The organism is Peribacillus sp. QJM3NY_7, assembly GCF_056173225.1.
In genome coordinates this window covers 4,180,102-4,295,444 of sequence record NZ_CM149663.1, presented here as the reverse complement: position 1 = coordinate 4,295,444, position 115,343 = coordinate 4,180,102, and the positions used below count along the sequence as shown (strand labels likewise).

The 115,343-nt window shown below is 42.3% G+C and carries 109 protein-coding genes, 1 pseudogene and 4 other annotated features (1 of these 114 running past the window's edge); of the genes and pseudogenes, 82 read left to right on the top strand and 28 right to left on the bottom strand.

The window, feature by feature from the left end:
* Window positions 1-30: 30 nt before the first annotated feature.
* Window positions 31-873, bottom strand: coding sequence for a CBF family alpha/beta fold macrolide esterase (gene mleCBF, locus AC0VX1_RS20580; protein ID WP_475468652.1), 843 nt, complete (start codon window positions 871-873; stop codon window positions 31-33).
* A 289-nt stretch (window positions 874-1,162) separates the two neighbouring features.
* Complete coding sequence (locus tag AC0VX1_RS20575) at window positions 1,163-1,939, bottom strand: 3-hydroxybutyrate dehydrogenase (RefSeq protein WP_475468650.1); 777 nt, start codon at window positions 1,937-1,939, stop codon at window positions 1,163-1,165.
* Between the two features lie 255 nt (window positions 1,940-2,194).
* Here AC0VX1_RS20575 and AC0VX1_RS20570 point away from each other — a divergent pair, with 255 nt between their 5' ends.
* The 7 genes from AC0VX1_RS20570 (at window position 2,195) to AC0VX1_RS20540 (ending at window position 10,826) form a co-directional block, all read left to right on the top strand.
* Window positions 2,195-3,142, top strand: coding sequence for a 3-hydroxyacyl-CoA dehydrogenase family protein (locus AC0VX1_RS20570; RefSeq protein WP_413022717.1), 948 nt, complete (start codon window positions 2,195-2,197; stop codon window positions 3,140-3,142).
* Window positions 3,139-4,314 carry an acetyl-CoA C-acetyltransferase gene (locus AC0VX1_RS20565; RefSeq protein ID WP_278088685.1) on the top strand — a complete coding sequence of 392 codons (1,176 nt, stop codon included), beginning with the start codon at window positions 3,139-3,141 and terminating at the stop codon, window positions 4,312-4,314. The genes AC0VX1_RS20570 and AC0VX1_RS20565 overlap by 4 nt, the downstream gene beginning before the upstream one ends.
* Window positions 4,315-4,378: 64 nt before the next feature.
* A complete protein-coding gene (locus AC0VX1_RS20560; protein ID WP_475468647.1) occupies window positions 4,379-6,049 on the top strand; it encodes a sigma-54 interaction domain-containing protein in 1,671 nt (556 codons plus the stop codon).
* Window positions 6,050-6,668: 619 nt separating this feature from the next.
* Entirely contained in the window at window positions 6,669-8,054 is a 1,386-nt protein-coding gene (locus AC0VX1_RS20555) for a GntP family permease (protein WP_475468645.1), read from the top strand.
* Between the two features lie 32 nt (window positions 8,055-8,086).
* Window positions 8,087-8,782: a CoA transferase subunit A gene (locus AC0VX1_RS20550; protein ID WP_034309718.1), complete on the top strand. Its 696-nt coding sequence runs from the start codon at window positions 8,087-8,089 to the stop codon at window positions 8,780-8,782.
* A gap of 16 nt (window positions 8,783-8,798) precedes the next feature.
* Window positions 8,799-9,446 carry a 3-oxoacid CoA-transferase subunit B gene (locus AC0VX1_RS20545; RefSeq protein ID WP_475468643.1) on the top strand — a complete coding sequence of 216 codons (648 nt, stop codon included), beginning with the start codon at window positions 8,799-8,801 and terminating at the stop codon, window positions 9,444-9,446.
* A 477-nt stretch (window positions 9,447-9,923) separates the two neighbouring features.
* Entirely contained in the window at window positions 9,924-10,826 is a 903-nt protein-coding gene (locus tag AC0VX1_RS20540) for a peptidoglycan-binding protein (RefSeq protein WP_475468641.1), read from the top strand.
* 81 nt (window positions 10,827-10,907) lie between these two features.
* Here the strand turns inward: AC0VX1_RS20540 and AC0VX1_RS20535 are convergent, their stop codons facing one another.
* The gene (locus AC0VX1_RS20535) at window positions 10,908-11,756 is read right to left on the bottom strand and encodes an HAD-IIB family hydrolase (RefSeq protein WP_475468639.1); all 849 of its coding nucleotides are present in this window, start codon (window positions 11,754-11,756) and stop codon (window positions 10,908-10,910) included.
* Window positions 11,757-11,894: 138 nt separating this feature from the next.
* Between AC0VX1_RS20535 and AC0VX1_RS20530 the strand changes: the two genes are divergently transcribed.
* Window positions 11,895-12,884 (top strand): LacI family DNA-binding transcriptional regulator, encoded by a 990-nt coding sequence (locus tag AC0VX1_RS20530; RefSeq protein ID WP_475468637.1) that lies wholly within the window; start codon window positions 11,895-11,897, stop codon window positions 12,882-12,884.
* Between the two features lie 220 nt (window positions 12,885-13,104).
* On the opposite strand, the gene AC0VX1_RS20525 is transcribed toward AC0VX1_RS20530, so the two are convergent.
* Entirely contained in the window at window positions 13,105-13,590 is a 486-nt protein-coding gene (locus AC0VX1_RS20525) for a GNAT family N-acetyltransferase (protein ID WP_475468635.1), read from the bottom strand.
* A gap of 186 nt (window positions 13,591-13,776) precedes the next feature.
* Here AC0VX1_RS20525 and AC0VX1_RS20520 point away from each other — a divergent pair, with 186 nt between their 5' ends.
* The 12 genes from AC0VX1_RS20520 to AC0VX1_RS20465 all read left to right on the top strand — a co-directional run bounded on the left by AC0VX1_RS20520 (window position 13,777) and on the right by AC0VX1_RS20465 (window position 26,402).
* Window positions 13,777-15,258, top strand: a complete 1,482-nt coding sequence (locus tag AC0VX1_RS20520; protein ID WP_475468633.1) for a sigma-54 interaction domain-containing protein — start codon at window positions 13,777-13,779, stop codon at window positions 15,256-15,258.
* A gap of 506 nt (window positions 15,259-15,764) precedes the next feature.
* On the top strand, window positions 15,765-17,201 hold the full coding sequence (gene kamA, locus AC0VX1_RS20515; RefSeq protein ID WP_413022753.1) for a lysine 2,3-aminomutase: 1,437 nt from the start codon (window positions 15,765-15,767) through the stop codon (window positions 17,199-17,201).
* A 2-nt stretch (window positions 17,202-17,203) separates the two neighbouring features.
* Window positions 17,204-17,470: a YokU family protein gene (locus tag AC0VX1_RS20510; protein WP_048688594.1), complete on the top strand. Its 267-nt coding sequence runs from the start codon at window positions 17,204-17,206 to the stop codon at window positions 17,468-17,470.
* A gap of 65 nt (window positions 17,471-17,535) precedes the next feature.
* Entirely contained in the window at window positions 17,536-18,399 is an 864-nt protein-coding gene (gene ablB / locus AC0VX1_RS20505; RefSeq protein WP_268564373.1) for a putative beta-lysine N-acetyltransferase, read from the top strand.
* 12 nt (window positions 18,400-18,411) lie between these two features.
* Entirely contained in the window at window positions 18,412-18,651 is a 240-nt protein-coding gene (locus tag AC0VX1_RS20500) for a ferredoxin (RefSeq protein ID WP_063575319.1), read from the top strand.
* A 44-nt stretch (window positions 18,652-18,695) separates the two neighbouring features.
* Complete coding sequence (locus AC0VX1_RS20495; RefSeq protein ID WP_475468630.1) at window positions 18,696-20,063, top strand: aspartate aminotransferase family protein; 1,368 nt, start codon at window positions 18,696-18,698, stop codon at window positions 20,061-20,063.
* A gap of 10 nt (window positions 20,064-20,073) precedes the next feature.
* Window positions 20,074-20,772, top strand: coding sequence for a CoA transferase subunit A (locus AC0VX1_RS20490; RefSeq protein WP_434167700.1), 699 nt, complete (start codon window positions 20,074-20,076; stop codon window positions 20,770-20,772).
* Window positions 20,757-21,419: a 3-oxoacid CoA-transferase subunit B gene (locus AC0VX1_RS20485; protein WP_475468628.1), complete on the top strand. Its 663-nt coding sequence runs from the start codon at window positions 20,757-20,759 to the stop codon at window positions 21,417-21,419. The genes AC0VX1_RS20490 and AC0VX1_RS20485 overlap by 16 nt, the downstream gene beginning before the upstream one ends.
* A gap of 19 nt (window positions 21,420-21,438) precedes the next feature.
* Entirely contained in the window at window positions 21,439-22,620 is a 1,182-nt protein-coding gene (locus AC0VX1_RS20480) for a thiolase family protein (protein WP_475468627.1), read from the top strand.
* 11 nt (window positions 22,621-22,631) lie between these two features.
* Window positions 22,632-23,957, top strand: coding sequence for a peptidase (locus AC0VX1_RS20475; RefSeq protein WP_475468625.1), 1,326 nt, complete (start codon window positions 22,632-22,634; stop codon window positions 23,955-23,957).
* A gap of 114 nt (window positions 23,958-24,071) precedes the next feature.
* On the top strand, window positions 24,072-25,571 hold the full coding sequence (locus AC0VX1_RS20470; RefSeq protein ID WP_413004769.1) for an amino acid permease: 1,500 nt from the start codon (window positions 24,072-24,074) through the stop codon (window positions 25,569-25,571).
* Between the two features lie 195 nt (window positions 25,572-25,766).
* Entirely contained in the window at window positions 25,767-26,402 is a 636-nt protein-coding gene (locus AC0VX1_RS20465; RefSeq protein ID WP_475468622.1) for a DUF7010 family protein, read from the top strand.
* A 40-nt stretch (window positions 26,403-26,442) separates the two neighbouring features.
* Here the strand turns inward: AC0VX1_RS20465 and AC0VX1_RS20460 are convergent, their stop codons facing one another.
* Window positions 26,443-26,718 (bottom strand): hypothetical protein, encoded by a 276-nt coding sequence (locus tag AC0VX1_RS20460; RefSeq protein ID WP_413009260.1) that lies wholly within the window; start codon window positions 26,716-26,718, stop codon window positions 26,443-26,445.
* 110 nt (window positions 26,719-26,828) lie between these two features.
* Window positions 26,829-27,049: a binding site (T-box leader), on the top strand.
* 30 nt (window positions 27,050-27,079) lie between these two features.
* Window positions 27,080-27,300, top strand: a binding site (T-box leader).
* 31 nt (window positions 27,301-27,331) lie between these two features.
* Window positions 27,332-27,554, top strand: a binding site (T-box leader).
* A 60-nt stretch (window positions 27,555-27,614) separates the two neighbouring features.
* Here AC0VX1_RS20460 and thrS point away from each other — a divergent pair.
* The gene (gene thrS, locus AC0VX1_RS20455; RefSeq protein WP_475471844.1) at window positions 27,615-29,522 is read left to right on the top strand and encodes a threonine--tRNA ligase; all 1,908 of its coding nucleotides are present in this window, start codon (window positions 27,615-27,617) and stop codon (window positions 29,520-29,522) included.
* A 208-nt stretch (window positions 29,523-29,730) separates the two neighbouring features.
* Here thrS and AC0VX1_RS20450 read toward each other — a convergent pair whose 3' ends face one another.
* Entirely contained in the window at window positions 29,731-30,378 is a 648-nt protein-coding gene (locus tag AC0VX1_RS20450) for a hypothetical protein (protein ID WP_475468620.1), read from the bottom strand.
* 106 nt (window positions 30,379-30,484) lie between these two features.
* On the bottom strand, window positions 30,485-31,111 hold the full coding sequence (locus AC0VX1_RS20445) for a LysE family transporter (protein ID WP_268564380.1): 627 nt from the start codon (window positions 31,109-31,111) through the stop codon (window positions 30,485-30,487).
* Between the two features lie 233 nt (window positions 31,112-31,344).
* On the opposite strand from AC0VX1_RS20445, the gene asnA reads away from it, so the two are divergent.
* From asnA to AC0VX1_RS20425, 4 genes are all read left to right on the top strand, one after another.
* Window positions 31,345-32,340: an aspartate--ammonia ligase gene (asnA, locus tag AC0VX1_RS20440; RefSeq protein ID WP_475471842.1), complete on the top strand. Its 996-nt coding sequence runs from the start codon at window positions 31,345-31,347 to the stop codon at window positions 32,338-32,340.
* A gap of 341 nt (window positions 32,341-32,681) precedes the next feature.
* Complete coding sequence (locus AC0VX1_RS20435; RefSeq protein WP_413009265.1) at window positions 32,682-33,914, top strand: MFS transporter; 1,233 nt, start codon at window positions 32,682-32,684, stop codon at window positions 33,912-33,914.
* A gap of 143 nt (window positions 33,915-34,057) precedes the next feature.
* On the top strand, window positions 34,058-34,690 hold the full coding sequence (locus AC0VX1_RS20430) for a LysE family transporter (protein WP_475468617.1): 633 nt from the start codon (window positions 34,058-34,060) through the stop codon (window positions 34,688-34,690).
* Between the two features lie 103 nt (window positions 34,691-34,793).
* On the top strand, window positions 34,794-36,212 hold the full coding sequence (locus AC0VX1_RS20425; protein ID WP_098865505.1) for an amino acid permease: 1,419 nt from the start codon (window positions 34,794-34,796) through the stop codon (window positions 36,210-36,212).
* A gap of 45 nt (window positions 36,213-36,257) precedes the next feature.
* Here the strand turns inward: AC0VX1_RS20425 and AC0VX1_RS20420 are convergent, their stop codons facing one another.
* Both AC0VX1_RS20420 and AC0VX1_RS20415 read right to left on the bottom strand, forming a co-directional pair.
* The gene (locus tag AC0VX1_RS20420; protein ID WP_475468615.1) at window positions 36,258-37,931 is read right to left on the bottom strand and encodes a ribonuclease J; all 1,674 of its coding nucleotides are present in this window, start codon (window positions 37,929-37,931) and stop codon (window positions 36,258-36,260) included.
* A gap of 143 nt (window positions 37,932-38,074) precedes the next feature.
* Complete coding sequence (locus AC0VX1_RS20415) at window positions 38,075-38,968, bottom strand: TetR/AcrR family transcriptional regulator (protein WP_475468613.1); 894 nt, start codon at window positions 38,966-38,968, stop codon at window positions 38,075-38,077.
* 257 nt (window positions 38,969-39,225) lie between these two features.
* Between AC0VX1_RS20415 and AC0VX1_RS20410 the strand changes: the two genes are divergently transcribed.
* Together AC0VX1_RS20410 and AC0VX1_RS20405 are read left to right on the top strand one after the other, a co-directional pair.
* Window positions 39,226-40,674, top strand: coding sequence for a DHA2 family efflux MFS transporter permease subunit (locus AC0VX1_RS20410; protein ID WP_475471840.1), 1,449 nt, complete (start codon window positions 39,226-39,228; stop codon window positions 40,672-40,674).
* A 310-nt stretch (window positions 40,675-40,984) separates the two neighbouring features.
* Window positions 40,985-41,686: an alpha/beta fold hydrolase gene (locus tag AC0VX1_RS20405; RefSeq protein WP_475468612.1), complete on the top strand. Its 702-nt coding sequence runs from the start codon at window positions 40,985-40,987 to the stop codon at window positions 41,684-41,686.
* 33 nt (window positions 41,687-41,719) lie between these two features.
* On the opposite strand, the gene AC0VX1_RS20400 is transcribed toward AC0VX1_RS20405, so the two are convergent.
* Complete coding sequence (locus AC0VX1_RS20400) at window positions 41,720-42,334, bottom strand: TetR/AcrR family transcriptional regulator (protein ID WP_475468610.1); 615 nt, start codon at window positions 42,332-42,334, stop codon at window positions 41,720-41,722.
* A 190-nt stretch (window positions 42,335-42,524) separates the two neighbouring features.
* Between AC0VX1_RS20400 and AC0VX1_RS20395 the strand changes: the two genes are divergently transcribed.
* Window positions 42,525-43,283, top strand: a complete 759-nt coding sequence (locus tag AC0VX1_RS20395) for an SDR family oxidoreductase (protein ID WP_034309660.1) — start codon at window positions 42,525-42,527, stop codon at window positions 43,281-43,283.
* 353 nt (window positions 43,284-43,636) lie between these two features.
* Here AC0VX1_RS20395 and AC0VX1_RS20390 read toward each other — a convergent pair whose 3' ends face one another.
* The 3 genes from AC0VX1_RS20390 to AC0VX1_RS20380 all read right to left on the bottom strand — a co-directional run bounded on the left by AC0VX1_RS20390 (window position 43,637) and on the right by AC0VX1_RS20380 (window position 47,244).
* Window positions 43,637-44,338, bottom strand: a complete 702-nt coding sequence (locus AC0VX1_RS20390; RefSeq protein ID WP_034309657.1) for a FadR/GntR family transcriptional regulator — start codon at window positions 44,336-44,338, stop codon at window positions 43,637-43,639.
* A 152-nt stretch (window positions 44,339-44,490) separates the two neighbouring features.
* The gene (gene gudD, locus AC0VX1_RS20385; RefSeq protein WP_475468608.1) at window positions 44,491-45,849 is read right to left on the bottom strand and encodes a glucarate dehydratase; all 1,359 of its coding nucleotides are present in this window, start codon (window positions 45,847-45,849) and stop codon (window positions 44,491-44,493) included.
* 33 nt (window positions 45,850-45,882) lie between these two features.
* Complete coding sequence (locus tag AC0VX1_RS20380; protein WP_475468606.1) at window positions 45,883-47,244, bottom strand: MFS transporter; 1,362 nt, start codon at window positions 47,242-47,244, stop codon at window positions 45,883-45,885.
* Window positions 47,245-47,564: 320 nt separating this feature from the next.
* Between AC0VX1_RS20380 and kdgD the strand changes: the two genes are divergently transcribed.
* The 9 genes from kdgD to AC0VX1_RS20335 all read left to right on the top strand — a co-directional run bounded on the left by kdgD (window position 47,565) and on the right by AC0VX1_RS20335 (window position 58,574).
* The gene (gene kdgD, locus AC0VX1_RS20375) at window positions 47,565-48,497 is read left to right on the top strand and encodes a 5-dehydro-4-deoxyglucarate dehydratase (protein ID WP_034309652.1); all 933 of its coding nucleotides are present in this window, start codon (window positions 47,565-47,567) and stop codon (window positions 48,495-48,497) included.
* A gap of 18 nt (window positions 48,498-48,515) precedes the next feature.
* Window positions 48,516-49,979, top strand: a complete 1,464-nt coding sequence (gucD, locus tag AC0VX1_RS20370; RefSeq protein WP_475468604.1) for an alpha-ketoglutaric semialdehyde dehydrogenase GucD — start codon at window positions 48,516-48,518, stop codon at window positions 49,977-49,979.
* 89 nt (window positions 49,980-50,068) lie between these two features.
* Window positions 50,069-51,604, top strand: coding sequence for a galactarate dehydratase (garD, locus tag AC0VX1_RS20365; protein ID WP_475468602.1), 1,536 nt, complete (start codon window positions 50,069-50,071; stop codon window positions 51,602-51,604).
* 177 nt (window positions 51,605-51,781) lie between these two features.
* Window positions 51,782-52,234, top strand: coding sequence for a GNAT family N-acetyltransferase (locus AC0VX1_RS20360; protein ID WP_098865513.1), 453 nt, complete (start codon window positions 51,782-51,784; stop codon window positions 52,232-52,234).
* 123 nt (window positions 52,235-52,357) lie between these two features.
* On the top strand, window positions 52,358-52,678 hold the full coding sequence (locus tag AC0VX1_RS20355; protein WP_413009273.1) for a hypothetical protein: 321 nt from the start codon (window positions 52,358-52,360) through the stop codon (window positions 52,676-52,678).
* Window positions 52,679-52,788: 110 nt separating this feature from the next.
* Window positions 52,789-53,235 (top strand): ASCH domain-containing protein, encoded by a 447-nt coding sequence (locus tag AC0VX1_RS20350; RefSeq protein WP_475468600.1) that lies wholly within the window; start codon window positions 52,789-52,791, stop codon window positions 53,233-53,235.
* Window positions 53,236-53,336: 101 nt separating this feature from the next.
* Complete coding sequence (locus AC0VX1_RS20345) at window positions 53,337-54,035, top strand: polysaccharide deacetylase family protein (RefSeq protein WP_413022746.1); 699 nt, start codon at window positions 53,337-53,339, stop codon at window positions 54,033-54,035.
* A gap of 605 nt (window positions 54,036-54,640) precedes the next feature.
* The gene (locus AC0VX1_RS20340; RefSeq protein ID WP_475468597.1) at window positions 54,641-57,676 is read left to right on the top strand and encodes an efflux RND transporter permease subunit; all 3,036 of its coding nucleotides are present in this window, start codon (window positions 54,641-54,643) and stop codon (window positions 57,674-57,676) included.
* Window positions 57,677-57,923: 247 nt separating this feature from the next.
* Window positions 57,924-58,574 (top strand): DsbA family oxidoreductase, encoded by a 651-nt coding sequence (locus AC0VX1_RS20335; RefSeq protein ID WP_475471839.1) that lies wholly within the window; start codon window positions 57,924-57,926, stop codon window positions 58,572-58,574.
* Window positions 58,575-58,723: 149 nt separating this feature from the next.
* Here the strand turns inward: AC0VX1_RS20335 and AC0VX1_RS20330 are convergent, their stop codons facing one another.
* A complete protein-coding gene (locus AC0VX1_RS20330; protein WP_475468595.1) occupies window positions 58,724-59,359 on the bottom strand; it encodes a hypothetical protein in 636 nt (211 codons plus the stop codon).
* Between the two features lie 502 nt (window positions 59,360-59,861).
* Between AC0VX1_RS20330 and AC0VX1_RS20325 the strand changes: the two genes are divergently transcribed.
* The 4 genes from AC0VX1_RS20325 to AC0VX1_RS20310 all read left to right on the top strand — a co-directional run bounded on the left by AC0VX1_RS20325 (window position 59,862) and on the right by AC0VX1_RS20310 (window position 61,861).
* Window positions 59,862-60,467 carry a flavodoxin domain-containing protein gene (locus tag AC0VX1_RS20325; protein WP_475468594.1) on the top strand — a complete coding sequence of 202 codons (606 nt, stop codon included), beginning with the start codon at window positions 59,862-59,864 and terminating at the stop codon, window positions 60,465-60,467.
* Window positions 60,436-60,543 carry a Fur-regulated basic protein FbpA gene (gene fbpA, locus AC0VX1_RS20320; protein WP_235568245.1) on the top strand — a complete coding sequence of 36 codons (108 nt, stop codon included), beginning with the start codon at window positions 60,436-60,438 and terminating at the stop codon, window positions 60,541-60,543. The genes AC0VX1_RS20325 and fbpA overlap by 32 nt, the downstream gene beginning before the upstream one ends.
* A 3-nt stretch (window positions 60,544-60,546) precedes the next feature.
* Window positions 60,547-60,696 (top strand): FbpB family small basic protein, encoded by a 150-nt coding sequence (locus AC0VX1_RS20315; RefSeq protein WP_106026119.1) that lies wholly within the window; start codon window positions 60,547-60,549, stop codon window positions 60,694-60,696.
* A gap of 604 nt (window positions 60,697-61,300) precedes the next feature.
* Window positions 61,301-61,861 carry a peptidoglycan-binding domain-containing protein gene (locus tag AC0VX1_RS20310; RefSeq protein WP_057276876.1) on the top strand — a complete coding sequence of 187 codons (561 nt, stop codon included), beginning with the start codon at window positions 61,301-61,303 and terminating at the stop codon, window positions 61,859-61,861.
* Window positions 61,862-62,354: 493 nt separating this feature from the next.
* Here AC0VX1_RS20310 and AC0VX1_RS20305 read toward each other — a convergent pair whose 3' ends face one another.
* Window positions 62,355-62,801: a hypothetical protein gene (locus tag AC0VX1_RS20305; RefSeq protein WP_475468591.1), complete on the bottom strand. Its 447-nt coding sequence runs from the start codon at window positions 62,799-62,801 to the stop codon at window positions 62,355-62,357.
* Window positions 62,802-63,015: 214 nt separating this feature from the next.
* On the opposite strand from AC0VX1_RS20305, the gene AC0VX1_RS20300 reads away from it, so the two are divergent.
* Window positions 63,016-64,443: a phospholipase D-like domain-containing protein gene (locus AC0VX1_RS20300; RefSeq protein WP_475468590.1), complete on the top strand. Its 1,428-nt coding sequence runs from the start codon at window positions 63,016-63,018 to the stop codon at window positions 64,441-64,443.
* A gap of 125 nt (window positions 64,444-64,568) precedes the next feature.
* Entirely contained in the window at window positions 64,569-65,420 is an 852-nt protein-coding gene (locus AC0VX1_RS20295) for an MBL fold metallo-hydrolase (protein WP_475468589.1), read from the top strand.
* Between the two features lie 40 nt (window positions 65,421-65,460).
* Here the strand turns inward: AC0VX1_RS20295 and AC0VX1_RS20290 are convergent, their stop codons facing one another.
* The 6 genes from AC0VX1_RS20290 to kynU all read right to left on the bottom strand — a co-directional run bounded on the left by AC0VX1_RS20290 (window position 65,461) and on the right by kynU (window position 71,083).
* Window positions 65,461-65,808 (bottom strand): hypothetical protein, encoded by a 348-nt coding sequence (locus AC0VX1_RS20290; RefSeq protein ID WP_475468587.1) that lies wholly within the window; start codon window positions 65,806-65,808, stop codon window positions 65,461-65,463.
* A 144-nt stretch (window positions 65,809-65,952) separates the two neighbouring features.
* Entirely contained in the window at window positions 65,953-66,585 is a 633-nt protein-coding gene (locus AC0VX1_RS20285) for a LysE family translocator (RefSeq protein ID WP_098866059.1), read from the bottom strand.
* Window positions 66,586-66,733: 148 nt separating this feature from the next.
* A complete protein-coding gene (gene kynB, locus AC0VX1_RS20280; protein WP_475468585.1) occupies window positions 66,734-67,357 on the bottom strand; it encodes an arylformamidase in 624 nt (207 codons plus the stop codon).
* A gap of 38 nt (window positions 67,358-67,395) precedes the next feature.
* On the bottom strand, window positions 67,396-68,250 hold the full coding sequence (kynA, locus tag AC0VX1_RS20275; RefSeq protein WP_063575355.1) for a tryptophan 2,3-dioxygenase: 855 nt from the start codon (window positions 68,248-68,250) through the stop codon (window positions 67,396-67,398).
* Window positions 68,251-68,296: 46 nt separating this feature from the next.
* Window positions 68,297-69,718 (bottom strand): amino acid permease, encoded by a 1,422-nt coding sequence (locus tag AC0VX1_RS20270; RefSeq protein ID WP_475468582.1) that lies wholly within the window; start codon window positions 69,716-69,718, stop codon window positions 68,297-68,299.
* Window positions 69,719-69,805: 87 nt separating this feature from the next.
* On the bottom strand, window positions 69,806-71,083 hold the full coding sequence (gene kynU, locus AC0VX1_RS20265) for a kynureninase (protein WP_054399874.1): 1,278 nt from the start codon (window positions 71,081-71,083) through the stop codon (window positions 69,806-69,808).
* Window positions 71,084-71,255: 172 nt separating this feature from the next.
* Between kynU and AC0VX1_RS20260 the strand changes: the two genes are divergently transcribed.
* The 6 genes from AC0VX1_RS20260 (at window position 71,256) to AC0VX1_RS20235 (ending at window position 75,886) form a co-directional block, all read left to right on the top strand.
* Entirely contained in the window at window positions 71,256-71,870 is a 615-nt protein-coding gene (locus AC0VX1_RS20260; RefSeq protein WP_145504503.1) for a TetR/AcrR family transcriptional regulator, read from the top strand.
* A 432-nt stretch (window positions 71,871-72,302) separates the two neighbouring features.
* Complete coding sequence (locus AC0VX1_RS20255; RefSeq protein WP_034309581.1) at window positions 72,303-72,650, top strand: lmo0954 family membrane protein; 348 nt, start codon at window positions 72,303-72,305, stop codon at window positions 72,648-72,650.
* Window positions 72,651-72,669: 19 nt separating this feature from the next.
* A complete protein-coding gene (locus AC0VX1_RS20250) occupies window positions 72,670-73,305 on the top strand; it encodes a PspA/IM30 family protein (RefSeq protein ID WP_034309579.1) in 636 nt (211 codons plus the stop codon).
* Window positions 73,306-73,462: 157 nt separating this feature from the next.
* A complete protein-coding gene (gene liaF, locus AC0VX1_RS20245) occupies window positions 73,463-74,209 on the top strand; it encodes a cell wall-active antibiotics response protein LiaF (RefSeq protein ID WP_063575359.1) in 747 nt (248 codons plus the stop codon).
* Window positions 74,206-75,252, top strand: a complete 1,047-nt coding sequence (locus AC0VX1_RS20240; RefSeq protein ID WP_034309574.1) for a sensor histidine kinase — start codon at window positions 74,206-74,208, stop codon at window positions 75,250-75,252. The genes liaF and AC0VX1_RS20240 overlap by 4 nt, the downstream gene beginning before the upstream one ends.
* Window positions 75,245-75,886, top strand: coding sequence for a response regulator transcription factor (locus tag AC0VX1_RS20235; RefSeq protein ID WP_034309572.1), 642 nt, complete (start codon window positions 75,245-75,247; stop codon window positions 75,884-75,886). Before AC0VX1_RS20240 ends, AC0VX1_RS20235 begins: the two co-directional genes overlap by 8 nt.
* Before the next feature lie 487 nt (window positions 75,887-76,373).
* On the opposite strand, the gene AC0VX1_RS20230 is transcribed toward AC0VX1_RS20235, so the two are convergent.
* The gene (locus tag AC0VX1_RS20230; protein ID WP_048679493.1) at window positions 76,374-77,537 is read right to left on the bottom strand and encodes an MFS transporter; all 1,164 of its coding nucleotides are present in this window, start codon (window positions 77,535-77,537) and stop codon (window positions 76,374-76,376) included.
* 189 nt (window positions 77,538-77,726) lie between these two features.
* Here AC0VX1_RS20230 and AC0VX1_RS20225 point away from each other — a divergent pair, with 189 nt between their 5' ends.
* The 5 genes from AC0VX1_RS20225 to AC0VX1_RS20205 all read left to right on the top strand — a co-directional run bounded on the left by AC0VX1_RS20225 (window position 77,727) and on the right by AC0VX1_RS20205 (window position 82,868).
* Entirely contained in the window at window positions 77,727-77,960 is a 234-nt protein-coding gene (locus AC0VX1_RS20225; protein ID WP_454861636.1) for a hypothetical protein, read from the top strand.
* A 185-nt stretch (window positions 77,961-78,145) separates the two neighbouring features.
* Complete coding sequence (locus AC0VX1_RS20220) at window positions 78,146-78,634, top strand: hypothetical protein (protein ID WP_475468575.1); 489 nt, start codon at window positions 78,146-78,148, stop codon at window positions 78,632-78,634.
* Window positions 78,635-78,982: 348 nt separating this feature from the next.
* Window positions 78,983-79,219: a binding site (T-box leader), on the top strand.
* A gap of 59 nt (window positions 79,220-79,278) precedes the next feature.
* Window positions 79,279-80,628, top strand: a complete 1,350-nt coding sequence (locus AC0VX1_RS20215) for an amino acid permease (protein ID WP_475468573.1) — start codon at window positions 79,279-79,281, stop codon at window positions 80,626-80,628.
* Between the two features lie 227 nt (window positions 80,629-80,855).
* Window positions 80,856-81,512 carry a phosphatase PAP2 family protein gene (locus AC0VX1_RS20210; protein ID WP_057276856.1) on the top strand — a complete coding sequence of 219 codons (657 nt, stop codon included), beginning with the start codon at window positions 80,856-80,858 and terminating at the stop codon, window positions 81,510-81,512.
* Between the two features lie 153 nt (window positions 81,513-81,665).
* Window positions 81,666-82,868, top strand: a complete 1,203-nt coding sequence (locus AC0VX1_RS20205) for a hypothetical protein (RefSeq protein WP_475468571.1) — start codon at window positions 81,666-81,668, stop codon at window positions 82,866-82,868.
* A gap of 137 nt (window positions 82,869-83,005) precedes the next feature.
* On the opposite strand, the gene AC0VX1_RS20200 is transcribed toward AC0VX1_RS20205, so the two are convergent.
* Window positions 83,006-84,394: an L-cystine transporter gene (locus AC0VX1_RS20200; RefSeq protein ID WP_413010576.1), complete on the bottom strand. Its 1,389-nt coding sequence runs from the start codon at window positions 84,392-84,394 to the stop codon at window positions 83,006-83,008.
* A 284-nt stretch (window positions 84,395-84,678) separates the two neighbouring features.
* Between AC0VX1_RS20200 and AC0VX1_RS20195 the strand changes: the two genes are divergently transcribed.
* The 6 genes from AC0VX1_RS20195 (at window position 84,679) to AC0VX1_RS20170 (ending at window position 90,174) form a co-directional block, all read left to right on the top strand.
* A complete protein-coding gene (locus tag AC0VX1_RS20195) occupies window positions 84,679-85,188 on the top strand; it encodes a GNAT family N-acetyltransferase (RefSeq protein ID WP_475468568.1) in 510 nt (169 codons plus the stop codon).
* A gap of 207 nt (window positions 85,189-85,395) precedes the next feature.
* Window positions 85,396-85,854 (top strand): VOC family protein, encoded by a 459-nt coding sequence (locus AC0VX1_RS20190; RefSeq protein WP_475468566.1) that lies wholly within the window; start codon window positions 85,396-85,398, stop codon window positions 85,852-85,854.
* A 96-nt stretch (window positions 85,855-85,950) separates the two neighbouring features.
* On the top strand, window positions 85,951-87,555 hold the full coding sequence (locus AC0VX1_RS20185; protein WP_098186252.1) for an ATP-binding protein: 1,605 nt from the start codon (window positions 85,951-85,953) through the stop codon (window positions 87,553-87,555).
* Window positions 87,556-87,557: 2 nt separating this feature from the next.
* The gene (locus AC0VX1_RS20180; RefSeq protein WP_057276850.1) at window positions 87,558-88,262 is read left to right on the top strand and encodes a response regulator; all 705 of its coding nucleotides are present in this window, start codon (window positions 87,558-87,560) and stop codon (window positions 88,260-88,262) included.
* Window positions 88,263-88,662: 400 nt separating this feature from the next.
* Window positions 88,663-89,964 (top strand): CitMHS family transporter, encoded by a 1,302-nt coding sequence (locus AC0VX1_RS20175; RefSeq protein WP_475468564.1) that lies wholly within the window; start codon window positions 88,663-88,665, stop codon window positions 89,962-89,964.
* Window positions 89,965-90,027: 63 nt separating this feature from the next.
* The gene (locus tag AC0VX1_RS20170) at window positions 90,028-90,174 is read left to right on the top strand and encodes a hypothetical protein (protein ID WP_463500141.1); all 147 of its coding nucleotides are present in this window, start codon (window positions 90,028-90,030) and stop codon (window positions 90,172-90,174) included.
* Window positions 90,175-90,250: 76 nt separating this feature from the next.
* Here AC0VX1_RS20170 and yyaC read toward each other — a convergent pair whose 3' ends face one another.
* Complete coding sequence (gene yyaC / locus AC0VX1_RS20165; protein ID WP_475468562.1) at window positions 90,251-90,820, bottom strand: spore protease YyaC; 570 nt, start codon at window positions 90,818-90,820, stop codon at window positions 90,251-90,253.
* A gap of 224 nt (window positions 90,821-91,044) precedes the next feature.
* Between yyaC and AC0VX1_RS20160 the strand changes: the two genes are divergently transcribed.
* A complete protein-coding gene (locus AC0VX1_RS20160) occupies window positions 91,045-91,887 on the top strand; it encodes a pentapeptide repeat-containing protein (RefSeq protein ID WP_475468560.1) in 843 nt (280 codons plus the stop codon).
* 386 nt (window positions 91,888-92,273) lie between these two features.
* Window positions 92,274-93,011, top strand: a complete 738-nt coding sequence (locus AC0VX1_RS20155) for a MerR family transcriptional regulator (RefSeq protein ID WP_268564412.1) — start codon at window positions 92,274-92,276, stop codon at window positions 93,009-93,011.
* An 82-nt stretch (window positions 93,012-93,093) separates the two neighbouring features.
* On the opposite strand, the gene AC0VX1_RS20150 is transcribed toward AC0VX1_RS20155, so the two are convergent.
* Entirely contained in the window at window positions 93,094-93,495 is a 402-nt protein-coding gene (locus AC0VX1_RS20150) for a hypothetical protein (protein ID WP_475468558.1), read from the bottom strand.
* Between the two features lie 85 nt (window positions 93,496-93,580).
* Here AC0VX1_RS20150 and AC0VX1_RS20145 point away from each other — a divergent pair, with 85 nt between their 5' ends.
* A complete protein-coding gene (locus tag AC0VX1_RS20145) occupies window positions 93,581-94,003 on the top strand; it encodes a UPF0715 family protein (protein ID WP_475468557.1) in 423 nt (140 codons plus the stop codon).
* Window positions 94,004-94,034: 31 nt separating this feature from the next.
* Here the strand turns inward: AC0VX1_RS20145 and AC0VX1_RS20140 are convergent, their stop codons facing one another.
* Complete coding sequence (locus AC0VX1_RS20140) at window positions 94,035-94,715, bottom strand: copper homeostasis protein CutC (protein WP_475468555.1); 681 nt, start codon at window positions 94,713-94,715, stop codon at window positions 94,035-94,037.
* A gap of 217 nt (window positions 94,716-94,932) precedes the next feature.
* On the opposite strand from AC0VX1_RS20140, the gene AC0VX1_RS20135 reads away from it, so the two are divergent.
* The 4 genes from AC0VX1_RS20135 to AC0VX1_RS20120 all read left to right on the top strand — a co-directional run bounded on the left by AC0VX1_RS20135 (window position 94,933) and on the right by AC0VX1_RS20120 (window position 97,224).
* A complete protein-coding gene (locus tag AC0VX1_RS20135; protein WP_034309540.1) occupies window positions 94,933-95,199 on the top strand; it encodes a transporter suffix domain-containing protein in 267 nt (88 codons plus the stop codon).
* Between the two features lie 38 nt (window positions 95,200-95,237).
* Window positions 95,238-95,864 (top strand): NUDIX hydrolase, encoded by a 627-nt coding sequence (locus AC0VX1_RS20130; RefSeq protein WP_475468553.1) that lies wholly within the window; start codon window positions 95,238-95,240, stop codon window positions 95,862-95,864.
* 370 nt (window positions 95,865-96,234) lie between these two features.
* Window positions 96,235-96,696: a DUF2690 domain-containing protein gene (locus AC0VX1_RS20125; protein ID WP_052137328.1), complete on the top strand. Its 462-nt coding sequence runs from the start codon at window positions 96,235-96,237 to the stop codon at window positions 96,694-96,696.
* Window positions 96,697-96,780: 84 nt separating this feature from the next.
* Entirely contained in the window at window positions 96,781-97,224 is a 444-nt protein-coding gene (locus tag AC0VX1_RS20120) for a DUF2690 domain-containing protein (protein WP_413023234.1), read from the top strand.
* A gap of 26 nt (window positions 97,225-97,250) precedes the next feature.
* Here the strand turns inward: AC0VX1_RS20120 and AC0VX1_RS20115 are convergent, their stop codons facing one another.
* Both AC0VX1_RS20115 and AC0VX1_RS20110 read right to left on the bottom strand, forming a co-directional pair.
* Window positions 97,251-97,793: a methylated-DNA--[protein]-cysteine S-methyltransferase gene (locus tag AC0VX1_RS20115; protein ID WP_475468551.1), complete on the bottom strand. Its 543-nt coding sequence runs from the start codon at window positions 97,791-97,793 to the stop codon at window positions 97,251-97,253.
* Entirely contained in the window at window positions 97,783-98,379 is a 597-nt protein-coding gene (locus AC0VX1_RS20110) for a bifunctional transcriptional activator/DNA repair enzyme AdaA (RefSeq protein ID WP_413023187.1), read from the bottom strand. The genes AC0VX1_RS20115 and AC0VX1_RS20110 overlap by 11 nt, the downstream gene beginning before the upstream one ends.
* 174 nt (window positions 98,380-98,553) lie before the next feature.
* Between AC0VX1_RS20110 and AC0VX1_RS20105 the strand changes: the two genes are divergently transcribed.
* From AC0VX1_RS20105 to AC0VX1_RS20035, 15 genes and pseudogenes are all read left to right on the top strand, one after another.
* Entirely contained in the window at window positions 98,554-99,480 is a 927-nt protein-coding gene (locus tag AC0VX1_RS20105) for a DNA-3-methyladenine glycosylase family protein (RefSeq protein ID WP_475468549.1), read from the top strand.
* Window positions 99,481-99,579: 99 nt separating this feature from the next.
* Window positions 99,580-99,784 (top strand): annotated as a pseudogene (locus tag AC0VX1_RS20100) (collagen-like protein); the annotation flags it as partial.
* Between the two features lie 275 nt (window positions 99,785-100,059).
* The gene (locus AC0VX1_RS20095) at window positions 100,060-101,655 is read left to right on the top strand and encodes an ATP-binding protein (RefSeq protein WP_057276838.1); all 1,596 of its coding nucleotides are present in this window, start codon (window positions 100,060-100,062) and stop codon (window positions 101,653-101,655) included.
* Window positions 101,649-102,338, top strand: a complete 690-nt coding sequence (locus AC0VX1_RS20090) for a response regulator (protein ID WP_057276837.1) — start codon at window positions 101,649-101,651, stop codon at window positions 102,336-102,338. The genes AC0VX1_RS20095 and AC0VX1_RS20090 overlap by 7 nt, the downstream gene beginning before the upstream one ends.
* A gap of 272 nt (window positions 102,339-102,610) precedes the next feature.
* Window positions 102,611-102,889: a helix-turn-helix transcriptional regulator gene (locus AC0VX1_RS20085; RefSeq protein ID WP_475468546.1), complete on the top strand. Its 279-nt coding sequence runs from the start codon at window positions 102,611-102,613 to the stop codon at window positions 102,887-102,889.
* Between the two features lie 268 nt (window positions 102,890-103,157).
* Window positions 103,158-104,450: a CitMHS family transporter gene (locus tag AC0VX1_RS20080; RefSeq protein ID WP_063575383.1), complete on the top strand. Its 1,293-nt coding sequence runs from the start codon at window positions 103,158-103,160 to the stop codon at window positions 104,448-104,450.
* Between the two features lie 203 nt (window positions 104,451-104,653).
* Window positions 104,654-106,597: a PTS mannitol transporter subunit IICBA gene (locus AC0VX1_RS20075; protein WP_239858698.1), complete on the top strand. Its 1,944-nt coding sequence runs from the start codon at window positions 104,654-104,656 to the stop codon at window positions 106,595-106,597.
* 86 nt (window positions 106,598-106,683) lie between these two features.
* Window positions 106,684-108,774, top strand: coding sequence for a BglG family transcription antiterminator (locus tag AC0VX1_RS20070; protein ID WP_475468544.1), 2,091 nt, complete (start codon window positions 106,684-106,686; stop codon window positions 108,772-108,774).
* A gap of 5 nt (window positions 108,775-108,779) precedes the next feature.
* Entirely contained in the window at window positions 108,780-109,922 is a 1,143-nt protein-coding gene (locus AC0VX1_RS20065) for a mannitol-1-phosphate 5-dehydrogenase (protein ID WP_034309501.1), read from the top strand.
* Window positions 109,923-110,313: 391 nt separating this feature from the next.
* Window positions 110,314-110,439, top strand: a complete 126-nt coding sequence (locus AC0VX1_RS20060) for a hypothetical protein (RefSeq protein WP_475468541.1) — start codon at window positions 110,314-110,316, stop codon at window positions 110,437-110,439.
* A gap of 129 nt (window positions 110,440-110,568) precedes the next feature.
* The gene (nikA, locus tag AC0VX1_RS20055) at window positions 110,569-112,098 is read left to right on the top strand and encodes a nickel ABC transporter substrate-binding protein (RefSeq protein WP_475468540.1); all 1,530 of its coding nucleotides are present in this window, start codon (window positions 110,569-110,571) and stop codon (window positions 112,096-112,098) included.
* A complete protein-coding gene (gene nikB, locus AC0VX1_RS20050) occupies window positions 112,099-113,052 on the top strand; it encodes a nickel ABC transporter permease (RefSeq protein WP_034309495.1) in 954 nt (317 codons plus the stop codon).
* Window positions 113,043-113,882, top strand: coding sequence for a nickel transporter permease (gene nikC / locus AC0VX1_RS20045; RefSeq protein ID WP_191928698.1), 840 nt, complete (start codon window positions 113,043-113,045; stop codon window positions 113,880-113,882). The genes nikB and nikC overlap by 10 nt, the downstream gene beginning before the upstream one ends.
* The gene (locus AC0VX1_RS20040) at window positions 113,879-114,676 is read left to right on the top strand and encodes an ABC transporter ATP-binding protein (RefSeq protein WP_475468538.1); all 798 of its coding nucleotides are present in this window, start codon (window positions 113,879-113,881) and stop codon (window positions 114,674-114,676) included. The genes nikC and AC0VX1_RS20040 overlap by 4 nt, the downstream gene beginning before the upstream one ends.
* Window positions 114,673-115,343: the 5' portion of an ABC transporter ATP-binding protein gene (locus tag AC0VX1_RS20035; RefSeq protein ID WP_475468536.1), read on the top strand. It continues 94 nt past the right edge of the window; only the first 671 of its 765 coding nucleotides appear in the window; it begins with the start codon at window positions 114,673-114,675; its stop codon lies off the right edge, out of view. The genes AC0VX1_RS20040 and AC0VX1_RS20035 overlap by 4 nt, the downstream gene beginning before the upstream one ends.

Sequence of the window (115,343 nt, the reverse complement as noted above, 5' to 3'; positions counted from 1 at the left end):
GTCGGCTTCCTTTATGCAAACTTATTTTAATTATCGCGAAGTAAGCTTTATGACTGATTCGATAATCATATCCCAGTCGTCACTATGGATTTCATGCCCTGATCCATCAAGTGTCATTAATTCAGCTTGAGGGATGGCTTTCGCAAGAGCAAGTCCGTGCTCGTATGGCAAGGCTGGATCTTCTGTGCCGTGGATGATGAGGACAGGTACGGAAATCTCACCCATTCGATCGAAATATTCATCTCCTCCAGCAAGCATGGCATGATTGAATCTGCTCGGTAGGTGCTTGGCACGGTCTGCTTCTCTCTTTGCCAGTTTATGCATTCTTTCCTGCTCATAGGGTTTAGAACCGGCTAAAGTTTTCCATCCATCCGCAAGATAAGCGATGACCGTCTCCCGATTTGACCAATCAATGGAAGCGCTTTTTGCATGATGATCCAATATGCTCTGATCCATTGGAGGCAGTTTTTCCATTACAGTCCCGAACACGCTTGAAGCAATTAGCGTAAGCGTATTTACGCGTTCCGGATATCTTAAGGTAAGAATCTGTCCGATCATACCGCCTAGGGACATCCCAACGATAGAAGCACGTTCTATGGAATAAGCGTCCAGGACACCCGCGGCATCGTCAGCCAAATCCGTTATTGTATAGTTGGAGGTACCGGGTTCATAAACGGTAGACCGTCCCAAATCCCGATGGTCGTAGCGAATCACAAATCTCCCCGAATCGGCAAGGCGGAGACAGAAATCATCATCCCACCAATCTAATGAAGACATCGCTCCCATGATCAAAAGCACGGCAGGGTCCTTAGGGTTTCCAAAACTTTCAGTACATATATCGACTTTATTGATTTTCAGTATCTGTTCACTCATGTTTTTTACCTCCGTATTAAATATTATCCAATAGCCGTTACGATGGCGCAGATCAATATATTCTTTCCGGAGCATGATGATTGGCCTGCGCTTTTCATTATCGCAGTCTAACCCACTTAATAATCATGACGCGGCCTCCTTTTAATAGTTGTAAAATGGGAGGTATCCCTATATTACTTTAACATGGGGGATATCTTTTCGTCACCAAATTTTCCCACATTCCCATACAGAAAACCCCGAATACAGAGCACTTTTTGGTGCCGTTTATTCGGGGTTTTTAACATGCATTTTATTGGGCGGTATATCCGCCATCTAATACGACTGCCTGGCCTGTGATGCCCCGGGCTTTTTCGCTTGCAAGGAAAATGGCGTAGTCGGCTATTTCACTTACATCGAGTAAGCGGTTTTGTGGGACAAGTGGATAGATGACCTCTTCCAAAACGCTTTCTAACGGTACCTGTCTTGTTTTTGCCAGGTCCTCCAATTGACCGCGGACGAGAGGCGTGTCTACGTATCCTGGGCAAAGGGCATTGACGGTTATGCCAAAAGAGGCGCTTTCCAGGGCAGCGACTTTCGTCAAGCCGATTACACCGTGTTTGGCACTATTGTATGCGGCTTTGTTGGCGAATCCAATCAGGCCGTTAATGGAAGAGATGTTGATGATTCTGCCGAAGCCTTGTTCTTTCATGATTGGCAAAACGTTCTTAATTGAAATGAATGGCGCGGTCAGCATGATTTTGATCATCAGTTCGAATTTTTCAGTTGGAAACTCTTCAATTGGTGCAACATGCTGAAGGCCGGCGTTATTGATGAAAATATCGATTCGTCCATATTTGTCTTTAGCTTGTTTGATTAGTTGGATAATATCCTCTTCACTTGTTACGTCAGCTTTTAAGCCGATAACCTCCAAGCCGTTGTTCCTTAGGTCCAGAGCAGCTTTTTCAACTGTGTTTTGATCAAGGTCGGACAAAACGACCTTTGCTCCATTTTCAGCAAATATCTTTCCGATCTCATAGCCGATTCCTCTAGCAGATCCGGTAATTATCGCCACTTTATCTTTAACCATATTACATTCCTCCAATAAAAAATGTAATGGTCCAAGTCTGTCATTTTATGTCGTGAACAGGGAAGTATTCCATAGAGTAAACTCTTGGAAATATTAAGGGAAGGGTATAAAAATATGGTTTAGGTTAATGAGTAAGAGTCTATCATGATTTTCAAGATAAAAAAAGAATTTTATTTCCCCTTATCATTGGCATGGATATTGCATATATAAAAAGGTGAGTAAATAAAGGTAATTGAAACGGAAAGGGGAAGCTGGATGATTAAAAAAATAGCCATTATCGGTTCAGGTGTAATGGGTAGTGGGATCGCTCAGTCTTTTGCAGTTAGCGGGTATTTCGTCACCATTAACGATATAAAGGAAGAGCTGCTATACCATGCCCAAAATCGAATTTCTGAGAATCTATCATTGCTCATCGAGGAAGGGGCTTTGACTGATCGGGAAGAGCAAGGTGCATTAGCGAATATTACATACAGCGTGGACTTGGAAGGGGCAGTAAGGGATGCTGATTTTATCATTGAGGCGATTCCGGAAGTCATCGAGCTGAAATTAAATCTATATCAGCAACTGGAGGAAATAATCAAACCGGATGCCATTGTTGCTTCAAATACATCGACCTTTCCGATTTCCCAATTGATGGAGAAGGCCTCGTTTGCGGAGCGAATGGTCATCACGCATTTCTTTAATCCTGGCCATTTGGTTCCATTGGTTGAAATTGTTCAGCATGACGAAACGAAGCCGGAAATCGTCAAGACAACCATGGATTTAATGCGTAAAATCGGCAAGTCTCCGATTCTCTTGAAAAAAGAAATAGCAGGGTTCATTGCCAATCGTCTCCAGACTGCCTTGATGCGTGAAGCCTTTTATCTATTAAAAGAGGGCGTTGCCGATGCCGAGGATATCGATACGGCGATAACGGCTGGACCAGGTTTTCGCTGGGCATTTACCGGGCCGATCGAGATTGCCGATTTTGGCGGACTTGATACATGGCAGCGTGTTTTCGATAATGTTTCACCGGTATTGGACCAGAGTAAGGAAGCTCCTGATTTGATTCGTGATTTGGTGGCTGAGGGAAAGCTTGGGACGAAGTCGGGAGAAGGCATTTTTACGTATGAAGAATCTACCGTTTCTCAAAAAATCAATGAGAGGGACCGTAATTTTATTAAACTGGGAAAATTAAAAATGGAGAAGGAGGAAGTATTATGAGAGAAGTGGTGATTGTAGGCGCAGCAAGAACACCGGTTGGTGCGTTTGGAGGCAGTCTTGCCAATGTTTCGGCGGTTGACTTGGGAGTCGTGGCAGCTAAGGAAGCGATTAAGCGGGCAAATATTTCGGCTGACATGATCGATGAGGTATTGGTTGGGAATATTCTATCTGCTGGATTAGGGCAAAATGTGGCACGTCAGGTTGCGATTCATGCAGGGATTCCGGAAACAACGCCGGCCATGGCCATTAATAAACTTTGCGGATCTGGCCTCCGTACGGTCATAATGGGAGCTCAATTCATTGCCCTTGGTGATGCGGATGTGATTCTTGCCGGGGGGATTGAAAGCATGAGCAATGCTCCGTATTTACTTCCAAATTATCGTTTTGGGCAGAAAATGGGCAATGCTGAAGCGGTCGATTCCATGACATATGACGCCTTAACGGATGTTTTTAATCAATATCATATGGGCGTGACAGCGGAGAATATCGCCGAGCAGTGGGGAATCAGCCGTGAAAAGCAGGATGAATTTGCTTTAGAAAGCCAAATGAAGGCTGAAAAGGCGCAGCTTGAAGGACGATTTGCAGAGGAAATCGCACCTGTTGAATATAAACGCAGAGGAAAGACGATTTTGGTGGAACAAGATGAACACCCGCGTCATGGGCTGACGATAGACCAGCTAACGAAGCTGCGTCCTGCATTTAAGGAAAATGGAACGGTTACGGCAGGTAATGCCTCCGGAATCAATGATGGGGGTGCGATGTTAGTCCTGATGTCTAAAGAAAAAGCAGACGAGCTGGGACTGGAAGCATTAGCGACAATCAAGTCATATGCAAACGCTGCGCTTGATCCGAAAATCATGGGATACGGTCCGGTGCCTGCGACAAGGAAAGCTTTGGAAAAAGCGGGATTGACAATAGATGATATTGAATTGATGGAAGTGAATGAAGCCTTTGCGGCACAGTCACTCGCCGTGCTTAAGGACCTTGAACTGAAGCCGGAGAAAGTGAATGTGAATGGCGGGGCGATTGCCCTGGGTCATCCGGTAGGCGCTTCCGGTGCCCGCATCTTAGTGACTTTATTGTATGAAATGAAGCGCCGGGATGCAAAAACAGGCCTTGCCACCTTATGTATCGGCGGCGGACAGGGAACTGCGCTGATTGTGGAACGGTAATGACTTGGCCTCATTTTCCTATGATATAATGGAGGAAACTTCAGACGGGTTAAGGAGAAGAGGAATGGCCAGCGATAATGAAACGATTCAATTGGAATTAGTGAAAGCGATATTGGAAGAATTGCCTTTTGGTGTTTTGGTAACGAAAAACGAAAAAGAAATCGTTCTATGCAATCGCGTATTATCCGAGGCTTTTGCCGGGAATCAATTTGATCGGCAAATACATTTGATTTTAGAAAAAAACCTTGTACCAGCTGTAAATACTCCGATCCGTTTGAATGAGAATAATGGGATTGTCAGAAAAGCCATCATTCAAATGGGTAATGAGGAGTATCAGATTTACCTCCTATTATTTACAAATAATAAAAGTGATTTTCTTAATATCGATAATCATGAAGAACTTCTGTTTAAGGATATTATCGAGTTTGCCTATGACGGCTTGGTGATGGTCGATACGGAAGGGTATGTCCAAATGCTGAGCCATGCTTATGCGGATTTTCTTGGGGTCGATCAGGAAAGCTCCATAGGGAAACATGTAACGGAGGTCATTGAAAACACCCGTATGCATGTGGTCGCCAAAACTGGCAAGCAAGAGGTCGCTGAATTACAAAAAATTAAAGATAATTATATAATTGCGACCCGTTCCCCGATAAGGAAACAAGGCAAGTTAATAGGGGCGGTCGGGAAGATTCTTTTTAAGAATGTCGGGCAATTCACCGCTCTTTCCAAGCGGATAAATTCTCTTGAAGTAGAGCTGAAAAAGTACAAAGGCGATTTTCGCGAGAGAAATAAGGCCTCATATACGTTTGATCATTTGATGGGAAGAAGCCCGGCTTTCATGGAAGTGAAAGGTCAGGCCAAAATTGCCGCTAAAAGCGACTCGAATGTATTGATTTTGGGTGAAAGCGGAACAGGTAAGGAGCTGTTTGCCCATTCCATTCATAATGACAGCAGACGGGCCATGGGTGTGTTTGTCAAAGTGAACTGTGCCGCCATCCCGGCGGAACTGCTGGAGTCAGAGCTATTTGGCTATGAAGAGGGTTCTTTCACTGGTGCAAAAAAAGGCGGAAAAGCAGGTAAGTTCGAAGCGGCTGAAGGTGGTACGATTTTTCTGGATGAAATCGGTGAGCTGCCACTGCATATGCAGGTGAAGCTGCTCCGTGTTTTACAAGAGAAAGAGATTGAGAGGGTCGGTTCGACGGGAAGCATTCCGATTGATGTACGGGTAATCGCTGCAACGAACCGTAATCTGGAGGAAATGGTCTCGAAAGGGGAGTTCCGGCTTGATATGTATTACCGATTGAAGGTCCTGCAAATCCATGTTCCTTCCTTAAGGGAGCGACCGGAGGACATTGAAATACTGGTAAATCATCTTGTTGAAAAGTACCAGAATCTCATGAAGAAACGCGTAAGAGGGATGAGCGATCAAGCATTGCGCCTGCTTCGCCTTTATAAATGGCCGGGGAATATTCGCGAGTTGGAGAATATCATTGAACGGGCAATGAATATAGTTGAAGAAGGGGAAATGATACGTTCCAAGCATCTCCCTGAAGAAATAACGGGTCATAAAGAAGCCGTCTCGATCCGCACCTTGGCTGAAGTAATGGATGAAACCGAACGGGCGGCGATCGTTTCCTGTTTGGAAATGACTTCCGGCAATAAATCAGAAACGGCAAAGAGACTCGGAGTGAGCCGAACAACACTGTATGAAAAAATGAATAAATATGGTTTATGATTGAAGAAAGGACCCTTTTGCCAAAGGGGTCAGACTGCAGGCAAATTCGAAGGAAATCGAGTTTGCCTGCAGTTTTTTTATTTTTAAAACGTGCAAGATGCTTTCAGAAGTCCGCTCCCTTTCCGCCAGATGTAAGCGAATGCCTGAATCCCCCTCCCCAAGCTTTTACTAGCAAATATTTGCGTGTGTTAGGAAATCCGTACATAAAACGAAAGGGAATTTAAAAGTTGTAAGAAAAGTCTTACACTTTTTTGGAGTTTATCTTTGTGTGTACTGAAACCTTTACAGTTTTAAGTGAATTTAGAGAAGGAAATGTTTGAAAAAGGTTTAAAAGATGAGATTTTTCCATGTATTTAAGTTGGCACAATAATTGCATAATTACTTTAGTGAATGGCCCATCTGTCATTTTATATTGTGTTTCCACGTAAAATGAAAAGGGATTATTGAAAGCGTTCTCAATGTTTAGGGGATATTTAGGGGGATCATTCAGCTTGACTTGGGGAAGGCAGGCTTGAATGGTAAAAGCGGAAAAATTAAAAATATGGAATTTAGGAGATTACTAGTTCTATTTAAGGGCTTCCGAATTATTTGGGGGCAAGGGAGAAAAGGGGGAATTGAATTGGTGATTCAAATTTTAGCCATTGTGGTGGCGCTGGGACTTTTAATCTTTTTAGCCTACCGGGGCTATCCGGTCATTATCATAGCGCCGGTTGTTACTTTACTGGCGGTCATTTTATCCGGCGGACATTTGCTGCCGAGTTATACAGAGACATATATGACGTTTGCGGCTAACTATATAAAAGCGTTCTTTCCGATATTTTTATTAGGGGCCGTATTTGGAAAAGTCATGGAGATGAGCGGTGCAGCTGCATCCATCGCCAAGACCATCGTAAAATCACTAGGCTCCAAGCAGGCCATTCTTGCTGTAGTGCTAGCGTGCTCGGCGCTGACATATGGCGGGGTTTCATTGTTTGTAGTGGCATTCGCCGTTTATCCATTTGCAGCGGCAATTTTTAAAGAAGCAGACATTCCCAAAAGATTATTGCCGGGAACGATTGCACTAGGCGCCTTCACATATACGATGGATGCCCTTCCTGGAACACCTCAGATTCAAAATATCATTCCAACGAATTATTTCGGAACAGATACGTATGCAGCTCCAATCATGGGGATTATTGGCGCGATCATGGTATTCACTGGAGGAATGATCTGGTTAGAGCGTCGCCGTAAACAAGCGGTGGCAAATGGTGAAGGCTACGGGGAAGGACATATCAATGAGCCAGAAAGTGCAGAACAGCAAAACCTGCCTAACTTTTGGCTGTCCATCGTACCGCTCATCCTTGTCGTAGCGTTTAATTTTGCTTTCAGCCGCAGTGCCATTTCGGTTAAGCTTTGGTATGATGCTTCGATGTTGAAGGAAACTTTCAACATTGCCGATGTAAGCACAGTCACTTCATCCTGGTCTTTGATTGTGGCCTTGGCAATCGGCATCATTGCAGCGATGCTTCTGAATGTTGGACGCATCAAGGTCAAATTGGCTAGTGGATTAACAGCTGCGGCAATGGGATCATTGCTTGCCATATTCAATACTGCATCTGAAGTTGGCTTTGGGAATGTGGTGAAAACACTTCCTGGATTCTCGGTCATTCAAAACTGGGTGTTCAATGCAAGCGGTAATCCGCTCGTATCCGAAGCTATTGCCGTCAATGTGCTGGCAGGGATTACCGGATCCGCATCAGGTGGACTTTCGATTGCGCTAGAAGTGATGGGAAGTCACTATTTGCAGGTGGCCCAAAGTGTCGGAATCACCCCGGAAATGCTTCATCGGATAGCATCCATGGCATCTGGCGGAATGGATACGCTGCCGCATAATGGTGCCGTCATTACCTTGCTTGCCATTACTGGACTGACACATCGTCAATCTTACAAGGATATTTTTGCGATTACGATTTTGAAAACAGTGACCGTGTTCATCATAGCTTTTGCAACATCACTGTTTATTTAATAGAATAGTATAAAGAATGGAGATGATGGAAAATGAGTAAATTATTAACATCTTTTGATAGCGCTATTCAACAAATCGAGGATGGAGCGACCATTATCGTAGGCGGGTTCGGATTAAGCGGAATACCAGAGAAACTAATCATTGCTTTGCGTAACAAAGGTGTAAAGGATTTGACGATTGTCAGCAACAATTGCGGAGTCGATGACTGGGGTCTGGGTCTATTGCTTGAAAATAAACAAATCAAAAAAATGATCGCTTCTTATGTTGGGGAAAATAAATTATTTGAACAGCAATTTTTAAGTGGCGAGCTGGAGGTCGAACTAGTTCCCCAAGGAACGCTGGCCGAGCGTTTAAGAGCGGGCGGAGCGGGAATTCCTGCCTTTTATACAGCTACAGGGGTAGGGACGGAAGTCGCAAAAGGTAAAGAACATAAAGAGTTTGATGGCCGCACATACATTATGGAAAAAGGAATAGTAGGAGATTTTGCCTTTGTAAAAGCCTGGAAAGCAGATCATTTCGGTAATCTTGTATATCGGAAAACGGCAAGGAATTTTAACCCTGTCGTTGCCACCGCAGGGAAAGTCACGCTTGTCGAAGTGGAGGAGCTCGTGGGCACAGGGGAGCTCGATCCGGATGAAATTCATACTTCAGGGGTTTATGTACAAAAAGTGCTTGTAGGAAATGACTATGAAAAACGAATTGAAAGACTTACAACTGCTAACGCATAAAAAGGAGGAGTATCGAATGACTAGACAACTAATTTTAGAACGGGCCGTTAAAGAAATCAAAGATGGGATGTGTGTGAATTTAGGGATTGGAATGCCGACCTTGATTGCCAACATGATTCCAAATGACTTTAATGTCATGCTTCAATCGGAAAATGGCTTACTCGGAATCGGGCCTTATCCCCAAAAGGATGAAGTTGATCCGGATTTGATCAATGCAGGAAAAGAAACGGTAACGGCAAAAACGGGGGCATCATTTTTTGATAGCGCTGAATCATTCGCAATGATTCGCGGCGGCCACATCGATCTAGCCATTTTAGGCGGGATGGAAGTTTCCGAGAATGGGGACTTGGCAAACTGGATGATCCCTGGGAAGATGGTAAAAGGAATGGGAGGAGCGATGGACCTCGTCCAAGGCTCAAAACGAATTGTTGTCATCATGGACCATGTGAACAAGCATGGGGAATCCAAAGTGAAAAAAAGCTGTACATTGCCATTGACGGGAGAAAAAGTCGTCCATTGCCTGATTACCGAACTGGCCGTTTTTCAATTTACAGACGCTGGCATGGAATTGATTGAATTGCAAAATGGGGTAACACTTGATGAAGTGAAAAGTAAAACAGAGGCTGACTTTACAATAAGCCCCTCTATTGAAATCAAAGCGTAAGGTTAAAAGATTAATAAAATAATACATGATTAGACGGCTTTCATTCGCAAACGGGCGAACGGAAGCCGTCTTTTTTGGGGGGGGGAATTCCCTTTCTATTTGAAGAACGAAAGGCCTTTTCACCACAGTTATCAATACTTGGCAGGCAGTCGGCGGAAAGGGAGCGGATTTCTGAAATCAGCTGGAACGTTTATTAAGAAAAAACTGTAGGCTACTCTGAACTGCCCCGTAAATGTTAGACACCAAACTAACATTTACAGGGTTTTTTTATGGCTAATTTTTCTGCCGAAAAACTGGCTAGCCGGAGACCCCACAGACGCTTGCATCGAGGAGGCTTGGCAGATAGTCGGCGGAAAAAGGAGCGGATAAATAACTTTTCTCTTCTATTCTCTAATAAATGAGAACAAACTTTTCCAACTCTGCTACTTTTCCGTTAAAAAGTCTTATATAAACTTTGATGGGGACTTAAAAGGAGGGATGACAGTGAAAGTAGCATTACGGACATTATTGGAGCGATCAGTGAAAAAGATGGGCAAAGGGATGAATCCTATTGTGATGGCAGCAGCATTGGAAATGGTGGAACGTGCTTATAATGAAGGAATCACTGTACAGATAAGTGCAGGTTACCGCTCTTTGGAAGAGCAAGCCAACCTTTTTGGTCAAGGACGAGTTTACAGCTACAAAGGAAAAAACTATAGTAATCTAGCTAAACCCATTGTGACAACCGCTAAGCCGGGGCAATCCTATCATAATTATGGACTGGCCATTGATTTCTTCATTGTGAGTGAGGATGGCAAGAGGGCGATATGGACAGTCGATTCAAAGTGGCAGCGTGTGGCTGCCATAGGTAAAGAGTTAGGATTTATCTGGGGCGGGGATTGGAGTTCATTCAAGGATTATCCTCATTTGGAGATGACGGGCGGGTTATCCTATAAACAGTTACAAGCAGGAAAAAAACCTCATATTACTTCTCCAAAGACCAGCAAAGGAGATGGGCATATAATGTCCATACAAAAAACGATAAATAGCCGATATAAAACGTCTATTGCCGTAGATGGCGTTTATGGTCCCAAAACCCGCTCGGCCCTTATAAAAGGTTTACAAGCGGAACTGAATAAGCAATTCAATAAAAAGCTAGTTGTCGATGGAAAATGGGGACCTAAAACCAAGACTGCGGTCATCACTATAAAAAAAGGAGCTAGCTGCAATATCACATGGATTCTACAAGCAGCGTTATATATGAAAGGATTTAACCCCGGTACTCTTGACGGAGAATTCGGGAAAAAAACCGAGGCGGCATTATCCAAATACCAGAAAGCAAGCAGGATTTCCGCTGATAAGCTTGCAGGCAAAGTAACATGGAATGAATTGTTTGCTTGATGGAAAATCCATGTCGTTAGCAGAAAGTAAAGCTGTGCAAGAGCGCATCAACTACCTTTTCCTCATTACTTATACTTCCACTTAAATAGTAATGATGGATTGCAAAGTTCTTAATATTCCTTTGGAGTAAGTACCTGTCGCTATTTTAGTATGAGCTTCCTTTGCTTCTTGAGTTGCATTCCCAACAAGGTAACCATGTTTAACACTTTTTAACATGAGCAAATCATTGCCGCTATCCCCGAAAGCAAAGGCATGCTCCCGATTCAGCCCGAATTTGTCTAGCATAAAACGGACAATCTCATTTTTTCCAGTGCCTAATGGAATGAAGTCTATATCATAACTATCTTCAGGATCGCCGGCAAGGGGATTGCAACGATTGATATTTATCCCTATCCCATACTCTTTGGCCACCCTCTGGATGGTAGCTAAATTCTTCTTGTCGACGGATTCCTGTTGTATTTGATAATAATAATTTCTTTTGTAGCGTGAACTTCCCATTTGAGTTTGAGGGATCAATGGTATATTGCCGTTAAGTAGAATATTATAAATTTCATCGACTCTCCCCTTATTAAATTCTTCGATATTAATCTGCGAATGCCAATCTGGATCACTTTCCAAAAAGTTATTTTCCGAGAAATAGGTGATTTCGGTACCTAAGTCGCTGGCAATAAAATGCGGGAAAAACCTGAATCCACCTTGTTCCATTTTATGTAATATTGATTCGATACTACTCCCAGTGACCCAGCCAAAGACAAGTTCTTCATCCATGCTTTTTGCTTCTAAGTAATTTTCAAGCTCATATAAATCTTCCTGTCTCTCGTGACTCATGTAATGAGGATAATTGGTCTCATCGAAATCACAGAATACAATGTATTTTGGGTCTTCAACCTTTGGCAATAACTGAAACCAGCCCTTTTTATTCAAAAACATAACAATCCCTCCATTCGCTAAAAATATAACTTTTTAAAAATACAACTCAGAAAAATTTTGTTAATATATTAGGAACGGTTTAATCATAACTTCTGAAATCGATAACATGTCAACCACATATTACAAGGATGGGATTAAATGACGAGAATTAGCGAGATAGCCAAGATATGTAATGTCTCTAAAACAACAGTATCCAGAGTCTTAAATAATCATCCATATGTATCGAAAGAAAAGAGGGAACAAATCTTAAAGGTCATGGAAGAGCTTGATTATGCACCAAGTTCACTAGCCCGGAATTTTAGGACAAATAAAACCCAAACCATTGCAATATCAGTCCCAAGTTTCGATCATCCATTCTTTGCCCAATTGGTTAAAGGAGTATCTCTAGCAGCCTTGGAAAATGATTATAAAGTTCTCATTTTTCAAACCTTTTATGATGCGAAAAATGAATTGGATGTTATGGGGAAATTAAAGAATAGAGAAGTAGATGGGGTTATTTTAGGAGCGTTAGAAAATGAATGGAATGTAATCAAGCCTTATTTGAAATACGGCCCGATTTTACTGTGTAATGAATACCATCATTCCGCTTCTATACCGATTATTGGATATGACGAATTCGAAGCGACTTACAAAGCGGTTAATCATTTAATAGAAAAAGGCCATAGGAAAATAGGTTTTTGTTACGATACTTCTTATAGTCAGGCTCAGGGTCAAAGAAAAGAAGGATTTATAAAAGCGTTAGCGGATAATAATTTACTGCATAATGACAATTGGGTATTTGGACATGGATTTAATATTGAAGATGGATTCCGTATTTGTGATGAAATAGTAAAATTAAAAGAAAAACCTACTGCCTTATTTACTGGAAATGACCAGGTAGCAGCAGGAATTATTAAAAAGGCAACTGTGTTGGGCTACAAAATACCGGAATGCCTAGCCATAGTTGGTTATGATAATCAATCTATTTGCCAAGTCACAACCCCCACCATAACCACAATCGATATACCGATTATGGAACTGGGACAACGCACTGTAATAGAATTGATAAAATATTTAAATGAAGATTTGAAATTAAAGCGCGACATTATTAAATTGCCTACAGAACTTAAAATCAGAGAATCAACCTAACCTTCATAATGATATAAAAGCTCCTTATTCAGTACATTATCCTTTCAGACAAATACTAAAGAAATTCTAAGGGATGTAATCTGCCCTACCCCGGGAATAATCTGACCAACCCCCAGAATAATTCGACTTTCCCGGGAAATAATTCCCCTAAACCTAACATAATTCGACTTACCACGGAATGATCCTTCTTATACACAAATTCGCTATTCATCTATGAAATTCAATCAAGTTCCAGGCACCAATCATTGCATTGCATAAAGCTTCCTGGCGGGTATTCGAATTCACATTCGGAGATGAGATTGAAGCCGAGCTTGCGGCAAATTGCGTTAGATGCAGGATTAGTGATCGAAGGGAATGCGTGAATGTATTTGTAATTTCGTTCGGCTTTGATTTTCTCCATCAGTGCCATCACGGCATGAGATGCGATTCCTTTTCCTTGAAAGGAAGGGAGGACGCTCCAACCGATTTCGTACACGAATTCATCGTTCCACACTTTTTGCCAGTAGCCAACGGAACCGGCTGCCTTTGCCTCTGGAAACGGGATGATGCTAAACATGCATCCCTTATCACCAATCTGCAGATACCGCTGATGACGCTTCAGGATTTGTTCATTACTTTCTGGTCCGCCAAGATGTTCCATCATTTCTGGGGCATTTAGTTGAAATAGTAATGGAAGGTCTTTATCTTCCCACGGTTTAATTTCCAATCTAGTTTCCGAAATCCGACTCACCCCTAAATATTATATTTTCTTTTATAATCTTCTTGGCTTAATGCGAGATTCCTTTATTTGACCTTATTATTCTATTGCCTTTGTGCTGAAGTTTGATTTTAATAAGAATAAAGAGATGAATGTTTCCCATTAAATGCTATAATTTACAGGTGATTCTATCAAATGGCAGAGAACGGAGATGAAGAAATGAAATCTTCAGTAAATCAGTTTTCCACTCAATTTGAATGGATATTGAATGTGATCAATGTGGGTGTCCATATTGTGAATAAAGATGGGGATACGGTCTTTTACAATGAAATGATGGCGCATATCGACGGGCTGGATCGGGAGCAGGTGCTGGGGGAGAATATTTTTCAGCTTTATCCTTCATTGACAGATGAATCCAGTACGCTGCATGTGGCCTTGGAAAAAGGCAATGAAACGATTGAGTCCATTCAAACATATGTCAATTTAAAGGAGAAAAAAATAACGTCGATCAATAGTACGTATCCTTTGTATGAGGATGGTGAAATTATTGGGGCAGTGGAAATCGCAAAGGATATTACGAAGGTCATGAATATGTATGACCAAATTGTCGATTTGCGTTCCCAGCTGGCCGAGACGCATAGGAAAAATAAGTTTTCTGAAGGGACGGCGACCTATCATTTTAGTGATTTGATTGGCAATAGTCCTGCTTTTAAGCAAGCGATTTCCTTGGCGAAAAAAGCGGCCCGTACACATTCCCCAGTCATGATTTATGGACCAACAGGGACAGGGAAGGAACTGGTCGCGCAAAGTATACATAATGTAAGTGCTCAGCGAAATCAGCCTTTCATCGCGCAAAACTGTGCGGCCGTTCCAAAGGAATTGATGGAGGGGCTGCTGTTCGGCACGACGAAAGGGGCTTTTACCGGAGCGATGGATCGCATGGGCATTTTTGAGCAGGCAAATGGCGGTACTCTTTTCCTTGATGAGCTGAATAGCCTCGACCTCGGTCTGCAGGCAAAATTGCTGAGGGTGCTTCAGGAAGGTGAAGTGCGCCGTGTTGGAGGTTCGAAGGAGCAAAAGATTAATGTGAAAATAATAGCTGCGATGAACATTTCTCCGGAAGAGGCGTTGGAGCGGGGAATCATTCGTTCGGATTTGTTTTTTCGCCTCAATGTCGTAACGGTCCAGATGCCTTCTCTTTCCGAGCGTAAAACGGATATTCCGGAAATCGTCAATCACTTCATTCAAAAATTCAACAAATCATTTTTTACGGAAGTGCGCGGGATCAGTCAAAAGGCGATGCAGCGGCTTCTTCAATATCCATGGCCCGGGAACATTCGTGAACTGGGACATGCCATCGAGTTAACATTTAACGTCATGGACGCTGGGGAAGATATGATTGATGAACATCATCTTCCTGCTTATCTTTTCCCTTCAGGAAATTATGCTGCAGCAAATGCGCAGAGCCAGCCTTCCTCTTTGAAAAACAGGATTGATTTACCTGTCGTTCTTGAAGAAATGGAAAGGGAAATGATCATCAATATGTTCGAGAAATATAACGGGAATATCAGCAAAACGGCAGAAGCCCTCAATATTAAAAGGCAGGGACTGCAATATAAGCTAAACAAGTACGGCATTGAAAAAGTTTATACGGCAGGATCGAAGGAATCCAAGTGAATTCAGTTTTTTTGGAAACGCTGTCACTGTCATATCATGATGTAATCTAAAGAGACTTTCAGAATGTAGACAAGCTCGATGAAAATCGAGTTCGTCTACATTTTTTTGCTTTTACAAATTTGGACGTTGATTGGAACGTAGGGCACTCGCTTTCCGCGGGCGGTCCGCCCTCGGCGCAATTACGCCTGTGGGCTCTCCCTTGGACCCGATATTCCTGCAGGAGTCTCGCACACTCGCTCCAATCAACTATGTTTAAAAATTTGGTTAGAACTCCTTTTGTCTACAAACTGGAGGGCTCTTGTGTAAAGAGAGCCTCTTTTTTTATTGCTTGGCGCAAAGAATCTGGCTGCAAAAAATTATGCGTTATGAAAAATATCTTGCGATTTTAAGCTCGGTTTGCCCCCTTTTGCTTATGTTTTCCTTGTTATTAATGTTGGCATCATTCTTGCGAGAGTATATATATAAGTTCTTACAATAAGGGGGCATTTTAAATGAATTTGATGGGAATGGATGTAAAACATAAAGAATACCTAGGTGGACGCAGGCATTATAATGATATCGAATTGTGGAAGGATGTAACGGAAGATCAGTGGAATGATTGGATCTGGCAATTGACCAATACAATTAAAACACTGGATGATCTGAAAAAGGTCGTCAACTTGACACCGGATGAAGAGGAAGGAGTCCGGATTTCGACTCAAACGATTCCGTTGAACATTACGCCTTATTATGCTTCATTGATGAATCCCGATGATCCTCGCTGTCCGATTCGTTTACAGTCGGTACCGCTTTCGGCAGAAATGAACAAGACTAGATATGATTTGGAGGATCCGCTGCATGAGGATGAGGATTCCCCTGTTCCAGGATTGACGCATCGTTATCCGGATCGCGTTCTATTCCTTGTAACGAACCAATGCTCCATGTACTGCAGATATTGTACGCGACGCCGTTTTTCAGGTCAGGTTGGCATGGGTGTTCCCAAGAAACAGCTTGACGGGGCGATTGAATATATCCGGAACACTCCGGAAGTGAGGGACGTCCTGATCTCTGGCGGTGACGGCCTGTTGATCAATGATAAGATCCTTGAATACGTATTGAGTAACCTGCGCGCCATCCCGCATGTGGAAATCATCCGGATCGGCACACGTGCACCGGTCGTTTTCCCGCAGAGGATTACCGAAAATTTATGTAATATTCTGAAAAAATATCATCCAGTTTGGTTAAATACGCATTTCAATCATTCACTTGAACTGACGGATGAAGCGAAAAAAGCATGTGATATGCTCTCGATGGCAGGCGTGCCGCTTGGTAATCAGGCAGTCATCCTCGCTGGTATCAACGATAGTGTCCATATCATGAAAAAGCTTATGCATGACTGTGTAAAAGCAAGGGTAAGACCTTATTACATTTATCAATGTGATCTATCTGAAGGGATTGGCCATTTCCGGGCGCCGGTTTCAAAAGGACTGGAAATCATTGAAGCGCTGCGGGGCCATACATCAGGATATGCAGTGCCAACCTTTGTGGTGGATGCTCCTGGCGGTGGCGGAAAGATTGCCTTGACTCCGAATTACCTTCTTTCGCAAAGTCCGGATAAAGTCGTTTTACGGAACTTTGAAGGAGTAATCACAAGCTATCCGGAGCCGAAGAATTATGTTGCCGGCAGTGCAGATGCTTACTTTGATGATGTGTATGGTACTGCGGATAGGAAAGAAGCCGTCGGGATTTCCGCGCTTATGACGGACGAGAAATTCAACTTGGTGCCGGAGGGCCTTCGTCGTCTTGACAAGAGAAAAGCGTATGAAAGCACTGATGAACATGCTTCTTTGAAGGATCGCCGTGATAAACGGGATGAAATGAAGGAAAAATTAAGGTTGGCCCAGGAAAAAAAGAATGCCTTGGCCGCTAGTGGCTCGGTGAAATCTGATGGCAAGGAGGAATGAAGATGGACTGCTTATGGTGCAATACCCCAAACGTAGAAGAAAGTGAAAAAAAGGATTGTTACTGGATCATGCCTGACGGGAAACGCTCAATAAAAGTCCTTCAAGTTCCTGCCATAAACTGTCCTGAATGCGGAATCTATGTGTCTGATTCAATGAATCAAAAGGTGGATGAAGCCTTATCCATATATGATGTGAGTGAATATCCTGATGAGTTTACGTATGAACAGCTTCTTCAGGCACCTGTCAAAAAATTATTCAATTGGAAATAGAATGCCGGGAGAAGCGGATGTTAGGCATCTCTTCTCCCGAATTCTTTAAATAAGGGGGATACATGATGCCTGTTCAAAAGCTGCCTTTTTTCACCCAAATGGAAACCGGGGATTGTTATACGATGGAGCTCTATCATGATCATGCCAATCAGCGCTTGCGCATGGATGATTATCGGGGAAATATCAAAAAAGCGATCGATCGGGCCCTTGCCATCGCAAAGGAGCAGGGCTTTACAAAAGTGATACTTAAAGCAAGGAATGAAGATTTATCAGCGGCGTTGGGTCAGGGATTCATGCTGGAAGGAATATTGAGCAAGTATTTCAAAGGGAATGATGCCTATTGCATGGCCTTCTATTTAACGGATGAAAGGCGGACTAGCGACTTTTGGGTCAAGGAAGATAGAGTCATCCAAGATGTAACCAAGGTTTCTAGACCGATTGAATCCCAGCAAATACCTGACGGTTATATCCTCCGGTCTGCTGCGGAGAAAGATGCACAAGAGCTGGCGAAGCTATATGGTGCCATTTTTGAAACCTACCCTACACCGATGAATGATGAACGGTATATCAAGAAAGTGATGGAGGAAGGGACGATCTTTAGTGTTATCGAATATGAAGGAACCATCGTGAGTGCTGCATCCGCTGAAGTGAATGAAATGTATCATAATGCTGAAATAACGGACTGTGCAACAATTCCCCAGCATCGAAAGCATGGTTTCATGAAGGTGCTCATCTCCGCATTGGAACAAGAATTATTCAAGAAAAACATTTATTGCTCATATTCATTGGCCCGATCATTGTCAATGGGCATGAACGCCGTCTTTCATCAGCTGGGTTATGAATATGGAGGGAGATTAACGAAGAATTGCAATATTTGGGATAAGTATGAGGACATGAATATTTGGGGTAAAGATTTATCCCTCAAGTAGGAGGATTTTTCTATGGCTAAATACACATGGGTTGATAAAGAAACGTGCATTGCGTGCGGGGCGTGCGGTTCAACAGGTCCTGAGATTTATGACTATGACGATCAAGGGATCGCTTTCGTCATCTTGGACGATAATCAAGGGATTGCCGAGGTTCCTGAAACCTTGCATGATGACATGCAAGATGCCATGGAAGGCTGCCCTACGGAATCCATCCTGATTCAGGATGAGCCTTTTAGTCTTTTAAGAACGTAATAGATTAATAGATAATGTGTACGAACGTTAAAAGGAGAGATGACATGACACGCAATTATTTGATTAAGCCTACTTTAGATCATGACTATCCCACTATCTCTCATGGGAATGGAATTTATCTTTATGATATAGATGGAAATCAGTATATAGATGGATCATCAGGAGCGGTCACAGCAAGTATTGGCCATGGCGTATTGGATATTGTCGAGGCAATGACGGAGCAGGCCCGCAAAGTTTCTTTTGCATATAGGTCTCATTTTACGAGTGAAGCCGCAGAGGCATTGGCCCAAAAGCTAAGTGAGTTGGCTCCAGGGGATTTGAATTGGTCATTTTTCGTGAATAGTGGATCGGAAGCGACCGAAACTGCGATGAAGATCGCGATTCAACATTGGCAAGAAAAAGGGTTTGAGCGAAAAAACCGCATCGTCTCCAGGTGGACGAGTTATCACGGGATCACGATGGGCGCTTTATCGATGTCCGGCCATGTACCAAGAAGAAAGCGTTTTGTGCCGCTATTGGAGGATTTCCCTAGCATTTCGGCTCCATACTGTTATCGCTGTCCTTATAATAATGAAACTTCCGGATGCAAGCTTCAGTGTGCAAATGAACTGGAGACAGCCATTCAAAGGGTCGGATCCGAGAATATCGCCGCCTTCATCGCAGAACCGATAATCGGAGCATCCGCTGGTGCTGTAACACCGCCGGATGGCTACTATCAAAGGATTAAGGAAATCTGCGAAAACTATGACATTCTTTTTATTGCCGATGAGGTAATGACGGGAATCGGACGGACAGGAAAAATGTTCGCGATGGAACACTGGGGAGTCACTCCGGATATCATCGCATTGGGTAAAGGAATGAGCGCAGGCTATACTCCAATGGCAGCCACAATGGTTACTGACCGTGTCATGGAGCCCATTTTAAAAGGCTCGAAATCAATCATGGCTGGACACACATATAGTGCAAACCCTCTATCTGCTGCCGTTTCATTGGAAGTGCTTTCCTACATTGAGGGAAATGACCTGGTTCAGGCAGCGGAAAAGAAAGGTCAATATCTGTTTAAGAAGCTGCAAGGATTGGCTGAGAAATTCGACATCATTGGTGACGTAAGAGGGAAAGGGCTGCTCCTTGGGCTTGAGTTTGTCTCCGATCGGATTTCAAAAACTCCATTCGACTTGCAAATCGGCCTGACTACAAGGCTTGTCAATAAGGCTTTTGCGAAGGGGTTGTTAATCTATCCTGCTGCAGGTGCGATTGAAGGAATCGCTGGCGATGCGGTTATTTTATCTCCGCCATTAATCATTACGAATGAAGAAATCGACCGCCTCGTCAAGATACTCGAAGCTTCCCTCGATGAGTTGCAGCAAGAATTGTACGCGGAAGGTTTGATTGAGGACATGCAGGCTATTTAGGAGGAACGGTATGAAGCAGGTCATTACGAAGAAAAACAAAATTGTGACCATGGAAGAAGCGCTGGAGCATATTTCCGATGGATGCACACTCATGTATGGCGGATTTGGCGGAGTGGGGACTCCTCCGACACTTGTACAGGGTATCCTTGACAAGGGCGTTAAGGAATTGACGTTGATTGGCAATGATACTGGATTCCCTGACATTGGCATAGGCCGGCTTGTGACTGCTGAAAGGGCAAAGAAAGTGATCGCCTCGCATATCGGATCCAATCCTAATGCCGGCAAGCTCATGACTGAAGGAAAGCTGCAAGTCGAATTTTCACCGCAGGGTACATTAGCCGAACGGATTCGTGCCGGCGGTGTAGGCTTAGGCGGGATTTTTGTCGATGTCGGGATTGGTACGATAGCCGAAGAAGGCAAGGACAAGATTGTGATAGAAGGAAAAGAATATTTGGTGGAAACCGCTTTGACGGCTGAAGTAAGCATCGTCCATGCCAAAAAGGCCGATTCGCTTGGGAATTTAGTGTACGACAAGACTGCATGTAACTTCAATCCGCTCGTAGCGATGGCTGGAGCCTTCACGATTGCGGAAGTGGATGAAATCGTTCCTGCAGGCGAATTGGATCCGGAATGTATTGCCACACCAGGCATTTATGTAGATATGGTGATTCCGACAAAAGGGGTGAATTGGAAATGGGCATGGCAGTAGATCTACGAAATCGAATCGCGAAACGCGCCGCCAAGGAAATTCATGACGGATTGATCGTCAATTTAGGCATCGGCATCCCTACCTTGGTGGCAGATCATATTCCTCAAGATATCCATGTGCTGTTCCATGCGGAAAACGGGGTTCTCGGTACAGGTCCAAGTCCTGATCCCGGTAAAGAAGATCCTGCCCTCTGTAATGCGGGAGGTTTCCCAATCACCACTGTAATGGGCGCTTCATACTTTGACAGTGCAACGGCATTTGGGATGATCAGGAAAGGATACATCGACATCACCATCCTTGGGGCCCTGGAAGTCAGTGAAAAAGGGGATTTGGCGAATTGGATCGTCCCAGGAAAGCGGGTGCCGGGTATGGGGGGGGCAATGGAGCTTGCCCAGAAAGCTAAAAAGGTGATCGTCCTGATGAATCACGTGAATAAGCAGGGTGAATCTAAGATCTTGAAGACATGTACGCTGCCATTGACGGCTAGAAAGAGTGTGGATTTAATCATTACGGATATGGCAGTCATGGAAGTTACTGAAGAGGGATTGGTGCTAAAGGAAGTCATGGCGCCATATACAGTGGATGATGTGCTAAGGAATACAGAGGCATCTTTGAAAATCCATGCTGCCGTCAACACCATTGAATAGGTAAGAGGAGGAAAAAAGCTTGAATGAGGTTGTCATCGTTGCTGGGGCACGAACTGCAGTTGGAACTTTTGGAAAATCACTCAGGAATGTTAAAGCTACCGAATTGGGCCGTCAAGTATTGGAAGGTTTAATGGAGAATTCCGGTTTGGGTAAAGAAAAAGTCAATGAAGTGATTTTCGGACACGGCTATGTCCACGGAGGCGGACTTAACTCGGCACGAATTTCGTCGCAGCTGGCATGTTTCCCATACAGTGTTCCAGGACACGTTGTAATCAAAGCATGTGGATCAGGTTTAAAGGCCATTACCAACGCCGCTTTAACTATCGCTGCTGGTCAAGAAGACGTCATTATTGCCGGCGGAGTAGAGAGCATGAGCAATGTGCCTTATATCGTGAAAAATAGATGGGGCGGTAAATTTGGAAACGTAACGATGGAGGATGCTTTGCTGGCAGATGGATTAATATGTTCCTTGGAAAATGATCATATGGGAATCACTGCCGAGCGCTTGGCTGAAAAATACGGTATCCGTCGTGAAGAACAGGATCAATTTGCTTATCAAAGCCACAAGAAGGCTTGGAAAGCTATAGAAGAGGGTCGCTTTGATAGAGAAATTATTTCGCTTAAAATCAAGGATCGAAAAGGACTTCAAATCTTCAACCATGACGAAGGGGTACGCGAAGACATTCATCTAGATCAACTAGCCAATCTTCAGGCAGTATTCAAAAATGAAGGAACCATTACGGCAGGAAATGCCTGTCCTATGAATGATGGGGCTGCAGCTGTACTTTTAATGTCCAAGCAGCAAGCAGAAGAAAAGGGATTAAAACCGCTCTTGAAAATAAAGGCTTTTGCCAGTGCAGGAGTGGAACCTGGAGTTATGGGGATTGGACCAGTACCCGCTACTCGAAAGGCATTGGAAAAAGCAGGTCTATCTTTACGGGATATCGGACTGATTGAACTTAATGAAGCCTTTGCTGTCCAAGCACTTGCGGTGATCAAGGAGTTAGATTTGAATCCGGATATTGTCAATGTCAATGGGGGGGCAATTGCACTTGGTCACCCTGTAGGAGCAACAGGTGCAAAATTGACAGTCACACTGATGCATGAAATGTTGCGTTCACAAGTTAAGTACGGAATGGTAACGTTGTGTATGGCAGGTGGAATGGGACTTTCAGTAATCTATGAGAATATGTGTATTTAAGGAGGATAAATGTGCCGGATATAAAAAAACGGATAAACCAATGGATAGAGGATCATCGGGAAGAAGGAACAAACCTATTGCAAAAAATGGTACAAGCCCCGAGTACACAAGGAAATGAAGCAGGGGCACAGGCCATCGTCGCCCAAAAGCTGCAGGAAATGGGTTTGCAGATCGATAGTTGGGAACCTGACGGCGGAGAGTTGAAAAAGCATTCTTATTTCTATTCTCCACGCAGTGAATTTTCCAACAGCCCCAATGTGGTAGGTATCATGAAAGGGACTGGAGGCGGCCGTTCCATCATCTTGAACGGACACATCGATGTGGTTCCAGACGGAGACCGAGATCAGTGGGACGACGACCCATATAGCGGAGCGATTAAGAATGGAAGGATGTTTGGACGCGGCGTAACCGATATGAAGGGTGGAAATGTTTCGCTGATCCTGGCGATGCAGGCTTTGAAGGAAAATGGCATCCAATTAAAAGGAGATGTCATTTTTCAAAGTGTGATTGAAGAAGAAAGCGGCGGTGCCGGAACATTAGCGGCTGTCCTGAGGGGATATAAAGCCGATGCCGCCCTGATCCCTGAACCGACGAATATGAGGATCTTCCCAAAACAGCAGGGTTCGATGTGGTTCCGAATCCATGTTAAAGGACGGTCAGCCCATGGCGGAACGAGGTATGAAGGCGTTAGTGCGATTGAAAAAAGCATGACCGTCATCAATCATATTCGTGCCTTGGAAGAAAAGCGAAATGCACGTATCAGTGATCCGCTTTATCAGAACACGCCCATTCCGATTCCAATCAATCTAGGCGTCATTGAAGGCGGTAATTGGCCGTCATCCGTTCCCGACCTTGTGAAAGTCGAAGGAAGGATGGGTGTTGCGCCGGAGGAAACGATGGAGCAGGCGAAAGACGAAATGGCGGCCTGGTTATTGCAGCTCGGGGAAGCGGACCAATGGTTCAAGGAAAACCCGCCCGTATTGGAATGGTTCGGGGCACGCTGGGTTCCGGGGTCAATTGATGTAGAGCATGAACTGATGAATGCACTTGTTCATCAATATCGGCAGGTTGCCGGACAGGACCCGGTCATTGAAGCCTCCCCTTGGGGAACGGACGGGGGATTGCTGACACATGTCGGTGAAACGCCAGCAATCGTTTTCGGACCGGGAGTAACCGAGGTTGCCCACTATCCAAATGAATACATCCTGCTCGACAACGTGTTCTCCACAGCCGAAATCATTGCGCTCACTCTAATTCAATGGTGTGGAATGGAGACTGAGCAGGATGGGGTCACCCAATCCGGGAAGAGGGAGACTATACCGGGAAATGGCAATTGAACTGGATGGCATCCCAGCAAGTGAAGCGAACGATTAAGTCTTTCACAAAGCGGTTGTAAAAAACTCTATTATTCTTGAACTTTTAACTTTAAAAGAAAATGAGGTAGGAACCTTATGGACATGAATCTCATTGATAATGAAGAACCGACAGTTAAAAGGAATCCCATTGATAATCAAGAACCGACAGTTAAAAGGCAACTGAAAGCAAGACATATGACCATGATTGCCATTGGCGGTTCAATAGGAACCGGATTATTCCTGGCGAGCGGGGCAACCATCCAGAGCGCAGGGCCCGGCGGTGCCCTCGCTGCCTATGCCTGCATTGGGATCATGGTTTATTTCCTGATGACGAGCTTAGGGGAAATGGCGACATATATGCCTGTGTCGGGATCCTTTTCCACCTATGCCACACGCTTTGTTGATCCCGCATTCGGCTTTGCACTTGGCTGGAATTACTGGTTTAACTGGGCAGTCACCCTTGCCGTGGAAATAGCTGCAGCAGCCATCATCATGAAATTTTGGCTCCCTGATGTACCTAGCCTGATTTGGAGTGCCTTATTTCTTGGAATCGTCTTCACCCTCAACGCCCTATCCATTAAAAGCTATGGTGAATCTGAATATTGGTTTGCACTAATAAAAGTCGTCGCCATCATTTTCTTCATCATTATTGGTCTATTGACCATATTGGGGGTTTTTGGCGGGAAGGTGATCGGATTTGAAAACTTCACCATGGATGAGGCACCATTCAAGGGAGGATTTTTATCGATCATCTCAATCTTTCTAATCGCGGGATTTTCTTTTCAAGGAACTGAACTTGTTGGTATTGCTGCCGGAGAAAGTGAAGAACCCGAAAAGAATGTTCCGAATGCGATCCGCCAAGTATTTTGGCGCATCCTCTTATTTTACATCGGGGCCATTCTGATACTCGGCCTCTTAATACCGTATACGAGTCCAAGTTTGTTGAACGGAAATGTCGAAAACATTTCTGTAAGCCCTTTCACACTTGTCTTTGAACGGGCAGGGCTGGCATTCGCGGCATCCGTCATGAATGCGGTCGTGTTAACTTCCTTACTGTCCGCCGGAAACTCGGGGCTATATGCATCAACGCGGATGTTATGGTCGATGGCAAAAGATCATCAAGCTCCCAAATTCCTGGCCAAAGTCAACCGCAGGGGGATCCCGATGAATGCCTTGATCATGACATCTATAATTGGGGGATTCGCCTTCTTGACCTCCATTTTCGGGGACCATGTATTTACATGGCTATTGAATGCATCCGGGCTGACTGGCTTCATCGCCTGGATTGGAATCGCCATAAGCCATTATCGCTTTAGACGAGCCTATGTTGCACAGGGTGGTGACCTGAACGAACTCAAATATAAAGCAAAATGGTTTCCATTCGGTCCGATTCTTTCATTCACCCTGTGCATACTCGTCATAGCAGGACAGAACTATGGAGCATTCCTAAGCGGCAGCATCGACTGGTATGGAGTCGCCGTCTCCTATATCGGATTACCGATATTCCTGGGAGTCTGGCTAGGATACAAGATTTATCACAAGACCAAATTAATAGCATTAAAAGATTGTCAATTCGATAAATCAGATGTGGCTTGATACCACTGGAAAAAACCTGAGCTTCCCTTTGGGGACTCAGGTTTTCTTATGAAGATTTGTATCGAAATCGAATTATATCTGCGAAAAACGGAATATATCTGCGAAAATCGAATTATATCTGCGAAACGGCCATTATCTTATCTCAAATCATTTTTTTATAGCTGAATAATTGGGGAAGTGGTGCAATATTATTCTATGTACGATTATACTGTGGATGAAAGGAAACTGATGATGAAAGAGGCGTTTCGCGGTTCTGGAATTGGAGTCATTTTCATGGCGGTCTTCGGAACACTGTGGGCGGGTACCGGTGTAATGGGATTGCAGGGGTGGGGGTTTCCCTACGTGGAACTCGCAGCCATATTCGTGGGAATCATCATGGTTATCGTTGGCATTTCATTAATACATGCATCACAAAAAATGTCCAATCAAGTTTCAGATGATGGGGCAAGACGTCTTAAGCGTATCGGATTTTTGTTTAATATGGTCTTCATTGCCGAAGGTTTGCTGATTGGGATTGCCATTGCCATCTGTAACTTGATCAATCAGACCGATCTTATACCGGGAGTCATCGCCATTATTGTAGGGATTCATTTTTTACCATTGGCGTCACTTTTCCAAATCAAGGTTTATTATGCAACAGGTATGCTTCTCTGTTTATTGGCGCTTATTACATGGCTGATTGTGCCAGACACCGTCATGGTTGGGGAGCATCAAATCCTTGTACCGTTATCATTGCTCGGCTTTGGATGCGCGCTAATACTCTGGACCACTGGACTTACGCTATGGCTTGGAATAAAGAATTCAAGCCGAATGATAACCGATGAAGAATGAATCAATAAAAAAAACCGTCATGGTGAACGGGTTTTTTCATTTAATTTTTCATCCAGGTCAAGAGCCTGACAATTTGAAATGGTTCATTCCAAACGAGAATGAAACTTAAAAGAAAGAATGCAGCCACAGCCAAAAATTTTGACATTCCTCTTTCATTTTTATATATGGCCCCTAAGCTGCATAACAAACCAATTAGCAACGCACCGAATCCTGAAATCATAAGCAGCTCGGAGGCTTTTGAAAAAGCTAGGGAACAGGAAAATGATAGGATACCAATCACTGCAAATACGATTGACCAATTGCTTAAATGTTTCATAGAAACTCCTTTTTTACTAATTATACCAATTTGGTGTTAGTAATGAAATGAAAAAAATTGAGGTTGTCACTTATGGAAATATATTGTAATATATATAACAATATAAAATTTTAGAAGCATTGATAAGGACATGAATCATTTTTACGGTCTGCAGAGAGGGAAGGGCAGCTGCGAACTTCCTGGCTTAGGAAACTGATTTACCGCCTTTGAGCTATATCGGTGAACAAGAGTAACTGATATCGTCTAAGCTGCGTTACAGCTCCAGAGCCATGAGTATTTTTTGCTTATGGGAAATTGGGTGGAATCACGGGTAAACGCACTCGTCCCTTACATAGGGATGGGTGCGTTTTTTATTATTATAATTATTGCCATGATAAGGACATGAATCATTTTTACGGTCTGCAGAGAGGGAAGGATAGCTGCGAACTTCCTGGCTTAGGAAACTGATTTACCGCCTTTGAGCTATATCGGTGAACAAAAGTAACCGATATCGTCTAAGCTGCGTTACAAGCTCCAGAGCCATGAGTGTTTTTACTTATGGGAAATTGGGTGGAACCACGGGTAAACGCACTCGTCCCTTGCATAGGGATGTGTGCGTTTTTTTCTATATAAAAATATGGCGATGATAAGGACATGAATCATTTTTACGGTCTTCAGAGAGGGAAGGATAGCTGCGAACTTCCTGGCTTAGGAAATTGATTTACCGCCTTTGAGCTATATCGGTGAACAAAAAGTAACTGATATCGTCTAAGCTGCGTTACAAGCTCCAGAGCCATGAGTGTTTTTTACTTATGGGAAGTTGGGTGGAACCACGGGTAAACGCACTCGTCCCTTGCATAGGGATGTGTGCGTTTTTTTATTACTTAAAAAGGGGTGTTTATGTGATGGGTGAAAAAATGATTAAAGTTCAATTCCCGGATGGGCAGCAAAAGGAGTATCCGCAAGGGATCACAGTGGAAAGTGTGGCAGGCTCAATCAGCCCAAGTTTAAGGAAAAAGGCAGTAGCTGGAAAACTGGATAAGCAATTGGTTAATTTAAGTCATAAGCTTAATAAGGATGGCGAACTGTCGATCTTGACTCTCGATTCGGTTGAAGGATTACACGTATTGCGACATACAGCGGCGCATGTTTTGGCACAGGCTGTGAAAAGATTATACAAAAATGTGGAATTAGGGATGGGACCAGTCGTGGAAGACGGTTTTTACTATGATTTTAAGTTAGATCATCCTTTGAGCTCAGAAGATCTGCAGGCCATTGAAAAAGAGATGGAACATATCATAAGTGAAAATCTGGAAATTAAAAGGATCGAAGTAACTTATGAAAAAGCTGTGAAGTTATTCGAGGGCAGAGGGGAGTCATTCAAGTTGGATATAGCAAAGAACATCCCCAATGGTGAAAAATTAACGCTCTATCAACAGGGGGAATTCATCGATCTTTGCATAGGGCCGCACCTTCCATCCACATCATTTGTAAAATCATTCAGATTGACTCGTGTATCTGGTGCCTATTGGCGGGGAGACAATCAAAATGAAGTTCTCCAAAGGGTGTATGGCGTGGCTTTTCGAAAGAATAAGGATTTACAGGATCATTTTAAATTCCTGGAAGAAGCGGCCAAACGCGACCACCGTAAATTAGGGAAGCAGTTGGAATTATTCATGTTTTCGGAGGAGGCCCCTGGAATGCCATTTTATTTACCGAAAGGACAAATCGTTAGAAATGAATTGGAGAAGTTCTCGCGGGAGCTTCAGACTGAAGCTGATTATGACGAAGTTCGGACTCCTTTCATGATGAACCAGCGGTTATGGGAACAATCGGGCCACTGGGATCATTATCACGAGAATATGTACTTCACTGAGGTGGATCAAACAAAATTCGCGATGAAGCCAATGAACTGTCCGGGTCATATGCTTATTTTCAAAAACAGTCTTTATTCTTACAGGGATTTACCCATCCGGATGGCCGAATTCGGTCAAGTCCACCGTCATGAATATAGCGGTGCATTGAACGGGATGCTGCGTGTCCGTACATTTTGTCAGGATGATGCCCACATCTATGTACGGCAGGATCAAATCGAAAGTGAAATTAAACAAGTGTTTCATCTGATCGATAAGGTGTATCGCACTTTTGGATTCGAGTATTCCGTGGAGCTCTCGACTCGTCCTGAGGATTCAATGGGCGATGATTCCCTTTGGGAAGCTTCTGAAACAGCTTTGAAAAATGTTCTGGAAAGCATCGGGATACAATATCAAGTAAATGAAGGAGACGGGGCATTTTATGGACCGAAAATTGATTTTCATATTAAAGATGCATTAAAACGAAGCCACCAATGTGCAACAATCCAACTTGATTTTCAAATGCCCGACAAATTTGATCTGACTTACATCGATGAAAATAATGAAAAAGTCCGTCCGGTCGTCATTCATCGTGCCATCTTTGGATCGATCGATCGATTTTTTGGAATCCTCATAGAACATTTTGCCGGTGCTTTTCCGGTATGGCTCGCCCCGGTGCAAGTACAGATCATCCCAGTCTCACAAGTTCATCTGGATTATTGTTTACAGGTTCAAAATGCACTGAAGAATCAAGGCATAAGAGTGAAAATCGATGATCGGAATGAAAAGCTGGGGTATAAAGTCAGGGAAGCACAGATGGGGAAAATCCCATATATGCTGGTCCTTGGAGATAAAGAAGAGAAAGAAAATGAAGTAAATGTCCGGAAATACGGGGAACAAGAATTTGAAAATGTCACAATAGAAACGTTCATCAAGAAAATGGTCCAGCAAATAAAAGAACGCAGCATCTAACAAGAAAGCAGCTTAAATTGGAACTCACGAGTAAAAGGCCGGAATTCACGAGTAAAAGGCCGGAATTCACGAGTAAAAGGCCGGAACTCACGAGTAAAAGGCCGAAATTCACGAGTAAAAGCCCAATTCACGAGTAAAAGCGAGGACCTCACGAGTAAAAGTGCGAAATAGAATAAAAAAGACAGCCGAATAAATCGGCTGTTTCTTTTTATCTACAAATCCATACCCAGCCAACACTAGGAATGAACTGCTGAAAACAGTTACCCCCAGGGCCGCCATGCCCGCCACTATGATCGCCGCCATGACCACCGCCTTGTCCGCCGCCTTGTCCGAGGCCATGCCCGCCACCATGCCCGCCGCCATGCCCGCCGCCTTGTCCGAGGCCATGCCCGCCACCTTGTCCGCCGCCATGCCCGCCACCATGCCCGCCGCCTTGTCCGCCACCATGCCCGCCGCCATGCCCGCCACCATGATCGCCACCATGCCCGCCGCTATGCCCGCCGCCTTGTCCACCGCCATGACCTTCGACAGGGCATGTTAATCCTAGGTATTGTAATCCAACTATATCTGTATGATGTACCTCATTTGGTATGCCGCCTTCGAGTATCTGTACCATTCCAGTAGTATTATTTATCCCCATTAAAATAAAGGTGTGCTGGGTGTTACCCCAAAATCCTCTGAAGCAATGACCTTGCCGGCCTGCGTTTAAATGGCTCTGGATAGTGGCTACTGGAACCAGTGTTTGTACTGAGAGTCTGTCATCATAATAAGGCAAATAAGCATAAGAATCATCGTAATAATATGGAGCAGTATAATATGGAACAGTATAAGGGTAATAGCCGTCATCTATGAACAATGAGGGATAAGTGTCCGACATGGACAAAGAAGGATAATAAAATAGGCGGCCTATTTTATATAAAAGCAAGAAATTTATTCGAATTCCCGAGTAATTGCTCAACTTCTTATGTAAATAAAACCTTTGCTGCCTGGATGGCAAAGTATATGCCGATCCCTATAAGGGATATCCCCGAAATGATCGAGATGCCCATTAGAATGGGCTTGGATAAAAAGCGTCTGAAGGTGCTGGCGATGATGGCCATTATGAAATCCCAGATTAAGAGGCCGATAAGGATTCCTGAGCTGTATAAAAGTAAATGATCCATATCATATTTTGAAGCGGAGTTTGCGAGAATGGATCCGTAAATCCCCAGCCAAAACAAAATGGATAAAGGATTCGAAAGGGACATGATGAATCCTGTCAGGAATGAAGAGAAAAGGGAGTCTTTCGCTTTTCGTGCATTCACTTCAATCTTACCTGCACTTAGCAGACTTTCGATTCCGGTATAGGTCAGGACGAAAAATCCAAAAAGCCATAAAAATGTCTTCATGAAGGAGTTGTCCAAAAAGTGGACGACACCGAAAAAGACGAGGGCTATAAAAACAAAATCCGCTAAAATGGCACCCCAGCCAAATACCCAGGCATGCCAAAAACCCTTCTTGATTCCTTTGTCCAATTGGGCAGCGTTTATGGGACCGATAGGAGCCGCCAGTGATAAACCTAATAATACAAAGCTGAAAAAAACACCCAATTCATCACCTCATCGTTTATACATCTTCGCTTATTTGAATGTATTCAAACATTTGGACTTGTACCACCTTTTTAGTTCTATTTCTTGAGTTTAGTCCGCCTTGCCTGACCTGGTATTTTTGTAACAACACAGAAAACTCCTTCATAATGTAATTTAGTCAAATGGAAAGACGCCTATTTTAGTGCATGCGCTATTTAAAGCGGAATTGGAGGAGAATTATGCCTGAATTATCAATGCCGAATAAATACAAAACAATTCTTGATATCATGCATACTGATATTGCAATAAATGAAATGAAGGATCATTTTGAAGAAGGACTTTCAAATGCGTTAAACCTTATTAAAGTATCAGCCCCTTTCGTTTTACATGAAGGTAATGGTATCAATGACAATTTAAATGGTGTGGAGCGGATTCTTACCTTTGATGCTCTGGATATTAAGGATAAACAAATAGAAGTGGTTCAATCTTTGGCAAAGTGGAAAAGAATCACTCTTTCTAGGTATGGTTTGGCTTGTGATGAAGGCATTTACACGAATATGAATGCAATAAGACGTGATGAAAAACTGGATCATTTACACTCGTTATTTGTAGATCAATGGGACTGGGAGAAAGTCATAACGAAAGAACAACGTAACGTGGATACATTAATATCCGAAGTGAAAAAAATATATAGTGCCATTAAATCGACCGAACGTTATATGTTTGAATTCCATCATCTGCTTAAGCCTGTGTTACCTGAGGACATTCACTTCATTACGACCCAGGAGTTGGAGGATTTATACCCGGATCTTACTCCGAAGGAAAGAGAGAACGTGGCAGCGAAGAAATATGGTGCAATTTTCATTATGAAAATTGGAGGAGCTTTACAATCGGGGGAAAAGCATGATGGACGTTCACCGGATTATGATGATTGGGATCTAAATGGAGATATCGTTTTATGGAACCCACTCTTGGAATGTGCTTTTGAGGTTTCTTCAATGGGCATTCGAGTAGATGAAATGTCATTGTTAAAACAATTAAGATTATCCAAAAATGAAAATCGTAAGGCACTCGATTATCATAAGTCCGTATTGGAAGGAAAGCTTCCGTATTCAATAGGCGGGGGAATAGGTCAATCCAGATTATGCATGTTTTTGTTGAAGAAAGCACATATTGGCGAGGTTCAGGTATCGGTATGGAATGACCAAATAATAGAGGAATGTGAAAAAAGGAATATTATTCTTTTATAAAGACGAAAGCGGGAAACCCTTTTCAAACAGAATGGTTAGACTGTAGGCCAAAGGAATTCTATTCAGATTTTTAAACATAGTTGATTGAAGCGAGTCCCTACGTTCTAATCAACATCCAAATTTGTACAAGCAAAAAAAGATAGACCATTCTTAAACAGAATGGTTTTATTGTTTTAAAGGGAATAGGGGGTAATTTTGGGAGAAGCGCAACTGAATAAATGTTTCTGCACTATAACATAATAATTTAAGACATCTAATATATGATGGCAAAACAAATTGGTTTCAAAAATGGTTACCTTTTATGCAATAAGTTGCTTTTATAATGGATGAGGAGTGTAAGTATGGAAGGTCATGAGAAGCAAAATAAAGATGTAAGCGTGTGGTGCCTGATCAGTATGGCATCGATTCCATTGGTTATGACACTTGGAAATTCAATGCTTATCCCGGTTTTGCCCATTTTCGAGGAAAAGGTGGGGATATCTTCATTTCAATCAAGCATGGTGATAACAAGCTATTCCGTTGCATCCATCTTTTTAATTCCCATTGCAGGTTATTTATCAGATCGATTCGGACGGAAAATGGTCATTCTGCCAAGCTTGATCCTGGCCCTTATCGGTGGTTTGATCGCTGGTTATGCGTCATGGAAAATGGAAAATCCCTATACATGGATCATCATTGGGAGGGTATTGCAAGGGATTGGGGCGTCTGGTGCCTCACCAATCATTTTGCCTCTGGTGGGGGATTTATACAAAGATGATGATGAAAAAACGAGTTCTTGTTTGGGAATCATAGAAACCTCGAATACGTTTGGGAAAGTGCTTAGTCCAATATTGGGTTCCCTGTTTGCTGCATTTATTTGGTTTTTACCATTCTTCTCGATTTCATTCTTCAGTTTAATATCTATTGTTTTGGTCTTTTTCTTTATAAAGGTACCAAAGGAGAAGGATGAGCCGAAGAAATTCAAGGATTTCTGGCATGATACGAAAAAAATATTCAAGAAGGAAGGAAAATGGTTATATACGGTTTTCCTGATTGGTGTCTTTGTCATGTTGGTTTTGTTCGGTGTTCTTTTCTTTTTGTCTGATAATCTGGAAAAAATCCATGATTTGCATGGTATCAAAAAAGGTTTAGTGATAGCGATCCCGCTATTTTTTCTTTGCGTATCTTCTTATGTTGCAGGGAAAAAAATCAAGGGGGAATTACCAATCATGAAAAAGATCATCATGATCAGTTTAGCTGTCCTTTCAATCAGCCTTGTATTTGTCGGTTTTACTAAAAACAGGGTCGTCCTTCTATTGATAATAACAAGCTTGGTGGGCATAGCAATTGGTGCGTTATTGCCGACACTCGACGCAATCATCACTCAAAATATAGAAAAGGAACAGCGGGGGACGATAACCTCCTTCTACATGTCATCAAGGTTCATCGGCGTTGCGGCAGGCCCTCCGGTCATGTCCCTTGTCATGAAAAATCATATCAATATGACCTATATCATTTCTGGGGTCATCGGTATAGGCATCGTATTGATTGTTATGAAATTCATTAGTTCAGACAAAAAAGAAGCTGCTGCCTGATCGGCTTCAATCCATCTCCAAAAAGCCGGGCTTTCCCACGGCTTTTTTTGTGAATCGGGAAATTTTTTTTGCATGTGGTTATAGGCAGAGGGTTGTCACATAAAATGTACAAGTCATGAACTAGCTCAAAGGAGTGATGCTTTTTGAGTGTACATTTACTGCTAAGTTACTTTTTCTTAGGACTTACCCTTGCAGCACCGATCGGCCCGGTGAACTCCGCTCGTATCGATAAAGGAATCAAGAACGGGTTTTGGCACGCCTGGATCGTTGGGGCAGGGTCCATGATCGCAGATGCCTTGTTCATGATTTTAGTATATGTAGGAATGGTACGATTTTTAGAAATCCCGATCGTCCAGATATTTCTTTGGCTTTTTGGCGGTTTTGTGCTTATTTATTCCGGGGTCGAAAGTGTATTACGGGTTAATACGATATTATTAAATGAATACAGGAATAGAGATTCTTTAATTTCCTGTTTTTTGACCGGGTTCATCATGTCCGTGACAAGCCCATTGTCCATTTTATTTTGGTTGGGGATTTATGGATCTGTTTTAGCTAAAACGGCTTCAAGTTATGGGACATCCCAACTTTTCCTTTATAGCGGGATGATCTTTCTTGGTCTTACCTGCTGGGATTTTTTTGTAGCAGCATTAACGAATGGATTTCGCAGGTTCTTAAATGAAAAAAGCTTAATGGCCATTTCGATCATCTCTGGATTATCATTGGTCGGCTTTGGGGTTTATTTTGCTTATCAAGGCATTTCTGCAATCCTATCTTAAAGGAGAATGCTTCAGGTTATTACATAGGGTATTTGAAAACTTCTTCCTTGCATAATTCATTGTGGCATTATCAACACTATGAATGATGGAAGGGGGTAATGTTATGACAACAAAAGCCAATTGCAGTTCAGCGAAAGGAAAGGCTGTCCAAGATTCCAATGCTTCCGGTGAACAACAGGGCGACATGAAATGGTGGCAGCTATCATTGGTCGGCGTAGGCTGTACGATCGGGACAGGGTATTTCCTCGGATCGACCATAGGGATTAAAACGACTGGGCCATCCATTGTATTTTCATTTGTATTGGCTGCACTGGGTACCTATATCGTTTATAATCTGCTTGCCAAGATGACGGCTGCCGATCCTCAAGAAGGTTCTTTTTGTTATTATGCCAATAAAGCATTTGGACGATGGGCGGGCTTTAGCTGTGGCTGGAATTATTGGTCCTCCAATATATTGATCATGGGAAGCCAGCTTACTGCGCTTTCGCTATTATCTCAATTTTGGTTCCCGAAAGTGCCGCTTTGGCTATTTGCATCCGGTTTTGCCATTGTTTCAATCGTGGTGGTATTGCTGGGAACAAAAGGGTTCGACAGGGTGGAAAACATCCTTGCTGTAATTAAGACAGCAGCAATCGTAATGTTTATCATCATTGCAATATGTGCCGTTTGCGGCTGGTTCGGTCTTGCTGGAGCGAAACCGCCATCATTTCCGAATACGTTCAATGAATTATTCCCCAAAGGGTTAAAGGGGTTTTGGACATCCCTTATCTATGCCTTTTATGCGTTTGGCGGCATTGAGGTCATTGGATTGATGGCGATGCAGCTTAAAAAGAAAGAAGATGCACCAAAGGCAGGGACGATCATGCTCTTGGTCCTTACCATTATATATGTGGTTTCATTGGGATTAGCCGTAACCATGATTTCGTTAGGGGCATTCAGTGAAAAAGAAAGCCCATTCGTTTCGGCATTGGACAGTTATCACCTGACATTTTTCCCGCACGTTTTTAATGGTGCGATCATCATTGCCGGTTTCTCGACGATGACCGCTTCACTATTCGGTGTAACCAATTTATTGGTAACGCTATCCAATGATGGGAATGCACCCGCATTATTCATGCAAAAGATCAAGAAATTCAAAGATCTTCCGCTGCCGTCACTGGGGCTTGGAGCCTTAGGTCTTTTAGGATCGATCATCACTGCCTTGCTCCTGCCAGGAAAGATTTATGAATACATTACAACATCAGCTGGTATATTGCTTTTGTATAACTGGGCATTCATCATTCTTTCTTCATTCAAAATCTTGGAAAATAAGATGTGGAGTAAGATTACGGCGGTTTTCGGACTGCTTTTAATTTTAGCGGCCGTAAGTGGAACACTGCTTGAAAAAGAGATACGTCCAGGGTTTTTCATCAGCCTTTTATTCATCGTGATCATCGGTCTGGCAGCCCTTTTCATGAAGTTCAAGGTATGGAATAAGAACAAGGCAATGGCTGCAAAAGCGAGTAAATCAGGACTTGATTAAAAAGGAACTCGACTAATTCAAAGTCGAGTTCCTTTCAATTTGGCGCTAAATTTCAATGATTATTGGAAGGATCATTGGTTTTTTCTTAGTTTGATTAAAGAGATATTGCCCCAGTTCCTTCTTAATGGTTTGTTTAATGATGTTCCACCGGTATATTTTTTCACTTTGTAAGTCGTTGACCGTTTTCGTGACAAGACGATTCACATTTTTTAGGAGGTCCTCGGAATTTTGAACATATACAAATCCACGGGAAATGGTATCTGGTCCTGAGACTATTTTTCTTTCTGTCTTGCTTAGTGTTATGACGATGACGAGCATTCCATCTTCGGAAAGCTGCTTACGGTCCCGCAGAACGATTTCTCCAACATCCCCGACGCCAACACCATCGACAAAGGTATTGCCGGCAGCCACCTTTCTTGTTTGACGGGCAACGGAGTTTTCAATATCCACCACATCACCATTATTGATGATGAAAGTATTGTCCTTCTCCACCCCGACAGACTCAGCTAACAATCGATGCTGGTGCAGCATCCGATACTCACCGTGAATCGGGATGAAATACTTAGGTTTCATCAGGGTAAGCATGAGCTTTAACTCTTCCTGATAAGCATGTCCGGATACATGCATGCCCGTTACAGTCCCGGAACCGTAAATGACCTTGGCACCTAGTTGAAACAGGTTGTCGATAATGCGTGAAACATCCCGTTCATTTCCGGGTATTGGTGTGGAGGCAAGAATCACTGTATCATCGGGCAATATGCTCATATCCCGATAATTCGAACTGGAAAGGCGGGAAAGGGCGGCAAACGGCTCTCCTTGACTTCCTGTACATAAAACCGCGACCCTTTCCGGAGCATAACTATCGACTTCTTGTGGTTGGATAAGCATCCCATCAGGAACCTCGAGATAGCCGCGTTCAATGGCAACGGTTACGACGTTCACCATGCTTCGTCCAATCAGGGCTAGTTTCCGGTTTGTCTTCTGTGCAGCGTTCACAACTTGTTGAACACGATTGACATTTGAAGCGAATGTCGAAAGGATGACTTTCTGTTTTGCTTGCATGAAGGCCTCTTCAATATGGCTGCCAACCAGATGCTCCGAGGGACTGGAGCCGGGACGCTCTGCGTTCGTGCTTTCCGATAGTAGAACGAGGACACCTTCACTCCCGATTTTGGCCATTTTATGAATATCGGGATACTGATCATTCATCGGAGTCAAGTCAAACTTGAAGTCCCCTGTATGAACGACCGTACCTTCCGGCGTATACATGGTGACTCCGAGGCAATCGGGAATACTATGATTCGTTTTGAAAAAGTCCAGAACCATTTCCCCGAACTCCAGCTTTGAATCCGAATCGATCTGGATTAATTCCGTATCACCCAAAAGGTTATGTTCTTTTAACTTCAATTCAATCAAACCAAGTGTTAAACGTGTGGCATAAATGGGCACATTCAATTTTTTCAAGAAATAAGGGATACCGCCGATATGATCTTCATGCCCATGAGTCACAATCAAAGCGCGGATCTTCTCCTTATTCTCCTGAAGAAAGGAAATATCAGGAATGATCAAATCGACTCCTAATAAACTTTCATCAGGAAACTTTGCACCACAATCAATAATGACGATATCGTTAGAATATTGAATCACATACATGTTTTTACCGATTTCATTCACTCCGCCCAGAGCCAATATGGACAAAGCATTCTCTTTCACACTCAAGTAGATAGACCTCCCTTTATTATGATAAGGATAGTGTTTCCTTAGGTCGCTTTTATAAAACCAACTCTTTTTTAAAATCAGGCTAATTCAAAAAGCCATAAAAAAAACACCTGCCGCTTTCGGTAGGTGTGTATCTTCAATCTTCATCGGCTCAAGCAAGAATGGATGCTTTCTTCAAAAGTCTCCAATGCTTGGATCTGTGAAGCATATCCGGTTTTCAGAGTGGCCAGCAGACTTTCTATCAGGAATTCTCGCGGTTTGTCTGACTGCATCAGCTCATCTTGGATGAAATCGACCAATTCAATGGCTCTTCTTCGATCTTCATCGCAAGGAATAGCCTTGTTTATCGCTTTTTTCAATTCCGTGGTGGAATGAAGCAAATCATTATGGCAAGCATCAAGCTGGTTTGTGAATTTTGGAAACCATGTATCCATTAATTCCGGGTCAATGATCTGTTCCCCGCTTTCAGCCACTTCATTGACTAAATGGACAATGCGATTCATGCAATAGCGGATAATTTGTATGTCCGGTGTACCGGCGGGATTAGCACGGTAACTAAAATGATTCATGTGGGTCATCATCGAATGATAGATAATGACGCTATCTAAAAGATAGGGTTTTTTACTTTCACCGAAGATATCGATAAAACGGTTATACATCCAGCGTAAGCTCAACAATAGCGTCTTATTGATGAATTGCTTTAATTCTTCATCATTGGAAACACGGACTTCTTCGATCAGGATAAGCAATTTGCTTTGCTTGTTCACCATCAATTGCAGTTCGAGCTGCCGGATGAAAATTTCAATATCGGCGGAATCTTGACCAATCAACAGTTTTTCCCGTTCATGGCGAATCTTTGTATAAAAGGAGCGGAAAATAGCTATAAATAATTCACCCTTCGAAGGGAAATAATTATAAAATGTACCTTTTGATATACCGCTGCCGTCTAAAATGTCTTGAATGGACGTCGCTTGGTAGCCTTTGTCAATAAACAGCTTATGAGCCGTATCGATGACATTCTGCCTTCGATTGTTCATTATATCACCTGATTTTCATTATACTGCTTGTATAAAATTAATCGTACTCCATTTTTCATCACAGCACAAACCCTTATTTAAACCAGTAAATTTTTATTGCAAAAAATGAACTAGGGGTATATTATTGATTTTGTGAGTTTTTAATATACCGCTCGTCTAATTAAATGAACCAATAGTTTGAATGGAGGAATAGATAAAAAGTGAGTACTGCACAAATAAATGAGAAAAAAGGTTCGTATGGCATTTTGGCCATACTGATGGTCGGTGCGTTCATAGCGATACTGAATTCAACCCTTTTAAATATTGCACTGCCATCCATCCAAATAGACCTGGGAATCGAGACTTCCACAGTCCAATGGCTGACAACAGGCTACATGCTCATGAACGGAATCATGATTCCGACAACTGCCTTTTTAATAAAAAAATATTCGGTGCGTAATCTGTTCCTGACAGCCATGCTCCTATTCTCAATCGGGACGATCGTGGCAGGTGTAGCGCATGTATTCCCGCTATTATTGAGCGCACGTATGGTTCAGGCTGCAGGTTCGGCAATCATGATGCCATTATTAATGAACGTACTTTTAACTTCTTTCCCTGTTGAAAAACGGGGCTCGGCAATGGGACTATTCGGTTTGGTCATGATGTTTGCCCCTGCAATCGGGCCGACGCTTTCAGGCTGGATCATCGAACATTATGATTGGAGAATGCTATTCCATTTCATTACTCCGCTAGCCTTACTAGTGCTTATTTTCGGCTTCTTTAAACTTAAAGACCACAAGGAAAAAGTCGATATCTCAATTGATAAAATATCGGTCATCCTTTCAAGCTTAGGCTTCGGCGGTTTGCTTTACGGATTCAGTTCGGCAGGCAGCAAGGGGTGGGATAGCCTTGAGGTATACGGAACACTGATTGTCGGTGCCATCTCCCTGATCCTTTTCATAACACGCCAGCTTAAAATGGAAACACCAATGCTTGAGTTCAATATCTTCAAGCACCCGATGTTCGCTTTATCCGCAACGATCTCAATGGTACTGAACATGGCGCTGTTCTCGGGGATGATCTTAATTCCGATGTACACACAAACAGTACGTGGCATTTCACCATTCGATTCTGGATTATTGATGCTTCCGGGTGCGTTATTAATGGCCCTCATGTCACCGGTCACCGGTAAGCTTTTCGATAAGTTCGGTGCCCGTATCCTTGCTTCAATAGGTTTGCTTATCACCGTGGTAACTACGTATTTGCTAAGTAAATTATCAATGGAAACCACGTATACAGAAATTGTAATCCTGTTTTCCGTTCGTTCCTTCGGGATGTCAATGTCCATGATGCCGATCATGACAAATGGTTTGAACTCGCTGCCAGCCCGCATGAACCCGCACGGTACAGCCATGAATAACACACTGAACCAAATTTCCGGTGCGATCGGTACGGCATTGCTCGTTACGGTCATGTCTAACCGTGCAGCTTCTACTGCCGAAGATTTAATGACGAAAGCGATGAGCAAATTAACAAGCCAGCCCACCGCTGAGATGATGGGTCAAATGAAAGCCCAAATCGGGATGCAGGCAATGCTGGATGGAATTAACTTCTCCTTCTTTGTATCTACCTTCATTGCCGGTGTGGCGCTGATTCTGGCATTATTCATTAAGCGTGCTTGGCCGGCTGAAGAAAAACCAGCTGTGAAAAAAGATCAAACCGCTTAAATGAAACAATATAAGGCCCTATGCCACCTGAATCGTTCAGGCAGCATGGGGCTTTTTCTATTCTGCTTTTCACGTTAAGGCCCGTAACGGAATGTAATTCATGCTGCTGGGGAATGAAACCAAAGGATGAATAAATGGATGAAGGCAGGAATAGAAGGTGTGAAGGCAGAAATGAACAGATGCAGGATGAATAAATGGGTGAAGGCATAAAACGTATAATTTACTTATAGTCAACATAGTATTTTAGAGGTTTTTCCAAAAAATAGATCGGGGTTCAAAATGGCGAATCCGATCCTGGGAGTGAACGGAGATGGAAATTCGGGTTAATCAAATTGAGTTGAATGGACTCACGTTTCAATATCGGGAGTGCGGGGATGTTTCTGCACCACCGCTTGTTGTTCTTCATGCGCTGGGAAAAAGTTCGGAATCATGGGATGAAGCGGCTGCCGCATTAGGAGAAAGTTATCGTGTTTTAGCTTTAGATCAACGGGGCCACGGTGGGAGTGCGAGAACGAATACATATACTTTTGAATCGATGCGTGATGATTTGCTTCTTTTTGCAGATGCGCTTGATTTGGGAAGGTTTTCGCTAATGGGGCATTCCATGGGGGGGACGGTTTCCTATCTTTTCTCGCAAACCTTTCCTTCGAGGATAGAAAGGTTGATTGTCGAAGACACACCGCCTCCTTTCTCGGATAAACCAATGGAGGTTCCTTCCAGGCCTTCTGTCCCACTGCCGTTTGATTGGCAGGTAGTGCCTTCGGTTCTACAGCAGCTTAATGAACCCGATCCCGAATGGTGGGAACGCCTCACCGAAATTATGATGCCGACGCTTGTTATAGGGGGCGGGGCCAGCCATATTCCCCAAAACAAATTGCAGGAGGTTTCCGAGCTTATCCCGAATTGCGAATTGGTGACGATAAAGGATGCCGGACACTTTGTCCATGAAGATGATTTACCAGCTTTCTTGTTTGTTGTAAAAAGGTTTCTTTCCAAAAGGCAGGCGATTTAAAGCAGAAATAAGAGGGTTGCTGGTGCAGCCCTCTTATTTCTGTTTTAAATGGTTTATTTTAAAGACGGCATTTACCGATTTATTATTAAGGATTTCCAGCAGCTGTTCAGCCATATAGTCAGCGCTATATTTAAAGCCAGTGTTGACCCATTCGATGATCATGCCCAATATCGCATATGCTTGGTAACTGGAGGCAAGTTCTTTATTGATCTTAGGGTTCGGCCGGTAATCTTCCAGGTCCTCCACTGGCAGTTTCTTCAACTCATTACAAATCCGTTCCAGTAATGTAGGCCATGCATTCGACTTTAGGATGAGGGTATAAATGTTTGCATGGTTAGCGACATGTTCAAATATTTTGATGACCGAAGCCGTTAGTTCATTGATGGTGAAAGTTTCGGCGTTCTTATAAGGTTCCCGGTAAGATATGATCAAATCGGCAATCACATCCTCCATGACCTCTTCAAGCAGTTCCTCTTTGTACTGATAGTGTTTATAAAATGTACCCCGATTAAGGTCGGCGAGTTCTACAATATCAGTAATCGATATCTCCCTGAAATCCTTACTTTGCATTAAAGAAATGAGGGATTCTTTCAAAGCCATTTTGGATTTCCTGATCCTTCTATCAATCCCAGTAATATTATCAGTCATTTTCTTCATCCTTTGTTCGTTATTGTGCTTTTAATAAACATAGTTACTACTTTCTGTTCATTATTCAACATTGAGGACAGCATTTGCTGATTGTATAAGCCTACTGAAACTAATTATACTATAAAGGAAGGTAGATAATGAACATCTGTACAATAAGTAACGCTTCACTAGAATGAATGGGGGAGTTCAAATGAAATTACAAGACAAAGTTGCCGTTGTGACAGGAGCAGCATCAGGCATGGGGAAACAAATTGCCATAGATTATGCTCGAGAAGGAGCTAAAGTCGTCGTATCGGATTTAAATCTTGATGGTGCGAACGATACGGTGGAAGAAATAAAAGCGAATGGCGGAGTGGCCTTTGCCATTAAAACGAACGTAGCGGTGGAGGAAGATATTCAACATTTGATCGATACCACGGTCAGTACGTATGGAACGGTGGATATTTTGGTGAATAACGCGGGTATCATGGATGGCATGGAACCTGCTGGGGACATTGAAGATTCTAAATGGGATCGGATTTTTGCCATTAACACGACAAGCGTCATGCGTTCGACTAGAAAGGTGATGCCGATTTTTTTAGAAAAACAAAAAGGGGTCATCATCAATATTGCTTCTGCTGGCGGTTTGTACGGTGCCCGGGCTGGTGCTGCTTACACTGCCTCTAAACATGCAGTCGTTGGTTTCACGAAAAACACGGGCTACATGTATGCCAATAAAGGGATTCGCTGCAATGCTATAGCACCAGGCGGAGTTGAAACCAATATTGGTTCCAGCATGACGAATATCAATGAGTTTGGCTTCTCTCGCCAACAACTGGGTATGGCGATCAATCCACGAAACGGCAAACCTGAGGAAATCGCTAAAGTGGCATTATTCCTTGCTTCAGACGATTCCAGTTTTGTTAATGGTACTGTCATTACGGCAGATGCTGGTTGGAGTGCATATTAAGCCATGAATTAAAAAGAATCCATGCATTCCTGCCAGTAAGCAGGGATGCATGTTTTTTTGAGTGGAGCCTTGGCAGGATATTTGGGTGGGGATTGTGGTTAGCTAGAAATTTCCATAAGGAAGGTTTTGACTTCATCGGGTGATTTCAATCGAAAGTGGATTAGTGGGGGCTGGATAGTTCCGCTACTATCCAGTTTTTCTGAAAAAGAATTATGCTATCAATGGATTTAAAAGATAAGTTGAACTCTGAAATCTCGGAAGCAAAATAGGTTCCCTGAAAAAATCCACTTTCCTTATGAAATAGAATCATTGAGTGATCCATTAGTTTGCTGCGGTACCTCGCAAACAATATATTAATGTTCGTGAGAATATTGAAGGACTTTCTGACGGACGTAATCAAGATGCTTGTACATTTGGCTGAATGCTTCATGTGGATCATGTGCTGCAAGTGCAGCATAGATGGCTTTATGATACTTCACGGTCAGTTCCCGTTCCCTGAATTGAATCAAGCTATTTATTTTATTATGAGTGATCAATAAGGAATCGATCATGCCTTCAATGATGGGATTGTTCGCACTTAAAGCGATGATCTTATGGAATTCTTTATCGGCCTCTCCATAATCGTTGTCTTCACTATTGGCAATCGTGTCAATCGTAACCTGCAGTTTCTCCAGTTGCTCGTCTGTGATCTTCTCGGCAGCCATTGTTACTAATCCCAACTCCAAAGCCATTCGCGCTTCGATGATCGCTGGTAAATTATCCGTAGCCAGCGCAAGCATGACAGAGAATGGATGTGTACCGATTTTATCGTTAAAAAAGGTTCCTTCACGCGTTTTCCGCGTAATGACCCCTAGTGTATCAAGGGCACTGAGCGCCTCACGTAAAACAGGCCGGCTTACTTCAAGTTCCTTCATAAGTTCCATTTCAGGAGGCAGTTTGTCGCCCGCTTTCATTTGTCCAGTGACGAGCAGATGCACAATTTGATCCACGACTTGTTGTGAAAGAGTGTTGCGATGTACCGATTGTACGCCTAATTTCTTTGACGATTCTTCCATTGTGTAACCCCTTTTCTGTTAAATCCTATATGTATTCCTACTGTAAGACTAATTATATAATATAATACACTTATTTGCATGTAGACCTATGTCCAAAAAAAGTAAAATGCGCCGCTCTAAAGAGAGAGACGCACGCATTGTTGGAAAAAAAATCATCTGACAAGGCAAGGTGATTTCGGATTGAACTTCCATCCGGAAACCAAGTATTGCATAGCCATTGAATCATCACGGGCACCAAGTCCTTTTTGTTTATAAAGCTGATGTGCCTTCTCGATTTGTTCCATATCCACTTCAATTCCAAGTCCGGGTTTGGAAGGGACATCGACCATTCCGCCGACAATTTTAAAAGGTTCTTTCGTCAAACGCTGCCCATCCTGCCAAATCCAGTGGGTATCGATCGCAGTGATTTTTCCAGGCGCGGCTGCAGCAACGTGTGTAAACATGGCAAGTGAAATGTCAAAGTGATTATTCGAGTGTGATCCCCAAGTCAGGCCCCAGTCGTTACACATTTGAGCGACACGGACGGACCCTTGCATCGTCCAAAAATGCGGATCGGCAAGAGGAATGTCCACTGATTGAAGTTGAATGGAGTGCCCCATTTGCCTCCAGTCCGTTGCAATCATATTCGTAGCGGTTGGGAGGCCCGTTGCACGCCTGAATTCCGTCATGATTTCCCGGGCGGAAAAACCATTCTCCGCTCCGCATGGATCTTCCGCATAAGCCAAAACATGATGTTGATTGCGGCAAAGTTTAATCGCATCCTCAAGCAGCCAGCCGCCATTTGGGTCAAGGGTGATCCTGGCTTCAGGGAAGCGTTCAGCAAGTGCCGTCACCGCTTCGATTTCTTCTTCCCCGCGCAAAACCCCGCCTTTCAATTTAAAATCATTGAATCCATAGCGAGAGTGGGCGGCTTCTGCCAAGCGGACGATCGATTCGGGTGTCAGCGCTTCCTCATGACGGAGGCGAATCCAGTCATCTTCCGCTTCCGGTTCGCTTAAATAACCAAGATCTGTTTTATTGCGGTCGCCTACATAAAATAAGTAGCCCAGCATTTCCACTTTATCACGCTGCTGTCCTTCTCCGAGAAGGGCTGCGACCGGAACACCTAAATGTTGGCCAACTAAATCAAGAAGTGCCGCTTCCAATGCTGTTACGGCATGAATGGCAATACGAAGATCGAACGTCTGAAGGCCGCGCCCCCCAGCATCCCGGTCCGCAAACTGCTTGCGGATGGCATTTAGAATGTTGTTGTATGTCCCGATGGACTGGCCCACAACCAATTCTTTAGCATCTTCGAGTGTCTGGCGGATTTTTTCGCCTCCAGGAACTTCACCTACACCCGTATTACCTGCATTGTCTTTTAGAATGACGATGTTCCGGGTGAAATAAGGAGCATGGGCACCACTCAAGTTCAAAAGCATGCCGTCATGGCCCGCAACTGGAATGACGCTCATTTCGGAAATGACCGGTGTGCCGATTTTTACATGATCCTTTAGCAATTGATTGTTCATGATTTTTCCCCCTATATCAGAATATTTAGTTGATTATGATTTTAACTTTACACGTTTAATTTCACCAACAAGGAATAAATAACTTAAAATCGCGACAAGAGCATTGGCACATACGAAGACTAGCGCCCCATTAAACGACCCTGTCGTGGCAATGATATATCCGATGATAATCGGTGTTGTAATGCCGGCAATGTTTCCGAATGTGTTGAAAAGCCCGCCGCTGACACCAGACATTTCCTTAGGTGAGGTATCGGCCACTACCGCCCAGCCGAGTGCCCCGAATCCTTTACCGAAAAACGCAAGGGCCATAACGAAAATGACCACCCATTCCGTATCTACATAGTTTGCTGCCACCAAGCTCATCGATAGAATCATCCCAACAACAATTGGCACTTTTCGGGCGACAGTCAATGAGAATCCCTTCCGTAACAAGAAATCCGAGAATGTCCCTCCGAGAATGCCGCCAAAAAATCCACAAATGGCCGGAAGGGAAGCGACGAATCCAACTTCAAGAATGGTCATGCCCCTTTCTTGTACTAGGTACACAGGAAACCATGTCAGGAAAAAGTACGTTAACGTCGTAATGCAATATTGACCGAGATAAACACCTAACAGCATGCGATTTGATAATAGCTGCTTAATATGATTCCAGTTGACGCCTTTCTTTTCCTCCTTATTTGTACTGGTTTGATCCATATTGATCAAGGCGCCGCCAGCTTCGATATATTCAAGCTCAGCTTTGTTGATGCGAGGATGTTCCTTTGGGCCATAAATCGTTTTCATCCAGATGAAAGCAACGATGATTCCTAAAGCACCCATAAAGAAGAAGACGTATTCCCAACCGAATTTATACGTAATGTATCCCATGATCGGTGCAAAGAGAACGGTTGCAAAATACTGGGCCGAATTGAAAGTGGCAGCCGCGGTTCCGCGTTCATGGCTTGGGAACCAGGTGGCAACGATGCGGCTGTTGGCCGGAAAGGAAGGAGCTTCTGCCAGTCCAACTAAGAAACGCAGTCCGAACAATAGCATGACAGCCGTTCCCGCAGAACCGAAAAAACCGAGAAACCCCTGTAAAAGCGTAAAGGTAGACCATAACGTAATACTCCAAAAATAAACTTTTTTCGAACCAAAACGGTCTAAAAGCCATCCGCCTGGAATTTGTCCAGCTACATAAGACCAAGCGAAAGCGGAGAAAACATAGCCCATCATGACTGAATCGAGACCAAGCTGACCAGACATGTCCGTACCCGCAATGGATAGCGTCGCACGATCCGCATAATTCAGGGCTGTAACCAAAAAGAGCATAAAGACAATGAACCATCGTGTGCGTGTTTTTTTCTGGGCACTTGGCAGTTTAGGAGATGGTTGAAGTACTTTTTCTTCAGCGTTCATATACTCACTTCCTTAATCGTATTTTATTATATTTTCTAATTGATACCGCTTACAATGTTAACTGTTTCCTCCTTCGTGAAAATTCTTAATATTTAGTTTTGTCCAATGGTAAGACAAATAAAATTGTTTGTCAATGACTTTTTTTCTTAAAAGTTTTTTCATTTTAGCTCCTTCATTATCGTGTTTTTTTGTATATATTAGAAGCGAAATTATCGAGGGATAAAGTAGTGTTTCATTTTTCAGAAAATAAAAAAAATACGATTGACCAGATGGTGTATTTGTCTTACAATAAAACAATAATACACAAGGGGGAATAAAAAATGAATAAGATCCGCAAGGCACCTAAAGGAATTCTCGGATTTCCCGTGGCACCATTCACAACGAGTAATAAGCTTGATGAACAAGCACTCGCCCAAAATATCCAATTTTTATTAGATGAGGGACTAGAAGCTATTTTCGTGGCATGTGCAGCAGCGGAATATCCATCATTAAGTAAAGAGGAATATGAAGCGATGGTTGAGGTAGCCGTATCCGTCACCGCTGGAAAAGTACCTGTATACACAGGGGTAGGCGGGAATATTCAAACTTCCCTCGAACTTGCCAGAATATCTGCGGATAAAGGGGCAGATGGTTATTTAATATTACCTCCATATCTCGTTACTGGAGAACAGGCAGGTCTGTCGGCTTATTTCAAAGCCATCGCAGAGAGTACAGACTTGAATTCCATCGTATATCAGCGTGATAATGTGGCATTTTCACTTTCAACTTTGGAAGCGCTTGCTGAGGTCCCGCAGGTAGTCGGCGTCAAAGACGGTCTGGGCAATATGGAGTTGAATGGACTCCTTACACAAACCTTCGGAAAACGTTTCGGCTGGCTGAACGGAATGCCGCTTGCGGAAGTTACCATGTCGGCCTACGTTCCACTTGGTTTTGATTCCTATTCATCGGCGATATCCAATTACATCCCGCATATCTCACGAAAGTTCTATAATGGCATCCTGAGCGGAGATCAAGAAACGGTCAATGAAATTTACCAGCAGGTCATCATGCCGATCAACAACATTCGCCGTCAGCGAAAAGGGTATGCCGTTTCTCTCATTAAAGCAGGTATGGAGATTATGGGAATGCCGGTTGGGCAAACAGTCAGATTACCGATTCTTCCGGTGGAAAAAGAACATTATGCAGAAATGCAAACGATATTAGAGAATGCTTTAGATCGTTTTCCAAAAGAAACACCAATTCAATCAATCTAATAAGGGTGGGGATTATATATGATAACTACAGTTCAAACAAAAACGTATCTTAACTATATTAATGGTGAATGGGTTGCTTCCATTTCAAATGAAGTTGAAAAAAGTTTAAACCCGGCAGATAAACAGGCAATTGTCGGTTATGTACAAAAATCCACCAAGGATGACTTGAACCAGGCAGTCGAAGCAGCGAAAAAGGCGAAAGATAAATGGCGCAAATTAGCTGGTTCAGAGCGCGGGGAGTATCTATATAAAGCAGCGCAGATTCTTGAAAAGCGGATTGATGAAATCGCAGAATGTGCAACACGGGAAATGGGCAAGACATTTGCTGAAACAAAAGGGGAAACGGCACGCGGTATTGCGATCCTGAAATACTATGCAGGAGAAGGAATGCGTAAGGTGGGGGATGTCATTCCATCCACCGACAGTTCTGCGCTTATGTTCACGACGCGCGTTCCGCTTGGTGTTGTCGGCGTCATTACACCTTGGAATTTCCCGATCGCCATCCCAATCTGGAAGATGGCTCCTGCCCTCGTATATGGGAATACGATTGTGGTGAAGCCAGCCACCGAGACGGCCATCACCTGTGCGAAAATCATGGAGTGTTTTGAAGAAGCCGGTTTCCCGGCGGGTGTTGTCAATATGGTTACAGGGCCGGGCAGTGTCATAGGGCAGGGCATCGCCGATCACGAAGATATAAACGGGATTACCTTTACCGGCTCAAACGGAGTCGGAAAAAGGATTGGACAAGCGGCGTTAGCACGCGGAGCGAAATACCAGCTTGAAATGGGCGGGAAAAACCCGGTAATCGTTGCAGCGGATGCGGATCTTAACCTGGCTGTAGAAGCAGTCATTACAGGTGCGTTCCGTTCAACGGGGCAAAAATGTACCGCGACAAGCCGCGTCATCGTTGCAGCTGAAGTATATGAAGAGTTCAAGCAGCTGCTGGTGAAAGAAACGAAAGGCATTTCCATCGGGGATGGATTGGACAGCGGGACATGGATGGGACCATGTGCCAGCGAAAGTCAATTGAATACGGTTCTTTCCTATATCGAAAAAGGAGTGGAAGAAGGTGCTGCACTTCTAATTGGCGGGAAGCGTGCTGAAGAAGGCCCTCAGGCGAATGGCTTTTATGTAGAACCTACGATTTTTGATAATTGTACGTCAGATATGACAATTGTACAGGAAGAAATTTTTGGTCCGGTGATTGCCTTATTGAAAGCTGATTCAGTTGAAGAAGCTCTGCACCTTGCGAACAGCGTGGAATATGGCCTTAGTGCTTCAATTTTCACAGCCAATATCAAACATCTGCTTTCATTTGTTAATGATATGGAAGCGGGATTGATCAGGGTCAACGCCGAGAGCGCAGGCGTTGAATTACAGGCGCCATTTGGCGGCATGAAAAACTCCAGCTCCCACTCCAGGGAACAAGGAGAAGCCGCAAAAGAGTTTTTTACTTCCATTAAAACGGTGTTTGTCAAATAAGGGGAAAAAACAGTATTTTAACTGAAAATTACCGGCACGTGTATGTTTAGTGATGTCTGTTTGCTTTTTTAGAATGAAGGAGTGGTGAAGTGGATACGAAAACGCAACTGACGGAGGTACCGCTTTATATTAAGGTGAATGGGATCGACAATGTCGCCATCGTGGTTAATACGGGAGGCTTGGATCAAGGAACCGTATTCCCTTGTGGGCTTGAATTGAAAGAAAGAGTGCCACAAGGCCACAAAGTGGCTTTAATGGACATAGTCGAAAATGAAGCCATCATACGCTATGGGGAAGTTATCGGTTATGCGGCTAAATCAATCAGTAAGGGATGTTGGATTGACGAATCACTGGTGATACTTCCGTCTTCTCCGGATTTAAAGGAATTGCCGGTAGCAAATGATATTCCGAAAACTTTACCCCCGCTTGAAGGGTATACATTCCAAGGGTTCCGCAATGTAGATGGCAGTGTTGGAACCAAGAATATATTGGGCATTACAACAAGCGTCCAATGTGTAGTGGGCGTGCTGGATTTCGTCGTGAACCGGATAAAAAAAGAGCTACTCCCGAAGTATCCCAATGTTGATGATGTTTTCGCCATAAATCACAACTATGGGTGCGGAGTCGCTATCAATGCACCGGAAGCGGTCATTCCCATTCGCACGATACAGAACCTTGCGAAGCACCCGAATTTCGGCGGGGAAGCCTTGGTAGTTGGACTGGGGTGTGAAAAACTGTCTCCAATGAGAATAAATCCAAGCGGGGACGATTCAGATATCATTTCACTTCAGGATCAGCAGGGATTTGCGGGGATGGTCCAATCCATTATGGAAATGGCCGAGGAACGTTTAATCAAGTTGAACCGCCGGCAGCGGGAAACATTTCCGGTTTCCGAATTAGTCATCGGCACCCAGTGCGGAGGAAGTGATGCATTCTCTGGTGTCACAGCTAACCCTGCCGTAGGATATGCCACAGATCTGTTGGTCAGGGCAGGGGCAACCGTTCTATTTTCTGAAGTCACAGAAGTACGGGATGCGATTCATCTATTAACGCCTCGTGCAGTGAATGAAGAAGTGGGGAGAGCTTTAATAAAGGAAATGGATTGGTATGATAACTACCTTGCATTGGGTGATGCCGACCGAAGTGCCAATCCGTCGCCAGGAAACAAAAAGGGCGGGTTGGCCAATGTAGTGGAAAAATCATTAGGCTCCATTGCCAAGTCCGGAGGCAGCCCCATTTCAGGCGTTTTGGCTCCTGGTGAAAAAGCAACGGAAAAAGGGCTGATTTTTGCTGCTACACCAGCTAGTGACTTTGTTTGCGGAACGCTTCAGCTAGCTTCCGGCATGCACCTTCAAGTTTTTTCAACTGGAAGAGGCACACCTTATAATCTCGCTATGGCTTCCGTCATCAAAGTATCTACACGAAATACATTGACCGAGCAATGGAAAGATCTGATCGATATAAATGCTGGAACGATCGCTACTGGTGAAGCAACCATAGAGGAAGTCGGGTGGGAAATATTTCACCTTATTCTGGAAGTGGCCAGCGGTAAAAAGAAAACCTGGGCAGAGCATTGGGGCCTGCATAATGATTTGGCACTGTTCAATCCTGCGCCAATTACCTAATAGTGAATGAATTGAAGGACTTCCTTTTATAGGGGGTCCTTTTTTTGATGGTCCAATTTTTACAGTTGCATTATTTTTCCTCCAGAAAAGAGGACCGCCGGACTATTGGAAGAAGTTATTAATGAAGGAATGATTTACATCAGGGTGATACGGAAGTACATGATGAGGAGGGATACCATGGTCACATTCAGGAATGCGACGGCAAAAGACTTAAGTGAAATCGTACGGATGCTTGCGGATGATGCATTGGGGAGGGAGAGGGAGCGATATGAAAATCCGCTTCCTGAAAGCTATCTAAAAGCATTTGAATCCATTGATGCAGATGAAAATAATGAATTGATCGTTGCATGCCTTGGTGAGGAAATCGTTGGAGTGCAGCAAATCACGTTCACACCTTATATTACCCATCAAGGCGGCTGGAGAGCTACAATCGAAGGAGTTCGGACGGCATCTACAGAACGGGGGAAAGGCATTGGAAGCAAGTTGATTCAATATGCGATTGACCGTGCAAAGAAGCGGGGCTGCCATATCATTCAGCTCACGACTGATAAAAAGCGGGAAGAAGCGCTGCGATTTTATGAACGGTTAGGATTCAAGGCCACTCATGAAGGCATGAAAATGAAGCTTTAATTCACGGTCTTTTGTCCCCATTTTTTGTGCACGACAATTCGTCTGGCATTATATGTTAAAATTATGCATGAGCTATTAATAGATGTATATAGGCTTTATAAACTGATGAAAGGGGTGAGCTCGATGGAAAACGAAGCTTGTATTCAGAAGAGGTACGGTGTAATTAGTTTTACTTCATTCATCATTGGAATCATTTGCTTTTTTACTGTTTTTATTACACCTATCAGAATAGGAAATATCGAAAACTTGACTGGTGGTTATATCACATTTTTCCTTACGGTTGCCGGCATCGTCCTCTCTGTCATGGGAATTTTGAAGAAAACGGAGAAAAACATGATTTCCATCATCTCATTGGTTTTCTCCTCCTCATTCTTTATATTTTGGGTAATCATCATCACTTTGTTGTTAACGGGTGAAATAGAATGGCCACGCAGATCATATTAGCAGTTGCCTTGGTAGAGTTACTGAGTTTTGCTTGAAGATTGGTTGGATTGAACCAATTTAACCTTTCGTGATACTCAGCGGAGCTGCAAAACAGAATGGAGAATCATAGAATGAATGTCAAAGCGGAATTATATTGGTATGAATATTGGCAAGGGAAAGATGAAAAACCCCAGTCTGTCAGTGCATGGCAATTCGGGGCCGATCCCGATCATTTGGCTCAGTTAGTGATGGATGGGATAAAAACGGCTACATGCTCTGGGCATGTTTTTTACGGAGAGGAAAATGAACCACTACCATCCGTGGGTGATTACAGCATTATCTTAAGCAGTGAGGATTTGCCCTTAGCCATCATACAAACAATGAAAGTCGAAGTATTGCCCATGAATGAAGTGAGTGAAGAGTTTGCGATTGCAGAAGGGGAAGGCGATCGAACTTATACTTACTGGTGGGATGCTCATGAGGAATTTTTTAAAGAAGAACTGGACAAAATCGGCCACACCTTTAAAGAAGATATGCTGCTGGTGTGTGAGCGTTTTGAGTTGATACATGTAAAGTGAGTGTGGACGGCTCGGTCGGAGAGAGCAATAAGTGTTTTTGTTCAATGATTTGCTATAATAGGTCATTGGATTAAAAACCTTATAGAAAGATAGGTATTTGCATGAAAAAGAAACTGATATTCATTGGCTTGGGAATCCTGGTTGTTTTCCTGCTGATGCTTGGTACGTATAAATTAATGAATTCGAGAACCTATCAGGTGTTCGGTGGATTAACGGATAATGTCGAGACGAATGAAAAAGTGGTCGCTTTGACTTTTGATGATGGCCCATCGAAGAATGTAAGTGAGATTCTGCCGTTGTTGGCTAAATACGATGTGAAAGCTACATTCTTTCTGATCGGTAACGAAATCGAAAAGTACCCGGAGGAAGCTGGGAAAATAGCGGAAGCGGGACATCAGATTGGGAATCATACGTATTCGCACAGGCGGATGGTGTTTAAATCGCCTTCTTATATCAAGGAGGAAATCGAGAAAACGGATAAATTGATTCAGAACGCCGGATATAAGGGTGAAATTGATGTCCGGCCTCCAAACGGGAAAAAAATCATAGGTTTGCCTTATTATTTAAATAAAAATGATAGAGAGACCATTACCTGGGATCTGGAACCAGATAGCTATTACACTACCGCTTCTGACAAAGTGAAGTATGTGAAGGAAAATATAAAACCAGGTTCGATCATCCTGATGCATCCGATGTATGATGATACGGGTAAAGAGCTTCAAGCGATTGAAGGGATCTTACGAGAGTTAACGAACGAAGGGTATACGTTTGTGACGGTCAATGAACTTCAGGAAATGTAGTTTTTGGTCCAGACGATTTTCGAAGAATCGGGTTGCTGCGGCAGCCCTTTTTTATTTGATATAAAGAATAGTACAAAACATGGGCTGCATATTGTTTCTTAACGGAAGGTTGTTGTTAGGGCTTGAATTCGATTTTTCCTTAGTGGAAATAAAGCTATTAAAATGGGGCTGGTTACTTGTATCGGAATAAAAACACCGCTCTGATCATGATTTTGTGTTTCCTGTTATTCCTATTTCTTGTGGTGCTCATTTTTCGCCACATCACGGTATACTTCGTGTATAGCTCGGGCATAGGCCCGTTATTACTTATCGGGATAATGGTTTTGGCTATCGTTATGCTTTTTATCAGAGGGTATAAATAATCGAGTTTCTTCAATTTTTAGGTTTGTGCATTTTGAACGTTGTTTGGAAATTTAGAAACCCCTTTTGTCTAAAAACTGGAGGCTGCTGTGCAGCCTTTTTTTATGTGGAAAAAGTTCTCCGCATCGATAGACATAAAAAAATATAAAAATCAATAAAAAATTAACACTCCAACATTAGTAATATATGGTAAGATTTGAAATGGAATTATTTTCTTATAAATTTTATTCAGGGGTGATTAGTGCGTGGAGTTTTTTACTAAGTGGTCGTTTAAGAACAAGGCTGCCGTTTCATTGGTAACCATATTTATTTTGATGATAGGAGTTGTCAGTTATTTTAAACTGCCGATGGAGTTTTTACCATCTGCCGATAATCCACAAGTTACGATTATCACAATGGGGCAGGGCACCGATTCGAAAACGATGGAAGCACAAGTTACAGATCCGATTGAAAGGGCAGTTACGGGCATTAAAGGAAAGAGTTCCATATACTCCACCACTGGGGATGGTTTTTCTAAAGTAGATCTATTCTTTGAAGCCGGATCGGATATGAAACAAGCGAAACTGGATGTTCAGGAAGCTTTAGGCAGTGTGGCATTGCCGCAAAGCATGGCAAAGCCTACTGTTACACAGTTAAATACGTCAATGATTCCCATTTCATTTGTATCAGTTACTTTTAAGGATGGGGTAACAGCTGAAAATATAGACTTTGCCAAGAAAGAATTAGAGCCTTTGTATAAAGATATTAAAGGGGTTTCGGATGTACAGACATTCGGGGTTTCGCAATCCATTCTTTCAGTCAAAGTGGATAATGAAGAATTGGCTAAAAAGAAAGTCTCCATTCAAGATGTCATGAGCGTCCTTAACGGTCAGAATGCAGCTCTGGCCGTAGGCGAAAGAGTGATTGATGGGAAGGCAAGTAACATCAAGGTGATCGGTGATTTAACAAGTATTGAAAAATTAGAAGCGCTGAAGGTCACTCCTAATGTCGCACTTGGACAGATAGCAAAAGTTGAAGAAGCGAATGATGGCAACCTCATCAGTCGTTTTAATGGAAAGGAAAGCATTGATTTAAGCATTATCAAGGACAGTCAATCAAATGCTGTCTCAATCAGTAAAGAGGTTGAAAAAGTAGCGAAAGAAATTAATGAAAAGTATAGTGACCAGAAATCGACCATTTATTTATCTACAGCTGATATGGTGGAGACGTCCGTTCAGACGATGGTAAAAGAAGTTCTGCTGGGTGCGCTATTCGCTACGATTGTAATCATGGTCTTTTTACGGAATGTACGATCTACATTCATTACAATCGTATCCATACCGCTATCTCTTGGCTTTACGTTATTTTTGCTGTCATTGTCGGGAGTGACGCTGAATATTTTGACGCTGGGCGGTGTCGCTGTAGCGATCGGGCGCTTGGTGGACGATAGTATTGTCGTTATTGAAAACATTTTCCGGAAAATGCAGCAGGAGAAGATTTCAGTCGAAATGGTGATGGGTGCAACGAAAGAGGTGGGAGTGGCAATCACAGCTTCAACCCTTACGACTGTAGCCGTTTTCTTGCCGGTTGCTTTATTGAATGGAGGGCTTCAGGAGTTTCTTCTTCCTTTTGCTTTGACTGTCACTTATTCTTTGCTGGCTTCATTAATTGTGGCATTGACGGTTGTTCCGTTAATGAGCGCAGGATTGCTGAAAAGGACGGGGCTGCCAAAACATCGACCGGCCAAGCGTTTTACGAAGCTGGTTACTTGGTCACTAAACCATAAATGGGTTGTCCTGATTATTGCGATGCTGTTGTTTGTCGGTTCCATTGGTACATATTTTGCCATGCCAAAAGGGGCGATTGATAATTCTTCAGCAGACTATGTCTCCGTGACATTAACTTATCCAAATGATCAGCCCTATGAGAAAGTAAAGGAAAAAGCGATTGAACTCGAAGAAACGATGCAGGGTATGAGTGAAGTGGATAATATTTTCATGCAATTAGGAAACTCGCCCGAGACAGCACAATATGGCGAAGTCGCATCACCTACAGAAGCGATTTTCGGCATCCTGGTAAAGGATAAAGCAAATGTAGATGCAATCCTGAAAAAAATGGAAAAGGAACAAGAAAACTATCCTGATGCGAAGCTTACGGCCCAGGCCTCTTCCTTTATGATGGGAGCATCAAAGACGAACATTACGATAGATGTGATCGGCAGAAATGCTGAAGATTTGGAACGGACGGCCAATAATGTCAAAGAAAGAATTCAGGACATTAAAGGAATCGAAGAGGTTACAACGAACCAGGATGAAAAGAAAACCATTTATTCATTCACGGTAGATCCGGCTAAAGGCAATACAGAACAAATCGGCCAACAATTAGGTATCATGCTTAATAAAACGCCTATCGGCCATATAACTTTACAGGATAAGCAAACTCCTGTCGTCCTTGAACCAATCTTGGATCCTAAAAAACCAGAGGATTTAAAAAGCATTCCGATCATGACAGACGGGGGTCTAGCCCCAGTGTCAAAAGTTGCTTCTTTAAAGAGCGAAGAGAGCGCAACAACGCAGTTCCATAAAGATGGAGAAACATATCTCCAATTAACGGCAACGGTCGATCCGGCTAAGCTGTCCGATATTGCAAGCAAAATAAATCTCGAGATATTTGGAGATAAAGAGAACAAAGGCCTTGATATTCCGGATGATGTAGAGATTTTAGTCGGCGGAGCCAGTGCTCAGCAGACAGATGATTTTTCCGATTTATTCCTTACGATGTTAATATCGATCGGCATTGTCTTTTTAATCATGGTTATAACCTTTAAATCGATCAAAGCACCGATTGCCATTCTATTCTCCTTGCCATTCGCTGCCATTGGAGCGGTATTAGGATTGGTCATCAGTCGAATTCCAGTTGATATTACAGCACTGCTCGGTGCTCTCATGTTAATAGGAATTGTTGTGACAAACGCGATTGTGCTTCTGGATCGAGTCAAACAAAACGAAGAAAAAATGATCATCCGTGAAGCGATCGTCGAAGCGACAGCCACAAGATTCCGTCCAATCATAATGACGGCTGTAGCAACGATTTGTGCCATGCTGCCGCTTTTATATAAAAAGGCGGAAACAGGAAGCTTGGTTTCACAAAGCTTGGCGATCGTTGTCATTGGCGGGCTAGCTGTTTCCACACTGCTCACACTGATCGTCATTCCATGTATATACGAATTGCTGTACTATAAAAAATCGAAAAAACAGAGAAGGAAAAAGAGAGAACCCGTTAACGAACAAATCGAGATGTAAGGATATAATATAAAAAAGTTTGTAGAGAAAGCGACATTTTCTTTACAAACTTTTTTTCTTTAAAAAATAATGGTTGACTTTCCTCCAACCTGTAACTAAAATGATTACAGCAGGTTGTGAACAATCGCAGGAAGCAATCGACTGTACAGTTACTGAATGCCATGTAATTATATTGATTTTTTTTGCTCCGCGTTGTAACTAGTTTGGTTACAAGTTTAACTGATATTGAAAAGTGAGGGAATATATGATGACAGTGAAAATTAAAGCATATTCTGATTTTATTTGTCCATTTTGTTTTTTAGGTAAAGGGCCTTTGGACGAAATCGTGAAGGAAAAGGATGTAGAAGTGGAATGGATGCCATTTGAATTGCGTCCGAGTCCATATACGAAAATTGATCCATGGAAGGAACCCGATAAGTTGAATTCATGGGACTCTTACATTCTTCCTGTTGCGAAAAAGCTAGGGGTTGATATGCGTTTACCCCGTGTCTCCCCGCATCCATATACACATTTGGCATTCGAAGGCTGCCATTTTGCAAAGGAGCACGGAAAAGGGAACGAATTCCACAACAGAGTATTTACCGCGTTTTTTCAAGAGGAACAAAATATTGAAGATATTGAAGTGTTGACAAAATTAGCGGGTGAAGTTGAGCTCCCTATAGATGCCTTTAGAGAAGCGTTAGTGTCCCGAAAGTATCGGGAAATGCACCAGCAAGCACTCAAACATGCTTATGAAGAAGCAGATATCAGGGCTGTCCCGACGTTCATTATTGGTGATGAAGTCATTCAAGGACTAGCCAGTAAAGAAAGGCTAGCGCAAGTCATTGAGAAGGAAGAAGCAAAAAATAAACGGAATGAATTTGATGGCTTGCAATGTGATGGTAGGGGGAATTGCTAATAACGTTTTTACTGTCAGGGAAATGAGAATTTACAACAGTAAGGTCATTTCAAGCTACTTAAAATAGGGCTTGATTAGAATACTTACAGAAGAACCCCTTTTATCAAACAATAAAACCTTTTCTTTTACTGTTTTATAAAAGGGGTATTTTAATGTAATTCTAGTTGAATTGTAGTAATAATATTAGAATCATCAACCCATATATAAGCATTTTTACACTTATGAGTGAAATATCTAATGGCAAAAGTATCTTTTAAATAATCTTTTAAAGTCCAATTGTATAAGGAGAGCGAGATTATTGGCCCTTTTGATGTGTTTTTTAAATAAGCTAACACCTTATCGAACTCCATATCTTCGTATTTCTCGATAAATTCAGGTATTATCTTGTATGATTTTTGTGGTTTCCATTCATATTGTGATTTGCTAATTGTCCCATATAGATTTTTTATTATTGGATTTATGTGACTCGACCTGATCAAGGAGAGAGATTCTTGATTCGGATTATTTAACATTATTTCTGATGGTACTTCGTTTTCTAATAAAATCTTGGTGTTGTCAAAATGCATAATAATTTCTTCGATGACTTGATTATCAATTCTATCGACAAATAACGAAGTAACACTATTTTCATCTTGGCAACCCAACAGTAAAAAGAATTGAGTTAATAGTGAATATTTTTTTTCGGAATTTGAATTAGGGGTAAATTCCCTGATCTTGAAGTCTGAAAAACTGTCTGTATTGTTTTCGAACTGATTATTAGCTTCACAAGGTTTCAACCATTCCATTAGTAGCCCACCTAGTATGTTTTTTATTGGCTCTTTTCGTAAAGATTGTTGTTTTTAAAACGACTCTATTTAAGGTTGATTGGAGCGGAAGTGCGAGACTCCTGCGGGAGCAGCGGGACAGGTGAGACCCCACAGGCGTTTACGCCGAGGAGGCTCACCGCCCGCACCAAGGAAAGCGAGCATCTGGAGGGGAAATCAACCACACCGCACTACTTGGTAAATAGCAACAGAGTATGCGAAAACAGCCTTTTTATTTAACCTCAAAATAACTAAAACCTTGTTAAATTATTACATAGTGTATCATGATTTTTTGTGAAAATATAGGCTTTTTTACCTAAATATTTTAGTTTTTTACTTAATTTTTAGGACATTTATATTATTTTTAAGATGAAGAGGGACTGCTTAATATAATTAACGGAGGTAAATAATTGACATTGAGAATCATTTTCATTTATAGTGAAGTGTGTAATGAAATTAATTCTCAATTAGGAAGGTGATATAGATGAAGGTATTCATTGGTTATGTCAGTTTATCCGGGAATACCGAGAAAATGGCTATAAACATAAAGAATAGAATGAAGGCTGTCGGCTGTGAAGTATATATGGAAAGATTGGACACTGTTGAAGTTGATGCTTTAAAGGATTTTGATTTGGCCTTTATCGGTTTATATACATGGAATCTTGAAGATGTACCGTATGAAGCAAACGAGTTTTATGAAGAAATTGATCAAGTGGACTTTACTGGAATGAAAGTTGCATTCTTTGGTGCCGGCGACCTGACCCATTCGAAACCCTGCGCCGCGATAGATATCCTATCCATGAAGCAATTTGGATTTGATGTATATGATCAAGTGTTGAAAATACACCATGAAAGCAATACATACGAACAACTTATCAAATGCGAAGACTTTGCAGAGCATGCCCTTATATGGGGAAGCAATAGGAAGAAGTGGAGATTCTTCATGTGGGATCGGATGCAAGGCAGCCACAAATACCAAAAGTCTGTATTTTTGTTAAGGAGGGTCCTTGATGATTACCCAATTAAGTGCAAAGGGAGAAGCAAAAAAAGAGGAACTTATACAAGAACTTCTGAAATTCGGGATTTTTAAAAAATATAATAAACAACTATATGAGCTTCCAATCGTAGTTTTACAGAAGGAATTCAATCACTTGAGAGGTGAATAAAAAATGTCTAGGAGAAGGAAATCTTATACTCAACTGCTAAAAGAAAACCGCGAGCTTCTGTTGCATGACAAAATCGAAGTGGAACGCATCTATACAAAAATCGATCAAAAAGCCATCAATGAAAAAAAGGGCGGTAAGCAAGTACAATCATGACAGTTTAAAATTTGAACGTTGATTTCCGATCCAGGCGCTCGCTTTCCGCGGGCGATTAGGGAGCCTCCTCGGCGCGCCTGCGGGGTCTCCCATGCCACGCTTTTCCCGCAGGAGTCTCGAACATCCGTTCTAATCAACTTTGTGTTTTAAAAGAAAAAACGGCTGGCTCGTCTTATTCCAAACCCTATTTAAGACAAAGTTATCCTTCATGTTTTTTTCCTGTCATCCTTAATGGATGGAAGAAATATGCGACACTCCTGCCGAAAAACTGGCTAGCCGAGACCCCGGAAACGCTTGCGTCTGGGAGGCTTGGCAGGCAGTCGAAAGGGAGCGGATTTCTGAAATCAGCTGGAACGTTTGTTAGAGAACCGGAAGGACTGGTGGAGCGCTTAGAAGTGAAAATGCCGGTATGATTTTTTTATTCAAAAAAAACGGGACTTCCATCATATACTGGCTTTTGGAAATGCCACGGTGAATCGTATTTACCATTTTTTATAATTAAAGTAATAAAACACCAATAAAATAACTCCTTGCGTTATAATGAATGGGCTCCAAGGGAAGTGTCAGAGACCTGCAGGAGTGATCATTTGAATGGAGGTTATATGTGTTGAAGAAAAAATTATTGGTCATGATTCCAACAGTTGCCTTGATGTTGGCCCCTTTAGGAACGGGGACTTCAAATACCGAAGCGGCATCAAAGGGAAGTCAAATCCAGAAAATCGAAACGAAGGCGGAAACGCGCCCGACCCTCAAGAAAGGCTCACGTTCAAGTTATGTAAGAGACTTACAGCAAAGCCTTAAAGATGTTAAATATCATGTAGGTGTTGATGGGATTTTCGGTACCCAAACACAAAATGTGGTAAGGGAGTTCCAAGTGGATCATAACTTAGCTTCAGATGGTATCGTCGGACCGAAGACATGGGCTGCTTTAGATGAAAATAAGGTGGAAAGAAGACAGTTCACGGAGAAAGACGCGATCGCGTTAGGGAAGAAGAAGCTTGGCAGCAACATCGTATTCAGCGGTGATGGCAGATTGCTGAAAGATGGCAAGGGAAAATCATATTATAACTTTAAAGCAGCTAATAAAGATTGGATCGATCAAGGCGGTACAGGAACGATTGGGTGGTTCCACATTTATAAAGATGGCCGTGTAGTGGAACAATAAAGGATATATATGCAAAAATGGGTTCTCACTTTTAGTGGGATTTTTTTATGTGAAGCATCAAGAAGACTAAATGCATCTATTTTTGGCTATAAATAACAAGTAAATACAGATATAATAGTAAATGGACAGCAATTTGGTATAGTGGGCAGCGGTCACTCCTTTTCAGAAAGGGGGTGTCGCTGGTGATTTCTATTATGGACGGACTGATGCTAATGATTTCATTTGCCTCTTTAATCGTCGCAGTAATCGCGGTTACATTAAAAAAGTAACCCCCTCCATACCATCCGGCCAGATGTATGTAGGAAAAGGGTTACTTTCATGATCGAGTAGCAACTGACTTACCACAGAAAGCCGCTGCTCTTTATGCAGTTTGCTGTTCATTGAGACGCTGGTTTAACCAGTGTCTTTTTTTTATATTTATTATTATATCCTCATTTTCCCTATACATTCAACTAAAAAACCTGGATGAAATCTTGAATAAAAGTAAAATCAATTAGATTTTCGTTAATTTCCCGCCGTTTTCCAGTTTGAATAATTTCATTCCTTTATAAGATACAATCGAAGGAATCATACAAAGCAAGGCCATCGGTAAACAATAAAGAAGATAGAAGTGCCCTCCGTTTTCCAGCGAGGGAATAAAGGCTAAAGCAACTAAAAGTAAAGTGAAAAAAATGATCGCGAAAATCCCGAAAGATTGATGATAGAATGCGTGAATTTCCCTTCTTCGTTCCTCTTGGTTGGGTAAGGTCTTAACTGCTTTGTGCGTTCGAAGGAATAGGTACAAGGAGAACATTAGAAATAAAGCGGAAAATGGTAAAGCGATCGCAAATAATGAAACGTCAAGAATGGAAAGATAAAAGCTGGATAAAAAGAAAACTTCTGATACCCCTAATGCAAAACAATAATTGAAGATACTTATTCTATCAGGTTGTTTAAGCATGAAATCCCTCCTTCTATATCATATTATGCAACTGCTTTCATGTTCACCACTTTGTCACATTTAAAAAGAAAAAAAGTGCACCAAGAATCAAGCAAAGTGGGTCAGTGGCATCGCTCGCTAATTAGTCAGAATTATCAAGTATGCAGATGTTGAATAGAGTCTTTGCATTTTACGAATAGTAATAAAATATCGCTTAAAGGGGGGGGGGTGCTCAATGACTGTAAAAACGGCAATTAAGGGATTATTGCTTGTTCTTCTATTATATTTCCTTTATGTAGTTGTGACGGCTGTTGTTCTTTTCCCCAAAGCAGAAAAAGAAGAAGACAGGCCGATTAAACAGGTAAGTGAATATATGGGAGAGAAGGAAACCACCGTGGATCGTGTCCTGCTTTTCGAAGACGGTTATGAGTCTGGCCTCGCAAGAATGCGAATGATCCAGGAAGCAAAGCATTCAATCGATATCGCCTACTATGCTTTTGGAAAAGGTGAATCAACCGAGCTTTTTCTTGGAGCCTTGATTGATGCGGCTGACAGAGGTGTCAAAGTCCGAATCCTTCTGGATGGAATGGCTCATGGGCTTAGAGGTCAATTAAGCGGTGCCCGGTATGCATTGGCTTCACATGAAAACATTGAATTAAGATACTATGAAACCTTTAAGCCATTTAAGCCGTGGACCTGGCATAATCGCCTTCATGACAAGATCATCACGGTAGATGGAAAGCTAGGCATCATCGGAGGGAGGAATATTGCCGATAAGTACTTAGCAAGCAAGCCGCCGAGGAATTTTGTCTATGACAGGGATGTACTCATTTTCAATGCTAAAGAGGAGAAAGATAGTGTAATCGTTGAAATGAAGGACTATTTGAATGAATTATGGACCCATCCGTTTACGAGCGATGTTTTTTCGGACCTGTCAAAAAGGCAAATGGAAAAAGGAAAACGCGAAAGAAATGCATTAGTGAAAAAATACAGCAAAGCTTTGCGCACTGAAACCGATTTCGTGAAACCAGTCGTCGATTGGAGCAAGGCTACAACACCTACTAAAAAAGTGTCCTTCATTCATAATCCAATCGAACGTTTCAATAAATACCCTTTTGTGTGGAGCTCTTTATTGGATATTGCGGCGAATGCCAATCAATCGGTATTTATTCAAAGTCCCTATATTGTTCCTGCGGATGCCTTGAAGGAATATGTACCGAAAAAGATGGATTCAAAGGCTGATTGGACGATACTTACCAACTCGACGGCATCAACCCCGAATGTGATCGCTTTTTCCGGATACTTGGCGCTTAGGGATAGTATCGTTGAAACGGGGGCAAGGCTTTATGAATATTCAAAGCCTTATTCTTTGCATGGTAAATCGGTTGTCTATGATCAACGATTAAGTGCAGTGGGTTCCTACAATTTGGATTCTCGATCTGCCTTTTTAAATACAGAATCGGTGGTGGTCATCGATAGTGAAGCATTTGCAGCGCAGTTGACAGGAGCCATCGAGTTGAAAATGTCGAATAGTACACTCATTGCGGACAATAAAAAATATATAGAAACACCTGAAGATCAGAAAAAGGAAGAGTCTTTTTTTAAAGCTACCTTTTTAAATGCCCTATCGAAAATTACGGTATATTTCAATAGGTTCATTTGAAACAAAAAGACAGCAATCTCAGTGATTGTTGTCTTTTTATCCTTTTGCGGAGATTATCTTATGAATACATATGTAATTTGCTATACTTGAGCAAGCTAACTACAACAATTAAGGAGAACGGAAACATGCAAACATTACAACACCTATCGAAACATATTGCCTACCTGCCGCCAGTTCAGGAAACGGATCGCCCGGTTCTTGCCGCCGTGACGGGAAACAAGAAAACGCTCATCATCGATGCCGGTAACTCTGTCAGGCATGCACAGCTTTTTGAGGACGAATTGCACCGGAATGATATAAGCGGGAATCTCCTCGTGCTTACCCATTCCCACTGGGACCATGTATTCGGGCTGGAGAATATGAGGATTCCGGTGATTTGTCAGGAAAAAACATACAAGAGCATTAAAGATATGCAGCAGCTTTCATGGGAAGATCAGGCCCTTGATCAACGGGTCGAAGAAGGGACGGAGATTCCCTTTTGTGCCGATGCAATCAAATTGGAACATGGGACGAATAGAGAGATTTCCCTTCCCCTGCCCGATATCATCTTTGAAAAAACGATGACGATCGATCTCGGCGATATAACCTGTGTCATCGAACATGTCGGCGGCGACCATGCCAATGATTCCTGCATCATTTATATACAGGAGGAAAAGACCTTATTTTTGGGAGACTGCCTGTATGCCAATCTTTATGCGGAAAAATGGAACTATACGGCTGAACAGGCTTTACTGCTTCTTAAGAAAATAGAAGCCTATGATGCCGAAACCTATATACTTTCCCATCATGATCAGCCTCGCACGAAACTGGAGATGGAGGCGGAGCTTAAGCTAATGAAAGAATGTGCCAGAGCGGTGGTCGAACATCGGGGAAACCGGGCTTTAATGGAGCAGGAATTGGCTAAAGAATTAAAGCGGGGTTTAACTGAGGACGAGCTCGAAACGATTGGATTTTTCGTGAATGGGTATGTTGAGTGACTGAACTCTAAAGTGGGGTAGGAGCTCGGCATTATTGAGCTCATACCCAGGCCGATAAAAAAGAGATAATAAACGTTATTAGTGCTGAAAGGGTGAGAACTGATAGGATGCCTGATATGATTTTCCCTGCTTTTGCTCCTCTATTATCAGGATATATATGACCAATAATAAAGGAGGGGATGAAATATATAGTCGAATAGAACACTGTATAATGAATACCTGAATCTCCATTTGACCAGGAGCTAAGTCCGATAGTATGTAAAATATGATCTCCCATGCAAGATTTATCGCCAAATTCAAACGTAAACAATATTCCCAATAAACATAGCACGAAAGAAAGCGAACCTAATCCGATATCTTTTGTTTTCTTAACTTCAATGGTTGCCATGTTCTTTTTCCTCCTTGTATCAAAAACCAAATTATGGTTTTTTTGTAACATAACTCAGCAAGTACTTAAATCCCTACACCTGACCGGAACCCCGATATATTAAAACTGCACCTCCAATGTCTAACAATTAGGGTGCAGTTCAAATTAATTATGAGCTTTTTCTAGAGCTAGTTTTATCCCGAAACCAATCAAGACTGTCCCGGTTATTCCCTCGAATATCGCTTGGGTTCTAGGCTTTTTCATAAAAGCACTGATCTGGTTCAGCAGATAGATATAAAATACAAACCACAACGCAGTTAAAACGGTATACGTCATGCCCATGATCAGGAACGGTAAAAACGTATCATTCCCCGGATTCACGAACTGAGGCAAAAACGTTAAAAAGAAGACGGCCACTTTAGGGTTCAGCAGATTGGTAAGGAACCCTTGCTTAAAGCATGACTGGTTTTCGTACTTACTTTTGACCGTCGTTTCCGCCGCTGCGGCCACTTGCTTATTCCTTAATCCCCATAGTGTCTTGAAGCCTAGATATACCAAGTAAACGGCACCGGCATATTTGAAGATGGAAAATAATAAAGCGGATTTCACAATGATCGCTGAAAGTCCGAACACGGCAGCAGATGTATGGATGAGCAGGGCACAGCATGTGCCGAACATCGTTTTAAAACCTCCCGATGTCCCCACGGTAACGGTATTCCTTGTGGCTATTGCTGTATCTGGACCGGGTAAGATGATGAGAAGGATGCACATGATGATGAATAAATAAAAGTTTTCCATATTCGGACCTCCACTCTTAGTGATGAATTCTGAAAATTATAACATAGATGCACGTGGTTTAGGGAGATAAATTTGATAGCTAATGATTACAACAAAAAACAAGCCAAATCAGTTTTTGATCTGGCTCGTTTTTTTGAAAACATTTTGTTTAGGGCTTTTTCAACACAGCACGTACCGGACTTCCATCTGCTTCAACTAAAGGAAGAGGGAGGGCTGCCAACTCATAATTACCCGGTTCGATGCCGTCTAATACAAGTCCTTCCAAAATGTGAATGCCATGATCGGCAAGTTCATGGTGGGCAGACAGCTCTTTACTATCCAGTGGATCTACTGATGGTAAATCAAGTCCAATTAGACGGACGCCGTGTTCTGAAAGATATGCCGCTAATTCTGGCTGGATATGTGGAATGGTTTGTGGAAACACACTTCGATCCTTCCATGCATCCGTGCGAATTAACAGACGGGTAACGCCTTGTAGAGCTAAATGGGATAATTCATCGACTCCGATGCTTGTCTTGTTTGGTAAATGGATAACTTGGGCATTTCCCATATATAAGTCGAGATCCAAATCTATCACTCTTTTTCCATCATCATCAAAATGAAAAGGTGCATCAATGTGGGTACCGGTATGGATACTCATATTGATTTGACCTACATTGACAGATCCGCTCTGTTCTTTACTCCAATTGACTTTATAAGAGAAAGGTGTATCTCCAGGCCAGACTGCAACGTTATCATCCAGACGTTGTGAAATATCAATCCATGTCCCCATGCATTTACCTCCGTCTCTACTGGCTGTTTTTGTATATCTTATAGCTTCGTTCTTAGACTCCATAGCTCTGGGAAAAAGTGTTGATCCAGTGCTCTTTTTAAATACGTTACACCTGATGATCCGCCCGTTCCTTGTTTATTACCAATAATCCTTTCCACTGTGGTCATATGATTAAAACGCCATAATTGCTGTTGATGGCCGATGTCCACTAACTTCTCGCCCAGCTCATATAAGTCCCAATATTGCTCAACATCGCGGTAAACTGTCAGCCATGCCTCTTCTACACTGGCATTTGGTTCATATCTTTGGGACCAATCCCTGCTGAGGGCTTCTTGATCAATAGGTAATCCGCGTGCCACAAGAGCATTGATCGCCGCGTCATATATACTTGGCTCATGAAGGGCCTGCTGCATTTGCTCGTATAAATCCGTTTGGTGCTGATAGACGGATAGCGTATGGACATTCTTGTTTCCTAATGCAAATTCAATCAAACGATTCTGGTAAGATTGGAATCCGGAAGATTGTCCCAGTTTATCCCTGAACTCCATATATTCAGCCGGTGTTAAAGTTGAAAGGACATTCCATGACTGGATCAATTGCTGCTGAATCCTCGAAACGCGAGACAGCATTTTAAACGAAGGTTCCAACTTGTTTTGGCGGATGGACTCAGTTGCTGCTGTCAATTCATGTAAAATGAGCTTCATCCATAGCTCACTCGCTTGATGGATAACGATAAATAGCATTTCATCATGATGATCGGAGCATCTATGCTGACTGGTTAAAATCTTATCAAGGTGGAGGTAATCCCCGTAAGACATCGATTTTTGAAAGTCGGTTTGAATTTCTTTCTCTAAACCCGTTATTGTTTGTTCATTTTTATCTGTATTCTTCATTCCGCAATCTCCTCACTTTTCGGAAAAAACTATTTATTCCGCTATTCTATTCTATCTTCTTTTCCAGAGATTCTTCCATTACATTATGGTTAATATTTCTTCTTTTTGAAATAAAATAAGCAACAGCTAAAAAAAGTAACCAAGGAATCCCGAATTGAAGCATGATTTTGAAATCCGTAAACCATGACGTAATCATCAAACTGAATAGAAGAACGGCTCCTAGTATCGTTAAATAGGGGAAACCGATCATCCTAACAGGTAATTTGCGTCCGCCGGTTTTCTCCCATTTCACCCTGAAAAACAAATGGGAAATGAAGATCATGAGCCATGTGAACATGGCACCGAACATGGAAATTCCCATCATGAAAGCATAGGATGAACCAGGAAGTAACGCATGAACGCCTGCAGCGATGAAAATCCCCGTTGAAGAGACAGCAAGGGCTTTCGTAGGAACACCGCTTTTGTTTAACTTTCCTAAAAAGGTAGGTGCATGTTTTCCGCGTGCCAATGAAAACATCATCCGTGTTGAAGCATAGAGCTGAGCGTTCATGGCAGATATGGCAGCCGTTAGAATAATAAAGTTCATGATCCCGGATGCACCTGGAATGTTCAGGATTTCCATCACTTTTACGAATGGGCTTACCTCGATCCCGGCCGTTTTCCAAGGAACGATCATCAGCATGATGCCGATTGTCAGCACATAGAAAGTGGATAAACGGAACACAGTCGCTTTTAATGCTTTTGGGACGGCGGCATCCGGATCTTTTGCCTCCCCTGATGTAACCGCTATCAATTCAGTTCCAAGAAAGCTGAATAAAGAAATAAATACGGCTATCCACATCCCCTTCAAACCAAATGGGAAAAAACCGCCTTCATTCACGAAGTTTTCCGGTCCTATATGCGGCTGTTCGGATGAACTGAACAGTACATAGGCTCCAAGTAGGATAAAACCAACAATGGCACTTATTTTAATAAAGGAGAACCAATACTCAAATGTCGCGAATGTATTCACGCTGGTAGCATTTACATAAATCAAGACACCTGCAAACAACAATATCCATACGATTCCCGGCACGTTCGGAAACCAATAATTCATATATACGCTGACTGCACTTACTTCAACCCCAACAGCCAAAACATTGCCAATCCAATAGGAATAGCGGACAAGATAGCCTGCCATTGGACTCATGTACTTTTCCGCAATGGCCCCAAAAGATCCGGAAGTAGGGTGGGCAACCGTCATTTCGGCTAAACAGCCCATCAATAGTAAGACAATGAACGCCCCAAGAGCATAGCTGAGCAATACACTTGGCCCTGCCGCTTGAATCGCAAGTCCGCTGCCAAGAAATAGCCCCGTCCCGATGGCACACCCCATCGCGATCATGGAGAGCTGACTTGTTTTCAGCTCTCGCTTTAATCCTTTTTCTGGCTCATCTTTAAAGTTCAATTGAGTATTGTTTTTCTCCATAGTTCATCTCCTTTTTATCAAAAAGATTTTATCCTGCCCTAATTAATCAACCATTTGAGGGATGAGCCCCATCTGCGGAACTCCGGGTTATGCGACCACTTCACGCTCATTCTTGTATTTTTCATATTGTTTTTCTGACATGATTTTCTTGAGTATTTGTACAACTTCCCAAACTTCCGCATAAGAAGTATAGAGTGCAACCGGGGCGAGGCGAATGATGTTAGGTGCACGGAAATCGGGAATGACACCGTTCTCTTTCAATGCCTTGCATATCCGTGCAGCTTCTTTATGCTCAAGGCTTACATGACCTCCGCGGCGGATGTCTTCTCTGGGAGTTCCAATGAAAAATCCCATGTCTTCCAATTCGAATTCGACTAAATCCATTAAATATTGATTGATTTTCAAGGATTTTTCACGAATATTTTCAATTCCAGCTTCTATGAAAATGTCCAAAGACCCAATCAAAGGTGCACAACTTAACACATGCGGCGTGCCAATTTGATACGCTCCTGCTGATTCAGCTGGTGTTAAAGTATGTTCCATATCGAATTGTTTATCTTTTTTGGAGCCGAACCATCCAGCCAATCCAGGCATCGTCCCAAAATGTTTTCGATTTACATATAAACCGCCAACACCGCCAGGACCGCCATTTAAATGTTTATAATTACACCAATACGCAAAATCCACATCCCATTCGCTGAATGAATGCGGGATGGCACCGATGGAATGACATCCGTCAAATCCGATTACAATGCCTCTTTTATGAGCTTCATCAGTCAATCGTTTCATATCCAGTATTTGACCGCTGCGATACAGGACCGTTGGCAAGATGATCAAAGCGATGTCATCGGTCATTGCTTCGATGATGTCATCTTCTTCAAGAAATCGGCCATCACGGCTTTTCACGCGGATGAGATCGGTTTCCGGATCGTATCCATGTGTACGCAGCTGACTTTGAAGAGCATAAATATCAGTCGGGAAGGTTAATTCATCAGCCAAAATCTTTCTGCGCATTCCTTCAGGCTTATAAAATGTAGCTACAAGCTGATGCAGATTTACAGTTGTGGAGCCGGTTACTATAACTTCCTCGGGAGAAGCTCCGACCAATTGGGACATCTTCGCGCCCAATTTCTCAGCCATGAAAAACCATGGGTGATTCCCTTGCGTCCATCCATCAATCCCATGCTCTTTCCAATCTTCCAAAGACTCCAGAAGTGTGCGTTCAGCCCTTTTCGAAAGAAGCCCCAATGAGTTTCCATCCATATAGATGGAATCCGGCTTTAAATAAAACTCTTCTCGAAAACCTTTAAGCGTATCATTTTCATCCATTTGTTTAGCGTGATCCAATGTATATTCAGAAACCATAATCATCCTCCTATATTAGTTTTTTTAAAATTCTAGGAGAATCGTACCAAAGAATATGACACGGTGTCAATAAGTTAATTCAGAAAATTATAAACATTCAAGCTGGCATTCCAACAAATGTTTTTTATTTTATGGAAATCCTTTATGCTAGAAGATAAAGGGAGGAATAAGCATGGAGAATGGCAAAACAGGGGATAAACGGCATTTACGCTCGATCATGACACGACAAAAGCTATTGGAAGCTGCAAAGGAAATATTTCTTGAAGAAGGTTATCAAGCTGCGCTTATTTCCCAAATGATCAAAAGAGCAAACATCGGATACGGGACGGCCTATGTTCATTTTAAAGGGAAAGAGGATCTGTTAATTGTATTAATGGAAAATGTAATGGAGCAATTCTATGAAATTGCCGAGACCTCTTTCTTTCCAAAATCAAAAGACGAAGCAAAACATATCATCAACAGACAAGCTAATGCATTTTTGAAAATGGCAGAAGCTGAACGTAACATGATGCAGGTCTTCGAACAGGCCATTGGGATATCAACCATTATTTCAGATAAATGGAAAGCGATCCGCATGAAGTTCATTCAGCGAATCTCAAAAGATGTGGCCTATGCACAGCAAAATGGACTGGCTAGAGCTGAACTAAACCATGAGCTTGTCGCAAGAGGATGGTTTTTCACAAACGAAATGTATCTATGGGAAATCGTGCGAAACGAACATCAAAGTTCAGTAGAAGAAATCGCTCAAACCATCACCTCAGTCTACGTCGAAGGCTTATATGTGTAATGATGATGGCAGCTAACCAATCTTCCGATTATATACAATCGGAAGATTTTTTTATTTTCAAAACTCACGAGTAAACTGCTCAAACTCACGAGTAAATAGCGCAAATTCACGAGTAAACTGCCCAAACTCACGAGTAAAGCGGCATAATTCACGAGTAAACTGCCCAAACTCACGAGTAAATAGCGGAAACTCGGGAGTATATCCTCAAACTCTGGTATATATCGCTCAAATTCACCTATATATCACTCAAACCCATGAATATATCGCTCAAACTTACAAGTAAGGGGCAAATTCCCGAGTGAAATACCCTCCTCATTAGCATCGGACTTATAGCGTCTACGCCTTAGGTCTTACTAGAAAATATAGCTAAGGCTCATTATACGAACCTGTAAAAGTAGATAAGATATAAACATAGAAAGGAGGACGAAAACAATGAAGAAATTTGGTTTATTTATTGTAGGACTGATCGCACTTTTCCTGTTGCTGGCGAACGTTGGTCCACTGATCAGTCTGGCGATTTGCTTGGCGATCCTATACTTTGGGTTCAAGCAGTTCATGAAGTCCGAATCGACAGGGGCGAAGATTGCGTGGGGATCAGTCTCCATTATCGTGCTGATCGTTTCTATTTCCCATATCCCGGCAATATTGGGACTGGTGGCAGCTTATGTTCTTTACCTGGTTTATAAAAAATGGAATGAAAATGATGAAAGTGCTTCATCGAAAGAAAGTGACCCATTCTCAAATTTTGAAAGAGAGTGGAAAGAGTTGAATAAGAACTAATAGAAGGGATGTAATTGGAATGGGTAATTTATTTTCAAGAATGAAACAAACGATTTCGGCTGATTTTCACGATCTGTTGGATAAAAAGGAGCAAAAAAATCCAATTGGGATGTTAAATCAATATTTGCGTCAATGTGAGCAGGAGACGGAAAAGGTCGGTAAGTTGCTTGAACGTCAGTATCTTCTGAAAGAAGAGTTTACGCGTGAATATAATCAAGCGCAAAATCTGGCTGAAAAACGTAAGCATCAGGCTGAGATTGCCAAGCAGTCGGGAGAGACCGATTTGATGGAGTTTGCTGTCAAGGAAAGCCTGCACTATGAAGAGCGTGCGCAAAGTTTGAAAGAGGCGCATAAAAGTGCAGAGGTACAGTTGGCTGAGCTGGAGCGGAAATATGAAGAAATGAAACATAAGCTGAAGGATATGCATCTAAAGCGGTTGGAACTGATGGGCAGGGAAAATATTGCCCGGGCAAACAACCGGATCAATCGGGTTTTGGACGGAGGCAGTTCCGAAGCTAAACCGGTAGCGATGTTTGAAGAAATGGAGCATTATATCGATCGCATCGAGCACCAGGTCCATACAGATTATAATCGGCATACGATCGATGCCAGGATTGTTCAGCTTGAAAAAGAATTGGAACAGAAAGAAGCGTAAAGTTTTTTTATGGAATCTCTGTCATCCCCTCGCCTTTTGGAATGGAGGGCGGGGGAAAACAGGCTGTCAGAACGTGACAATTTCATGGTATTCTTAAAAGGCACGGGTTTCTGTGCCTTTTAAGAATATCGTGATCATATAAAGGGGAGGCGAACCGATGTTGAACAAGATGAAGACGGACTATATGGGATGGATACTTCTCATCGGAGTCGTCCTGATTTTTTTAGAGATTGCATTTACGGGTGGAGGTCTCCTTTTTTCCCTCGCTTTTTCAATAGGATGCATCTATTTAGGCAGGAAATTCACAAAACGGACCATCGGGAAAATCCTATTTTTTATAGGGCTGATTTCGCTTATCATCAATGTCTTGAATATGTTCGTCTTTAAATTTTTCCTAATGGCGATCCTCATTTATCTTTTGTTTTTATATTATCAGTCCAAAAAGAATCCTGACTGGGTCAGTCCCATTATAACCAATGATGATTCGGACGAAGAAAAGATCAATAAGGAACGACTGCTGAAAACCGATTATCTATTTAAAAATAAGTTGTTTGGTCATCAACAAACGACCGAACATGTATATGAATGGAATTCCGTGAATGTTCAGGGCGGGGTCGGCGATACGGTTATCGATTTAAGCAAAACGATTTTACCGAAAGGCGATGCTGTCATTTCGATCAGGAATATCATTGGCAATATCACCGTCCTTGTACCGTATGGCATCGAAATCAGGGTCCATCATTCTGTCATTGCGGGCAGGGCGCGGATTTTTGAAAATAAACCTGAATCCAGGGTCTTTAATCAAATTTATTCCTACCAAACGGAAGGGTTCAATGAAACGGATCACAAGGTTCATATCATCACTTCAATCTTAGTTGGCGATTTAGAGGTGAAGCGGATATGAGCATAATGACACGGCAGATATTGACTGCCCTTGGTGTTGCTTTCGTTCTTTCCCTTGCTTTGCCGGCGATGGTTTTCTTCATCTTTCCTTTATCCGATTGGAGTGTATTGTGGGAGAAAGTGGTCATGGGATTACCCTTCGTCATATTTTTGCCAAGCCTGGTCATGACGGTAGGGCTGATTTATGGAGTCGTTTCGGGGATGTTTTGGAAGAGACAGCTTGAAAGGGTGGATGAAGGTCTGCATTTCCTTGAACAGGGCCGCTTACCCTCGCAACAGGAAACGTATCCAATTCAAGAGATGGCTAAAATGGAGGAACGGATGCAGCTGATCTATAAGCAAATCAATGAGCAGACTAAATTATCGCAAAAAATGGCGAATGAAAAGGCAATTGATCAGGAGAAACAGATCCAGGAAATCGTTTCCCAGGAACGAAACCGTTTAGCGCGGGAGCTGCATGATTCGGTGAGCCAGCAATTGTTTGCGGCTTCGATGTTCATGTCGGCCATCACCGAATCACAATCCGATATGGAAAAAACGGAAATGAAACAATTCAAGGTAGTGGAAGAAATGATCCATCAATCCCAGCTTGAGATGAGGGCGCTATTGCTTCACTTGAGGCCTGTTGCATTAAAGGGAAAATCTCTACATGAAGGAATGAAGGAGCTTCTTTTGGAATTGGCCCAAAAAGTGACGATGGATATAAATTGGAAGATGGAGCCTGTCACTCTGGATAAGGGGATTGAGGACCATCTGTTTCGGATTTTACAAGAATCGATTTCCAATACGCTGAGACATGCAAAAGCGAATTCACTTGAAGTGTTATTGATCGTCCGTGATGGAATGATCATTTTACGAATAACGGATGACGGCATCGGTTTTAACGTCGAGGAGTCGAAAACGGGATCTTATGGTCTGCAAAACATGCATGAACGGGCTGTTGAATTAGGCGGGACGATGCAAATTGTAAGTGTTCCGAATAAAGGAACGAAACTTGAAGTGAAAATCCCATTATTAAATGCTGGAGGTGATCATGATGATTAAAGTATTATTTGTCGATGACCATGAAATGGTAAGGATAGGGGTATCGGCTTATTTATCCGCACAGTCGGATATCGAAGTGATCGGGGAAGCGGACAATGGTTTGAAAGCTGTAGAACTGGCAATGGAATTGCGTCCGGATGTAATTTTGATGGATTTGGTGATGCCGGAAATGGACGGCATAGAAGCGACGAAACGAATTATTGAAAAATGGCCAGAAGCGAAAATCATCATTGTGACAAGCTTCCTGGATGATGAAAAAGTGTACCCGGCATTGGAAGCCGGAGCGACGAGCTATATGCTGAAAACATCAAAGGCCAGCGAGATTGCGAGAGCCGTCCGTTCCACTTTCCAGGGTCAAAGCGTACTTGAACCTGAAGTGACGGGAAAAATGATGGAAAAGCTGCGTCGCCCTAAAATCACCCAGCTTCATGATCAATTGACAAACCGTGAAATGGAAATTTTACTGCTGATGACACAAGGGAAAACGAATCAGGAAATTGCCGATGAACTATACATAGCCCTGAAAACCGCCAAAGTGCATGTCAGCAATATATTAAGCAAGCTTGCCGTGCAGGACCGCACGCAAGCAGTGATCTACGCATTTAAGCATTCACTCGTTCAAGAAGAAGAGTAAAGAGCGTCTATTTACCAATAGAGGAAAGTTTGGTATATTTAGGGAAATATCCCATCCTGTAAAGTTCATTCAAGGTTGCTGATGCAGCCTTTTTTACGGATTACAGGAAAAAAGCAGGTGAAATGATGTTAAGAGTGATTTTAGAATTATTGCGTATAATCACCATTATTTTCGTTATTGGAATGATTATGGGGCTCATCATTCATTCAATCTATGTTGATTTTTGGAATAACCGTAGAGAATACCACGGGCGGATGGATCGTTGGTATGGCAATTTTTCCATTACTTTATGTACTCTATAAAAACCGGCTTCAATTTTCAGGTTTCTATAAAAATGGCAAACAAGTAAAACTCTCAAACAGGACAACTGCTATACTGCTTTGCTCCTCTGTGTTAATGTTGACGGTTGCCCCTTTATTTCGCTAACGGAATGTAAAAAGAGCATGTTTTAATCAAAACATGCTCTTTTTTATACCGTTTTTTTAGATTATACCGCTTCCTCTGCGGTATCGAGCCTCGTTCCGTATATCCGATAAAGAACCAAAGCGAATACCATTCCTATAAAGGAGATGGAGGAAATGAACAAGTAAAGGGTCTTCCCGCCATATGCTCCATATATGGCTCCGCCTATATAAGAAGCAATGATTCCCGAAACCCCGAAGAATAGCAGCGCCAGTACGGTCTGGCCTGTGGCACGCCATTCCACCGGAACGATCCGGTACAGATATTGGATGGCCGCCGAGTAGAAAATCGGGAAAGTCAATAGCTGCATGACTTGCAAATAAGCTAATAGCTGTGGATCGGTAATCCACGCAGAGACGAAATAACGGATAAAGAAAAATGCAGCTGCAAACGAAATGATGATGATTTCCTTACCTTTGCGCAGCCACCAAAAGCTTAGGGCGAATACAACGATTTCACTTCCCGCCGCCAAGAACCAGGTCAAGCCTACAAGCTTGGCACTTCCTCCAAGTTCCCGGATATATACTCCAAGGAAGGTATCGTTCATCCTTGCTGGAACAGCACAGATAAAGACCAATAACAGAAAGAGAAGCGTCTCTTTATTGCTGAAAAAATGCTTAAGGCTGCTTAAGGTGACAGGTTTCCCTGAAACGGGAGCATCAGGCATCATCCAGCTGACGATGAAGCTGATCAAACCTATGCCTGCAAAAAGGAACGCAAGGCTGTTCGCTCCGAAATATGACATAACATAGCCGGTGATCAGCGATATGACCGCATAACCCAATGCACCATATGTCCGGATGGAGCCGTAGCTGATCCCGGATTTCTCTGCCATCGTAAAATTGAGGCTTTCCGTCAGGGGATCGATCGGCATCAAAAAGAAATATAGCAGCATGGCAAACAGGATGAGCTGAAGATAACTGCTTGAATCATAGAGGAAATAACCGATTACGCTCGAGAAAAAGATGAGTAACAACAGGACTTTTCGTATAGTCCTTGTTTTGTCGCTGATCATTCCCCATAAAGGCTGGGTAATGAGGGTGACAAAACCTCCTGTACCGATGATGAATCCGATTTGGGCTGGACGCAAACCTTGATCAGCCAGATAGACTGGGAGAAACGGAATGAAAATGGCAAGCAGTCCAAAATATAAAAAGTTAAAACTCTTTAATAATCGTATTGCTTTCATAAAAAATATGATACCTCACGTGTTCTATAGAGTGGATTGATTTCAGACCATGTTATTGTATCATTGATGACAGAATTTGAAAAAATAGTTTTAAATAGATTTGGTTTCGAGGGTAAATCTCACTTTTAAAATATGGATGTAAAAATGATAGAATTAACACTTATTGTTAATTGAAGAGGGTGTTAATTCATGGACCAGGACACAAAAGTGATTCAAGAGTTGCAGCAATTGAAGCAAAAAGTCGGTCATCTTGAAGACTTATTAACGCAGCAACAGAATAAGAAGGAAAAAGCAGGACCATTTCGAATCTTCCTGGACGCAGTAGGCTCACTGCTATTTGGATTAATTGTTGTAGGACCGGTTATAGTGATTGTCGTTGGGATTTTGATGGTGGCTGCATCATGGTTAGGGATGGGGTTTTAAACGTTTTAGGAGAGTCTGGGCTTTTATGAATATATTGATTTGATTAGATTAGGTGAACAGGAGAAGTGTTCGGTTATTCCAGTGGGAATTATTGATGATGGATAGGGGCAGGTTTTTTTCTATTTTTATTCGCGTCGAATGTATGATTTAAGTATTGCATCTTTTCTTAAAAGGGGGATTTTAAAGTGAAAGTAGTGCTACCTTTTGCAATAGCCATGATTGCACTTACAGGGTGTTCTGCAATAGCTGATAATGGAACCAGTGAATTGAAATGGTATAAAACCAAAGAAGAAACGATTAATCATGGCATTAAAGAAGAAAAGATGAAAAAAGAAGACATCATTGGAGAAGTTAGTGAAAACGGAGAAACATTTGTTATTTATAAGAAACAATTTGAAGAAGGCTTGGGAGTAGGGGTATCAAGCATAAGTGAGCAAGAAGGAAAGTTTGCTTGGTATGACCCTGATCAAGATGTTCTTGTTAAAAACGAAAAAGTCAAAAAGTATGCCTCCCAGATCAGTTGGGGAACAACAACACAATCAGGAAAGGATTTTACAATTTACACTGGATTAAGTGAAGATCAAAGTCCTATCGTTAAAACACAAACTAGTGAAGTAAGCCCTGCAATAGACAAGAAAAGTGGGATTTATTTCTATATAGAACCTGCTAAATAAGGCGTAAGAACATTTGTTGAATTTACGAAACTACTGGTAAATTGAGGGGATCCATAAAGGGCACTCTTTGTCTTTAGGAAACCTTGCATATACGCTTCAACTATTAGGGGTTCTTCATTTTCATCCTTTAATGCCATCTAATACTTGATTCTGCAGCTGCAGGATGTTCCTTAAGTGCTATTAAATTTGTATATTATTTGTCCGCCAGTATCCTATAATTGGATCAAGGGCTTTCACGATTTCCCCTAATTTGTTTCTATAAAAATATTATCCTAAGAAAGTTATTGACAAATTTACCTTGAGTCCGTATAGTATGGGATATTATTAAAAATATTCAGATATAATTTTTCAAACGCAATGAACAGGAGTAGTAAAAGCTCATTATTCGGTGAAGAGAGCTGCGGGTTGGTGCAACGCAGTCCAATGATACTTTGAACTTGCCTGGGAGTGGTAAAGCGAAAGATAGGAATGATTCCATTCTTTTGTTTTAACGATTGACCTTCGTTACAAGGTTTTTAAAGCAGGGTTCTTTAAAGAGCCAATAAGAGTGGTACCGCGGTAAGCTTAAGGCATATCGTCTCTTTCTTCATTTGATTATGAAGGAAGAGACGATATGCTTTTTTTGATTTTTGGGAGGTAAGGATATGGAAACGGACAAACGGAATTTACAGAGGACAATGACTTCAAGGCATATTACGATGATGGCATTAGGCGGTGCCATCGGGGCAGGTTTATTTAAAGGAAGCAGTTCAGCCATTGATATGGCAGGCCCTTCCGTAATCATTGCGTACTTGATAGGAGGCATCATCCTACTATTCATTATGCAAGGTTTAGCTGAAATGGCGGTCCGCAACAGCGGTGCACGAACATTCAGGGATTTGGTCCAATCGATCTTAGGAAAGTATCCTGCCTATTTCCTGGATTGGATTTATTGGAAAATGTGGGTGTTGAATATCGCGGCCGAATCAGTGGTTGCGGCGATTTTCCTTCAATATTGGCTGCCCGGATATCCAATCTGGATATTGGCATTAGCTGTTTCGGTTTTGGTTACTGCGGTTAACTTGCTGTCTGTAAAGGTTTTTGCTGAAACGGAGTACTGGCTTGCTTTAATTAAGATTACGGTCATCATTGTGTTCATCATGGCTGGATTATTGTTGCTGCTCGTTACTTTTGGTGATCATACCGCGGTCGGCTTTTCTAACTTGACCGAACATGGCGGTTTCTTTCCGAATGGATCGACAGGTTTGATCACGGCGATGCTGGTGGTAATCTATTCATATGGCGGTACGGAAATCATCGGGGTCACATTAGCTGAAACGAAAAATCCTGAAAATGTGGTTCCAAAGGCCGTTCGCAGTACATTGGTCAGGATCATTTCTTTCTATATCATTCCTTTTTTCATCATCGTTAGCTTAATTCCTTGGAACGAAGTAAACGGGGTGAAGGAAAGTCCGTTTGTAATGGTCTTTCAAATGATCGGGATTCCAGGTGCCGACCATATCATGAATGCCGTTGTCCTATTAGCGATCATATCATCGATGAACTCCGGGTTGTATGGTTCATCCCGCGTTCTGTATACACAAGCCGTGGATGGTCGCGTTCCGAAAATCTTTTCCCGTTTATCCAAGAGGAAAGTACCTGTTCCCGCAATATTGATGTGTACTTCCGCTTTATATGGCGGTGTATTGATTTCCTTATTTGCTGGAAGCAAGACCTTCGATTTCCTAATGGGTTCGCTGGGATATACCGTATTATTCATCTGGTTGATCATTGCTTTCGCCCATTTGAAATCACGTAAACAACAGTCCGGAAAAACAAGTGCCTATAGGGTAAAATGGTTCCCGTATACGACTTGGGCTGCGATCATCGCTTTAATAACGATTCTGATCGGAATCATTTTCACGACATCCATAGTCGTTACGATCATTACTCTTTGCATCTACATCTTCATTTCCTTAACGTATGTATGGAAAAAACGCCATAACAAAATCTAGAGATGGCGGAGTGATCACTTTTGCCTTCCCGCATATAAGTTTCATATCAAGCCGTGGTATATGCCATGGCTTTCGTTATGTATTCTTAGTCGGATTAAAAGTAAGAGATATCCATTTTACTAGTTCATGGGATTCATTAACTTTAGCGATTAAAAAGTTAATCCATTGAAAAATGTAGTATAATAATCTTTGGAAAAAAACTAATATATTGAAAGCCGGAGCGAGCTATGAAAAACAATTCCATACTATCCTTTCACCCGTTATATTATTTATTACTTTTGATGATTACTAGTTCCATCTATTCAATCATCAATCAATCTTCAGGTCATGCTGTCGATGTTACGACTATAATAGATAGGGAGATTCCCTTTATTAAAGAATTTGCCGTTCCTTATTTACTTTGGTATCCGTATATCTATGGATTGCTGATTTACTATTGCTTTGTTGACCGAAAGCACTATTTCGTCGGACTAGGCAGTTTGATATCGGGGAAACTTCTCTGTTTTCTTGTATATTGCCTTTGGCAAACGACAGTTCCGCGTCCAGAAGTCGTGGGCAACGATATCTTTGCCCAGTTAATGCGGCTCATCTATAGTCATGATCAACCTGTCAACTGCCTTCCCAGTATTCATGTACTGACCACATTCATCATGATGATCGTCGCCCATAAGCGGAAAGAAGAGCACAAATGGGAGTATGCCAGTGTCACTGCATTCGGAACACTGATCATCCTCTCCACGCTATTTACGAAACAGCATGCTGTATTGGATGCACTCGCAGGAATCCTCCTTGCATGCGGAGTATATGCAGCCGTCCAGTATACCTTCCATGCGCTACCTGGTTTTCAGGCCAATCATTACGCAGCGAGGCAAATTAAAAAGTGACCACAGGAAAAAGCCACTGTAAGAATATTCGCTCCCATGAGTTGATATGTTACAGTGGCTTTTTGTTTTTTTATTGAAAAAATTGGACATTTATGTAAATTGTATATGGTATTATGTTTTTAATCGAATGGAAACAGTGGAGGGAGGAAAAGAATGCCTCATCATCTTGATCGAATGGCTGAAGAATTGGTTAAAGCAAAGTTGGAAAATTATTGGCCGGGTTTTGAACTTGTTGCCTATGCATTATATGACAGAAGTAATGTTTATCTATTCAATCATCCTAAATTCAGTAACAATCCACCATGTACATATCATATTTTAAAGTGGGATACCGAGTTTGCTGCTGATACAATCATTATGTATGAAGAATATCCCACTGCAATTGTTAATATGGATCACTATAAGGAATATGAAGATTTGTTTTCAATTGCGGTTCATGAATTGTTTCACGGCTATCAATATATAAAGGATGAAAAACGGTTTCCCGATGAAATGCTGGGAATCACATATCCGTTGTCAAAAGAAAATGTGGAATTAAGAAATCAGGAACGAACAAATCTTTATTGTGCAATGTTGGAAAATGACCTAATTAACAAGAAACAATACCTTAATGCCTTCATTGCCCTAAGGGAAAAAAGAGCAGCCAAGATTGAAGAGTACCTGACATATGAAAATTTGATTGAAACCATCGAGGGACCTGCGTGGTATGTCGAATTGAAGGCTTACTCGGAGAAAAGCCCGCTGGATTACGCTTCAGTTTTAAAAAAGTATGCACAACAGCTAATAAACAAGTATGAATCCACTTCTAGTATTAGAAGTAGTTGTTATAGCTCCGGATTGTGTATGTGTTTGTTACTGGAGGAGCTTTCACCAGGCTGGATGGAAAGTTTTTTTGATAGAGAAGATACATTATATGACCTATTAAAACAGCAGTCCGGTGATGATATGGAAGATTCAATGGCTGATGTGAAGATAAGTCCTGAAACAGAAGAAGTCGTTAATTTTGCCCTGGAAAAGAGGATGAAAGCATTTGAAGAGTTTAATGAACAAGCAGGGATTCATTTATATATTGAAGGGAAAATGACTGCTAAATCCTTTGACCCGATGAATATCATCCCATTAGAAGATAGACTGTTACATAAGAGCTTTATAAAAGTAAGGATGAACAATGAAGATTTTTTGATTCAACAACCGGTTATTGCCCATGTTGATCATGGAATTCAAAACATAAATAAATTACATCTGATAGTAGGGAATGAACCCTTTGAAACCAATGATTCGCTAACCATTGATGGCGTTGGAGATATAAAGGGAAGATATAAGAAACAAAAAAATATCTGGCATGTACTTATTTAAAATGAATTTTATCTTAACTGGGTTCCAAGCATCAATCCCTTATTCCTTTTTGCACCAAGAATTTTGCTTGAATTGAATGTACAGCCTATAAAAAAGCATCGAACCTCCCATGACAGGAAGTCCGATGCTTTTTTCTTTTACATTTCAGCTTCAATTTTCAAAGATGTTTCTTCGCTGAACTGTTCTTTATCCAGGTCACCCGTTATTTTACTAGTCAGAATACCGGAAGTCATGCTTCCGCTGACATTCACGGCCGTTCTTCCCATATCGATCAATGGCTCGACGGAAATCAACAGGCCGGCCAAGGCGATTGGCAGGTTCATTGCAGATAATACAAGGATGGCAGCGAATGTTGCTCCTCCGCCTACACCTGCAACCCCGAAAGAGCTAATGGCTACGATGGCAATCAACATGGCGATAAAGGAAGGGTCTAGCGGGTTGATCCCAACCGTTGGAGCGATCATGACCGCTAACATGGCCGGATAGATTCCGGCACAGCCGTTTTGGCCGATCGACAAGCCGAAGGATCCGGCAAAGTTGGCAATACCTTCGGACACCCCTAGTTGTTTCTGTGTTTGGATGTTCAATGGCAGGGCGCCAGCACTTGTTCTTGAAGTGAAGGCAAACGATAATACCGGGAAAGCTTTTCTCAAATATACGATTGGATTCAATCCTGCAAGCATCAGCAATAGCAAATGGATGAGGAACATGACAATCAGGGCCACATATGAGGCACCTACGAATTTCCCTAATTTCAGGATGGCACCCAAATCACTCGTAGCTACCGTCTTCGTCATGATCGCCAAGATCCCGTAAGGTGTTAAACGCAGGATCAATGTTACTACGCGCATGATGATGCTGTGCAATGTATCTACTATTTTAGCAAAAAATTCAGCATGTTCAGGCTGTTTCCTTTTGACCCCTAAATAGGCAATCCCAAGAAATGCAGCAAAAATTACAACGGAAATGGTTGATGTCGGACGTGCACCCGTTAAATCAAGGAACGGATTGGACGGAATCAATTCAAGAATTTGCTGCGGCATCGTTTTATCCTGAATCGTACCGTATGTTTCCGATATTTGATCCCCGCGGCTTAACTCCGCTTCCCCTTGCTCAATTTGAACGGCTTCCAAATTGAATACAGTTGCCGAGGTAATCCCGACAGCAGCTGCAATCGCAGTCGTTCCAAGCAGGATTCCGATGATCAGGACACTGATCTTTCCAATATTGCTGGTCAGTTTCAATCTTGTGAATGCGGATAAGATTGAAATGAAGACAAGCGGCATGACGATCATTTGCAGGAACTTGACATAGCCGGAACCTACAATGTTAAACCAATCGACCGATTTAACGATCGCCTCTGACTGAGGTTCATAGAAATACTGCAAAAGAAGTCCGAATACAATTCCTAAACCAAGTCCAGTAAAGACCCTTTTTGTAAAGGAAATATGCTTCTTATTCATGTAAAATAAAACGCCTAAAAGAACGAGCATTATGGCAAGATTTAAAAACACATAACCAATCATATATATTCCTCCTAATTCCGATTAACCAAATGAGAATAATAAATATCTGAAGCCTATGATACATCATTCGTTGATTTTTTACCAGAAGAAAATAATTTATTTTTGACTTTTCAAGTAATTCATGTATTTATCTTTATTCAGGAACTGGATTTGAGGGAACAATAAGGGGATGCTGGATCAAGCCAGGGTACAAATCTTCATCTATCTATTTATCAGGAAGGATAAGCCCTTTGTTTTCTTGAATGATATATGCCTAGCGTTTTTTTTGAAAGGGTGAAAGAATGATGGATATATACATTGACAGGCTTAATGAACGGGATGCACAAGCGTTATTTACATTTGAATGCCATAATAGAAGGTTTTTCGAGCAAACGGTCCCAGGCCGGGGTGATGATTATTATAGCTTTGGAACGTTTGGAATCAGGCATAAGGAATTATTAAAAGAACAAGAAGAGGCCATCTCCTCTTTTTATTTGATTAAGGATGGTTCAGGCATAATCGTCGGCAGGATTAATCTTGTGGATATCGACCCCATCAAGGGTACGGCTCATGTCGGTTATAGAATCGGTGAAGCGTTTACGCAAAAAGGGATTGCGAATGAAGCTTTAAAGCTTTTGGTGAAGCGGGCGCCGGATTTGAATGTGACGCAAATACAGGCCAAAACGACAAGTGACAATATCGCCTCCCAAAAGGTTTTGGTGAAAAACGGTTTTGAACGGATTTCGATTAATGAGGAAATTGGTGCGGATTCGGGTCAAAAGCTAACATTCTTCCATTATAGTAGGAACCTTTAAATCCATTTCCTTCTATATAATAGAACGCATTCCATCTTTTAATTGTGAAAAGAGGGGGAGGTAGCGGCTGTCACAGAAAGGACCTTCCCTTTAAATTAACCGAGGATAGACCGCTTGATGGTCGCAAAGGACTTAAGAGTAGATAATTGCGAGATATTTTCCCTGCAAAAGAGTTCCTTTACTAAAAAGAAGAAAGGAGAATTTAATATGATAGAAGGTTTATATGAAGCCCATTTACCAGTCAAGAACCTGGACATCTCCATGGATTTTTATAAGAAAATAGGCTTGAAGCTAGCTTGGAGGGATGAAGATACTGCCTTTTTTTGGATCGAGGAAAACAAAAGCTGGGTCGGCTTATGGGAAGGGAAGGAATATCAAACTCCATACCACCCTTCACTAAGGCATATCGCCTTTCGGGTAACTTATGATAATATGAAAAATGCATTAACTTGGCTCAAATCCTTGCAAATTGAAGTCGTCCCTTTTGGAAAAAGGACAACGATTGAACCATTTGTACGGCCGAACCAAGGGAACGCTTCCGTCTATTTCAATGATCCCGATGGCAATAGTCTCGAACTTATGTGTTCGATAAAAGTCCCTGATGCATATAAGCATATGACCGAAAAATTTTCGCTTGAAAAATGGGAAGAACTATTAACCAGGTGAACTTTGTAAAGGGAAATTTCCCCGCCCAGTCTCAATCATTAATTATTTATAGAAGTATGAGCAATCAATATGGAAAGGCTTAGGGTAAAAATGTAGATGTTTAAAATTAGAGTGAACTTATTAACTCAAATGACATTGCTTATCATATTCGTAGTTTTCATCAGTACCTTACTTGTGAGCATTCTATTCTCTACATTGCTGGAAGACATCGTCGAAAACCATATGGGTAAGCAAGCAATGACGGTTGCCAAATTAGCGGCTCAAAATCCAACGATCATCCAGGGATTTAACGATGAACAGCCCTCAAAGGTGATTCAACCCGCATCAGAACTGATTCGTCAAACAACAGGGGCCGATTATGTGACCATTGCGAATCATAAAGGACTGCGATACTCCCATCCCAATCCAGAATATATCGGAAAGCCCACGGCTACTAGTAATGATGCAGTACTCAATGAACACAAAGCAATTATTTATCAAGGAAATGGGATATCCGGACCAGCGATTAAAGCTAAGGCGCCAATCTGGAATGATAAAGGGGAAGTTATCGGTGTTTCATCTGTAGGGTTTTTGGTAGAGAATGTGCAAGATCAGCTATCCAATTATAAAATGAAGATTATTCATTTGTCACTTATCCCAATCAGTGTAGGAATCGTGTGGGCAATATTTATAGCGCGACGCTTAAAAAAGCTTATTTTGGGTCTGGAGCCTGAGGAAATTTCTTTTCTTTTTCAAGAAAGGGAAGCGACACTTGATGCCATCCGATATGCTACCATTACGATTAATATAGAAAAACAGGTTACTTCCATGAATAAAAGAGCACGTGAATTGTTTCAGGATCATCAGCTTATGGTGGGAAAGCGGATTGTAAATGGACATTTAGAAAAACTCATCAAAATCGTAATCAGCACAAAAGAAGGACAGTTCAATCGTAAGTTACTCTTAGGCCAACAGCTATACATTTTGGATTTATCCCCTATCTTAAATCATAAGGACGTCAGGGGCATCGTTTTAACAATAAGGACAGTATCCGAAATTGAACAATTAACAGATGAATTTTCAGAAATCAAGGCCTTTTCAGAAAATATGCGGGCACAAAATCATGAGTTTTTAAATAAATTAAATACCATTTATGGATTACTTAGTTTAAAACAGTATGATAGGGCAATGAACATCATCTCTTCTGAAGTGAGAGAGAGGCAAGATATCATTTCGTTTCTTATGTCATCGGTAAAAGACCCTTTAATCGCTGCCTGTTTACTTGGAAAGATAAACCGTTCAAAAGAATTGCAGGTTATCTTGGAAATCGAGCAGGAAAGCAATTTAAACAGTTCATTAAAACCAGAGGATTCCCATCACTTGGTTTCCGTTATTGGTAATATCATCGATAATGCGATGGAGGCAGCAAGGCAAAAGAACAAAAATAAGGGAAAGGTCAAAGTTTCGTTTACGGATTTAGGAAACGAAATCATATTTGATATCGAGGATAACGGTCCTGGTATCCCTCATGCAATGGAGGATATTATTTTTACAGATGGTTATACGACTAAAAATGGGGAAAATCATGGGATCGGTTTGGCTATTGTGAAAAACTCCATTGGTCTTTTAAGCGGTGAGATTTATATTGATCGCAGTTATTTGGGGGGAGCAAGATTTACACTCGTCTTCCCGAAGGATATAAAAGGAGAAAAGGAGGCGTGAGAATGTCCAAAGGACCGATCACAGTTGTCATTGTTGAAGATGACGAGAATGCAGTGAATATATATAAACAATTTACGAATCAACTAGATCAATTTACTGTCATTGCTACAGCTAGCACAGGCAAGCAAGCGCTGAATATACTGCATGCCGCACAACCTGACTTAATTTTATTGGATATCTTTTTACCTGATATGAATGGAATTGACCTTCTTCGGGAAATTAGGAGGGAATACAGGGGGATTGATGTAATTCTGATCACGGCCGCGAATGATACCGAAACAGTCAGTGAAGCAATTAGGGGAGGGGCTTTTGGTTACCTTATAAAACCGATCATTATCGATAAGCTTCTTGCGACGCTCAACCAATACGACATGACGAGACGGCAGCTGCATAATGGCAATTTAGTAAATCAAGATAAAGTGGATACTCTTTTTCGGACCATAAGTAATTCAAATACAGCAAATGATGTCCAAATGAATTCTCTTCCCAAAGGGATAGACAAACATACCCTGAAAATGGTCAGAAGCAAGATTCAAAACGTCAATGGCAGTTTAAACGCGGATGAACTAGGTCAACTTGTTGGAATAAGTTATTCAACCATGCGCAGATACCTGGAGTATTTAGTTTCCTGCAATGAAATGGAAGTTGAGGTTTTGTATGGAAGTGTTGGAAGGCCTGAAAGAAAATATAAAATAAAACATATGTAAATCCCAGTTGATGAAATTCGTTTTCATCAATGGGGTTTTTTCTTTTGGCTCTTTTCGTAAAGATTGTTGTTTTTAAAACGAAACTATTTTAGGTTGATTGGAGCGGAAGTGCGAAACTCCTGCGGGAGCAGCGGGACAAGTGAGACCCCACAGGCGTTTACGCCGAGGAGGCTCACCGCCCGCACCAAGGAAAGCGAGCATCTGGAGGGGAAATCAACCACACTGCACTACTTCGTAAATAGCAACAAAGTATGCGAAAACAGCCTTTCTTTTTCAGGCGTGAAAAAAATGAAAAAAACTCTTATTACTTTCTTTATATGTGAATAAGGCTTAATGGATGATAGTCTCTAAAGAAAGCGCTATCAAAACAAGATGGTGATAAACAGAAGGGGGCTTGAAGATGTTATCCATTTTAGGATTTTCGATGATTGCAGTATTCATGTATTTAATTATGTCGAAGCGACTATCGGCACTAGTGGCCATTATGCTCGTTCCCATCATATTTGGAGTGATTGGAGGATTTTTTACAGAGCTGGGACCCATGATGCAGGAGGGTGTTGAAGGGATAGCTTCAACTGCCATAATGATTTTGTTTGCGATTTTATATTTTGGAATAATGATAGATTCCGGTTTATTTGATCCGCTTATTTCTAAAATATTGAAAATAGTAAAAGGAGATCCTTTAAAAATAGTTGTAGGAACCGCTATTCTCTCAATGACCGTCGCATTGGATGGGGACGGGACAACTACTTACATCATTACTGTCTCAGCGCTTTTACCCCTTTATAAGCGTCTGGGCATGAACAAAATCATATTAGCCACTGTAGCGATGCTATCCATGGGTGTAATGAATATGACACCATGGGGGGGAGCCTCCGCAATGGCGATGGCATCGTTGAACCTTGACGCATCGGAATTGTTCTTGCCAATGATTCCTGTCATGGGATTTGGCCTGATTTGGGTTCTTGTCGTGGCTTTTATATTGGGAAAAGGGGAACGAAAGAGATTGGGCGTAGTGGAGATCCAGCATGATCACACAAACTCGGTGGCCAATTCCGAGTTAGCGGCAACAACGGTTTCCCGTGATTATCGCAGGCCGAAATTGGTCTGGTTCAACTTCATTTTAACGATTGTGCTCATGGCATCATTAATCATTGATTTTATGTCTTTGACCATTTTATTCATGATTGCTTTCGCCATCGCGTTATTGGTCAATTATCCTGATTTGAAAGATCAGCAGGATAGAATCGCCGTTCATTCGAAAAATGCCTTGGCCGTCGTTTCAATTGTCATTGCAGCCGGGATTTTTACCGGAATCATGTCTGGAACGAAAATGATTGATGCAATGGCCATTACGTTGGTCTCTTTTATCCCGGAATCTTTTGGACCATTTTTACCGGTTATTGTTGCGTATGCCAGTGCTCCTTTTACTTTCTTTATGTCAAATAATGCATTCTATTTTGGCGTACTTCCCATTATCGCACAAGCCGCTGATGCTTATGGAATTAGCGCGGCAGAAATAGGGCGCGCTTCATTAATAGGGCAGCCGATACACGTATTGAGTCCTTTGGTAGCTGCAGCACATTTACTAATAGGTTTAGTTGGCACTGACTTCGGTGATTTACAGCGGTTTGCCGTGAAATGGGCATTAGGGACTGTCACGGTCATGACAATAGCGGCGATAATCCTGGGAGTCATTTAGTAAAAGGAATGGTTACTCTATCGTACAGATCGGCAAATCGATATTTTATAATGGAGGATTTCAATGTGGATCATCACACTCTATAAAAGCAGAGATATTGTAATGTTTGAATTTGAAACAGAACAAGCAGCAAGGGACGTTTTCTGTAATATTCAGGGCAATAAGATTCTTTCAGAAGTTATTTACTTTAATGATCCAGGTTTAGCATGATGATAGCAATGTCCTTCAAGACTATGCATTTCATTGTTTACCCCGAAAAAGCTTAGGCTTTATTGGGGTTTTCCCACTATTTTAAACTTTTAACAATGATTCTTGTGGTAATCTTCGCCAGATTCATGACAGTATCCAGCCTTGTTTCATTTAGAGATTGTTTGGGCAAAAGGGGATCTAAATAATTTACGACGGCCTTTAGGTGATAATCACCCAATTCAGGTAAGGGTTTATTCATCGCTTCACCAGGGCTAAAAGGACCTTTTGTCAGAATGATAGAACCGATTTGATGATAACCGCCCAAACAAGCATCGATGCCAAAAATAAAGGGATTTTTGAATTGCTTTTTTATTTCTTTCAAAACACTTTTCAAATTAAGGGCGTGAACAGGTTCTGCGAGTGTTCCGAAGACATGATAAGGGACTTGGTTTTCTCTTAGCATCGTCCCTACTAATGGCCCGAATGAATCTCCGGTGGATCGATCTGAGCCAATACATAAAAAGATGATCTCTTTGGACGTTGACCGAAGAACTACTGCGATCCGAAAAGACATTTCGTCCATTTCTCCTTCTGTATCCAGCGTGTAGTTGCAATCCTGGATTTCTTTTTTTGTCTCCCCATTTTTCCTGCCACCAAAAGGATACATGCCTACACCCCCTAGAGTACCGTGATCTTGAATAAAGTATAACATGATTATGGAAATCACTTGCTTCCCTCTAATGATTAATTTCAGATTTCTTGTTTATTTGTATTTTGTTAATATATAGATTAATTGGTTTTTTTTATAAAATGAAAACAAAAAAATATACTGTATGAAACTTTTGATTTTAAAAAAGGCAGAGCCAGTGTTTTATAGAAGGAAGTGTAAGAATGCAAGTAACGAATAACGATAGTATCCATAATCAATTACGTGCAGACTGTGAGAATTGTTTTGGTTTGTGCTGTGTAGCATTGCCATATGCAAAGTCTGCTGATTTTGCATTTGATAAAGATGGAGGTACACCATGTTCAAACCTTCAATCCGATTATCGTTGCGGCATCCATGAAAATCTTAGAGCAAAAGGGTATAAAGGCTGCACGGTATATGAATGCTTCGGTGCCGGTCAAAAGGTATCCCAGCTTACCTATGATGGAAACGACTGGAGGGACAACCCCGCATCAGCAAAGGAAATGTTCGAAGTTTTTCCAATTATGCAACAACTGCATGAAATGCTTTGCTACTTAAATGAAGCACTTAATTTAGAAGATGCGCAACCTCTTCACCGAGAATTGCAGGCCGCTTTTGAAGACACGGAATACCTCACTAAACAAAGTTCAAAGTCTATCATGGAACTGAATGTACCAGCTCATAGAACGATCGTTAACGATTTACTCCTGCGCACAAGTGAAATGGTACGTGCAAAGGTTTCAATTAAGAAAAATAAGAAAAAGCCGAACAAAATAGGTAGGGGAAGTGACCTGATCGGTGCAAAATTGAGAGGTGCTGACCTTAGGGGAGCGAACTTAAGAGGGGCTTTGCTTATTGCATCCGACCTCAGGGAAGCCGACATGAGAGTGACGGACCTGATCGGTGCAGACTTTAGGGACGCTGATTTAAGCGGTGCCGATCTCACCGGAAGTTTCTTCATCACACAAGCACAGATTAACTCGGCTAAAGGCGACACGAAGACAAAATTACCGCATCCATTAAGAATTCCCGATCATTGGAGGTAGAAGAATGTTTCATTCACGAGTAAAAGCGTAAAACTCACGAGTAAAAGCGCGAAACTCACGAGTAAAAGCGTAAAACTCACGAGTAAAAGCGCGAAACTCACGAGTAAAAGCGTAAAACTCACGAGTAAAAGCGCGAAACTCACGAGTAAATGCGTAAAACTCACGAGTAATGGGAAATTTACTACATAGTGCATGAACATCAATAGCAAGTAAATTAGACTTGGCTTTAATCCGAAGCTTTATCAGAGAGAGAACTCTACTAACATGCGATTCTTCATTAGGAAGGATCGTCTTTTTAAATTTGGGCGGGAAATGTTCATTTTTCCTTTGACTCTGACGTTGCGTGATACCTTAATGTAAATGATATCGAAAGGAGGTAAGAAGCAGTGGCAATGAAAGTGAAGGAGCTAGCCGATTTGGTTGGCATTAGTGTGCGGACACTGCATTATTATGATGAAATCGGGTTATTATCGCCGGAGGAAATAACCGATGCAGGTTATCGCCTTTATTCGAATGATAATCTTGAGATGTTGCAGCAAATCCTGTTTTTCAGGGAACTTGGCATGCCATTAAAGGAAATAAAACAAATGGTAAACAGCTCTTCGTTTGATAAACAAGATGCGTTAAAGCAACATCAAAAAATGTTACTGGAGAAACGCAGTCAGCTCGATAAATTGATTAAGACGGTCGAAAAATCGATCAAGCATATGAAAGGGGAAATTCAGATGACGAATAAAGAGAAATTTGAAGGATTTGACTTCAGTCAGAATCCATATGAAGAAGAGGCTCGCAAGCTTTGGGGGGATAAAGCTGTCGATGAGTCGAAGGCTAAAGTGGCGGGGATGTCCAAAGATGCACAGAAAGTTGTATCGGAGATCTATTTAAAACTTGCGGCAATCCGAGATGCTTCGCCCAAGTCGGAGGAGGCACAAGAGGCCATTAAAGAATGGTATGATTGTTTGAACAATAACTTCGGCACATACACGCTGGATGCTTTCAAAGGATTGGGTCAAATGTACGTGGACGATCAACGCTTCACCAAAAATATCGATCAATACGGTGAAGGATTGGCAAAATTCATGTGTGATGCGATGGGGCATTTTGCGGATGCTAACAAAAATTAAATCTCGAGATTGAGAAATACATGAAGGAAGGCTGCTCCGGCAACCTTCTTTTTTTGGAGCTGGATATGGCAATAGCCGACCCCTATGGTCTATACCCGTATGAAAAACTGAATATGAATATGAAAAGTAAAAAAACGGCCAATGCTGGAATGAAACTAATCAGCACCCATCCCTTCGCTTCCTTACTTTTCACACTTGTGAACCATTTAAAATAAATGTACAGGAGAATGATTAAAAAGGACCATAAATAATAACCAGTCATCGTGTCAACCCAGGCTGAATTTTTATCCCAGTAGGCGTCAGGCACAGGAGTGATATTTTCATACCGTTCATCAATTTTATTTTTTGTGGTAATGAAGATATAGGAAATGGCAGAGTAATAAACGACAATGACGGCTTTTACCAACCAGGGTATGAATCTATTGGAAAGGACGATTATAAAGATGATGGCCAGAAACACGAATAATTCGAAATATAGCTCCAAAATAAAAACACCTCCATTTTATATAGTATAATGATTATGTAAAAATTCCCATTATATTATAGTAGACTGCGAGGTACTGGTTAAAATGGAACTTTGGAAAATCAGTCAAAAGGTTTCGGAGCTAAGCGATGTGATTCCTTATTATTTTTTTAGTCTAGTTTCTTCCTGTCTGTCGCTTTCCACGGTGTTGGTTGTATTCAACCTGGGTACCTGGGGAGTGATTGGCATTATCGTGATTTCTTTTTATGTCGTTATCCCGTATTTATTATTTGCTGTTCCGGTACAGGTCCTTTTCAATAAACATCCTAAAAAATTCAGTGTAATCTATTTTTGCCTTTATATTTTTTTCTCTTTGCCGGCCGTATTCATTTATAGTTCGGTGCTTAATTTTGACTTCAGCATGGATATTTTGACTACAAAGAATTACTATGCAATCAGCCTTTTAGCGGCACTGTTTTTTTGGTTTTGGGATTCGGTCTTTTTACAAAAAAAAAGCTCTGCATCATAAAAAGGGACCGGTTAAATGGTCCCTTCCAACATTATTTCTTTAGCAAGTTTACGATTTCTTTAGCTTTTTCTAATGTAACTCCTTCAATGATACTGTTGTTTTTTCGAACAGCCGTACCGAAATGATAGTGACCGGTATGCAGTTCGGAATGGATAGAAAGGATATTATCCTTATTCAATCCGCTTCCAACCAGTATGGCTATGTCGCCGCAGACTCTTTTCATTTGTTGAATCGTTTTCATGCGGCTAGAGAAATCCCCATGCCCGCCTGAGGTCAATATCGTAGTGATTTCTGGATATTTTGCCAGCATTTCAGCTGAAATGACAGGGTCGTGCGTATCATCGATGGCTCGGTGGAATGTAATCTCCAAACCTTCACATACGGTCAATAGTTCTTCGAGGTATGGTCGATTGATTTCATTTTTTTCATTTAATGCACCTAATACGACCCCGTTCGCTCCTAGTGATCGAATGATTTGGATATCTTTTTTCATGATTTCCAAATCCTTTTGCGTATAGCAAAACGACTGGCTGTGAGGCCTTACCATCACGTTGACTGGTATCTTCACTGAATTGACGGCAGCTTCTATCAGGGCGTGGCTTGGAGTTAATCCACCTTCGGCTAAAGAACTGACAAGCTCGATTCGATCTGCTCCCGATTCTTCGATTATAAGGGCATCTTCTATCGTTGTGGCAATGAATTCAATGTACATTGGATTTTCCTTTCCTGCATGCAAGTGTTATATGAATATTAAATCCATTAAAAATCGTAAAGTCAATTCATTAATAGTTTTCCTCAAATGGAATATCTTTATTTCTCAAATTTATGAAACGAAATGAACATTCAAACGTATAAAAAAAGAATACATTCAATGGTATATTTGTTCGGCGGGGTAATTAAATGAAAATATCATGACGGAGGTTATTTAATTGGATAAAGAAAGTAAGGAAATAAAGAAATCGAGATTTTACAAAGTAGGGATGGGGTTCCTTATCATTTCCCTTCTCACTTGGATCATTCCTGTCGCGGCTCCTTTTACGCCATTTTCGACTGCGGTCAAGGCTGGGGTCATAACAGGTGCGATTGTCTTTGCGGAAGTGATGTTTTGGGCAGGTGCGCTTTTGGTCGGGAAAGAAGTGGCCGCTAAATATAAAGGCTATTTAAACCCGAAAAATTGGAGAAAAGAAAAAGGCTGAAGCTGTTTTTTATAAAAAGGGCTGGGAGTGAAGCTCAAATGGAAACTGAGTTGTTGAAAGTTTTCGATTCCAATCGCATTCAAACCGGTGTGGCTTCGCGAGAGGAAGTACATAGATTGGGACATTGGCATGAGGTTTTCCATTGCTGGTTCGCAAGTTCGGAAGCGGGCGTGGATTATCTATATCTTCAGCATCGTTGTGCGATGAAAAAAGATTATCCGAATCTATGGGATATTACGGCTGCCGGCCATTTACTGGCACATGAAACGGTATACGACGGAGTAAGGGAGATTAAAGAAGAGCTAGGCATTGACGTTTCCTTTGACGAGTTGGTTCCATTAGGGATTATTGAATACCATCAAACGAAAGAAGGTTTCATCGACAAAGAACTGGCAAACGTCTTTCTATATGAACGTGCACATAGCTTCGATGATTTCACCCTGCAGCCAGAAGAGGTTTCCGGGATGGTGAAGGTTGTGCTGAATGACTTCGAAGAGCTTTGGACCGAAGCGAAGGACAAAGTGAATATTAAGGGATTTGAAATGAATCACGAAGGCCGCAGGATGATGATCGATCGATTTGTTGGACGGAATGAGTTCGTTCCGCATGATCGTTCCTATTATGATAGCATCATTAGATTGATCAGAGAAAACCTCGCTAATTGAATTTAATGCCCTGACAAAACGATTCGAGTTTTGTCGGGGCTTTTCTTTTTTCTTGAATAAAACATTAAGTATATCGACCTGTATCTTTCCCGATCAACGGCAGCCTATTGGCTCGTTTTGTTCCAGATTGATACGCATAAGTTCTTAGTTACCTTATTTTGTCCTGAATGGCTCATAGGGATAATGACTTTGTCTCTGTGATGATTCAGCTGATAAAGCGAGACACACCAGACTGTAATGATGATGCCAGGCTGCAACGTAAAGGCGGGGATGTAGTTTTTCATGAACTAGGGAATTTATCACTTGTAAGAATATTACAAAATTGTAAGATGAACAGTGTATAAATTTTGTTAAGGGGATGAGTGAAATAATGAAAAAAATGGTTTTATGCATTTCATTTTTTGTAGCTTCTTTAGTCCTTTTTGGCTCCCTTGATTCTTTTGCGAACAAAGCTTCGGCCGAAACACACACCTATGATGGAAAAAGTCCTTACTATAATAGTTGTGCGAATAGCGCTGTCACTAAGAAGTCGGTGAAAATTTATGCCAATGGCGGTTCTGCCAATTTGGAGTTGAAATTCAGCACTGTCTGTAAAACCGCCTGGGCGAAGATCACTCTAAGCAGACCGGCTAAAGCAGATGGTGAGGCAACGGCATTGGTTGTCCGCAATACTGATAATAAACAATTCAGCTGTGCATCTCCTGGAGGAAATGGTGAAATAAATAAAGGTCAAACGTCATGCTATACACCGATGGTATATGATTTAGATCCGCGTAAAGCAAAAGCGGTAGCCTTTTGGCCATATACAGCAGGTGAAACCGACTGGTATTAATGAAAAAATAAAAACCTTCATCTATATTTTTGCAAAGAAAGGATGAATGAATTGAATAAAAAGCTTAAAATGATAGGTTTAACCATGATGATGACACTGTCGCTGTTTGTTGTCGACTTTGGATTTGGAAAAAATCAAGCACTGGCCGAAACACACACCTATGATGGAAAAAGTCCATACTATAATAGTTGTGCGAATTCGGCGGTAACGAAGGATAAAAAATGGATCGATTCCAATTCATACGTAGAATTGAAATACAGCACTGTGTGTAAAACCGCCTGGGCAAAAGTGACCGTAACACGCCCCGCCGTATACAATCATGAAGCGGATGCCAGAATCGTCCGAAGTACTGATGGTAAGGCCTATACATGCTCAAGTTCCGGGGGCAATGGAGTCGTGAATATCGGGCAGACCTCATGCTATACACCAATGGTATATGACTATGACCCGCGCAAAGCACAGGCCCAAGGGATCCATGCGATTCCAAATAGTGATGCCTATAAAAAAGCAGTGACTATTTGGTACTAAAAAAACAAAAACGCAAAAAAGCATCCTTATAGCCGGATGCTTTTTTTGCGGTCAGATTGTGCTTCCAATTGAAGTAAATATCGTTTCATCTCCGTACCTCCACGGTAGCCGGTAATGGCCCCGTTTTTTCCGATAACCCGGTGACATGGCACCGTGATCAGAATTGGGTTGGCGCCAATGGCCGTACCAACCGCCCGAACAGCTGCAGGTCTTTGGATGATTTGGGCAATATCGGAATAGGAACAGGTTTGTCCATAGGGTATTTGATTCAGCGCTGCCCAAATTTCTTGTTGAAAGGGCGTACCTATTATATCTGCAGGAAGGGAGAAAGTCTGCCTGGTTCCTTCGAAATATTCTTGTAGTTCTTTTAGATAGGGATTTAATGCTTTTTCATTTTCAACAAGGTTCGCATGTGGAAAGCGTTTTTGCATCAAGGACTTCAGCTCTTCATACGTTTGACCGGGAGAGCCTACATAGCAAAGCCCTTTTTCCGTCCTGGCCACATATAATTGCCACTTATCATCATGCAATATGGCCCATTCAATGGTTTGTTTTTTATCATTCTTCATTTTCTTCACGCTCCAAAGCTTGAGTTTTGAGATAAGCATTCCTATATCCTGAAGGGGTATTCCCCATTTTCCTTTTGAATAACGTCATGAAATAGGGTGTACTGGAGAACCCGGCAGCGAAGCCTATTTCAGTTATCGGCATTTCGGAGGTTTCCAGCAGCCTCGCCGCTTTTTCAAGGCGAAGCCGCTGAATGTATTCAGTGGGCGATATTCCCTTCACTCGCTTGAATGTTCGTTGTAAATGATACGGGCTGCCATGGGAAATATCCGCCAATTTGTTCAAAGTGAGGGGTTCGCTGTAATGGGTGTCGATCCATTCGGCTATTTGTTCAACCCATTCTTCTGTCGGCACATTCAGTCCTTCCGGTTTACATCGTTTACAAGGCCGGAACTCCTCTTCCAAAGCCATCATGGCATTTTTGAAGATCTTCACGTTTTCCTTATTCGGCACCCTTGATTTACAGGAGGGCCTGCAAAAGATGCCTGTCGTAATTACCCCGTATAAAAAATGATCATCATATGCTGCATCACAATCTATAATAGCTTTCCAATATTCATTCGGGAAATCTGCCTTTTTCGGATTCACTACATTCACCTCTCCATTTAGTATACAAGAAAGGGTTGATATACAAACATTTTGTTAATATAAAAGCAAGATAACGTAATTGTTCAATAAATTTTGTTAAAATTAGGGAGTTAAATGAAAGAGCAAGATAACGTATCGGTTTGTCATTAGAATAAAGCTAAAGGAGGGAGCAGGATGATAGAGACATTATCAAATGATGAAGGCATGATGGAATTGAGGATTCATGCACCAAAAGAGTTTCGTTTTTCTGAAAATCTTAAATATTTATCAAGATCCTCCAATGAATGTCTGTTCGATATTGTTGATCAAAAGATTTATCGAGCACTTGTTGTCGAAAACGAGACGCTTTTAGTAGAAATCAGTGCGATGAATGAAACGGAGCTGACCGTCCGTTTCCCAGGACGAACAGCACCGATGGAAAATCAGGTAAAGGATGCTGTTTGCCAATACGTTCGTCACTGGTTCGATCTTGAGACAAATCTGCTTCCTTTTTATGAATTGGCCCAAAATGACCCTTTATTGCAAAAGCCGGTAAGCCAATTCTTCGGCTTGAGAAATATGGGCATCCCTGATTTATTTGAAGCGATTGCCTGGGGAATACTTGGTCAGCAGATTAACTTGACTTATGCCTATACCTTGAAACGGAGGCTTGTGGAGGGATTTGGTGAATATGTTGAATTCGAAGGAAAGCAATATTGGCTGTTTCCGACCCCTGATGCAATCGCGAAATTGACCGTCGAAGATTTTGCCGATTTGAGGATGACGGTAAAGAAGTGTGAATATTTAATAGGTGTTGCTCAACTGATTGCAGAAGGGGAACTTACTAAAGAAAAGCTGTTGAATGCAATGGATGTAAAAGAGGCTGAAAAAATGCTGACCAACATACGGGGAATCGGTCCGTGGACAGCGAACTATGTCTTGATGCGCTGTTTGCGTTTTCCAGCAGCCTTTCCCATCGATGACGTCGGGCTGCATAATTCCATGAAACTGCTCATGCAAACAGAAGCAAAACCAACGAAAGCGGAAATCCTGAAACTATCGGAAGCGTGGGCTGATTGGGAATCCTATGCAACCTTCTATTTATGGAGATTGCTATATTGAATCCCAGGATAAAACTGCAAGTAACGTCGATATATCCCTATATTCGGAGATAAAACTATAAATTACGTCGATATATCCCTATATTCGGAGATAAAACTGCAAATAACGTCGATTTCAGCATTTGCAATAGATCCGGGTGCGATTTCGTTTTGTCTGTTTTTATATAACTAAACAATGGTGCGCGTTTCTGGTATTACCCCCTCTTCGTCGGACCACGTTCTGTTGCCGGCTTCAGGTGGAATGGCAGGTTCTGGACGTTTTTGGCATTGAGACAAGACAAATCAATTCATTTAGCTGTTTTTGAAAAAATGCTCAAAGGAAATGTTTCCTTTGAGCATTTTATGTTTCTGATTGTTTTGCTTTCAAGACACATTGTCCATAGATAAGCATCATTAAGATTACAAGGTGGAAAATAACTGCTCCTTGAACTTCGCACCATCATCGGCGTGTCCATTTTTCTTAAATAGGGCACTGGGAAATAAATGGCCAACAATGTTCAATATTTAATAGAAATGGTAAAATCATTATGCTCCTATAAAAATTAGTGAATGAAAATGAAAATAGAGGATGCTGTTGAATATGAGGAAAGTATCGCTGGAAACCAAGATTCTCGGGTTAGTCTTATCGTTGAGCCTGTTTTTGATCCTGTTATTGACGACTACTTTTTCCTATATGGAAGGAAGGCAAATAGCGAAGGATAAAGGTCAATTGGCGTTGGAGCTTTCAAAGACGATTAGCTTCATGCCTACCGTTACAGAGGCTTTTGAGACGGATGATCCCGCTGGCATCATCCAGCCGATTGCCGAAAAGATCCGCAGGGAAACAGGTGCAGAGTTCATTGTTGTGGGGAATGCAGAGGGAATTCGCTATTCCCATCCGCTGGCTTCCGAAATTGGGAAGCGGATGGAAGGCGGGGATAATAGCAGGGCCATTCAGGAAGGTGAATATTATGTCTCCGAAGCGGCAGGATCACTCGGTCTTTCCATTCGGGGGAAGTCACCGGTATTCAATGAGGATGGAAAAATAATTGGAATCGTCTCCGTCGGTTTTTTGGTGGACGATGTCCGCGCCCAAATTTTCAAGGATTTGTCCAAGGAGATGATTGTATCTTTAGTGGCCATCATGATCTCGATCATTGGCAGTTATATGCTGGCAAGGAGCATACGTAAAGATACACTGGGGCTGGAACCATTTGAAATCGCCAATTTATATAAAGAAAAAAATGCAGTGCTTCAATCGGTGAAAGAAGGGATTCTGGCCATTGACCAAAATGGGCTGATTACCTCGATGAATCAGCCGGCAAAAAAATTGCTGGATATTAAAGAGTCCGTTCGCCATTTGAACGTCGATGGCCTTTTTCCTTCGAAATATTTATTCGAGGTGCTGAAGTCCGGTGAACCGCAAGTGGATAAGGAGATTTCATGGGAAGACAAATCCGTTATCGTCAATTGTACGCCGATTTTCGATAGTGAAGGGGTAAGCGGTGTTGTCGCTTCGTTCCGTGATCGAACGGAAATTGAGGAAATGGTCAACACACTATCGGAAGTGAAGATGCATTCAGAGGATTTAAGGGCACAAACCCATGAATTTACCAATAAACTATACGTCCTTTCAGGTTTGATACAATTAGGGGAATACGATGAAGCAATCGATATGATTCAAAGCGAAACATCCGAATTGCATTCCCTGAACCGTGTCGTGTTCGAACAGATAAAGGATACAAAGGTACAAGCCCTGTTACTTGGCAAGATCGGGAAAGCATCGGAGAAGAAGATCATCTTCGAAATAGATGCACAAAGTTACCTGGAGAAACTGCCGGACCATATAAAACTGTCACAACTGACATTGATTCTAGGAAACATTATCGATAATGCACTTGAAGCGGTTTCAAGCATGGAGGAGCCGCTCGTGAAATTTTTCGCCACAGATATCGGAAATGATATGGTATTTGAAGTGAGTGATAACGGAAAAGGAATACCTGAGGATGCCATCGCCCATATTTTCGATAGGGGTTTCACTTCGAAAAACAGCGGAAGTCCGAGTGGTTATGGACTTTCGAATGCTGATCATGTCGTAAAAGAGCTGGGCGGAATCATCGAAGTCCAAAGCGAAGATGGGAACACCATATTCACCGTTTATCTTCCTAAAGAACAGCGAGGAGGGAAAGAATGCTGAAGATAAGAGCAGTCATTGCAGAGGATGATTTTCGTGTAGCGGATATCCATGAAAAATTCTTGAAAAACTTTGATGAAATAGAAGTGGTCGGAAAAGCTGTCAATGCCAAAAAAACGCTTCGGATTTTGGAACAAAAAAGCCCGGATTTGCTTTTGCTTGATGTTTATATGCCAGATCAGCTTGGTACAGACCTCCTTCCGGACATACGGAAAAAATTCCCGAATGTGGATATCATCATGATTACCGCGGCAACGGATAAAGAACAACTGGAAAAGGCGCTTCACTATGGTGTTGAGAATTATTTAATTAAACCAGTGGAGATGAAGCGTTTCAACCAAGTTATCGAAGAGTATCTGAAGAAAGTCCATCTGATGAAATCCAAACAAGAGATAGACCAGGATTTTGTGGATCTCATTTTGAAAAAGGGTTCATCCGTATCGGAATCGAACGATGGGCAGGCCCTGCCGAAAGGGGTAGACGAAATCACTTTGGCGAAGGTGATCGAGGTACTCGAAGGAAGCGATATCGGTTTGTCGGCTGAGCAAGTGAGCGGACAGATCGGCGCTTCCAGGACAACCGCGAGACGCTACCTGGAATACTTGATATCCGTTAAGAAATGTAAAGCGGAAGTCGTATATGGGGTAGTGGGGAGACCTGAGCGAAGATATTATAAAATTCAATAGAATTAAGTGAGAGACACCTTCAAGATGGAAGGTGTCTTTTTTAGGCTGTTTTCACATATACTTTGTTGCTATTTACCAGGTAGTGAGTTGTGGTTGATTTCCCCTCCAGATGCTCGCTTTCCGCGGGCGTAAACTCCTGTGGGGTCTCACCTGTCCCGCCGCTCCCGCAGGAGTCTCGCACTTCCGCTCCAATCAACCTTAAATAGTTTCGTTTTAAAAACAACAATCTTTACGAAAAGTGCCTTTTTTTATCATGCATCGTTTGAAAGATTATGAAAAAAGCAATATATGTCAAAAAAACGATTGAATATATAGAGAATAGCTTACAAGACGAATTATCCTTGGAGAACATCGCAAGGTTCGCAGGTTTTTCGAAGTTTCATTATCATCGTATTTTTCAAAAGGAGCTTGGCGTGACCGTATCGGAATATATTCGATATCGAAGAATTGCCAATGCAGCTAACATGCTGCTTTATGCCGATGAAAAAATAATCGATATTGCTTTATATTACCGCTTTGAAACACAATCGATACACCAACGACCAATATAGATTACGGCTGTGACCTTTTGGACGGACCGGAAAATTTATCATTTGAAGAATAAATGCGCGGAACATTTGCTTGAATATTCGCTTATTTCCTTGAAGAACGCGCCATTCAACCCAGGGAATGGCGTTCGGTTCCTCCTCGAAAAATCGCTTCCGTGAACACAATGAACACAATTAACATAATAATTTTAAAAAACAATAAATTGAGAACGCTTACAAATGAAGCGGTTTCATATACACTTTATCTTATTAGAAGATAGGAGTGATAGATATGCTCGCTTTATTAGGATACTTGATGATAGTAGTGTTTATGATTTTAATTATGACAGGGCGACTTTCAGCCATGATAGCTTTGATTGCAGTACCAAGTGCCTTTGCACTTATTGGCGGGTTTGGCGGTAAAATGGGTGAGATGGCGCTGGAAGGGATCAAAGACGTTGCGCCAACGGGAATCATGATTTTATTTGCGATCCTTTTCTTTGGCATTTTGATTGATGCTGGGGTTTTTGACCCGATCATCAATACGATCCTTAAGGTTGTAAAAGGAGATCCGGTGAAAATTGCCATCGGCACGGCAGTCCTGGCTTTGCTGATTTCCTTGGATGGAGATGGTACGACTACTTATATGATAACGATTTCTGCCATGCTTCCGTTATATAAACGGATTGGAATGAGACCGCTAGTATTGGCCGGCATTGCCGTTTCGTCATCTGGAGTCATGAACCTTCTTCCTTGGGGAGGCCCTACAGCACGGGTGATGACCGCTTTAAAACTTGAAATGTCCGATGTTTTCACTCCTGTCATTCCTGCGATGATTGGCGGAGTCCTATTCGTCCTTTTCATGGCATATTGCCTTGGTAAAAAAGAAAGAAAGAGAATCGGGATCATTGAGGTCGATTATCATGCTGTGGCACAGCACGCGGCTGCAACGGAAGATGCTTATCTAAAACGGCCTAAAATGATCATATTCAATTACGCATTGACTCTTACACTGCTGGTTGCGCTGATCATGGAACTTATGCCTTCAGCGGTTCTGTTCATGGTAGGTTTCGCGATTGCCATTACGGTTAACTATCCGAAACTCAGTGATCAGAAAGAACGTGTAGCAAACTATGCGGACAATGCTTTATCCGTCATTTCGATGATTTTTGCAGCAGGTGTTTTCACTGGAATCCTTGCCGGCACGGAGATGGTCGATGCCATGGCAAACTCTTTGATTCAGCATATTCCAGATCAAATGGGCGCACATTTTGCTGTCATCACAGCCATCATCTCAGCACCTTTTACGTTCTTCATGTCTAATGACGCATTTTATTATGGGGTGCTCCCATTACTTGCTAAAGCGGGGGCTGCTTATGGAATTGACCCTGCCCTGATCGGCAGAGCTTCACTATTGGGGCTTCCCGTCCATCTATTAAGCCCGCTTGTTCCATCTACCTATCTATTGGTTGGAATGGTAGGGGAAGATTTCGGTGCCTTGCAGCGCACTTTCCTGAAATGGGCATGCGGATCGACGCTTGTCATGATAGTGGTTTGTGTCCTATTGGGAATCATCCCGCTATAAAGCTTTAAAGAGTCCCGTTCGCCACGATGCGAACGGGACTCTTTTATGTCTGCATCAAGCGCTGAATAAATCTGGAAAAGTGAGATACATTATGTTTGTCTTCTCTTTCGCGACAAAGTTAGCTTTTTCTTTTATTGAATGAGGGATGTACGTACCTTAAGATTAAAGGAAACAATATTTAATAAGAAGGGAAGAGAGCAAAAATGGCTCACTTTAATATAAAAGTTGCAGTTCAAAAGTTCGGTAACTTTCTAAGTTCAATGGTCATGCCGAATATATCAGCTTTCATAGCATGGGGGCTAATCACTGCCCTATTCATCCCATCTGGTTTCCTGCCAAATGAAAGCCTTGCCAAAATGGTTACACCGATGGTTACGTTTTTATTGCCGCTTTTAATTGGGTATACGGGCGGTAAGCTAATCCATGACCACCGCGGAGGCGTAGTCGGTGCCATTGCGACAATGGGCGTCATCGTCGGATCTGACATCCCGATGTTCCTTGGAGCCATGATAATGGGACCGTTCGGCGGTTATGTCATCAAGAAATTCGATCAATTGATTGAAGGGAAAATAAAAGCCGGTTTTGAAATGCTTGTTAATAATTTTTCGGCGGGGATTATTGGCGGCTTATTGTCCATTCTATCCTTCTTGGCCATCGGGCCTGCTGTTGACGTATTTACAGGCTGGCTTGTAGCAGGAGTCGATTGGCTTGTCGGTACAGGTTTACTGCCGTTGACAAGTATCCTGATCGAGCCTGCCAAGGTCTTGTTCTTGAACAATGCCATCAATCATGGTGTACTATCACCAATTGGTGTAGAGCAAGTCAAACAAACAGGGGCTTCCATCCTGTTCCTTCTGGAATCGAATCCAGGACCAGGTATCGGCGTACTGCTCGCTTATTGCTTTTTTGGAAAGGGAACGGCGAAGAAATCGGCGCCAGGAGCTGCCATCATTCATTTCTTCGGCGGGATCCATGAAATTTATTTCCCTTATATCCTAATGAAGCCGATGTTATTCTTAGCCGTCATTCTTGGAGGCATGAGTGGAGTTTTCACATTGGTCCTACTAGGCGGAGGATTGTTCGCTCCAGCATCTCCAGGCAGCATACTTGCCATTACAGCGGTAACTCCGCATAATGCAGGTGCATATATTGCTAACTTTGCAGGCGTCATCGTAGCCGCCCTTGTTTCATTCATCGTCGGTGCATTCATCCTGAAAACAGGAAAGCAATCTGAAGAGAATATTGAAGATGCCGCGAAAAAAATGCAAGAAATGAAAGGCAAGAAAAGCTCTGTTGCCGATGTATTCGCTTCAGAACCGGGAACGATGCCAACAAACGTCAGCAAAATAATTTTTGCCTGTGATGCCGGAATGGGATCAAGTGCGATGGGGGCTTCGCTGCTTCGCAAGAAGGTGAAGGAAGCCGGATTGAATATCACTGTTACAAATACGGCGATCTCAAACATTCCTGCTGATGCACAAATCGTCATTACACAGGAGGAGTTAACTCCAAGGGCACAGAATAAAGTGCCGAATGCCTATCATGTATCCGTCGATAATTTCCTATCAAGCCCTGAATACGATTCATTGCTTGCACGGCTTCAGGATGACGGTACAGATGAGCTGCATGAAATCGTCGAAGATGCTGAAGAGAAGGTTCCCGGTGTTCGTGAACATTCAATCGAACCTGGCATCGACGGGGATGAGCCGGAAGGTAATGAATTGCTTCGTGAAGAAAATGTCTTCCTTAATCAACAGTTCGCCAATAAGGAAGAAGCGATCCGCTTTGCGGGAAGAGCTTTGGTCAATGCAGGTTACGTTAAGGAAAGCTATATTGAAGCGATGATTGCCCGTGATGAATTGACTTCAACCTATATGGGGAACGATGTAGCCATTCCGCACGGAACCGAGGAAGCTAAGAAAGATGTCCTTAAATCCGGATTTACCGTTTTACAAATTCCTGATGGTGTCGACTTTGACGGCCAAAAGGCACGATTGATATTCGGCATTGCCGGCAAGGACGGGACACATCTTGAAATTCTATCTGGCATTGCAGTTACATGCTCTGACATGGAGAATATTGAAAAGATGGTTAAAGCCACATCAGCCAGGGAATTGATGGATATTATAAATGTAGAAAATAATTAAATACTCTTAACCAAGAATAGAAAAGCGTTATACGCTTTTCTATTCAGTATTTTCTCGTGTTACTCCACCAGAAATGAGTTGGTAGCATGTATATTACTTCAAGGGAAAAATCAATCATAGAATTGATCATAAAAACTTCAGGAAAACATACAGCCTTATCCATTGCGACACAATTGAATGTTAGTGTCCGGACGGTTCAACGCGATTTGAAGTCCATAGAAAAAATCCTGCAATCATTCGAGTTGCATTTAACACGCAATACACATGAGGGACTGTCCATCGACGGGAAGAATGAACAAGTCTTTCGGCTTGTACAGCACCTGATGGGCAATCATCCGATCGATCAAACGCCACAAGAAAGAAAACTGCATCTTCTTTTAGCTTTACTGCAGGAAGAATCATATAAAACCCAAGTTCTTGCGGGGGATCTCGGAATAAGCATTACGACTCTTACAACCTATTTGGACGAACTGACCGAATGGTTAAAGAATTTTAATATCGTGATTACCAGAAAAAGGGGAGTCGGAATAGAGCTTGCCGGCACCGAAGAAAATAAACGGAAAGCCCAGGCAGCCTATTTCTTGCACTTCTTTAATGAAGAGCTGATTGAAAGTTTATTTTTGCTGCAAGAAGGGAAATTTCCAGAAGCGAAAATCCTCGACTATTTTGATCCCGAATATCTTCTGGCTATCGACGGGGTGCTGTTTTCCACTTTTAACAGTGCCCACTCCCGATTGGCGGATAGCGGGTATATAGGGTTAATTGTACATATTTATGTAACCCTGCAAAGAAATGAAAGCCAATATTTTTTGGAGAAGGATTTCAATAAAATAAGCGAACTTTCCGATGAGACTAATCTCATGAATAAAATAGGCAAGGAACTCAGCGCCATGCTGGAAGTCTCTTTTACCATCGATGATATAAGCTACCTTGCAGCCGTCCTTAAAGGCTCCAAGCTTCATGCGGCGGATGCCGTTCCCTATGACAGTGTGCTGCTTGGCCAGCTGATAAGAAACCTGATAAAAGATGTTTCGGCACAACTGCAAATCGATTTGACCAAGGATTTCCCATTGTATCAGGGGCTCCTTGCCCATATGGAGCCATCGCTTTTCCGGATCAAACAGGAAATGGGATTGTACAACCCCTTAACCGAAGATATTAAGCGAAAGTATCCGGTTCTCTTTTTGGCAGTGAAGACCAGTCTGGAAAAGGGATTCAAAGAAATAAAAGAATTTCCTGAAGATGAAATAGCCTTCATCGTCCTTCATTTCGGATCTGCATTAGTGCTGCGGGAGGAAGAAATATCAATAAGGGCACTCATCGTTTGCCCGACAGGTATCGGTACGTCGAAGATGCTTGCAAGCCGGATCAAAAAGGAAATCATCGAAATCGAGACTGTAGAAATCAAGACCATCAAAGACATCCAGCAGCAGGGCAGCCTGAAAAACTATGATGTGATCATTTCTACCGTCCGGCTTCCGTATATCGATAGTGATTATATCCTTGTATCCCCTCTTTTGAGTGAAGAGAATATTTTGAACATCAGGAATTATTTAAGGAAGAATATCGAAAACTTCACGAAGAATAAGCGTTATGGAATTCAGTCAGCCGATAAGGATACCGTGACCAAAAAAGAGGATGGCGAACTGAAAGAAGTGCTGCAGGAATTGAAAGATGCCCAGCAGAGCATTGAGTCGATCATGGATAATTTCCGGTTTTATCGGCTGCCGCATCGGAAAGGACATCCAGAAATCATCGAAGAAATGGTGAGGATGGCTGAAACGGAAGAACTGCTGAAGGGTGCGGATGATGTGGTCAGATCCTTGAAGGAACGGGAAAAAAAGGGCGGTTTAGGCATTCCGGGCACGGGGATGGGCCTTTTCCATACGAGACAAAAGAATGTAAAAGAACTGATATTCCGGGTGGCCCACCTGGAGGAATATCGTCTCGTCAAAGGTATGGACGGCAATGACGTCCATATGAAAAATTTACTGCTGATGCTGGCACCTGAAGAATTGAGTGTGAAGCAGCAGGAAATCGTCAGCTTAATAAGTTCAAGCTTAATTGAAAGCAATGAATCCATCATGATTTTTTCATCTTCGGACGAAGAAATGATTAGAAGAAGGCTGGAAGCCATATTTTTGGATTATTTATATACTAACTTGATAAAGGGATGATTGTAATGAAACAAGCAGTACATTTCGGTGCAGGAAACATTGGAAGAGGATTTATCGGAGCACTTTTTTCACAATCTGGATATCATGTGACATTTGTAGATATAGCTGATCAAATCATCGATCAGTTAAATGATAAAAAGCAATATCAAGTCAAACTGGCCACTGATCAACAAGAATCAGTCACTGTGAAAAATGTTTCGGGTTTAAACAGTTTAAAGCAGGAAGAGGAAGTCATTAAAGCAATTTCCGAAGCAACCTACCTCACCACTGCTATTGGTCCCAATATTTTGCCTCATATCGCTCCTTTAATTGCAAAAGGATTGGCATCAAGAGTGAAGGAAACCGATGAAAAACTATATGTGATCGCTTGCGAAAACCAAATATCGGCAACAGACCTTTTAGAAGGCTATATTCTGGAAAACCTGGATCAAGCCACAAAGGAAAAACTAGCCGATAAAGTTTACTTCTTTAACTCAGCAGTCGATCGCATCGTTCCTATCCAAAATAACGAAGGATCACTTGATGTTTTGGTGGAACCTTATTATGAATGGGTCGTTGAAACGAAGGAAAGCATACCTGCCGTTGAAGGGATGACCATTGTAAAAGAACTCGCCCCATTCATTGAGAGAAAACTGTTTACCGTTAATACAGGACATGCCGTCATTGCTTACCTCGGTTATCTCAAAAATAAAAAATCAACGATTGACCAGTCATTGGAAGACGCAGGCATTGTGGAGCAAGTCAAGAAAACCCTAGGGGAAACGGGTGCCTATTTAATAAAGCAATACGGCTTGGATGCAGGTGAGCATCAGCAGTATATCGAAAAAATCATTAATCGTTTTAAAAACTCCTACCTGAATGATTCGGTGAATAGAGTCGGACGTTCACCGCTGCGTAAACTCGGGCCAAACGACCGTCTCGTGCGCCCTGCCGTAGAAGCAAAGAAAGCCGGACTTTCCTATACAAATCTGGCGAAAGCGATAGCGGCCGCTTTACTCTTTGATTTTAACGAAGATGAAGAAGCCCTTAAACTGCAAACGATGATCAAAGAACACGGTGTAGCTTCAGCACTTAAGGAAGTTAGCGGCTTGGACGAGAATAGCGAAATCACCGAAGAAGTCATCAACCACTACAACAACTTGAAATAAAAGCCGAAGAACTCCTGAAATCCTTTTCAGGAGTTTTTTACTTAATCAAAAAGCCAATCATCGAAGGAACTGGCATCCGATAATAAAACTCAAAAAAACCTTGTAAACAGTAATCATTACGTTTTATAATGGAAGACAATCAAGACAAGAGAGAGTGTTTTAAAGAATAAATCGTAATCATTTTGATTTATTAGACGAAAAGCACTGAAAGAATGGATTGAAAAAGAAGGATTCGTGCAATAAATAGAGAATTTGGTGCATTTTTTAATATTTTAGTCCTATTGCAAGAGATTTAGAGCTGTTATTTAAGGGTTTAGAGCAAATACTCACGAATTTGAAGCAAATACTCACGAATTTGAAGCAAATACTCGTGAATTTGGAGGATTTACTCGTGAGTTTAGAGCAAATACTCGTGAATTTGGAGGATTTACTCGTGAATTTGGAGCAAATACTCGTGAGTTTAGCACATACACATATACTCGTGAATGGATGTTTACTCTCGAGGAGGATTACATAGTTTGATTTCGGATAAGCATTCGGCGATGTGTTACGTCGTTTGATGATGGTAAAGCTGCAACCTAAATCGTAATCAATACGATTTTAAAACAGTCAATAAAAATAGTTGAGGTAATGGAGGAAATATATCGTGTTCAGAAAATGTAAATTGATTTTTATTGTATGTTTATCAGTCTTTCTTTTGGCTGCTTGTTCCACCGAGTCTGCGAAGGATCAAGCGGGAGGGAAGAAGGAAGTGAACTTGCTTTTTAATTTTGCGACTAGCTCGCTTGATCCGAATGTTGATACTAGTTATGTGTCGCTTAGGGCTGGCATCACTGAGACATTGGTGCATCTCAATGATAAGGATTTGACCATCGAACCTTGGCTGGCGAAGAGCTGGGATAGCAAGGATGGTCAATTATGGAATTTTGAGTTAAGGGAGGGTGTGACGTTTCAGAATGGAAAGCCGATGGATGGCAAAGCGGTGAAGGCTTCCTTGGAGAGGGCGATGAAAGATAGTCCGGCGATCAAGAATGCTTTGCGGATTGAGTCGATTGAAGCGGACGGGAATGCGCTGACCATTAAGACGGAGGTTCCTTTTCCTGAGTTTCCTTCTGAATTGGTTCATCCAAATACATCGATTATTGATGTGAAGGAAAGTGACTATATAAACAAGCCGATAGGAACCGGGCCATTTGCCGTTTCGAAATTCATACCAGGTACGGCTGTTGATTTAATGCGGTATGAGTCTTACTGGGATGGAGCCGCAAAGCTTGAGAGAGCCAGGTTTTCGTTTAATGAAGATGCCAATGCTCGGTCTCTTGCCCTTGAATCGGGAGACGCTGATATTGTTTTCCGTCCGGAAGTGGAAAGCCTGGAAAATTTAGAGGCGAAAGATGGTGTGAAGGTTGAATCGACATCGACTTTCCGCGTACATCAAATGACGATGAATTTGGAACGTAAAGCATTGCAGGACATACACGTCCGGAAGGCGGTTGATGCCTTGATCGATCGTCCATCCATTGCGGAAACGATTTTACATGGTCATGCTGAAGTGGCGACGGGGCCATTCCCATCCACTTTCTCTTTTGCCCCGGATTATCCGAAAAAAGCGAATGGAATGGAAGCCGCTAAGGCGTTTCTTGATCATGCGGGATATAAGAAAGTGGATGGTGTCATGCAAAAAGACGGTAAACCGTTAACGTTTACACTGCTTACATACAGTTCACGTGCCGACCTGCCGTTAATTGCCCAAGTTTTTCAATCGGATGCCGGTCAGTTGGGGATTGATGTGAATATCAAGCAAATAGAAATCCCTGAAGAGTATATGGCTTCCAATCGCGATTGGGATTTAACGACCTACAGCAATTTAACGGCTCCGAGAGGGGATGCCGGTTATTATTTAAATGCTACTTATCATCCAAAGGGTGCCTTGAACTTCAGTGGGGCTGATGATGATCGCCTGACGTCCCTGATTGATGAGCTGAACGTGACGGTCGGGCAGGAGGAGCGCTCGGATTTAGCTGAGGAGATTGCGATGTATGTGGATGAACAAGTGTATAATTCATTCATTTTACATCCGAATACACTTGTTGCTTATGATGCCGATAAAGTTAAAAACTGGATCACTTCGAGAAGCGAATACTACATGCTGACGAATGAATTGGATGTGAAGTGAATGTTTCGCATCTTAGTCCGCCGGTTCATTGAGGTCGCGATTTTTGTTCTTGTGATTACATTCATTTCTTTCCTTTTTGTTCGGCTTGCTCCTGGCGACCCGGTTCTCTCGATACTTCAAGTGGATGATGTATCGGTCACAAACGAGCAAGTCAATGAGCTTCGTGAAGAATTAGGGTTCAATGATCCGCTGTTCGTGCAGTATGGCAATTGGTTTGCGGACTTTATCCGATTGGATTTCGGGCATTCCTATCTGACGAATCAGCCTGTGATGGAAATGATCATGAGCGGGCTGCCTGCAACACTTGAGCTGGCGGTTGGTGCATTGCTTGTCATGCTTGGTATAGCGATTCCGTTAGGTTCGCTTGCTGCCTTGTACAGGGGGAGCTGGATCGATCAATTCAGCCGGGCTGTTTCTTTATTGGGGGCAGCCATTCCTAGCTTTTGGCTGGGGCTGCTTTTGATAGATTTATTTGCGGTACGTTGGGGAGCCCTTCCAACGATGGGCAGGGACGGGTTTCGTTCTTTGATTCTGCCGTCGGTCACGCTGGGGCTGGCCATCACAAGTGTGTACGTCCGTTTGCTGCGTTCGAGCTTGATAGATTCCCTCAGTCATGATTTCATCAGGGCTGCCCGATCTAGGGGGATTTCAGAGATGCGGATATTCTTTGCCCATGCATTTCGTTATAGCTTGCCCCCGGTCATTACCGTATTCGGCGTCAGCCTTGGCAGCCTGATCGGCGGTGTAGTCGTGATCGAAGTTATTTTTGCCTATCCGGGCATAGGTAAGATGGTCGTGGACTCGATTCGGTCGCGGGATTATCCAGTCATCCAAGGGTACCTGCTGGTCATGGCCATCATTGTATTCATGGTTAATAGTGCCGTGGATTTATCTTATCGCTATTTAAATCCGGAGCTAAGACTGAAGGAAAGGAAGCATGGAAAATGGAGTTAGTTATCAAAGGAAAATCCAAAAGGCGCTGGAGAATGACCGTCCTATTTACGGTGATGGCGACAATCCTTGCCGTTGCGGCTTACACCTTTCTTATTGTGAAACATGATCCGGCACTGGTCAATCTGGAAGAAAGGCTATGGCCGGCGAGCATGGAACATCCGTTAGGGACGGATCATCTAGGGCGTGATGTATTGACGCGCCTTCTGCTTGGTGCACAGCTGACGGTTGGCTACGGCCTCTTATCTTTGTTTGCCGCAGTTATCATCGGCGTCCCGTTCGGGATGATTGCCGGTTTTAAAGGAGGTCTGATCGATCGGATCTTCATGCGCATTGCCGACGCGTTTCTCGCCTTCCCAGATACGATCGTTGCCATTGTTCTTAGCGGTTTATTAGGACCGGGAATCGAAAATCTCCTGTTGGCGATCGTTCTGGTGAAATGGGTGAATTATGCCCGGCTTGTGCGAAGTACGGTGATCACCGAACGTCAGAAGGAATATGTCACAGTTGCTAAAATCAATGGATTAAGTTCATTTGGGATCATGCGGAAGCATCTATTTCCGCACCTTATCGGGAATGTGCTTGTCCTTTCTAGCCTCGATTTAGGAAAAATCATTTTGCTCATATCTTCCTTATCATATATCGGGCTCGGTGCGCAGCCGCCGGCACCGGAGTGGGGAGCCATGCTGAATGATGCCCGACCATATTTTCAATCCAATATGTTGCTGATGATTTACCCAGGGCTCGCCATCGTATTTGTCGTCCTTCTAACCAACATGCTCGGTGATTATTTGCGTGATGCATTCGATGTGAAAAAGGAGGTGGGATCATGAGCATTTTATCCGTGAGGCAGCTGCATATCATGGGAAAGCAAGATCATATCGTCAAGGATTTTTCATTAGATGTGCAGGAGGGTGAGTGGTTCGCACTTGTCGGACAAAGCGGGAGCGGCAAAAGCATGACGGCCATGGCAATATGTCAGCTGCTTGCACCCAATCTTCAAGCGAAGGGGGAAATATGGTACGGGGAAAAGAATTTATTAACCCTATCTTCCTCAGAAATCAGGAAGGTTCGCGGAAAGCGCCTGGCCTATATTTTTCAAGATTACCAGGGTTCATTCACACCGTTCCTTACCATCGGTCAGCATTTCGACGAATATCAGCGAACACATTTGAACCTTTCCAAAAAGGCAAGGAGGCAGCAAGCGGTCAATGCGCTCATATCGGTGGGCCTGAGGGACGATATCTACGGCAGATACCCTTTTCAATTAAGCGGCGGGCAGCTTCAACGCGTATCGATTTCAATGGCCCTGCTGCTTGAACCTGATATCTTGATAGCGGATGAACCGACCACAGCCTTGGACAGTGTATCTTCCTTTAAGGTCTTACAGCTATTATCAAAGCTCCAAAAAGAAACTGGATGTGCAATCTTGTTCATTACCCATGATTTACGTCATGTCAGGAAGTATGCGGACCGCATTGCGGTCATGAAAGACGGGGCCATCATAGAGACCGGTGATAAAAATCAGGTATTGAATCATCCGCAGCATGCTTATACGAATGAACTGATTCAATCATCGCCATCATTGAGGAGAATTACATTTAAGCTTGAAGGAGTGTCAGGATGAGTTTATTAGACGTGCGAAATGTCCATAAAAGCTATGATAACGGAGTGGAAATACTAAGGAACGTGAATTTCAGCATGGAAAGGAAGGAATGCCTCGGGTTAGTGGGGGAGAGCGGCTGCGGAAAAAGCACACTGGCAAGACTCATCCTTCAGATTGAATCTTTTGACAAGGGCAGCATCCTATTTGAAGGAACCGAGCTGCAAAACAAAAGCGAACGCAGTTTGAAACCGTATCGCAAGAACATCCAGGCCGTTTTGCAAAATCCTGCATCGGCTTTGAATCCAAAACTAAGGATAAAGGATTCACTAATGGATCCATATCTTCAATTTGGCAGCCTGGTCAATTTGAAATATTTTACGTATACAAGTGAAGCGAACTTTATCGGACAGCTCCTGGAATCGGTGGAGCTTCCAAGGAGTTTTGCTGAACGTTACCCGCATGAGCTAAGCGGCGGACAAAAGCAGCGGGTGACCATAGCACGTGCAATCAGCATCGAACCGGCCCTCATTATATTGGATGAACCGGCTTCAAGCCTGGACGTGCTGTCCCAAGCGGCGGTGCTGAAATTGTTAGGCGGGCTGCGGGAGACTTTGGACACTTCCTACCTTTTTATTTCTCATGATCTATCGGCTGTACAGGAGATGAGCCAACGGATCATGGTGATGAA

Coding starts and splice junctions, on each gene's coding strand:
- AC0VX1_RS20495 (WP_475468630.1), top strand. CDS start 18,696: ATGACACGCAATTATTTGATTAAGCCTACTTTAGATCATGACTATCCC.
- kynU (WP_054399874.1), bottom strand. CDS start 71,083: ATGGTTTCTGAATATACATTGGATCACGCTAAACAAATGGATGAAAAT.
- AC0VX1_RS20410 (WP_475471840.1), top strand. CDS start 39,226: ATGGTCGGTGCGTTCATAGCGATACTGAATTCAACCCTTTTAAATATT.
- AC0VX1_RS20200 (WP_413010576.1), bottom strand. CDS start 84,394: ATGATTGGTTATGTGTTTTTAAATCTTGCCATAATGCTCGTTCTTTTA.
- AC0VX1_RS20570 (WP_413022717.1), top strand. CDS start 2,195: ATGATTAAAAAAATAGCCATTATCGGTTCAGGTGTAATGGGTAGTGGG.
- AC0VX1_RS20465 (WP_475468622.1), top strand. CDS start 25,767: ATGTACGATTATACTGTGGATGAAAGGAAACTGATGATGAAAGAGGCG.
- AC0VX1_RS20380 (WP_475468606.1), bottom strand. CDS start 47,244: ATGAACGCTGAAGAAAAAGTACTTCAACCATCTCCTAAACTGCCAAGT.
- kynB (WP_475468585.1), bottom strand. CDS start 67,357: ATGGGGACATGGATTGATATTTCACAACGTCTGGATGATAACGTTGCA.
- AC0VX1_RS20270 (WP_475468582.1), bottom strand. CDS start 69,718: ATGGAGAAAAACAATACTCAATTGAACTTTAAAGATGAGCCAGAAAAA.
- AC0VX1_RS20300 (WP_475468590.1), top strand. CDS start 63,016: ATGACTGTAAAAACGGCAATTAAGGGATTATTGCTTGTTCTTCTATTA.
- asnA (WP_475471842.1), top strand. CDS start 31,345: ATGCCGAATAAATACAAAACAATTCTTGATATCATGCATACTGATATT.
- AC0VX1_RS20460 (WP_413009260.1), bottom strand. CDS start 26,718: ATGAAACATTTAAGCAATTGGTCAATCGTATTTGCAGTGATTGGTATC.
- AC0VX1_RS20240 (WP_034309574.1), top strand. CDS start 74,206: ATGAGCATAATGACACGGCAGATATTGACTGCCCTTGGTGTTGCTTTC.
- AC0VX1_RS20335 (WP_475471839.1), top strand. CDS start 57,924: ATGACAGTGAAAATTAAAGCATATTCTGATTTTATTTGTCCATTTTGT.
- AC0VX1_RS20330 (WP_475468595.1), bottom strand. CDS start 59,359: ATGGAATGGTTGAAACCTTGTGAAGCTAATAATCAGTTCGAAAACAAT.
- AC0VX1_RS20360 (WP_098865513.1), top strand. CDS start 51,782: ATGGTCACATTCAGGAATGCGACGGCAAAAGACTTAAGTGAAATCGTA.
- AC0VX1_RS20120 (WP_413023234.1), top strand. CDS start 96,781: ATGATGATGACACTGTCGCTGTTTGTTGTCGACTTTGGATTTGGAAAA.
- AC0VX1_RS20195 (WP_475468568.1), top strand. CDS start 84,679: ATGGATATATACATTGACAGGCTTAATGAACGGGATGCACAAGCGTTA.
- nikC (WP_191928698.1), top strand. CDS start 113,043: ATGGAGTTAGTTATCAAAGGAAAATCCAAAAGGCGCTGGAGAATGACC.
- AC0VX1_RS20390 (WP_034309657.1), bottom strand. CDS start 44,338: ATGGAAGAATCGTCAAAGAAATTAGGCGTACAATCGGTACATCGCAAC.
- AC0VX1_RS20115 (WP_475468551.1), bottom strand. CDS start 97,793: ATGAAGAATGATAAAAAACAAACCATTGAATGGGCCATATTGCATGAT.
- AC0VX1_RS20315 (WP_106026119.1), top strand. CDS start 60,547: ATGTCTAGGAGAAGGAAATCTTATACTCAACTGCTAAAAGAAAACCGC.
- AC0VX1_RS20070 (WP_475468544.1), top strand. CDS start 106,684: ATGTATATTACTTCAAGGGAAAAATCAATCATAGAATTGATCATAAAA.
- AC0VX1_RS20395 (WP_034309660.1), top strand. CDS start 42,525: ATGAAATTACAAGACAAAGTTGCCGTTGTGACAGGAGCAGCATCAGGC.
- AC0VX1_RS20305 (WP_475468591.1), bottom strand. CDS start 62,801: ATGCTTAAACAACCTGATAGAATAAGTATCTTCAATTATTGTTTTGCA.
- AC0VX1_RS20260 (WP_145504503.1), top strand. CDS start 71,256: ATGGAGAATGGCAAAACAGGGGATAAACGGCATTTACGCTCGATCATG.
- AC0VX1_RS20545 (WP_475468643.1), top strand. CDS start 8,799: ATGACTAGACAACTAATTTTAGAACGGGCCGTTAAAGAAATCAAAGAT.
- AC0VX1_RS20190 (WP_475468566.1), top strand. CDS start 85,396: ATGATAGAAGGTTTATATGAAGCCCATTTACCAGTCAAGAACCTGGAC.
- AC0VX1_RS20235 (WP_034309572.1), top strand. CDS start 75,245: ATGATTAAAGTATTATTTGTCGATGACCATGAAATGGTAAGGATAGGG.
- AC0VX1_RS20140 (WP_475468555.1), bottom strand. CDS start 94,715: ATGTACATTGAATTCATTGCCACAACGATAGAAGATGCCCTTATAATC.
- AC0VX1_RS20170 (WP_463500141.1), top strand. CDS start 90,028: ATGTGGATCATCACACTCTATAAAAGCAGAGATATTGTAATGTTTGAA.
- gucD (WP_475468604.1), top strand. CDS start 48,516: ATGATAACTACAGTTCAAACAAAAACGTATCTTAACTATATTAATGGT.
- AC0VX1_RS20255 (WP_034309581.1), top strand. CDS start 72,303: ATGAAGAAATTTGGTTTATTTATTGTAGGACTGATCGCACTTTTCCTG.
- AC0VX1_RS20090 (WP_057276837.1), top strand. CDS start 101,649: ATGCTGAAGATAAGAGCAGTCATTGCAGAGGATGATTTTCGTGTAGCG.
- AC0VX1_RS20500 (WP_063575319.1), top strand. CDS start 18,412: ATGGCTAAATACACATGGGTTGATAAAGAAACGTGCATTGCGTGCGGG.
- AC0VX1_RS20345 (WP_413022746.1), top strand. CDS start 53,337: ATGAAAAAGAAACTGATATTCATTGGCTTGGGAATCCTGGTTGTTTTC.
- AC0VX1_RS20355 (WP_413009273.1), top strand. CDS start 52,358: ATGGAAAACGAAGCTTGTATTCAGAAGAGGTACGGTGTAATTAGTTTT.
- thrS (WP_475471844.1), top strand. CDS start 27,615: ATGATTAAAGTTCAATTCCCGGATGGGCAGCAAAAGGAGTATCCGCAA.
- AC0VX1_RS20415 (WP_475468613.1), bottom strand. CDS start 38,968: ATGAACAATCGAAGGCAGAATGTCATCGATACGGCTCATAAGCTGTTT.
- AC0VX1_RS20565 (WP_278088685.1), top strand. CDS start 3,139: ATGAGAGAAGTGGTGATTGTAGGCGCAGCAAGAACACCGGTTGGTGCG.
- AC0VX1_RS20185 (WP_098186252.1), top strand. CDS start 85,951: ATGTTTAAAATTAGAGTGAACTTATTAACTCAAATGACATTGCTTATC.
- AC0VX1_RS20130 (WP_475468553.1), top strand. CDS start 95,238: ATGGAAACTGAGTTGTTGAAAGTTTTCGATTCCAATCGCATTCAAACC.
- AC0VX1_RS20095 (WP_057276838.1), top strand. CDS start 100,060: ATGAGGAAAGTATCGCTGGAAACCAAGATTCTCGGGTTAGTCTTATCG.
- AC0VX1_RS20145 (WP_475468557.1), top strand. CDS start 93,581: ATGGAACTTTGGAAAATCAGTCAAAAGGTTTCGGAGCTAAGCGATGTG.
- AC0VX1_RS20205 (WP_475468571.1), top strand. CDS start 81,666: ATGCCTCATCATCTTGATCGAATGGCTGAAGAATTGGTTAAAGCAAAG.
- nikB (WP_034309495.1), top strand. CDS start 112,099: ATGTTTCGCATCTTAGTCCGCCGGTTCATTGAGGTCGCGATTTTTGTT.
- AC0VX1_RS20560 (WP_475468647.1), top strand. CDS start 4,379: ATGGCCAGCGATAATGAAACGATTCAATTGGAATTAGTGAAAGCGATA.
- AC0VX1_RS20065 (WP_034309501.1), top strand. CDS start 108,780: ATGAAACAAGCAGTACATTTCGGTGCAGGAAACATTGGAAGAGGATTT.
- AC0VX1_RS20125 (WP_052137328.1), top strand. CDS start 96,235: ATGAAAAAAATGGTTTTATGCATTTCATTTTTTGTAGCTTCTTTAGTC.
- gudD (WP_475468608.1), bottom strand. CDS start 45,849: ATGAACAATCAATTGCTAAAGGATCATGTAAAAATCGGCACACCGGTC.
- AC0VX1_RS20520 (WP_475468633.1), top strand. CDS start 13,777: ATGGCAGAGAACGGAGATGAAGAAATGAAATCTTCAGTAAATCAGTTT.
- AC0VX1_RS20510 (WP_048688594.1), top strand. CDS start 17,204: ATGGACTGCTTATGGTGCAATACCCCAAACGTAGAAGAAAGTGAAAAA.
- AC0VX1_RS20485 (WP_475468628.1), top strand. CDS start 20,757: ATGGGCATGGCAGTAGATCTACGAAATCGAATCGCGAAACGCGCCGCC.
- AC0VX1_RS20350 (WP_475468600.1), top strand. CDS start 52,789: ATGAATGTCAAAGCGGAATTATATTGGTATGAATATTGGCAAGGGAAA.
- AC0VX1_RS20470 (WP_413004769.1), top strand. CDS start 24,072: ATGGACATGAATCTCATTGATAATGAAGAACCGACAGTTAAAAGGAAT.
- AC0VX1_RS20075 (WP_239858698.1), top strand. CDS start 104,654: ATGGCTCACTTTAATATAAAAGTTGCAGTTCAAAAGTTCGGTAACTTT.
- AC0VX1_RS20435 (WP_413009265.1), top strand. CDS start 32,682: ATGGAAGGTCATGAGAAGCAAAATAAAGATGTAAGCGTGTGGTGCCTG.
- AC0VX1_RS20575 (WP_475468650.1), bottom strand. CDS start 1,939: ATGGTTAAAGATAAAGTGGCGATAATTACCGGATCTGCTAGAGGAATC.
- AC0VX1_RS20295 (WP_475468589.1), top strand. CDS start 64,569: ATGCAAACATTACAACACCTATCGAAACATATTGCCTACCTGCCGCCA.
- AC0VX1_RS20540 (WP_475468641.1), top strand. CDS start 9,924: ATGACAGTGAAAGTAGCATTACGGACATTATTGGAGCGATCAGTGAAA.
- AC0VX1_RS20160 (WP_475468560.1), top strand. CDS start 91,045: ATGCAAGTAACGAATAACGATAGTATCCATAATCAATTACGTGCAGAC.
- AC0VX1_RS20325 (WP_475468594.1), top strand. CDS start 59,862: ATGAAGGTATTCATTGGTTATGTCAGTTTATCCGGGAATACCGAGAAA.
- kdgD (WP_034309652.1), top strand. CDS start 47,565: ATGAATAAGATCCGCAAGGCACCTAAAGGAATTCTCGGATTTCCCGTG.
- AC0VX1_RS20230 (WP_048679493.1), bottom strand. CDS start 77,537: ATGAAAGCAATACGATTATTAAAGAGTTTTAACTTTTTATATTTTGGA.
- AC0VX1_RS20180 (WP_057276850.1), top strand. CDS start 87,558: ATGTCCAAAGGACCGATCACAGTTGTCATTGTTGAAGATGACGAGAAT.
- AC0VX1_RS20250 (WP_034309579.1), top strand. CDS start 72,670: ATGGGTAATTTATTTTCAAGAATGAAACAAACGATTTCGGCTGATTTT.
- AC0VX1_RS20175 (WP_475468564.1), top strand. CDS start 88,663: ATGTTATCCATTTTAGGATTTTCGATGATTGCAGTATTCATGTATTTA.
- AC0VX1_RS20225 (WP_454861636.1), top strand. CDS start 77,727: ATGGACCAGGACACAAAAGTGATTCAAGAGTTGCAGCAATTGAAGCAA.
- AC0VX1_RS20080 (WP_063575383.1), top strand. CDS start 103,158: ATGCTCGCTTTATTAGGATACTTGATGATAGTAGTGTTTATGATTTTA.
- AC0VX1_RS20105 (WP_475468549.1), top strand. CDS start 98,554: ATGATAGAGACATTATCAAATGATGAAGGCATGATGGAATTGAGGATT.
- ablB (WP_268564373.1), top strand. CDS start 17,536: ATGCCTGTTCAAAAGCTGCCTTTTTTCACCCAAATGGAAACCGGGGAT.
- AC0VX1_RS20085 (WP_475468546.1), top strand. CDS start 102,611: ATGAAAAAAGCAATATATGTCAAAAAAACGATTGAATATATAGAGAAT.
- AC0VX1_RS20400 (WP_475468610.1), bottom strand. CDS start 42,334: ATGACTGATAATATTACTGGGATTGATAGAAGGATCAGGAAATCCAAA.
- mleCBF (WP_475468652.1), bottom strand. CDS start 873: ATGAGTGAACAGATACTGAAAATCAATAAAGTCGATATATGTACTGAA.
- AC0VX1_RS20290 (WP_475468587.1), bottom strand. CDS start 65,808: ATGGCAACCATTGAAGTTAAGAAAACAAAAGATATCGGATTAGGTTCG.
- kamA (WP_413022753.1), top strand. CDS start 15,765: ATGGATGTAAAACATAAAGAATACCTAGGTGGACGCAGGCATTATAAT.
- AC0VX1_RS20210 (WP_057276856.1), top strand. CDS start 80,856: ATGAAAAACAATTCCATACTATCCTTTCACCCGTTATATTATTTATTA.
- yyaC (WP_475468562.1), bottom strand. CDS start 90,820: ATGTATCCTTTTGGTGGCAGGAAAAATGGGGAGACAAAAAAAGAAATC.
- liaF (WP_063575359.1), top strand. CDS start 73,463: ATGTTGAACAAGATGAAGACGGACTATATGGGATGGATACTTCTCATC.
- AC0VX1_RS20285 (WP_098866059.1), bottom strand. CDS start 66,585: ATGGAAAACTTTTATTTATTCATCATCATGTGCATCCTTCTCATCATC.
- AC0VX1_RS20530 (WP_475468637.1), top strand. CDS start 11,895: ATGACGAGAATTAGCGAGATAGCCAAGATATGTAATGTCTCTAAAACA.
- AC0VX1_RS20405 (WP_475468612.1), top strand. CDS start 40,985: ATGGAAATTCGGGTTAATCAAATTGAGTTGAATGGACTCACGTTTCAA.
- kynA (WP_063575355.1), bottom strand. CDS start 68,250: ATGAAGAATACAGATAAAAATGAACAAACAATAACGGGTTTAGAGAAA.
- AC0VX1_RS20550 (WP_034309718.1), top strand. CDS start 8,087: ATGAGTAAATTATTAACATCTTTTGATAGCGCTATTCAACAAATCGAG.
- AC0VX1_RS20040 (WP_475468538.1), top strand. CDS start 113,879: ATGAGCATTTTATCCGTGAGGCAGCTGCATATCATGGGAAAGCAAGAT.
- AC0VX1_RS20215 (WP_475468573.1), top strand. CDS start 79,279: ATGGAAACGGACAAACGGAATTTACAGAGGACAATGACTTCAAGGCAT.
- AC0VX1_RS20490 (WP_434167700.1), top strand. CDS start 20,074: ATGAAGCAGGTCATTACGAAGAAAAACAAAATTGTGACCATGGAAGAA.
- AC0VX1_RS20425 (WP_098865505.1), top strand. CDS start 34,794: ATGACAACAAAAGCCAATTGCAGTTCAGCGAAAGGAAAGGCTGTCCAA.
- AC0VX1_RS20535 (WP_475468639.1), bottom strand. CDS start 11,756: ATGTTTTTGAATAAAAAGGGCTGGTTTCAGTTATTGCCAAAGGTTGAA.